Source organism: Citrobacter sp. Cpo100 (assembly GCF_030332595.1).
Classification (GTDB): Bacteria; Pseudomonadota; Gammaproteobacteria; order Enterobacterales; family Enterobacteriaceae; genus Citrobacter; species Citrobacter portucalensis.
In genome coordinates this window covers 115,343-230,685 of sequence record NZ_JAOWHM010000029.1, presented here as the reverse complement: position 1 = coordinate 230,685, position 115,343 = coordinate 115,343, and the positions used below count along the sequence as shown (strand labels likewise).

Here is a 115,343-nt window from a genome sequence, read left to right as displayed (position 1 = left end):
GGTTGGTGCATATACCGTTACTTTGCCACGTTTCTCGTGCTTATAATCAGCAATGAAATTATTTAACTGCTCATTTCTGTCTAACATGTCATTGATGTAAGGAAGTAACGCAATACCAAACGGCGTGAGGGTCAGTTGTCTGGTGGTGCGGTCAAATACCTTTAGCCCAACTTTTGATTCAAAATCAGCAAGATACTTACTTACGTTGGCCTGAGCAATGCCGAGAACAGTAGCGGCATGGCTGATATTTTCACTGGCAGCAATTACCGAAATAATCTTCAGTTCCCGGTGTTTAAGTTGTAATTTATTCATCGCCAAGCCCAATATATATAATTTTATATATATTACTATATAAATATGAACCTTGCACCGATGAAATTGTAAGCATTATTATGCACCCGCTTTGTAGCTTATTTTAAAATGGAATGTTGGCATGTTAATTAAACACAATATTGTGGCGCTGCTCGCCTTTTCTTTTATGGCGAGTGCAACTGCCGCAGAATTTTCTATTGGCGCTGGCGCTGTATATAATGAATCACCTTATCGCGGGTATAATGATAATGTTCACGCAGTACCGCTTGTCAGTTATGAAAGTGAATCATTTTATTTTAGGCAAACAACGCTAGGTTATATTTTGTCTAAGAGTGAAAGTAATGAATTTAGTATTACTGCCTCTTATATGCCGCTGGAGTTTGATCCCGGTGACAATGACGATCACGCGATGAAAGCGCTGGATAAGCGTGACGCAACTGCAATGGCGGGTGCTGCGTGGTATCACCATGAAAGATGGGGTAGCGTGAAACTCTCCGCCGCTGCGGATGTGCTGGACAACAGTAATGGCTGGGTAGGGGAAGTTTCACTGTTCCGTCCAATGCCGATGGGCAAGCTGACGCTGACGCCATCAATTGGCGTGCTCTACTATGACGAAAAATTCAATGAATACTACTACGGCATTTCGGGTAATGAGTCCCGTCGTAGTGGTTTATCAAGCTATTCCCCAGGCGATAGCTGGACACCGTATGTTGGCCTGTCCGCTAAATACGCATTAACCACTAACCTGACGCTGCTGGCAAGCGCCAACTATAGCGCACTGCCGGATGACATTAAAAATAGCCCGATGGTTGATCGTGATGACAGCTTCACCTTTATGTCCGGTCTGACCTGGCGTTTCTGATTCTCACCCGTTTGTCCTCAGGGAGGAGGGCAATCTTTTCATGAGACATTGACGGATGGGGGCTAACCGCCGCCATCCGCCTTATTATTACTGCTCGTTTATCCAGATACGCATTTCGCCTTCACCACGGTTTGCCCAGCTAAACCACGGAATAAACGTCAATGTATGCGCCTGGCGCGAAGCTGGGGAAACATCGTAGTGCCACAACGATTGTTGTGCTGCATCGGCAGTACTTTGCTTCACGCCTTCAGCCTGAATTAACATTTTATGGCTGAACAATCCCTTACCCTCGAATACTCTGAACTCACTCTCTTTTGGCAACCACAGGTTATGCAATTCCTCACCGTTATCGGCCTGCTCCAGGCAATACACCAGCGGTCCACGCTGAATGGCGACCTTACCGGCGACATGACGCACTAATGGATTTCCGTATACCCGACGCACCGGCATTGGCAGGGTCAGACTGAGCGTATCGCCTTCCTGCCAGGTTCGGCTGATGTGCAAATAGCCTTTGCGAATATCCTGCTCAACTGGCTGACCATTCAGTAAAACCTGCGGTGCGGTACACCAGTCTGGCAGGCGCAGGGCCAGGGTGTGATATATCGACTGCGGTGATTCGATGGCGATTTTCACCTGCTCATGCCATGGATAATCCCCGCTAATGCGCAGCTTGAGCGAGCCATCCGCCACGGGGACTTCCATGCTATTGCCCACGTACATATTGATATACAGCGCGTCCTGACGTGGTGTGTAGATGTAATGACCAATAGAGGTGAGTACACGGGCGATATTCGGCGGGCAACAGGCGCAGCCAAACCAGCGCTGACGAACGGGTTTCACGTGGTCATAAATATGATTGAATTTTAATGATTTAGGATGCACTTCCAGCGGGTTCACATAGAAGAAGTGCTTGCCATCGAGCGCCATCCCGCCCAATACGGTGTTATACAGGGCGCGCTCCATCACGTCGGCATACTGGCTGTCTGCCTCCATCTCCAGCATTCTGCGGGCGAACATCATTAGACCGATTGAGGCGCAGCTTTCCGCATACACGGAGTCGTTAGGCAGATCGTAATCGCTGCTAAACGCCTCTCCGCTGCTTTGTGAACCGATCCCGCCGGTAATGTACAACTGACGCTGGGCCATGTTTTTCCACAGACGCAGGCAATCCTGACGCTTGCCTTCGTCCTGACTCAAGCGTGCCAGATGCGCCACGCCGGTCATCAGATAAACAAAACGTACTGCATGACCGATCGCCGTTTGCTGTTCTGAAATGGGCTGATGAGCCTGGCTATAGGGTTTGTCTTTCACCATCCATGCCGGGCCGTAAGTATGCCAGTAAGAGGTTTGGCCGCGCTTTTCGTACTCTTCGTCATAGAAATGGGGTTGCGCGCCGCGCTGCTCCACAAAGTAATTTACCAGCGCCATGTAGCGTGGTTGTTGGGTCACTTCGTATAAGCGCATTAACGCCAGCTCAACTTCCGGGTGTCCCGGATAGCCGCGCAGTTGATTCTCTCCAAGCCCGAAAACGTTATCGATGTGGTCCGCCAGACGGCACACTACGTCTAAAAGACGACGTTTTCCCGTCGCCTGAAAGAACGCGACGCCTGCTTCGATCAAATGACCTGCACAGTACAACTCATGACACTCGGCGAGGTTAGTCCAGCGTTCATCCGGGGCTTTCACTGTAAAGTATGTATTGAGATAGCCGTCTTCACACTGCGCAGCGGCCACCAACTCGATGACCTCATCTGCGGTTTTCTCAAGTTCCGCATCAGGTTTCTGGCACAGGGACCAGGCGACTGCCTCCAGCCATTTCGCTACGTCGCTATCCTGAAAAACCATGCCGTAAAATTCGCCATCCTGCAGTCCTGCGGCGATACGAAAGTTCTCTATCGCATGACTTGGTTCCGCCTCTGCAATGCGGTCATTCAGCGCATCCCACTGGTAGGGGATCACTACATCACGGACCAACTGTTGGTATTGTCCGAGGAACGGATCGCTGACGGTGAGCTTATGCAGGTCGACTTCCAGTACGTTCATTTCGTGCTCCTTAAGGCTGTACATGACGCAGACGCAGATCGGTGGCAATGCGCGACATCATCGGATTATTGAGTTTGCAGATGCGGATAGACAGCGCCAACAGCAGGTGGAACAGCGCGGGAAGCAGCGTCTCCATCGCGGTAATTCCTTGCAGCGAACTGGCGGTTTGGTTACCAGCGCCTGGCTGATAGGCGACAAAAATAAATAACAGGCTGATGATCCCCGCGCTTGAGGCCCAGGCCAGCTTGATGAAAAACAGGTTGAAGGCGAAATTCATGCCGGAAGAACGCACGCCGGTTTTCCACTCGCCGTAATCGTCGGCAAAGGCCATCAGCGAGAAGTGCAGAGGCAGCGTAAAGCCCAGAATAATGCCGTTGCCGAGAATAACCGCCAGCCATAATGTTTGATAAGCCGGACCGGTCGGCAGGAACCACATCATCACTGCCAGGGCTGCCAGCACCAGGTTGGTGTAGTAATAGAGTTTGACGGTATCTATACGGCGGGTCAGCGGGCTGACAACCACTGAACCGATGATGGACGCAAAGGTCACCATGGTGAAAAACAGCGACGTGTAAGCGGTACTGCCTTCCAGCACGTAGGTAATGAAATACATGTACCCGCCGCCACGAATATTGAAGACGTTAATCAGCAGGAAAGACATCACCAGCATTAGCAGCAACTGGTCATTTTTGCGTAGCCCACCAATGTGTTCACGCAGGGTAAATTTCCCCATCATCGCCAGCGGCACACGCTCGCGAACCCAGAAGAAGCAGCACAGGAACATCACCACAGCGATGGCGCACAGGATGCCCACGCCGAACTGATAACCCTGCGCGACATTGCCCTGACCCAGAATATCCACCATCCACGGCAGACCAACGGAGACAAGGAATCCCGCCACGCCGCACAGCACAAAGCGCCAGGACTGACAGGCGATCACCTCGTTATGGCGGGTCGTCATGGTGTTGATCAGCGCACAATACGGTACGTTGATGGCGGTATAGCCGACAGAGAGTAGTAGATAGGTGCCGAATGCCCAGGCGATTTTTACGCTCATGCTGGCGTCAGGGACGGTAAACGTGAGTACGCCAATGATGCCAATGGGAATTGCCACCCACAGCTGCCATGGGCGAAAACGCCCCCAGCGGCTTTGCGTGCGGTCGGCAAGTATGCCCATTATCGGATCGGAAATGGCATCAAATACGCGCAGGGCAATAAACAATGTGCCGACCAGCGCGGGCGTTAACCCGAAGACATCGGTGTAGAAAAATGTCAGGAAGTTCATGATCAGACAGGTAATTACCGTCCCGCCTGCATCGCCTAACCCATAACCTATTTTTTCACGCAGGGATAATTTGTCGTCCTGGGCACGCTGTGCCAAATCAGATGTCGTAATCGGAGCCGAAGTCATAAATAACTCCCGGAGAGGATGTTCAGAAAGTATCCCGCTACGTTGCGGGTTATTTGTTTGTAATTTGCAAAGTACGTTATTTATTCTGCACGAAATGTTTGGGTCAACAAGGGAAGAGAAAAGTATAAAAAGATGACAATTCCGACTTCATTATAAAAATGTGATTTCGATCCAGCGAAAAGCAAGTTTATCGTGAATAATCAATAATAAAGAGCAGTTTAAATAATGCAAAAAGCGGGAATTTGAATATATATGCTCGAATTATCCATGTCTCTTCCGATTAAAGTGCAAAATGGTGGGCTATTTATTTCCCGAGGTGTGGGAAGCCATCCGGCGCGGCAATTGCAATCCTGGGAAATCATCTTTGTCGAAAAAGGGACATTAACGATTCGCGAAGGCCAGACTGTTTTTTGCGTGAATGCTGGAGAAAGTTTGCTGTTATGGCCGCAGCGTTCGCATATTGGTGTGGGACAGTTTCCGGCTGATTTAAAATTTTACTGGCTACACTTTGAGGTGACAGCAGAAAACGATGCTTCACTTACAGAACCGTTGCTTGCGATTCCTCAGCATGCCCGGGTTAGCGAGCCACAATATATTATTTCGCTGTTTCGCCAGTTCTTACGTGAGCAGGAAAATATTCATCGCAGCGTTGCGCTGGAACTGATCCTACTGCTGATTTTGCAGCAAATCTCCGCGGCGGCTAGTGAGCAACCCGCAGATAGCCCCGGTAATGCGCTGGCATGGAAAGCGCAACAAATAATCCACACCCAGTTCCATCTGCCGATTAGTGCTTCAACTCTGGCGAAAGAGCTGCATTGCAATGCGGATTATCTGGGGCGTGTATTCCGTAGCGCTTTCCGGCTGACGCTAACTGAAGCATTGCATCGTCAGCGGGTAAGGGCAGCGGAAAAGTTGTTGATCAGTGACTCGCTGTCACTTACCGAAGTGGCGATTAAATGTGGATTTAATGATGTGGGTTACTTTCGCAAAATCTTTCGTAAGCATACCAGCCTGACGCCTGCGGCGTGGAAAAGGCGCTACTGCAAAGAGCATATTAATTCGGCGTAAATGAGGATCGCCGGGTGGCGCTATGCTTACCCGGCCTACAAAATTGCAGGCAATCCCCAAAGTCGTTCAGGCACCTAACAGTATTTAACCGTTTCCCCTGTCCGATCAAAGCGTCAGGGGCGGTCTCTCTGGCACTCTGTGGTTTTCACGCAGAGGGAGGGGGCAATGAACGCGTTTATTATGGCGGATGCGGCAAAATGTATTGGGTGTCGTACCTGCGAAGTTGCCTGCGTCGTCGCGCATCAGCAAAATCAGGACTGTGCTTCGGTCTCTTCTTCTGCGTTTATACCGCGGATTCGGGTCATCAAAGACGACGCCTTTACCACGGCGGTCGCCTGCCATCAATGCGAAGACGCTCCCTGTGCGAATGTTTGTCCAACTCACGCCATTCGTCGTGAACATGGGCATATCTTCGTTGAACAGGCACGTTGTATTGGTTGTAAAAGCTGTATGCTGGCCTGCCCGTTTGGGGCAATGAATGTCGTTGCCCGTTCGTCGCGGGCGCAGGCGATAAAATGCGATTTGTGCTGGCATCGCGAGACGGGGCCCGCGTGTGTCGAGGCCTGCCCGACCAGCGCGTTGCAGTGTATTGATGCCGTCAGTATTCAGCGACAGCGCCTGCGTTCACAGCCGCTGTGAAGTGAGCCCGACCCGCACCTGGGTCGGGTTTGCGTTAGCCTTCCAGCCAGGCGCGTTCGATCTCTTCCGCCAGAATCTTCACGCCAGCTTCGATTTTCTCCGGCTCTGGCACGTAGTTCATCCGCATGCACTGATGGGTATGCGGCCAGGGTTTATCCAGCCCCGGGAAGAAGTAGTCACCAGGAACCATCAGTACGCCGCGCGCTTTCAGGCGCTGATACAACAGTTCTGTGGTGATCGGTAAATCTTTGAACCATAGCCACAGGAAAATCGCGCCTTCAGGTTTATGGATAAGGCAGCGATCTTCAGACAAGTAGCGGCGAATAATCGCAATCGTCTCCTGAACGCGCTGATAGTAAAACGGCTTGATAACCGTTTCGGACAGACGCAGCAGATCGTTACGTTTAATCATCTCGCACATCATCGCCGGTCCCATCCCGCCAGGTGCAAGGCTGATGATGCCGTTCATATTGGTAATCGCAGTGATGATTTTTTCATTCGCGATAATGATACCGCAGCGGGAACCTGGCAGACCCAGCTTGGAAAGGCTCATGCACAACACAATGTTGGGGTTCCACAGCGGGCGTGCTTCGCTAAAGATAATGCCAGGGAATGGTACGCCATAGGCGTTATCAATCACCAGCGGGATCCCATGCTGGTTGGCCAGCCGGTCCAGCTTCATCAGCTCGTCGTCGGTGATCACGTTGCCTGTCGGGTTAGTGGGGCGCGATACGCAGATCATCCCTGTCTCTTCACCGATGTGCAGGTGTTCAAAATCAACGTGATACTTAAACTGGCCTTCCGGTAGCAGCTCAATGTTCGGACGTGCTGAGACGAAGAGATCTTCTTCCAGCCCGGAATCTGCATAGCCAATGTATTCCGGCGCTAACGGGAATAACACTTTTTGCGTTGTTCCGTCAGCGCGGCGTCCGGCGAACAAATTGAATAAGTAGAAAAACGCGCTCTGACTGCCATTTGTCAGTGCAATATTTTGTGGCTCGATATCCCAACCCTGCTTCTCACGTAGCAGTTTCGCCAGTTCAGACAGTAGCTCGGTTTTCCCTTGCGGACCGTCATAATTGCAAAGCGCATCAGTGGCTTTGCCGTTTGCCAGCATATCTGTCAGCAGAGACTGGAAGTAATTTTGCATCTCTGGAATTTGCGCCGGATTACCACCGCCGAGCATGATGGCGCCTGGGGTGCGTAAACCGTCGTTGAGGTCCTCCATCAGGCGGGTGATGCCTGAATGGCGGGTAAATTTGTCGCCAAAAAGTGAGAATGTCATAGCAGGGGGTCTGTCGAACTGAGTAGTAAAGTGGCTAACCATAGCGCTACCTATGGCAGGGTGCAAATCAGGGGGAGCGGGCTGGATTGATGTTTTGTGCTACAGATGCTTGCCTGGCTGGTTTTTTATTTTGTGTTGGGTTTCCCGCTGTATGCACAGCGGGAAGCCTGTTGGGATCAGGGCTGACCGGCCCACACCACCATCACCTTATCGTCGCCATGCTCGCGGATAAATCCGTATCCCTGCTTCAATGTCAGCGTGGTCTGTTTACCAGCACCGATGGCGGGATGTCTGGCCCGGAACTGACTGATGCGCTGCCAGTGAGTGACGCTGGCGGCAGATTTCCCGGCCACATCCGGCCAGTTCATTTCTGAGCGCGTACCCTGCAATGGGTCTGAACCTGTTGGTCCAAAGGGCCGGACCGATTCGTCGCCGTAAAAGAGTTGTACCGCGCCTGGCGCCAGCAGCAATAGCTCGGCGGCTTTGTCTCCACCTTCGCGGAACAGACGCGTATCGTGCGAGGAAAGATAGCTCAGGACGTTGAAATCCTGTAGTTTTTCAGCCATTTGTTGCCAGGTGACATCCATATTTGCCAGACAATCGACGGCCTTTGCCGCCTGCTCCTGATAGTCGAAATTGATCATCGCATCAAAGCCGTGACGGTAATAGTCGCTTTGCATCACGCCGTGACCCCAGGCCTCGCCGGTCATCCAGAAAGGTTTGTCATCCAGCGCTTTATCCGGGTTCGCTTTCTTCCATTCAACCAGCGCCGCGCTGGCCTGTGTTTTTAACTGCTGCCAGGCGGGAAGTTCGACGTGTTTGGCGGTATCGACCCGAAACCCGTCAATCCCGTAATCACGCACCCACTGGCTGAGCCAGTGGGTCAGATAATCTCGGGGCGTGTAACCAGCAATAGCTTTAGCGTGCGTATCTGGTTTGTGTAGATAAAAGTTTGGCAGCCCGGAAGGCGTGGTGGATTCGGTTTTCAGATCGGGCAGGAAAGCCAGCGACATGGTTAGGTCGTCAAAACCCGGATTGTCGTAATCACCAATATCGGTGCGGATCCAGTTTTTCCCCCACCATTTTTCCCAGCCTGCTTTATCGCTGAAGTTGATGTAATCATTAAAGCTGTGCCAGCTTTGCCCGGCGGCTGGCTTCCATTCCGTCCAGCGTTCACCGAGCGTGTTTTTCAGTTCATCGCCCGACAAGTACAATGCCCCAAAATGATACTCCTGCATATCCGCCAGCGTGGCGTAGCCGGTATGATTCATGACGACATCAAACAGGATGCGAATGCCGCGCTGGTGCGCGCCGTCAACCAGCGCACGCAGGTCAGCTTCATTACCCATATTCGCGTCGAGCGTGGTCCAGTCCTGAGTGTAATAGCCATGGTAAGCATAATGGGGGAAATCGCCTTTGGTGCCACCGCCGACCCAGCCGTGAATTTGCTCAAACGGTGCGCTGATCCACAGGGCGTTGATGCCTAACTGTTGTAGATAGTCGAGTTTGCTGGCCAGACCGCGCAAATCGCCCCCGTGGAAAGTACCAATTTCCTGCATGCCGTCGTTGCGACGCCCGTAGCTGTGGTCGTTGCTCGGGTCACCATTTACAAAGCGGTCTGTCAGGACGAAATACACCGTAGCGTTATGCCAGTCGAAAGCGGCCGGGGCATCGGTTTCCGCCCGTTCCAGCAGCAACAGTCCGTTACTGGCTGCGGCAGGCTGTAGGGTAATCGACCCATTTTTTACCGTTGCCGTTTTCTGGCTGTAGAAATCGCGCACCACGGCACCTTCCGGAAAGGTCTGGCTCACATCCAGTGTTAACGGCGAACCATCCCATTTCGGGCACTGGCGAATCTGGGTCGTGACAGGGTCTGCGGCGCTTTTTACCGAGAGCATCAACGTTGGCGTTCCGGAGCGGGTATCCACTTCCAGTGTGTAATCGCCGTCTTTGAATAAGCGCCACTGCGGCGGGGCGCCTTCACACGGTTTTAGCGACAGCATCTGGTTGAGTTTTATCGCATCAGCAGGCTGCCAGCACTGTTGGTCAAAATTTAGGATTAAAGGACGCGTACCCTTCGTCAACGCTGCATGGCTGACGAATTTACCCGTACCTTCCGCTTCGAAGGTGGGGAGTCCCTGAGAAGTCCATGATGAGGCGATGGCAATGCCGGGCATGAGCGCCAGCGCAACGGCGGCAAGTTTCATAATGCTGTCCTTGGTGCTGCGATTTTCGCCAGTTTGCCAGTGAAATCAGGCCGGAAACTCCTCCTTTGAGTCGATTCCGCCAGGAGGAGAAGTGAGGGTGAGCGATCGCGCGCAAAAAATGAACTTATTTTGCGATAACCTCCACATTTTCTTCGAATTAATAGCACCCTGAACCGTTAATACGTGACATGGTTTCAGAATTGGACTATTCCTTTGGGTGCTCTTGACGGCTATTTTTGATATGATTTGAGATTCATCTCTCATTTTTGTGAAAAATATAAGGTGTTGGAATGTATAAATCCGACCAGGAGACCTAATGATATTGACTCCCATTCGACGATATGGGGCAATGATTCTTATGTTACTCACCGTTGCATTTTCGGGTGAGGTGCTGGCAAAGACACACACGGCGACAACGAGTCACAAGCCCCAGGTAATCAAGACAAGTAATACACAGGTAAGCAGTAAACAAGAGTATTCTCGCAATAGTGCAAAGAGTAGTTCACTTCCTGATTTGCGAAAATACCCTTCCGGAACACCAAGGAAAAAAGCGTTTCTCCGGACGGTTATGCCTTATATTACCAGTCAAAATGCTGCCATTACGGCGGACCGTAACTGGCTGATTTCAAAACAGTACCAGAACCGCTGGTCACCGACTGAGCGTACGCGTATGAAAGACATCGCGAAGCGCTACAAGGTGAGCTGGTCTGGCAACACGCGTAAAATCCCATGGAATACGCTGCTTGAGCGCGTAGACATTATCCCGACCAGTATGGTGGCAACCATGGCTGCGGCTGAAAGTGGCTGGGGTACGTCGAAGCTGGCGCGTAGCAACAACAACCTGTTTGGCATGAAATGTGGCAAAGGTCGTTGTAACAATGCCCCGGGTAAGGTGAAAGGCTACTCACAGTTTGAATCGGTGAAAGAGTCGGTGAATGCTTACGTCATCAACCTGAACACGCATCCGGCTTACTCTTCATTCCGTAAGTCACGTGCGCAGCTGCGTAAAGCCGATCAGGAAGTCACCGCTACCGCGATGATTCATAAGCTGAAGGGTTATTCCACTAAAGGACAGAGCTACAACAATTATCTGTTCGCAATGTATCAGGATAACCAGCGTTTAATCGCCGCGCATATGTAATTCTGTGTGCCGGATGGCGGCTTCGCCGCATCCGGCAATAATCCTCACAGCAACACTTCGCTGTTCACATCGCGATACTCTTTGGGCGTCGTGTCATACTCTTTCTTAAAGACCGAATAAAAATATTGCAGAGACGGATAGCCGCACATCTGTGAGATTTCGTTGATTGAAAGTGTGGTAGATATCAACAGGCTGCGCGCTTTTTCCAGCTTTTCGGCATGAATCACGGCGTGGATAGTCTCTCCGACCTCTTCTTTAAAACGCTTCTCCAGATTCGAACGAGAAATCCCCACTGAATCCAGCACTTGTTCAACCTTAATACCTTTACAGGCATGGTTGCGGATAAAGTGCATCGCCTGAATCACCGCCGGATCGGTTAATGAACGGTAGTCGGTTGAGCGGCGTTCAATGACGCGCACCGGAGGAACCAGTGTACGTTGCAGCGGCAGTTCTTCATTTGCTAGTAAACGATGTAAGAGTTTAGCGGCCTGATACCCCATCTGCCTGGCTCCCTGGGCCACGGATGACAGCGCCACCCGCGACAGATAGCGGGTCAGTTCTTCGTTGTCGATCCCAATCACACACAGCTTTTCCGGAACCGGAATATGCAGGTGTTCGCAGACTTGCAGGACGTGTCGTGCCCGCGCGTCGGTAACGGCGATAATACCGGTTTGCGGCGGTAGTGTTTGTAGCCAGTCCGCCAGACGATTTTGCGCGTGCTGCCAGTTTTCCGGTGCGGTTTCCAGCCCCTGATAGACAACGCCGCGGTACTTCTCTTTGGCAACCAGCTGGCAAAACGCATATTCACGTTCCGCGGCCCAGCGTTTGCCGCTTGACGATGGCAGACCATAGAATGCAAAGCGGTTAACCCCTTTTTCCTTCAGGTGCAGGAAAGCGCTTTCTACCAACGCATGGTTGTCGGTGGCGATGTAATGTACCGGTGGATAATCTTGCTCCAGATGGTAGGAGCCTCCAACGCCGATGATGGGAACTTCAACATCGGCAAGTAATTGCGCAATATCATCATCGTCATAATCAGCAATAACGCCGTCGCCTAACCAGTCTTTAATATTATCGATACGGGCGCGGAAATCTTCCTCAATGAATATATCCCACTCGGATTGCGATGCCTGTAAATATTCACCCACACCTTCTACCACCTGGCGGTCGTAGGCTTTATTGGCATTAAATAGCAGAGTGATGCGGTGACGTTTATCAAACATAAGAACCTGTCCTGGAAAGGTTAACGTGGGCCTGTCGATACTAGCAAAACCGCAGGTACGACTGCTTGATGAAGCGTGACAAAATTCCTGATTGCCTGAGGCTACGCAAAATTTACATACTGGTCGCGGGATGACAATTGTCATTTTTTATCTGCGCATTACGGTTTTTTGTTTAATGACTAACCTTCGATCGCGATCGCTTTTTTATTTCTTTATTTAGCGCGTTTTTTTGGGAGCCAGCGCACGTTTGGGTATTCTCTTAATGGCGGTGTGAAATAACGTAATTGAGCAATAAATCAGGAAATTCCAGTATAGCCATATCGCAGTTTACTTGCCGTATTACCTGATTATGGAGCTTATTATGCCGGCTTATTTTGACCAACTCGATCGTGTTCGTTTCGAAGGCACTCAATCCACCAACCCGCTCGCATTTCGCCATTACAACCCTGACGAAATCGTATTGGGCAAGCGCATGGAAGATCATCTGCGTTTTGCGGCCTGCTACTGGCATACCTTCTGCTGGAACGGGGCGGATATGTTCGGTATGGGCGCTTTCGATCGTCCATGGCAGCAGCCTGGTGAAGCTCTGGCGCTGGCGAAACGCAAAGCGGATGTGGCATTTGAGTTTTTCCACAAGCTGAACGTGCCTTACTACTGCTTCCATGACGTGGATGTTTCGCCGGAAGGCGCGTCTTTGAAAGAGTACAAAAACAACTTTGCGCAGATGGTTGATGTGCTGGCGGCAAAACAGGAACAGAGCGGCGTGAAGCTGCTGTGGGGTACAGCAAACTGCTTCACTAACCCACGCTACGGTGCGGGTGCGGCCACAAACCCAGATCCAGAAGTGTTCAGCTGGGCCGCCACGCAGGTGGTTACGGCCATGGATGCCACGCACAAGTTAGGTGGAGAAAACTACGTTCTGTGGGGCGGCCGTGAAGGTTATGAAACACTGCTGAATACCGATCTGCGTCAGGAACGTGAGCAGATTGGTCGTTTCATGCAATTAGTCGTGGAACACAAACACAAAATCGGTTTCCAGGGCACTTTGCTTATCGAGCCGAAACCGCAGGAACCGACCAAGCACCAGTACGACTACGATGCGGCGACCGTGTACGGATTCCTCAAGCAGTTCGGTCTGGAAAAAGAGATCAAACTGAATATCGAAGCCAACCACGCTACGCTTGCAGGCCATTCGTTCCATCACGAAATCGCCACTGCTATCGCGCTGGGTCTGTTTGGCTCTGTCGATGCCAACCGCGGCGACGCACAGCTGGGCTGGGATACCGACCAGTTCCCGAACAGCGTAGAAGAGAATGCGCTGGTGATGTACGAAATCCTGAAAGCGGGCGGCTTCACTACCGGCGGCCTGAACTTTGATGCCAAAGTACGTCGTCAGAGCACCGATAAATACGATCTGTTCTATGGTCATATTGGCGCGATGGATACCATGGCGCTGTCGCTGAAAATTGCGGCCCGTATGATTGAAGACGGTGGCCTGGATCAGCGTGTGGCTAAACGTTATGCCGGTTGGAATGGTGAGCTGGGCCAGCAAATTCTGAAAGGCCAGATGACGCTGACAGAAATTGCGCAGTACGCTGAACAACACAACCTGGCGCCAGTGCACCAGAGCGGTCATCAGGAATTGCTGGAAAATCTGGTAAACCATTATTTGTTCGACAAATAACGGGTCTCTGAGAACGTCCGTAAGCCCGGTCAGCTAGCGCTACCGGGCCTTTCTTTAAGGAACGATGCCTTATGTATATCGGGATAGATCTTGGCACATCAGGCGTAAAGGCCATTCTGCTCAATGAGCAGGGCGATGTGGTGGCTTCAAAAACGGAGAAACTTACCGTCTCGCGCCCGCACCCATTATGGTCAGAGCAAGACCCTGAGCAGTGGTGGCTGGCAACGGATCGCGCGGTAAAAGCACTGGGTCAGCAGCATTCACTCCGCGAGGTGAAAGCGTTGGGGATTGCCGGGCAGATGCACGGCGCGACGCTACTGGATGAACAACAGAAGGTATTGCGTCCGGCTATCTTATGGAACGACGGTCGCTGTGCTGAAGAGTGCGAGATGCTGGAGAGTCAGGTTCCGCAGTCTCGTGCCATCACTGGCAACCTGATGATGCCTGGCTTTACCGCGCCAAAACTGCTGTGGGTGCAACGCCACGAGCCGGAGATTTTCAACCAGATTGATAAAGTCCTGCTGCCGAAAGATTACCTGCGTTTGCGCATGACCGGTGATTTTGCCAGCGATATGTCTGATGCGGCAGGGACAATGTGGCTGGATGTCGCGAAGCGTGACTGGAGCGATGTCATGCTGGCTGCCTGTAAACTGACTCGCGCACATATGCCTGCGCTCTATGAAGGCAGCGAGATTACCGGAACTTTATTGCCAGACGTCGCTAAAGCCTGGGGAATGCAGGAGGTTGCGGTTGTTGCCGGAGGCGGTGATAACGCGGCGGGCGCGGTTGGTGTAGGCATGATGAATGCCGGTCAGGCGATGCTTTCGCTGGGGACATCCGGCGTCTATTTTGCGGTGAGTGATGGTTTCCTTAGCAAACCGGAAAGTGCGGTTCACAGTTTTTGCCATGCTTTGCCTGAGCGATGGCATCTGATGTCTGTAATGTTAAGTGCGGCATCGTGTCTGGACTGGGCGGCAAAATTAACTGGACTGGCGAGCGTTCCTGCGTTGATTGATGCTGCGCAACAGGCGGATGAACACGCGGAGCCGGTCTGGTTTTTACCTTATTTGTCCGGCGAGCGTACGCCGCATAACAATCCGCAGGCTAAGGGCGTATTTTTCGGTCTGACGCATCAGCATGGTCCGGCAGAACTGGCACAGGCGGTGCTGGAAGGTGTGGGTTTCGCGCTAGCTGACGGTATGGACGTGGTACATGCCTGTGGCGTTCAGCCCGCCAGCATTACGCTGATCGGCGGTGGGGCACGCAGTGAATACTGGCGTCAGATGCTATCTGACATCAGCGGATTGCAGTTGGATTACCGTACCGGCGGTGACGTTGGCCCTGCACTCGGCGCGGCGCGCCTGGCGCAAGTTGCCATGAATCCGCAAACGTCGTTATCAGAGTTACTGCCTCAGCTTACGCTGGAGCAGGCGCATTATCCTGACGCGGAGCGTCATGCTCGTTATCAACAGCGTCGAGAAACCTTCCGTCGTATCTATCAGCAATTACAACCGCTGATGTCCTGACCACTTTCCCCTCTGGCTAGCAGAGGGGAATTTGCCGCATACATATATCCACAAAAATAATAAGTTACACGTATGGATGTATTCTGAAAGTCCTGCGTAGTCGCTTTTTTCTGTGTTGTCTTTAGCGGGTTATTCATATTGTATCCATGATGGATAAGGAGATCCCAATGAAGACAACCAGGCTGTTGCCATGGATATTATTTCTCTCAGGCATACTGACTTACAGTATCGGTTTATGGCGCGCATGCCCGTTATTGAGCGGCAAGGGGTATTTTTTGGGGGCGCTGATGACGGGGATGTTCGTAACGTATGCCTATCAGCGCGCAGTAAATCTCAATCAAAACGATGAACGCTTCGCTTCCGTATGTCAGATGGTGGCGCTCATCACGGCAGGGTTGTTGCTGGTGGGGGTGTGGAATGCCCCGTTGGCGCCCTTCGAAATAGGGTTATACCCGGCAGCATTCTTCGTCTGTTTAATGGGGCAATTTTTACTGCAGCGTTCGAGTAATCGGGCGCTGCCTGGAGACACCTAACTCACCAGCCTACGTGTATCAATACGCTGCAACAGAATAGACAACAGTAAACTTCCTGCCAGCGTGGCGCTGAAAATCCACAGCATATCCAGCGGTGGCCAGTTTTTGAGTTCAATTCCGTTGGTACGTAGTGCGTGAATGATCAGCGCATGAAAACCATAAATGCCCAATGAATGGCGAGAAATAAGGCCCAGTAGCGGCAGGGTACGTGTGCTGAGCGTATTTTTGACCAGCGTCAGGAGCGAGGCGGCGCAAATAAATACCGCTGGGCCGCAGTAGAGGTACCAGGTGTCGGCAAAATTGCCTCGCCAGCGCAGTTCATGCAATGTGCCACGAGAAATAATAAATACTGCGGTAATAAATACCGCCGCACAGAGCCAGCTGAGCGCACGCTTTTGCGTATCCATCATGCCAATCGCCCGGCCCAGCATGCCGTACAGGATGTAATAGAAAGTATCGCCACTGATGTACAGGTTGACTGGGAGCCACTCAAAGCCGCCGATTTTTTGCGAGACGGTGTTGGGATTGGCAATCACCCCAATCACAACCATGAGCGCCAGTAGCATCTTGCCGCTGATATTTTTCACCTGTATCAGCGGAGAAACCAGGTAGATGACGGCGATCGCGAAGAAAAACCACAGGTGATAGAACACCGGCTTTTGCAGTAGGTTCTTCAGCGACAGCTCAGCGTTGATCGAGGTAAACAGCAGAATATAGGCCAGCGCCACGCTGCTGTAAAACAGGATGCAGAGCGCGATGCGCAGGAAATGGCGCGGTTTGGCGCTACGCTCACCAAAGAACAGATAGCCCGAAATCATAAAGAACAGCGGAACGCTGACGCGAGAGGCTGAATTGAGCACGTTAGCCAGATCCCAATTCAACGGGCTGACGCTTTGCGCATTGGTGATGTACCAGGTTGTGGTGTGGATCATCACGACCATTAAACAGGCTATCCCGCGCAGGTTATCAATCCAGAAAATTTTGGGCTGCATCAGTTCCTCTGTGTCCATTAAAAAAAGTCTGACCGATATTTTGCGAACGTAGCTCACTGGAATAATCCGAGTTCTTACGCTAAAGCTTGAGATGGTCTGATGAGATTCTCAAAATAGGATCTGTTTCCAGACACTAATAATAAGACTGACCAGCAAATCAGGCGGTAATAAAATGATGATGAAGTATTTCTTTCCCGCGATCGCTGCCCTTTTGCTGGTAGCGTGCGCTGACACACAATCGTCTGCACCTGCGCAGAAAGCGCAAAAGGTTAAGGTCAGTGCCACACGTTCGCTGGATATGGAGTCATTGTGCAAAAATGAGGCGGCGCAACGCTACAACACTGGCGCGCAGAAAATTGATATCTCTGGACTGGAACAATTCCAGGGCAGCTATGAGATGCGTGGTTCTACCTTCCGTAAAGAGAGTTTTGTCTGTTCTTTTGATGCAGACGGGCAGTTTTTGCACCTTTCCATGCGCTAAGTTCCCCCTTTTTCCCGTTTCGTACTGTATATCTTGCAGCCAGCGGGTATACTGATCGCTTCCTTTAAATCCACACGTATCCAGCACGAAATAATATGCAAAAGTTTGATACCAGGACCTTCCAGGGCTTGATCCTGACCTTACAGGATTACTGGGCTCGCCAGGGCTGCACCATCGTTCAACCATTGGACATGGAAGTCGGCGCGGGAACATCTCACCCAATGACCTGCCTGCGTGCGCTGGGGCCGGAGCCGATGGCGACTGCGTATGTGCAGCCTTCTCGTCGTCCGACCGATGGCCGCTATGGCGAAAACCCGAACCGCTTACAGCACTACTATCAGTTCCAGGTAGTGATTAAGCCGTCTCCGGACAACATTCAGGAGCTGTACCTGGGTTCTCTGAAAGAGCTGGGTATGGACCCGACCATTCACGATATCCGTTTCGTGGAAGATAACTGGGAAAACCCGACGCTGGGTGCCTGGGGTCTGGGTTGGGAAGTGTGGCTGAACGGCATGGAAGTGACGCAGTTCACCTACTTCCAGCAGGTTGGTGGCCTGGAATGTAAACCAGTAACCGGGGAAATTACTTACGGTCTGGAACGTCTGGCCATGTACATTCAGGGCGTAGACAGCGTTTACGACCTGGTCTGGAGCGACGGCCCGCTGGGTAAAACCACTTACGGCGACGTGTTCCATCAGAACGAAGTGGAGCAATCCACCTACAACTTCGAATACGCCGACGTGGACTTCCTGTTCACCTGCTTCGAGCAGTACGAGAAAGAAGCGCAGCAGTTGCTGGCGCTGGAAAATCCGCTGCCGCTGCCTGCGTATGAACGTATTCTGAAAGCCGCCCATAGCTTCAACCTGCTGGATGCGCGTAAAGCCATCTCCGTCACTGAGCGTCAGCGCTATATCCTGCGCATTCGCACCCTGACCAAAGCAGTGGCAGAAGCTTACTACGCTTCCCGTGAAGCCCTTGGCTTCCCGATGTGCAACAAAGACAAATAAGAGGCGGCCATGTCTGAGAAAACTTTTCTGGTGGAAATCGGCACTGAAGAGCTGCCACCAAAAGCACTGCGCAGCCTGGCTGAGTCCTTTGCTGCAAACTTTACCGCGGAGCTGGATAACGCTGGCATCGCGCACGGCAACGTTGAGTGGTTCGCCGCGCCGCGTCGTCTGGCGCTGAAAGTCGCGAATCTGGCGGAATCTCAACCCGATCGCGAAGTTGAAAAACGCGGTCCGGCCATTGCTCAGGCGTTTGACGCTGAAGGCAAACCGAGCAAAGCGGCAGAAGGTTGGGCACGTGGCTGCGGTATCACGGTTGATCAGGCTGAGCGTCTGACTACCGACAAAGGCGAATGGCTGCTGTACCGTGCGCATGTAAAAGGCGAAAGCGCAGAAACGCTGCTGCCAAACATGATCGCCACGTCACTGGCGAAGCTGCCTATCCCGAAACTGATGCGCTGGGGCGCGTCTGATGTCCACTTCGTGCGTCCGGTTCACACCGTGACCCTGCTGTTGGGCGACAAAGTGATTCCGGCAACGATTCTGGGCATTCAGTCCGATCGCGTGATCCGTGGACACCGCTTTATGGGCGAGTCGGAATTCACCATCGATTCTGCCGATCAGTACCCGGAAATCCTGCGTGAGCGCGGCAAAGTAATTGCGGATTACGCTGAGCGTAAAGCGAAAATCAAAGCCGATGCTGAAGAAGCGGCGCGTAAGATTGGCGGTAACGCTGACCTGAGCGAAAGCCTGCTGGAAGAAGTCACCTCGCTGGTGGAATGGCCGGTAGTGCTGACCGCGAAATTCGAAGAGAAATTCCTCGCAGTTCCGTCTGAAGCGCTGGTTCACACCATGAAAGGTGACCAGAAATACTTCCCGGTTTACGCGAACGACGGCAAACTGCTGCCGAACTTTATCTTCGTTGCCAACATCGAATCGAAAGATCCGATCCAGATTATCTCCGGTAACGAGAAAGTCGTTCGTCCGCGCCTGGCGGATGCCGAGTTCTTCTTCAATACCGACCGTAAAAAACGTCTGGAAGACCATCTGCCGCGTCTGCAAACCGTGCTGTTCCAACAGCAACTGGGTACGCTGCGCGACAAGACTGACCGTATCCAGGCGCTGGCGGGCTGGATTGCTGGTCAGATTGGCGCTGATGTTAACCACGCAACGCGTGCTGGCCTGCTGTCCAAGTGTGACCTGATGACCAACATGGTCTTCGAGTTCACCGACACCCAGGGTGTGATGGGCATGCACTACGCGCGTCACGATGGCGAAGCAGAAGATGTAGCTGTGGCGCTGAACGAGCAGTATCAGCCGCGTTTTGCCGGTGATGACCTGCCGTCGAACCCGGTAGCTTGTGCCGTGGCGATTGCTGACAAGATGGACACCCTGGCGGGTATCTTCGGTATCGGTCAGCATCCGAAAGGCGACAAAGACCCATTTGCGCTGCGTCGTGCTGCGCTGGGTGTGCTGCGTATTATCGTTGAGAAGAACCTGAATCTGGATCTGCAAACGCTGACCGAAGAAGCTGTTCGTCTGTATGGTGACAAGCTGACCAACGCCAACGTGGTGGATGACGTTATCGACTTTATGCTCGGTCGCTTCCGCGCCTGGTATCAGGACGAAGGTTATACCGTCGACACTATTCAGGCCGTACTGGCACGTCGTCCGACTCGTCCGGCTGATTTTGACGCACGTATGAAGGCGGTTTCGCACTTCCGTACGCTGGAAGCCGCGTCCGCGCTGGCTGCCGCGAACAAGCGTGTATCGAACATCCTGGCGAAGTCTGAAGAGACGCTGAATGACCGCGTGAATGCGGCAACGCTGAAAGAGCCGGAAGAAATTGCGCTGGCGATGCAGGTGGTTGTGCTGCGCGATAAGCTGGAGCCTGTCTTCGCTGCCGGTCGTTACCAGGAAGCGCTGGTTGAGCTGGCGGAACTGCGTGAACCGGTTGATGCGTTCTTCGAGAAAGTGATGGTAAACGTAGAAGATAAAGATCTGCGTATTAACCGTCTGTCTATGCTCGAAAAACTGCGCGAGCTGTTCCTGCGCGTGGCAGATATTTCTCTGTTGCAGTAACGGCCCTGCGCTGACTTAGAAAATGCCGGATTGCGGCTTCGCCTTATCCGGCCTACGAGAGAAACACCAGTAGGCCGGATAAGCATTGCGCCATCCGGCATTTTTTTATGTTATTAGTGCAACTGCAATTTTGTCAGACAGGTCTGGCTGTCTTCCATCGTCTTAATAGGATACTCCGCCGTTTTACCGTTGTAGCTCACTGCGATGGTGCCTTCCATATTGCGCGGTAGCCATACCCCGACAAAGCCATTACGGCCGCTCTTCATCGCTTTTTGTACCACCACATCACCCTTGTTATCCGTCACTTTGACATTGAATGTCTTCTCCGGCATTTCGCCCTGGCAGCCAGAAAGACTGTGGTTGAAACAAGGATGTGTTTGCCATTCATACGGGGCAAACGACAGATAGAACTTGTCACCGAGCGGCAGGGTATAAACCTGATCGCCCGAAGAGAGCTTCAACGCGGTGCTGGTGATGGACGCGGAGTACGGCAGTGGGCGACTCTGCGGTGACTGATCAATCGTCTCTACGATTTGTTCGACGGATTTCCCGCTAAGCCCGTGTTCGGCCAGAAAAGTAGCTTCCGGCGTTGCCGCGAACGCAGTACCAGTGGTGAGCAAACCTAAAATCAGCAGCAGTGAGGATTTCGACATAGCTTCAATTCCTTGTGAAAATTGTGGAATATAGACTGGCTCACTATAAAGCTTGCCCTTAGGGAAAGGTCAAAGGGGCGACGGGTAAAGTAATGCAAAGAAGCGTTTAGGTGGGATGTGCTGCGAAGTACAGATAAAAAAAATCCCCGCCGTTTGGCAGGGATTCAGAATTTTGAGCTTTTTAAGCTTACAGGCTGGTTACGTTGCCAGCTGCCGGGCCTTTAGCGCCGCTTTCGATGGTGAAGGAAACTTTCTGACCTTCGTCCAGAGATTTGTAGCCATCGTTCTGGATAGCAGAGAAGTGTACGAACACGTCTTTAGAGCCATCGTCAGGAGTGATGAAGCCGAAACCTTTGTCAGCGTTGAACCATTTTACGATACCAGTCATTTTACCGGACATAGTGTATTACCTTTTAAAAAATAAGTGTGCCTTTCGGCGATATGGCGTGCTTTACAGATTTTTTAACAGTAAAGGAAATGCTCACTACGAAGGGTATCAACGATAACTCTTGAAGGGACTTGCCTTACTAACTGCTGTAATGGTCTGTACGTCAAACCGTTGAGGGCATTAACTCATTTTACGCATGTGGATGCAACTACTATTTTCTTTTTTGTGGATAACCTTCGTAAGAGAACGGCCCTGTTACAGGACCGTTCTTAAGCAAAATTGAAAAATAGTTCAATCCATCAGTTGCTTACTTAATCTAGGGTCTGCCTGGAGCAGGCGCATCAACTTTAGCTCGGTACTGGAAGGTTTTACGCGTTTAGACTCCCATTCATGAACCATCGCGACCGTCACGCCCATCACTCGGGCAAAATCATCTGTTTTTAAACCTGTCCCTCGTCGTAGCTGTTCAAATTCGGTGAAAGGGTTGGTTTTTTGCGGCAGAGTGACCGTCTGCGATACATCTTTAAAAACAATCTGCTCCAGACTTCTTAGCAGTTCAAACATAGGATCTTTGTATTCCATTGAGAACTCCTACAAATCACACAGCGGGATCGTGAATTTCTTCGAAGCTCATTAAGAGTAGTCGGAAAAAATGAAGCCGGATTTAAGGGTTGTGTGATGGATTCGTTTCAGCGGATCGCAGGTGACAATCTTTTGCTGGCTAACGAACTGATAAAGGTCGGGATCTCCGAACGATCGATTCCGATTGTAAAGATGACTAAAATATGACGCCGAGTGGTAAATGCAGCATTGTTTAGCAAAACGAACGGTGGCGGGAACGGTTATTTTCCCCCACAAGATTACGCGGTAAGGGTATCTTGCGGGGCTGACCTGGACTATCCTTGTCAACGTCAGGCACGCGGGTGTCGTTGTGCGCATTTTTGGGTGAAAGGAGTATTAAAATGGCGACAGGTAAGTCCTGCTCTCGCTGGTTTGCGCCTGTTTTGGCGCTCTTAATGGTAGTTGGCCTGAGTGGGTGTTTTGATAAAGAAGGCGATCAACGCAAAGCGTTTATCGATTTTCTGCAGAATACTGCAATGCGTAGCGGAGAGCGTTTACCAACGCTGACCGCCGATCAGAAAAAACAGTTTGGCCCGTTTGTGTCCGATTACGCGATTCTGTATGGCTATTCGCAGCAGGTTAATCAGGCGATGGACTCCGGTCTGCGTCCGGTGGTTGATAGCGTAAATGCGATTCGTGTTCCTCAGGATTATGTGACTCAGCGTGAGCCGCTGCGTCAGGCAAATGGTGCGCTAGGTGTATTAGGGCAACAGTTGCAGAATGCGAAGCTACAGGCAGATGCTGCGCATGGCGCGCTGAAGCAGGGCGAAGATCTGAAGCCGGTCTTTGATCAGGTGTACAACAAAGTTGTTACTGCACCATCAGAGGCCTTACAGCCGCTGATCCCTGCCGCGCAAATTTTCACGCAGCAACTGGTGCAGGTTGGTGATTTTGTGGCGCAGCAGGATACGCAGGTGAGCTTTGTCGCCAACGGTATCCAGTTTCCAACGTCACAGCAGGCAAGTCAGTACAATACGCTGATTGGCCCGTTGGCTGCTCAGCATCAGGCATTTAATCAGGCCTGGACTGCTGCGGTGAATGCCGCTCAGTAATTAAGATACGGTAATACATGAAAGGCCGGGTGAGCGTAAGCGCTACCCGGCCTTTTGTTTATGATGCGACCTGCGGGTTTACGCAGTTCTTCTCAACGCGTCCTTGCAGCGCATCGATTAAGTTATCCACCGCACAGGCCGCCATGTTGTAGCGCGTTTCGTGCGTGGCTGAACCAATGTGCGGTACGGCCACCACGTTGGGCAGTGACAGCAGCGGTGAGTCTACCGATAATGGCTCTTGCTCAAATACATCCAGGCCAGCGGCATGAATTTCGCCTTTTTGCAGGGCGGCAATCAACGCTTTTTCATCGACCACCGGGCCACGTCCGGCGTTAATGAAAATGGCGGAAGACTTCATTTTGGCAAACTGCTCGGTGCTGAACAGATGATGCGTTTCGTCGGTTAACGGCAGGATCAGGCAGACAAAATCAGACTCCTGCAACAGCGTATCGAGGTCGCAGTAACGTGCATTGAAGCGCTCTTCTGCTTCCTGATGATGACGGCGCGCATTATAGAGAATCGACATGCTAAAGCCGAAATGCGCACGTTGTGCCAGCGCCAGCCCAATGCGGCCCATACCGACAATCCCCAGCGTTTTGTGGTGTACATCGGTACCAAACCAGTCCGGTCCGATACTTTTGGTCCATTCGCCGACCTTTACCCGTTCGGCAACTTCCACTACGCGGCGAGCGGTGCTTAACACCAGCGCCATTACCGTATCGGCGACGGTTTCCGTCAGCACGGTTGGCGTGTGCATCAACAGCACCTTACGCGCGTTGAGGGCATCGACGTCGAAGTTGTCATAGCCTACGGAAATCGTAGATGTCGCACGCAGCCTGGGCATTTTCTCCAGCAGAGCGGTATTGACGGCTTCACTGGAGCCCAGCAGACCTTCTGCATTGGCAAAAGCGTCGGCGTGCTGTGCGACCGTTTCCGGGCGCAGGTTAGGCACCTGAGTCACAGTAAAATGTTCTTCCAGGCGATGCAGTAAATCGTCAGGTAACGCTTTATAGAGAATAATGGACGGCTTCATGCGAATCTCCGTAAGTTAAAATTTAAGCGTGGCGTGCGCCAACCGGAATTTGAGAATTATTAGCAGGCTTAACAATGAGAGTTAGCCACACTGAGACAAAAAGCGCTACCCCCATAAAAATGTACGAGGCAGACGGGCTACCGGTAGCGCCATTGAGGTAGCCGACAAACCATGAACCAAAGAATGAGCCTAGCGCGCCCATGCTGTTGATCAGCGCCATTGCCCCACCGGCGACGTTGCGCGGCAGCATTTCCGGGATGATGGCGAAGAAGGGACCATAGGGGGCATACATTGCCGCGCCTGCAATAACCAACAGCGTGTAAGAAATCCAGAAGTGGTCTGCGCCTACGGCCCAGGAGCCGATAAACGCGAACGCCGCGATCAGTAACAGTGGCCAGACAAACAGCTTACGGTTTTGCAGCTTATCGGACGCCCAGGAGACGAGGATCATCGCCGCCGTTGCCGCCAGATACGGTACGGATGACAGCCAACCAACTTCCACCATTCCCAGGTTTGCGCCGCCGTTGCGGATAATCGACGGCAGCCACAGGACAAAACCATAAACGCCAATACTCCAGGCGAAATACTGCATACACAGCAGGATGACGTTACGTGAGCGGAAAGCCTCGCTATAGTTGCGTACGGCTTTGATGCCTTGCTGCTCTTTTTCCAGTTGTGCCTGAAGAGCGGCTTTTTCAGATTCTGACAGCCAACCGACCTGAGACGGTTTGTCTTTTACCAGCACCCACCAACAGAACGCCCAGATGATGGCCGGGAAGCCCTCGATGATGAACATTTCCCGCCAGCCCAGCGCCTGAATCAGGTAACCGGAAACCACGGACATCCACAGGACGGTGACCGGATTACCGAGGATCAGGAAAGTGTTTGCGCGCGAGCGTTCAGATTTCGTAAACCAGTTGCTGATATAAATCAGCATTGCCGGCATCACGGCGGCTTCAACGACGCCAAGAATAAAGCGGATGGCGGCAAGCATTGGAATATTGCTGACCATGCCGGTTAACGACGCGCATGCGCCCCAGAGGATCAGACAGACAAAAATCAGTTTTCGTACGCTGCGGCGTTCAGCGTAAATTGCGCCCGGGATCTGAAAGAAGAAATAGCCGAGGAAAAACAGTGCGCCCAGCAGGGAAGAGATCCCCTTGGTAATGCCGAGGTCCTCGTTGATACCGGCGGCGGAGGCGAAGCTGAAGTTCGCGCGGTCAAGGTACGCCAGGCTATACGTGATAAACACGATTGGCATGATGTACCACCAGCGTTTTGCTGCATTAGTTGAGCTATTCATAGACTGCCCTCTGGTTATGCTGATACGCCGCCTCTGTATGTAGGGTACAGAGTTGGCCGGGAGTTTATTCCCCTAATTGTTCACGTGTGGGTAATCCTTCGCTGTCGCCCTGAACCTGAATGGCCAGTGCGCCAATTTTATTGCCGCGGGTCACCGCCTGATGCAACGAGCGGCCTTCCAGCAGGGCGCTAATAACGCCCACGGCAAAGCCATCGCCTGCGCCGACTGTATCGACCACATTGTCGACTTTTACCGGTGCCACGCAGCCTTGTTCGCCGCTGGCGGTTTTGTACCAGGCGCCATCAGCCCCGGTTTTCACGATCACGGCCTTCACGCCATGGCGCAGATAAAAGTCGGCGATGGCTTCAGGCGTTTGCTGACCGGTTAAAATCATGCCCTCTTTTAACCCTGGTAAAACCCAGTCTGCCTGGAATGCCAGGCGGTTCAGTTTTTCCACCATTTCGGCTTCGCTTTTCCACAATACCGGGCGCAAATTCGGGTCGAACGAGATGGTCTTCCCCTGGGCCTTCATGGTGCGGGCGGTATGCGCCAGTAGTTCATAAGAGCTGGCAGAAAGTGCTGCTGCTACGCCGCTCAGGTGCAGGTGGCGCGCGCTGGCGAAATAGTCCTCGTGATAATCTTCAATGCTGAGGTGGCTGGCAGCGGAACCTTTACGGAAATACTCCACAATGGGATCGGTTCCATTTTCGACTTTAGATTTAAGCTGAAAGCCAGTAGCGTAACGCCCGTCCTGGGTGACTCCCTGCGCATCAATCCCTTCTTTTTCCAGCGACTTAACGATAAAACGGCCAAAGCTGTCGTTGCCAACGCGGCTCACCCAACCGACCTTCAGGCCCAGACGGGCAAGACCGGTCGCTACGTTAAGCTCCGCGCCTGCAACGCGCTTGATAAACTGCTCCACATCCGCCAGTTCGCCGGTTTGCGTGGCGACAAACATCGCCATCGCTTCACCAATAGTGACCACATCCAGTGAATTTTTCATGCGTTACTCCTCGCGTAACAGCTCAACGTAGCGGCGGGTAACCGCCACCAAATCCTGCCCTTCCAGGGGGAACTCAATGCCGCGTGGGACATCGTTGGGCAGCGTTTTTAGCAGCGCCAGCCAGCGCGGATCGGCTTCATCAGGCGGTACGGCGCGGTAGCTGTCGTGATATGCAACTGCGGCTTTGACATGGATATAGCCAACGGTTGACGCCAGGTTTTGTGCTGCTTCTTCCGGGGAGTCGCCCACCCACAGCCAGTTGCCCATATCGAAGGTCAGAGATATCGGCAGGTTTTGCGCCTGACAGGCTTCGTTAAAGCCCTGCATCGGCTGCAGGCGTCCGCAGTCGGTCTGATCGTTCTCGACAACCAGCTCTATTCCGCTGTTGTCCAGCCATTGGCGTAGAACGCCGAACTGTTTTGTAAGGGAAAAATGGCCGAGGGAGACTTTTAACCACAGCGCCTGCAAGGCCTGCGCTTCCTCAAGTAGTTCTGGAAGACGGGGGTTGAGGTTACCATCCTCAAGGAACAACGGTTCAGGCGCTGAGTAACAGGCCAGCAGGCCGAAGATTTCGATCGCAGAGGCCATCGTAGAGAGCGTTTTCAGCTCGGCGTCAGTTAATAGCTCGCGGCGGATTTCGACGCCGTCAGCACCGGCTTCAGCGATGATGGGCAGCATTGCCGTTTGCCCGCCTGCGGCCCGTACCTGGTCGTGACCGTAAGCGGCGGTGACCACCATAATTTTTCTTTTCATGGAAACTCCAGACTAGCGTTCTTGTTATAACGCTAGATGGAACCGGTTCCAAAGAAAAGCCTATGATGTCGAATTTATGATCACCATCACGAAGGTAATTTAACGGGCGGTAGAGCCGCGCACGATCAGCTCGCCGGAGAAGACCTGTTCCTGAATGGCAGCGGAGCCGCCATCAATCCGGCGCACAACCTGCTCAACGGCGGTGTAACCAATCTGCCAGGTGGGTTGTTTCAACGTGGTAATACCGACGCCCGCCAGCTCTGCCCATTCCAGTTCGTCAAAACCGAGTAAGCCTATGTCGCTCCCCCAGTTGAGGCCAATGCGTTTCAGGGCGCGGGCTACTTGTAGAGTGAGGGCACCGTTGGCAGAGATAACGGCTTTGCGCATTCCACGATGCTGCTGGTGAAACTGGCGCAGGGTGTCGTCCAGTTGCGTATTGTCCGTGAGCGGGACCTCGGCATTTTGCGCGATCACGCCGGGGTATTGCGCGAGCGTGGCGCGAAAAGCGCTCAGGCGTTCGCGGCGGGTATTCACCATGCCGAGTGGTTCGCTGAGGAACAGGATGGCTTCAAAACCTTGCTCTACCAGATGCTCGGTGGCAACCGTTGCCGCCTGGGTGTTATCCAGCCCGACCATATCACAGGCGAAATCGGGAATTTTACGGTCAATCAGCACCATCGGCAGCGCAGACTGTTGCAGGCGGTTCAGCCCCTCTTCGCGCATCCCGACGGCGTTGACCACAATCCCTTCGACCTGGTAGCTGCGCAGCAGGTCGAGATAATGCAGCTCCTGATCCACTTCGTTGTTGGTGTTACACACCAGCGGGGTAAAGCCTTTATCGCGACAGGCGGCTTCAATACCACTTAGCACGTTGACGGAGTAGGGATTAGTAATATCGGCGATGATCAGGCCAATCAGGCGGGTACGACCATGTTTCAGGCCTCTTGCCATCAGGCTGGGACGATAGTCGAGATCGGCAATGGCTTGTTCAATGCGGGCCAGCAGCGCGTCGGAAAGCAGGTGCTTTTCACCGTTGAGATAACGTGAAATGCTGGTCTTGCCGGTTTTTGCAGCTTTCGCCACGTCGCTGATGGTTGCCCGTGTTGATTTGCTCATCGCTGATTTCCCTGAATTTGGTGACAACACCTTAACGCGAAAATCAACGATGGCAAGTGCTTCATGCCGGATGGGCGCGGTCTGCTTCCATCCGGCACAAAACGTTACTGGATCGGGCTTAAGGTAATTTCTACGCGGCGGTTTTGCGCTTTACCTTCCGCTGTGCTGTTGCTGGCGATCGGATTTGCCGGGCCCATACCCTGAGTGCGGATGCGGTTAGCTGCGACCCCTTGAGTGATCAAGGCGCTGGCTACGGAGTCTGCGCGCTGCTGTGACAGACGCATATTCAGATCCTGGCTGCCGGTGCTGTCGGTGAAGCCCAGCACGTTGACGGCGGTTTTATTGTACTCTTTCAGTACCATCGCCACGCCGGTCAGGGTGTTAGCACCCGCAGGCTTCAGGTTGGCACTGCTGCTGTCGAAGGTGACGTTGTTTGGCATGTTCAGAATGATGTTATCGCCACTGCGCGTCACGCTGACGCCCGTTCCCTGCATTTTTTCGCGCAGTTTCGCTTCCTGCACGTCCATGTAATAGCCGATACCACCGCCAACGGCCGCGCCAGTCGCTGCGCCAATCAGTGCGCCTTTGCCGCGATCTTTCTTCGAAGAAGAGAGTGCGCCAATGCCCGCGCCGACCAGAGAGCCAATACCTGCGCCAATGCCGGATTTACCTGCTTCGCGTTCGCCGGTGTAAGGGTTTGTTGTGCAGCCAGAAACCGCCAGGGCGCCGCTCACGATGGCAGCAATAACAAATACACGTTTCTTCATCTTAATTCCTTAATGACTTTTTCTTCTTTGCCACAGCGACCGTGGCGGTTGATTATGACGTGTGAACATGAAGAAAATTCCAGGGAAGACTCTGAAATTTGTAAGTAACATTGAACGGCATAATAAATAAGCCGTCACATCGCATTCAGGAGCGCCATCTTGGCTAATTCACCCGCACATTACTCGGTGTTAACCGCCGCCCACTGGGGACCAATCCTCGTCGACACTGATGGTGAGACAGTTTTCTCCTCGCGTGGCGCGCTGCCCACCACTCATCCCAACTCTTTGCAAACCGTGGTGCGCGACCAGGTTCACAGTAAAACGCGGGTACGTTTTCCGATGGTGCGTAAAGGGTTTCTCGCCTCGCCGGAGAACCCACAGGGCGTACGTGGGCAGGATGAGTTTGTTCGCGTCAGTTGGGACGACGCGCTGAATCTTATCCATACGCAGCATAAACGCATCCGTGACAGCTACGGCCCGGCCTCAATTTTTGCCGGTTCGTACGGCTGGCGTTCCAACGGCGTGTTACACAAAGCGGCGACCCTGTTACAGCGTTATATGGCGCTGGCGGGCGGTTATACCGGGCATCTGGGGGATTACTCGACGGGGGCTGCGCAGGCGATCATGCCGTACGTGGTGGGCGGGAACGAAGTTTACCAGCAGCAAACCAGCTGGCCGGTGGTGCTGGAGAACAGCGAGGTGGTGGTGTTGTGGAGCGCCAATCCGCTGAATACCCTGAAGATTGCCTGGAACGCGTCCGATGAGCAGGGCCTCGCGTACTTTGAGGCATTGCGCGACAGCGGTAAACGGTTGATCTGTATCGATCCGATGCGATCGGAAAGCGTCGATTTCTTTGGCGATAAGATGGAATGGATTGCCCCGCATATGGGGACCGACGTAGCGCTGATGCTGGGCATCGCGCATACGCTGGTGGAAAACGGCTGGCATGACGAGGACTTTCTCGCCCGGTGTACTACCGGATATGACCGTTTTGCCGACTATCTGCTGGGTAAATCTGATGATGTTGCAAAAACGGCAGAATGGGCGACAGAGATTTGTGGCATTCCGACGGCGAAGATACGCGAACTTGCGGCGATATTTCACCAAAATACCACCATGCTGATGGCCGGATGGGGCATGCAGCGCCAACAGTATGGCGAGCAGAAACACTGGATGATTGTCACCCTGGCCGCCATGCTCGGACAAATCGGGACGCCAGGCGGCGGTTTTGGGCTGTCGTACCATTTTGCCAATGGCGGCAACCCAACGCGCCGGGCTGCGGTGCTGGCTTCAATGCAGGGCAGCGTTAAAGGCGGCACCGACGCGGTAGATAAAATCCCGGTGGCGCGAATTGTCGAAGCGCTGGAAAATCCCGGCGGTTTTTACCAGCACAACGGCATGGACCGCCATTTCCCGGACATCCGTATGCTGTGGTGGGCGGGCGGGGCTAACTTCACCCATCATCAGGACACTAACCGTTTAATTCGCGCCTGGCAAAAACCGGAGCTGGTGGTCATCTCGGAGTGTTTCTGGACCGCCGCAGCAAAGCATGCCGATATCGTGCTGCCAGCAACCACCTCCTTTGAGCGTAATGATTTGACCATGACTGGCGATTACAGCAACCAGCACCTGGTGCCGATGAAGCAGGTCATACCGCCGCAGGACGAAGCGCGAAATGATTTTGATGTCTTTGCCGAGCTGAGTGAGCGCTGGGAAAAGGGCGGATATGAACGGTTCACCGAAGGTAAAAGCGAACTGGCGTGGCTGGAGACTTTTTACAATATTGCCGGGCAACGTGGGGCCAGTCAGCAGGTGACATTGCCGCCTTTCGCCGAGTTTTGGCAGCGCAACGCCCTGATCGAAATGCCGGAAAACGCCGCCAGCGCGCAGTTTATCCGTTTTGCGGATTTTCGCCGCGACCCGCAGGCGCATCCGCTGAAAACGGACAGCGGCAAAATTGAAATCTACTCCGCGAGGATTGCAGGTTACGGCTACGCGGACTGCGGGGGACACCCGATGTGGCTGGAGCCGGATGAGTGGTTCGGTAACGCCGAACCGGACCAGCTACAGCTGCTTTCCGCCCATCCGGCGCACCGTTTGCATAGTCAGCTTAACTACAGTGCGCTACGTGAGCAGTACGCGGTAGCGGATCGTGAGCCGATAACGATTCATCCGCAGGACGCCCACGCGCGCGGCATTGCGGATGGCGATACGGTCAGGGTGTGGAACCAGCGCGGGCAAGTTCTTGCGGGCGCGGTGGTGACGGCGGGTATTAAACCCGGCGTCATCTGTATTCATGAAGGCGCCTGGCCTGATTTGGATCTCGCAGCGAACGGTATTTGTAAAAATGGCGCCGTCAACGTGCTGACCAAAGATCTCCCCAGCTCGAAGCTGGGGAATGGCTGCGCGGGCAATACTGCGCTGGCGTGGCTTGAAAAATATAGCGGACCAACGTTGGCGCTTACGGCGTTTGATCCGCCTGCCAGCCCATAATCCACGTGGGGTGGTGAGTCTCTTCCTGCCATGCGCCGTCTTCAATGCGAAAACCCAGCGCATGGTAGAAGTTCACCGCTGATTGATTCTTCTGGTAGACCTCAAGGCTGAGTATCGAAAAGCGCTGCTGGACATGCTGCACCAGCGCTTTGCCGATCCCGCTTCTGATGGCGGCAGGTGCGACAAACAGCGCGCCGAGAAAGCGGTCGTCAATCACGCTGGCAAAGCCTTTGAGCTCGCCTTCTTCTTCCCAAACCCAGGTTTGCGCGGCTGGCAGATAAACATCCCGCACCACGGATTCACTTTCGCGCCAGTAGCGCTCTTCGATAAATGGATGGGCATGGATTGTGCTTTCCATCCACAGCGCCAAAATTGACGGCAGATCGTCAGCCTTGGATTCACGAATCATGTTGTTCTCCCGGATAACAGATGCAGCTGGTGACATGGTCGTTGACCAGGCCGCACGCCTGCATAAAGGAGTAACAAATGGTGGTGCCGACAAACTTAAATCCGCGTTTTTTTAACGCTTTAGACAGCGCGTCTGACGCAGGCGTGGAGGTGGGAATATCGCTCAGGTTGGCGGCGCGAGTCACTTGCGGTTGGTTATCAACAAATGACCAGACGAATTCGCTAAACGACTCTCCGTTTTGCGCCATCGTCAGAAAAGCACGAGCGTTGCCGATAATGGCCTGAATTTTTCCGCGATGGCGAATAATGCCGGCATCCAGTACCAGCCTTTCCACATCCTCTTCGGTCATGGCCGCCACTTTTTCCGGGTCAAAATGGTGGAAAGCGTGGCGATAATTTTCCCGTTTCTTTAGCACGGTAATCCACGATAACCCGGCCTGCTGACCTTCCAGGCAGATCATTTCGAACAGTTTATTACTATCGGTTTCGGGGACGCCCCATTCCTTGTCGTGGTAGGCAATGTAAAGTGGATCCTGACTGACCCATCCGCAACGCTGCATATTCTTCCTCGCTGTTTTTACTGGCGTAAAAATTTCATTCGGCCCGCCTTGACGCGCCAGCTAAAAAGACAATATTTAATACAGGGCCAGATGGGCCCATATCCTTCATACAATGACAATAATATTGCCGAATTCGGCTCTTTTCTGGAGTCGCGTTGATGATTATAAGAAACAGTAGTGGTCATCAGAGGTTAACTCTGGTGAGCGTTGTAGTTTGTGCGCTGTCCATCAATACAGCATATGGCTGGCAACAAGAATATATCGTTGATGCGATGTCAGGGCATACGGCTGAACGTTATACATGGGACAGCGATCACCAACCACGTTATAACGACATTCTGGAAGAACGTATTCGTTCCACTCAGAACGTGGCGGGTCCCGTGGTGAATCTGGCGGATGAGACGCCTATGGATGCGACCAGCGGCATGAGTATGGGCTGGAACTTCCCGCTTTCAAGGCAGGTGACAACTGGTCCGGTTGCCGCGCTGCATTATGATGGTTCAACCACATCTACTTACAACGAATTTGGCGATAGCGCGACTTCGGTAACGCAGAACGATCCGCTGTGGCATGCCAGCGTGAGCTCGTTGGGCTGGCGAGTCAATTCGCAGTTCGGTGATGTGCGACCGTGGGCGCAAATCAGCTATAACCAGCAGTTTGGCGAGAATATCTGGAAGGCGCAGTCGGGTCTCAGCCGCATGTCAGCAGCGGGTCAGGATGGTAACTGGGTGGATGTCACCGTCGGTGCGGATATGCTGTTGAACCCGCACATGGCGGCTTACGCAGCGCTTTCGCAGGCGGAAAACAGTACCAACAACAGCGACTATATGTACACCATGGGAGTGAGCGCCAAATTTTAACGTAAGTAATCAGCATATAAACATCTTGATTACATGTTGAGATCAACAGTCACACGCACTCCAGCGATAGCGTGTACTAACTCATGCGATAAAATTCAGTAACCCGACTTTTTGTCTCGTCATTCATTCCGCATTCCAGGCATTTCATTCCGTCCTGGCGGCATTTCATGCCGTTTTCTCCTGCTCATAAAAGCGCTTCGGTATGGTTGTTGGCAGAGAATTTCCCATTTTGTTTATGCAGGAAGACTGCCATGAAAACTTCTGATTATCAGCGTACCCGCTGGCTGACACTGATCGGCACCATCATTACCCAATTTGCTTTAGGTTCTGTTTATACCTGGAGCCTGTTTAACGGTGCGCTCTCTTCTAAGCTTGATGCGCCGGTGAGTCAGGTTGCCTTTTCCTTTGGCCTGCTGAGCCTCGGGCTGGCAATTTCTTCTTCCGTCGCCGGGAAACTGCAGGAACGTTTTGGCGTGAAACGCGTCACCATGGCCTCCGGTATTTTACTGGGTGTCGGCTTCTTCTTAACCGCCCACTCTGACAGCCTGATTATGCTGTGGCTGAGCGCCGGTGTATTGGTCGGTCTGGCGGATGGCGCAGGCTACCTGTTAACACTTTCCAACTGTGTAAAATGGTTCCCTGAGCGTAAAGGGCTGATTTCCGCCTTTGCCATCGGTTCTTACGGTCTTGGCAGCCTCGGTTTTAAATTCATCGACAGCCAACTGTTGAGCACTGTGGGTCTGGAAAAAACCTTCATGATTTGGGGCGCGATTGTGCTGGTGATGATCGTCTTTGGCTCCACGCTGATGAAAGACGCGCCGAATCAGGAAGTGAAAACGAAAAATGGCGTGGTTGAGAATGACTACACCCTGGCGCAGTCCATGCGTAAACCGCAGTACTGGATGCTGGCAGTGATGTTCCTGACGGCGTGTATGAGTGGGCTGTATGTGATTGGCGTGGCGAAAGATATTGCACAAAGCCTGGCGCATATGGATGTGGCAACGGCGGCAAATGCGGTTACCGTCATTTCTATCGCTAACTTGTCCGGTCGTCTGGTTCTGGGGATTCTGTCCGACAAAATCTCTCGTATTCGCGTTATCACCATTGGGCAGGTCGTTTCGCTGGTCGGTATGGCGGCACTGCTGTTCGCCCCGCTGAATGATGCGACCTTCTTCGCGGCGATTGCCTGTGTAGCATTTAACTTTGGCGGTACCATCACCGTGTTCCCGTCACTGGTGAGCGAGTTCTTCGGTTTGAATAACCTGGCTAAAAACTACGGCGTCATTTACTTAGGTTTCGGTATCGGCAGCATTTGTGGTTCCATTATCGCCTCGCTGTTCGGCGGTTTCTATGTGACCTTCTGCGTTATCTTTGCGCTGTTAATTATCTCGCTGGCACTATCCACCACCATCCGCCAGCCACAGCGTAGCGTATATACCGAGGCGCACGCCTAAACCTATTAGTAGTCTGATTAATACCTGGCGCATATATTTACAAAAATATATGCGTCATTTGCATTCTCCATAAGCACTTTTTCCCCCTCCTGTGGTCTACTTACCCGCGCCCGTAGACATTTCACTTCTGCTGTTGTCGCATTTTCCCCTGCCTGGTCTGTTTGACTACTGCTCAGGGTGTTTTAATCCCGATTCCCAGGGTTTGTTTGCATGAGATATATTAAGTCGATGACGCAGCAGAAACTCAGTTTCCTGCTGGCAATCTATATCGGTTTGTTTATGAACTGTGCTGTATTTTTCCGGCGCTTTAGCGGATATGCACACGAGTTTACCGTCTGGAAAGGACTCTCTGCGGTTGTTGAATTAGCCGGCACTGTGCTGGTGACCTTCTTTTTACTACGGCTTCTCTCTTTATTTGGTCGGCGCGCCTGGCGTGTCCTGACAACCTTAGTGGTGCTGTGTTCTGCTGGTGCCAGCTATTACATGACCTTCCTGAATGTGGTAATTGGTTACGGTATTATTGCCTCCGTAATGACCACGGATATTGATTTATCGAAAGAAGTGGTTGGCTGGCATTTTGTCGTGTGGCTGGTTTCGGTCAGCATTATACCGTTGGTTCTGATTTGGAGTAATCGCTGCCGCTATACCCTGATGAAACAGATACGTACGCCTGGCATGAGATGGCGCAGCGTGGCGGTAGTTTTACTGGCTGGTCTGATGGTATGGGTCCCGATTCGCCTGCTGAGCATGCAACAGAGAAGCGTTGAGCGAGCAACGGGAATCGATTTACCCAGCTATGGCGGGGTAGTGGCGAATTCCTATCTGCCGTCAAACTGGCTCTCTGCGCTGGGTCTGTACGCCTGGGCACAGGTGGATGAATCCTCAGACAACAAATCGTTGATGAACCCGGCGAAGAAGTTTACCTATGTTGCCCCCAAAAACCTCGACGACACCTATGTGGTCTTTATTATCGGCGAAACGACCCGCTGGGATCATATGGGGATTTTTGGCTATGAGCGTAATACCACGCCAAGGCTCGCCCAGGAGAAAAATCTGGCCGCCTTCCGTGGATATTCCTGTGATACGGCAACCAAACTTTCGCTGCGTTGCATGTTTGTGCGTGAGGGTGGGGCAGAAGAAAACCCGCAGCGTACCCTGAAAGAACAAAACGTCTTCTCCGTGCTCGGCCAGTTAGGGTTCAAGACCGATCTTTACGCGATGCAAAGCGAGATGTGGTTCTACAGTAACACCATGGCGGAGAACATCGCCTATCGTGAGCAGATTGGCGCAGAGCCACGTAACCGTGGCAAGAACGTTGACGATATGCTGCTGATTACCGAGATGCAGCAGTCTTTACAGAATAATGAAGATGGTGACAAGCATCTGATTATTCTGCACACCAAAGGCTCGCATTTTAACTACACCCAGCGCTACACCCGCGAATATGCGCAGTGGAAGCCGGAGTGTGTCAATGTTGATAGCGGTTGCTCGAAAGCTGAGATGATCAACTCATTCGATAACTCGGTAACCTATGTTGATCACTTTATTACCAAAGTGTTTGATCAACTACGCGATAAGAAAGCGATCGTGTTTTATGCCGCCGATCACGGTGAGTCGATTAACGAGCGCGAGCACCTGCACGGTACGCCGCGTAAAATGGCGCCACCTGAGCAGTTCCGCGTACCTATGATGGTGTGGATGTCTGACAAATATCTGGAAGACCCAGACCATGCGAAGGCGTTTGCACACCTTAAGCAAGAAGCTGATATGAAGGTGCCGCGTCGTCATGTGGAACTGTACGACACCATTTTGGGTTGCCTCGGCTATACCTCGCCAAATGGTGGTATTAACGAGAATAATAACTGGTGTCGTATCCCGGACGCGAATGAGGCGACAGCCCAGTAACTGAGCTGCTGACTTTCTCGCCGATCAAATGGCATTTTGATACTAAGGGATTGACGGGCGCGCAACTGAGCAGTAAGATGCGCCCCGCATTCGGTGATTGGCGCAGCCTGGTAGCGCACTTCGTTCGGGACGAAGGGGTCGGAGGTTCGAATCCTCTATCACCGACCAAATTAGAAAAGCCTGCTCTCTGAGCGGGCTTTTTGCATTCCGGAATCCACGAGGATGAGAACCTCCGGGGGCAAGAGGTTCGACTCGAGCGTAGCGAGAGAACGTTGCGTCAGCAACGGCCCGCAGGGCGAGCCACGCAGTGGCGAGTAATCCTCTATCACCGACCAAATTAGAAAAGCCCGCTCTCTGAGCGGGCTTTTTGCATTTGTGGCTTTTGTAGGCCTGATAAGCGAAGCGCCATCAGGCAAAACATCACGCTATAACAGACATTGCCGGATGCGGCGCAAGCGCCTTATCCGGCCTACAGGCGAAGCGCTGGCAGGGCGTATTTTTTGTTTTTCCGACCCCACGTTTGACCTTCATTTTATCTGCAAAAATTGTGCACCACTTCCCACTGACTGTTAACGATTCTGTGACATATTCCATTGCCTTTTTTTATATTTGCTTGAAACTTTTTTTGCGCTACTTATGGCTGAAGCTGGCATTTTCCGCTGTGCGCTTTAACGTTCATGGTGTTAATCGCTCAGATATGCAGCATTAATTTAGAAAGTTTGAATAAATTGCATAAATGTTAATCACCAAATGTTGCGAAATATGAAGATGTTTATTCTGGCATAGTGCGCGTAGCACAAATTTCCCTGCTGAAAATGTCCTTCCGCACTTTTTTTAATCTTTGTTTGTGAATTCTCACCGTTGGCGTAAATCACGGTGACCTGTATTGACGTTTTCACATTCTGTTGACAGATTGTAGGGTATGAGGGGCATTTCATGGAGAATCCGCACTGCAACTCAGTCGCTTATGTGAACGGAATCCCCATCCTCTTAACGCCGACCCGGCCGGGTAAAAAACAAAAAAGGCCAGGCGGTGCAAACCCACTGCAAAGGGTAAAACAACAAACATCACATTGGAGCAGAAGAATGAGTATTTCCTTGAAGAAGTCAGGGATGCTGAAGCTTGGTCTGAGCCTGGTGGCTATGACCGTCGCAGCAAGCGTACAGGCTAAAACTCTGGTTTATTGTTCAGAAGGATCTCCTGAAGGCTTTAACCCGCAGCTTTTCACCTCTGGCACCACCTATGATGCCAGCTCCGTACCGATCTATAACCGCCTGGTCGAGTTCAAAACCGGTACGACTGAAGTGATCCCGGGCCTTGCTGAGAAGTGGGAAATCAGCGAAGACGGCAAAACCTATACCTTCCACCTGCGTCAGGGCGTGAAGTGGCAGGACAACAAAGAATTTAAACCGACGCGCGATTTTAACGCCGATGACGTGGTGTTCTCTTTCGATCGTCAGAAAAATGCCCAGAACCCGTACCATAAAGTCTCTGGCGGCAGCTATGAATACTTCGAAGGGATGGGTCTGCCGGATCTGATCTCCGAAGTGAAAAAAGTGGACGATAAAACCGTTCAGTTCGTGCTGACTCGCCCGGAAGCGCCGTTCCTGGCTGACCTGGCGATGGACTTCGCTTCTATTCTTTCCAAAGAATATGCTGACAACATGCTGAAAGCCGGTTCTCCGGAGAAAGTGGATCTGAACCCAATTGGTACCGGTCCGTTCCAGCTGCAGCAGTACCAGAAAGACTCCCGTATTCTGTATAAAGCATTCGAAGGTTACTGGGGCACCAAGCCGCAGATCGACCGTCTGGTCTTCTCCATTACGCCTGACGCTTCCGTGCGTTACGCCAAACTGCAGAAGAACGAGTGCCAGGTGATGCCGTACCCGAACCCGGCAGACATCGCGCGCATGAAGCAGGATAAAAACATCAACCTGATGGAGCAGGCGGGTCTGAACGTTGGCTACCTCTCTTTCAACACCGAGAAGAAACCGTTTGATGACGTGAAAGTCCGTCAGGCGCTGACCTACGCGGTAAACAAAGAAGCGATCATCAAAGCGGTTTATCAGGGCGCTGGCGTTGCCGCGAAAAACCTGATCCCGCCGACCATGTGGGGCTATAACGACGACGTTAAAGACTACACCTACGATCCTGAGAAGGCCAAAGCGCTGCTGAAGGAAGCGGGTCAGGACAAAGGCTTTACCGTTGAGCTGTGGGCTATGCCGGTACAGCGTCCATATAACCCGAACGCACGTCGTATGGCAGAAATGGTTCAGGCTGACTGGGCGAAAATTGGCGTTCAGGCCAAGATTGTGACCTACGAGTGGGGCGAGTATCTGAAACGCGCCAAAGCGGGTGAGCATCAGGCGGTGATGATGGGCTGGACCGGTGACAACGGGGATCCGGACAACTTCTTCGCGACCTTGTTCAGCTGTGCGGCAGCGAAAGACGGTTCTAACTACTCTCGCTGGTGCTACAAGCCGTTTGAAGACCTGATCCAGCCGGCGCGTGCGACCGACGATCACAACAAACGTATTGAACTGTACAAGCAAGCTCAGGTTGTTATGCACGACCAGGCTCCGGCTCTGATTGTTGCTCACTCCACCGTGTACGAACCAGTGCGTAAAGAAGTGAAAGGCTATGTGGTTGATCCATTAGGCAAACACCACTTCGAAAACGTCTCTGTCGAATAATTAAAAGCAATTAAGGAAGCGCTGCGCCCCGGTGTTGTGTAGGCCGGATAAGCGCAGCGCCCTCCGGCGTAATGCTTTACCCGCGATGCAGTTTGCGTGGGATAAGATTTGTGAGCAATACAGACTCACGGTTCCAGGCCGTGCGTCATTAGAGAGAATCCGGGTTATGTTGCAGTTCATTCTCCGACGTTTGGGACTCGTCATCCCCACGTTTATCGGTATCACTCTTCTCACCTTTGCCTTTGTCCATATGATCCCCGGCGATCCGGTTATGATCATGGCGGGTGAACGTGGGATCTCCCCTGAGCGTCATGCTCAACTGTTGGCTGAACTCGGTCTGGATAAGCCGATGTGGCAGCAGTACCTCCACTATATCTGGGGGGTTATGCATGGTGATTTAGGTATCTCACTGAAAAGCCGCTTACCGGTGTGGGAAGAGTTCGTACCTCGCTTCAAAGCAACGCTGGAACTCGGCGTCTGCGCGATGATTTTCGCCGTCGCAGTGGGTATCCCAGTGGGTGTACTTGCTGCCGTTAAGCGCGGCTCCATTTTCGATCACACGGCAGTTGGCCTGGCGCTGACCGGTTACTCTATGCCGATTTTCTGGTGGGGCATGATGCTGATCATGCTGGTTTCCGTGCAGTTGAACCTGACGCCAGTTTCTGGGCGGGTGAGCGACATGGTGTTCCTTGATGATTCCAATCCGCTAACCGGCTTTATGCTGATCGACACCGCCATCTGGGGTGAAGAGGGTAACTTTATTGATGCGTTGGCGCATATGATCCTGCCTGCGATGGTGCTGGGTACCATTCCTCTGGCGGTCATTGTGCGTATGACCCGTTCATCGATGCTGGAAGTGCTGGGTGAAGATTACATCCGTACCGCGCGCGCCAAAGGCCTGACCCGTATGCGCGTCATCATTATTCACGCTCTGCGTAACGCGATGCTGCCCGTGGTGACCGTTATCGGCCTGCAGGTTGGTACGTTGCTGGCCGGGGCGATCCTGACCGAGACCATCTTCTCGTGGCCGGGACTGGGGCGCTGGCTGATCGATGCGCTGCAACGCCGCGATTATCCGGTGGTGCAGGGCGGGGTGCTGCTGGTCGCGACGATGATTATCCTCGTCAACCTGCTGGTAGACCTGCTGTACGGCGTGGTGAACCCGCGTATTCGGCATAAGAAGTAAGGGGCCATCATGTCACAGGTTACTGAAAATAAAGTTATTGCTGCACCGGTGCCGATGACTCCGCTGCAGGAGTTCTGGCACTATTTTAAACGCAACAAAGGTGCGGTTGTTGGGCTGGTGTACGTTGTGGTGATGATCCTGATTGCGGTCTTTGCCAACGTCCTCGCACCCTACAACCCGGCAGACCAGTTCCGCGATACGCTGCTGGCTCCTCCCGCGTGGCAGGACGGCGGTACCATGGCGCATCTGTTTGGTACTGATGATGTAGGCCGCGACGTGTTGTCCCGCCTGATGTACGGTGCGCGTCTGTCGCTGTTGGTCGGCTGTCTGGTGGTAGTACTCTCCCTGCTGATGGGCGTGGTTCTTGGGCTGATCGCCGGTTACTTTGGCGGGATTGTCGATAACGTCATCATGCGTGTGGTCGATATCATGCTGGCATTGCCGAGCCTGTTGCTGGCGCTGGTGCTGGTGGCGGTATTTGGCCCCTCGATTGGCAACGCCGCGCTGGCGCTGACGTTCGTGGCATTGCCGCACTATGTCCGTTTGACGCGCGCCGCCGTGCTGGTGGAGGTTAACCGCGACTACGTCACTGCATCTCGCGTGGCGGGAGCCGGCGCGATGCGCCAGATGTTCGTCAACATTCTTCCTAACTGTCTTGCGCCGCTGATTGTTCAGGCGTCGCTTGGCTTCTCTAACGCCATTCTCGATATGGCTGCCCTCGGCTTCTTGGGGATGGGCGCACAGCCGCCTACGCCGGAATGGGGCACCATGCTCTCTGACGTTCTACAGTTTGCCCAAAGCGCCTGGTGGGTTGTGACCTTCCCGGGGCTGGCGATCCTGTTGACGGTGCTGGCATTTAACCTGATGGGTGACGGTCTGCGTGACGCGCTCGATCCCAAACTGAAGCAGTAAGAGGTTCGAGATGGCGTTATTAAATGTAGATAAATTATCGGTGCATTTCGGCGACGTAGGTTCCGAATTCCGCGCCGTAGACCGCATTAGCTACAGTGTGAATCAGGGTGAAGTGGTTGGCATTGTAGGAGAGTCCGGCTCTGGTAAGTCCGTCAGTTCGCTGGCGATTATGGGACTGATTGACTACCCAGGCCGCGTTATGGCCGAAAATCTGGAGTTTAATGGTCGCGACCTGAAGCGCATCTCTGAGAAAGAGCGTCGCCAGTTAGTGGGCGCGGAAGTGGCGATGATCTTCCAGGACCCGATGACCAGCCTTAACCCCTGCTACACCGTCGGCTACCAGATTATGGAAGCTATTAAAGTGCACCAGGGCGGCAACAAAAAAACGCGTATTCAGCGGGCAATAGACCTGCTGACGCTGGTGGGGATCCCCGATCCGGCCTCGCGTCTTGATGTATATCCGCACCAGTTGTCCGGTGGGATGAGTCAGCGCGTGATGATCGCGATGGCGATAGCCTGTCGTCCGAAACTGCTGATTGCCGACGAACCGACAACGGCGCTGGATGTGACTATTCAGGCGCAGATCATCGAGCTACTGCTGGAATTGCAGCAAAAAGAGAACATGGCGCTGGTCTTAATCACGCACGATCTGGCGCTGGTGGCTGAAGCGGCACACAAAATCATCGTGATGTACGCCGGTCAGGTGGTAGAAACCGGAGCCGCGCAGGATATCTTTCGCGCGCCGCGTCATCCTTACACCCAGGCGCTGCTGCGCGCGCTGCCTGAGTTTGCTCAGGATAAAGCACGTCTGGCCTCGCTGCCGGGCGTGGTTCCCGGGAAATATGACCGCCCGAGCGGCTGTTTGCTGAACCCACGCTGCCCCTATGCGACCGACAAATGCCGCGCTGAAGAACCTGAACTGAACCTGCTGGAAGGCGGTCGTCAGTCGAAATGCCACTACCCACTTGATGATGCCGGGAGGCCTGGGCTATGAGTATGCAAAAGGCCACTTTGTCACAGCCGCTGTTGCAGGCTATTGATCTGAAAAAACACTACCCGGTGAAAAAGGGCATGTTCGCCCCGGAGCGCCTGGTGAAAGCGCTGGACGGCGTCTCCTTTACCTTAGAGCGTGGTAAAACGCTGGCGGTGGTAGGCGAGTCGGGCTGTGGGAAATCCACCCTTGGCCGCCTGCTGACGATGATTGAAGTCCCGACCGGCGGTGAGCTGTATTACCAGGGACAGGATCTGCTTAAGCACGACCCGCAGGCGCAAAAGCTGCGTCGGCAGAAAATCCAGATTGTATTCCAGAACCCGTACGGTTCCCTGAACCCGCGTAAGAAAGTGGGGCAGATTCTGGAAGAGCCGCTGCTGATCAACTCCACGCTCAGCAAAGAGGAGCGTCGTGAAAAAGCGCTGGCGATGATGGCGAAAGTGGGGCTGAAAACCGAACACTACGACCGCTATCCGCATATGTTCTCCGGCGGTCAGCGTCAGCGTATTGCCATCGCTCGCGGTCTGATGCTTGACCCGGACGTGGTGATTGCCGATGAACCGGTCTCAGCGCTGGACGTTTCGGTGCGTGCGCAGGTGCTGAACCTGATGATGGATTTGCAGCAGGAACTGGGGCTGTCATACGTCTTTATCTCGCACGACCTGTCGGTGGTCGAGCACATTGCCGATGAAGTGATGGTGATGTATTTAGGCCGCTGCGTGGAGAAAGGGACGAAGGACCAAATCTTCAATAATCCGCGTCATCCGTACACGCAAGCGCTGCTCTCCGCAACGCCGCGTCTGAACCCGGACGATCGCCGTGAGCGTATCAAGCTGACCGGTGAACTGCCAAGCCCGCTGAATCCGCCGCCGGGCTGTGCGTTCAACGCCCGCTGCCGTCGTCGCTTTGGTCCGTGTACCCAGCTTCAGCCGCAGTTGAAAGATTACGGCGGTCAACTGGTGGCTTGTTTTGCCGTTGACCAGGATGAGAACCCACAGCAATAAACCTGGGTTATGACCCGTTAACCGGAGCCTTGTGCTCCGGTTTTTTTATATTTTCTCTTTACGTCCACAATGTGAGTCCTTTGGCAGAACATTATTCCACAGCGTCTAGAATGTAGTCAGATTCCCTCTAGTCACAAAAATATCTATTTCGCAGTTGCTAACTACCAGGAGCAAATGTGGTCACGATACGCTGGGATATTAAAACAATTGATCGTCTGTCGATGGTTGAGGATGTCCTGAAGGAATTTTCCTGCTGTGATATCAATATCATCTCCATGAAAGTCACGCCTGGGCGGATCCTGATTAAATCCTGGTGCCGCCAGCTACAGGATATTTCCTGTGTGCAATCCTGTTTAAGCCAGCGCGCCGATATTATTCATGTCGCTTACCTCTGTGAGGAGATAAGCGAACTGTCAACGCCGGAGCCGGAACGCCCGCGCTATTTCTCTGACATTATTTGCAGTAGCCAGAGCATGCACGCGCTTATCGAAAAGGCGATAAAAATTGCCGACAGCAAATATACCGTTCTGATCCGTGGCGATACGGGGACCGGTAAAGAGCTGCTGGCCCGGGCTATCCATAATTCCGGGCAGCGACGTTTTTATCCGTTTATTCCGGTCAACTGCTCTGCGCTACCTGAGTCGCTAATGGAGAGTGAATTCTTTGGCTATGAGAAAGGGGCTTTCAGCGGCGCGGATTGTAAAGGCAAAAAAGGGCTGTTTGAAATGGCCGATAAAGGCACCCTTTTTCTCGATGAGTTTGGCGAAATGTCGCTGAGCTTACAGGCTAAACTCCTGCGCGTGCTTCAGGATGGCGGGATTCGGCGCGTTGGCGGAGCGCATATTATTCCGGTCAATGTGCGCATTATTGTGGCAACCAATGCCAATCTGGAAGAGATGGTAGAACAACGTCTGCTGCGCGCCGATCTCTATTACCGCATCAACGTGCTTTCACTGACCATTCCACCTTTGCGCGAGCGCCCACAGGATATCAGCCTGCTGATTCGCCACTTTGTGCAGAAATACGCAAAGGAATTCCAGCGGCGGATCATTCTGGATAAAGCCTGTTTTGATGCCCTGCACCATCACACCTGGCCGGGAAACGTGCGCGAACTGGAAAATACCATTATTCGCCTGATGCTGATGGCGGAATCCGATGTTATTACGCGGGAAGAATTAGGGATGGTGAATTTGCCTGCCGTTGAGCGGGGCCCGACAGAACGTCCTTTTAAAGAGCAGGTTCTGCGTGCTGAACGCCAGCTCATTGAACAGATGGTGGAAGATAATGTGTCGTCACGGCATATCGCCAAAGCGCTGGGCGTGTCGCACACCACGGTGCTGAATAAAATTCGCGGCTATCAGCTGGAGAGTGTAGGTTAAGCGCCGCCAGCGTCTGACGGCGCGATATACATGGGTTATTCAATCAGCTTCAATAAGGGCGACAGGCACAGCAGAATTCCGTACAGCAGGATCAACCAGGTTTTCAGTCCGCGCAGTTTTTCCAGTTGCGTTACTTTATAGATCAGGAAGAACGGAATAATACACGACACAATCCCGTAAAGCGGGCTACCTAACTGGAAGAACACCAGTACCGATACGCGAAATGACACCCAAATGACCAGGGTGATAACAATAAAGGTGCAAATACCCAGCGTAAGCACCAACGGATTAATTTTCTCAACGTCAATGACGCGGCTCAGAACGTTGAGAATAATACCTTTGATCGCTTCGTGGAATCCCAGATAAATACCAAAGAACGCGGTTAATACGGCGAAGATATTTAATACCGTTGAGGTGATATGAATAATCTGCCCAGGAATGACCTGAGCCGCCAGCGCCAGTGCTGAAATATTTTGTTCAAAAGCCGAAACGGCCTCTTCATGGCTAATGGAAAAGGTAAAAGAGAAGGAGAAAAACAGAATGACAGCAATCAGAGTAATGTAACTGATGCGATGCGTACGGATTGCCATACGCGTAGCCAGCACCCGGTCTGCCACCCGTTTGCGGTAGGCGATGTTCATTGGGTTCAACACCTGAATAAACACCGCTGAGAAGAAGCAGAACGGGATGGTTAGCAGTACATCACGAAAGAAGACCGATGCTTCAGGGAAGGCGCTGATATTAGCGAAGTTCCAGTGCGGAACCATCGCAAAACCAAATACGATGATGATACCTACTTTGACCACCACCATCGGGCCGGAGATTTTGAACAGCAGCTTTTCTCCCCCGGAAGCAATGGCGACCAGCACGGCAAAAATGGCCACTTTATAGATTATCGACTGCGAAAGATCGGCCTCGGTCAAGCCGAAGGTTTTAATATATGAGGCGCTGTCAAAAACCACGGATAAAGAATAAATAAATATGCCGTGAATAATCATCAGGAAATAGATGACGCCAAGAAATACGCCCCAGTTTTTTCCCAGGTAATGACTTATAATATCCGTGTAGTCATTACAGGTTTCGCTTTCTGATAATGTTTTTAAATAAATATCCTGCACAATATAAGTTGCCGGATAAGCAATAATAAAGGCAACGATAAATACCCAAATGCCTGTTAAGCCAATTTGTACCGGCATCAGTACCGTTCCGGCACCAATGGCCATGCCGATACACAGTAATACCCAGCCAAAATCGTATTTCGTAAACGGTATTTTTTTTGAGAATGGTACGGCGGTTGCTGTATTGTTGCTTAATTGTAATGTGTTGTCCTGCATAGAACCCCCTGCCCAAAATACACGTTCTCCCCGAAAGAGGATCGCGTGTATTGCCAGACTGTTGTGCCTTGATTCTCAACAACCTGAACCGAACGACGTCGGTTCAGGCCATATTGGTCAGAATGTTGCCTTTCTGATGGCGTGTTCAAGGTCGTTAATAATATCTTCTGGATCTTCAAGACCCACAGAAAGACGGATAAGCCCGTCGGTAATACCTGCTTTGAGCCGTTCCTCAGGTGCAACGGGCGAATGTGTCATAGACGCTGGGTGCTGAATGAGGGTTTCGGTATCACCGAGACTGACCGCGAGGAGGCACAATTCTACAGAATTGATCATCCGCCTACCAGCCTCGAGGCCGCCGGCGATTTCGAAGCTGATAATTCCACCTGGCAGGCTCATTTGCCGCTGGCCCAGCTCATACTGCGGATGCGAAGTCAGGCCAGGATAATACACCCGAGTAATAGATGGATGCCCTTCGAGGAAGCGGGCGATTTTCAGCGCATTTTCACAGTGGCGTTCCATACGAATGCCCAGCGTTTTAACGCCGCGCAGTGTTAACCACGCATTGAAAGGACTCATGCAGCCGCCGGTGATATCTTTCAGGCCTACAAACCGCGCCTGGTCGATAAACTCCTGCTTACCAACAATGATGCCGCCAATCACATCCCCGTGACCGTTGATATATTTGGTGACGCTGTGAACCACAATATCCGCGCCCAGTTGCAAAGGCTGCTGACAGTACGGCGACATAAAGGTGTTATCCACCACCAGCAATGCGCCCTGTTGATGGGCGATACCGGCAACCGTTTCAATGTCGACCAGCGACAGCGTTGGGTTGGCGGGCGTTTCGATATACACAACTTTGGTTTCTGGTCGCATGGCGGCGCGGATTTCTTCAGGCTTTGCCGCGTCGACAAAGCTGACGTTAATCCCAAACTTCGGCATGCTGTGCGACAAAAACGCGTGGGTGCAGCCGTAAATCGCGCTGGCGGAAACGATATGGTCACCCTGCTGGCAAAGCGTCAACAGCGTTGTGGTGATAGCAGAAATACCGGACGCGGTTGCCAACCCGGCTTCACCTCTTTCCAGTACTGCCAGCTTTTTCTCCAGCGCATCGGTGGTGGGGTTACCCAAGCGGGTGTAAATGTACCCGGACTCTTCGAGCGCAAAGCGGGCGGCACCTTGTTCGGCGCTGTCAAAAACAAACGTTGAGGTCTGGAAAATAGGCGTACTAAGCGCGCCAGTTGAAGGGTCGGGTTGTTGCCCCGCGTGAACGATCTGGGTGTTGAATCCGTAAGTACGACAGTCAGACATGATATCTCCTTTAATTCGGAACAGAACAGCTCACAGTCAAATAGCAATCGCTGTGCCAGAAAATGAACTGATAGATATCAATGTGTTATGTTTTTGTCTGAACTAATGGTCGGCAGGAATGTTGCCAACTGGAAAGAATCTTTCCAGCGTGCTGGTAAGAAAATGGGTGAATTGCGAGGCGCTACGCAGAGCGCAATATTGCGCAGTGATATGGCAAGTGGGCTGCCGTAGAATCAGCGGCAAGCCGGGAATTCCCGGTGAGGCGCAATGTTGCGGGGGCTTGATCCCCGGCGGCATCGGTTGCTGGAAAGAGAAAACCCCCGCACGTTGTTTGGTATAAACCTGGCAACAAAACGGGGGCTGACTTGAACCTGAACAACTCAAGGATAGCCGTGAACAGTTGCCATTGCAACACAGGCGGCTATATGACGCTCGCACAGTTAGGCGTGGCCTTCTGGCACGATTTAGCGGCTCCAATCATCGCTGGCACCATTGCCAGCCTGATTGTGAGCTGGCTGCGTAACAGAAAGTAATGCGCTTTGTAGGCGTCTGCCTGCCGTGATGGCAACATGCGCCCGAACCAGGCCGCAGGGGGCGACCTTGCGGCCTTTTTCGGCTTAAATGCAGATAAATCTCGTCGCCAGGTGCCTATCCTGTCGCGATAATGCACGCTGGGAAGTTTTCAGATACCGCCTCTCTTAATACCGCTACGATCGGGTATACTCTGACGGCAGTTTCGTCTATCCGTGGAGAGTCAGTTTGCGTGTCAGTCGCTCGTTAACAATTAAGCAGATGGCAATGGTTGCGGCCGTTGTTATGGTGTTCGTTTTTATTTTTTGCACCGTTTTGTTGTTCCATCTGGTCCAGCAAAACCGCTATAACACGGCTACGCAACTGGAAAGTATCGCTCGCTCCGTCCGTGAGCCTCTGTCGGACACTATCCTGAAAGGGGATATTCCCGAAGCGGAAGCCATTTTAAAAAGTATTCGGCCAGCGGGTGTAGTCAGTCGCGCCGATGTGGTGCTGCCCAATCAGTTTCAGGCGTTGCGGATGAGCTTTATCCCTGAACGCCCCGTTCCTGTTACGGTGACTCGCCTGTTTGAGCTTCCGGTACAAATTTCGCTGCCGATCTATTCTCTTGAGCGTTCAGCTAACCCGCAACCGCTGGCGTATCTGGTGCTGCAGGCGGATTCGTACCGCATGTACAAATTCGTGATGAGTACGCTCTCTACGTTAGTGACCATTTACTTACTTTTGTCGTTAATACTGACCGTCGCCATCTCCTGGTGCATTAACCGCTTGATTGTGCACCCCTTACGTAAAATTGCTCGTGAGCTGAACGACATCCAACAGCAGGATCTGATTGGCTATCAACTGGCATTGCCGCGTCTACATCAGGATGATGAGATTGGTATGCTGGTGCGTAGCTACAATCTTAATCAGCAGTTGATTCAGCGACATAGCGAAGAGCAAAGCGACTTTGCAATGCGTTTCCCGGTTTCTGAACTGCCCAATAAGTCGTTTTTAATGGGGTTGCTGGAGCAGGTTGTTACCCGCCAGCAGACGACGGCGCTGATGATTGTCACCTGCGAAACCTTACGTGATACCGCGGGTGTGTTAACTGAAACTCAGCGGGAAATCCTGTTGCTTACGCTGGTCGAAAAACTCAAATCGGTATTAGCCCCCAGGATGGTGCTTTCCCAGGTGAGTGGCTATGACTTCGCCATCATCGCCCATGGCGTAAAAGAACCCTGGCACGCTATTACTCTAGGTCAGCAAGTACTCACTATCGTTAACGAGCGATTACCTATTCAGGGTATTCAACTGCGTCCTACCTGCAACATTGGGGTAGCGATGTTCTATGGTGATTTGACCGCAGAACAGCTTTACCGCCGCGCCCTGTCGGCCGTGTTAACCTCGCGCCATAAGGGTAAAAATCAAATTCAGTTCTTTGATCCGTTACAGATGGAAGAGGCGCAGCAGCGTTTGACGGAAGAGAACGATATTCTCAGCGCGCTGGATAACCAGCAGTTCGCGCTTTGGATGCAGCCGCAGGTGGAGATGTCCAGCGGTAAGGTATTGAGCGCAGAAGCATTATTGCGGATGCAGCAGCCGGACGGAAGCTGGGAGCTGCCCGAAGGGTTAATCGACAGGATTGAGTCCTGCGGCCTGATGGTGACGGTTGGTTACTGGGTGTTGGAAGAGACGTGTCGCCAGCTGTCAGCGTGGCAGGAACGGGGTCTGATGCTGCCGCTGTCGGTGAATTTGTCCGCACTACAGCTGATGCACCCGAGTATGGTCTCGGACCTGCTGGAGTTGTTAAACCGCTATCGCATCAAGCCTGGTACGTTGATCCTGGAAGTGACTGAAAGCCGACATATCGATGATCCCCACGCCGCGGTGGCCATTTTGCGCCCATTGCGTAATGCGGGAGTACGTATCGCACTGGATGACTTTGGCATGGGGTATGCGGGCCTGCGACAGCTGCAGCACATGAAGTCGCTACCGGTGGATGTCCTCAAAATCGATAAGATGTTTGTCGACGGAGTACCTGAGGATTGCAGCATGATCTCCGCCATCATTCAGTTGGCCCACAGCCTGAATTTGCAGATGATCGCCGAAGGTGTCGAAACCGAAGCGCAGCGTGAATGGCTATCACAAGCCGGGGTGGAAGTGGCACAAGGGTTCCTGTTTGCCCGACCGGTTCCGGCAAATATCTTCGAAGAACGTTATCTGGCGCCGGAAAGCGCTGATTACAAAAGTTAAAAAAGGTCTCGCTTGTGCGAGCCAGCTCAAAATTTTTAACATTTTTGTATCAATTATGATCCAGGTACATTTCTGTCAAGTTGTGTGGGTGTTACTTTAAGGCCGCAGGTTAAACAAAACCTTACAAGACCTGTGGTTTTTACTTTAAGGACACCCTATGAAAACCTCTATATTCAAAAGCCTTTACTTTCAGGTCCTGACAGCGATTGCCATTGGTATTCTCCTTGGCCATTACTACCCTGAATTAGGCGCCCAAATGAAACCGCTTGGTGATGCCTTCGTTAAGCTCATCAAGATGATCATCGCACCTGTCATCTTCTGTACTGTCGTTACCGGCATTGCAGGCATGGAAAGTATGAAAGCCGTAGGCCGCACCGGTGCGGTTGCACTGCTTTATTTTGAAGTGGTCAGTACGATTGCGCTGATCATCGGTCTTATCATTGTTAACGTGGTGCAACCCGGTGCCGGGATGAACGTCGATCCGGCGACGCTGGATGCCAAAGCGGTTGCGATTTACGCCGAACAGGCAAAAGACCAGGGGATCGTAGGTTTCCTGATGGATATTATCCCGGCGAGCGTTATTGGCGCGTTTGCCAGCGGTAACATCCTGCAGGTATTGCTGTTTGCAGTAATGTTTGGTTTTGCGCTGCATCGTCTGGGCAGCAAGGGCCAGATGATTTTCAACGTGATTGAAAGTTTCTCGCAGGTTATTTTCGGCATCATCAATATGATCATGCGCCTGGCGCCTATCGGTGCTTTCGGTGCTATGGCCTTTACCATCGGTAAATATGGCGTCGGAACGCTGGTGCAACTGGGTCAGCTAATCATCTGCTTCTACATCACCTGTATTCTGTTTGTGGTGCTGGTGCTGGGTTCAATTGCGCGCGCAACCGGCTTCAGTATCTTTAAATTCATCCGCTATATCCGTGAAGAGCTGCTGATCGTTCTGGGTACTTCTTCTTCCGAGTCTGCGCTGCCGCGTATGCTCGATAAGATGGAAAAACTGGGCTGTCGGAAGTCGGTTGTCGGATTGGTTATACCCACGGGCTACTCGTTTAACCTTGATGGGACATCAATCTATCTGACTATGGCGGCGGTGTTTATCGCTCAGGCGACCAACAGCCACATGGATATCTTCCATCAGATAACCCTGTTGGTGGTGCTCCTGCTCTCCTCAAAAGGTGCAGCGGGTGTGACCGGGAGTGGCTTCATTGTTCTGGCCGCGACTATCTCTGCGGTGGGTCATTTACCGGTTGCTGGCCTGGCACTGATTCTTGGTATTGACCGCTTCATGTCTGAAGCCCGTGCGCTGACCAACCTGATTGGTAACGGTGTTGCAACTGTCGTTGTGGCTAAATGGGTGAAAGAATTGGATACCAAAAAGCTGGATGACACGCTGAATAATCGTGCGCCGGATGGCAAAACGCACGATTTATCCTCTTAATCTCGTCACTTATGCCCGTAGTCCCTTCCAGGACTGCGGGCGTTTGCGCATAATTACCCCCTGTGCCTGAAACCGTCGATTCGGCGGCTCGGGATTTTTTCACTTCTTCCGTGACATTTTTATGTTCTCGCGGTCTAACACGAAGTGTTTTTAACGTCATATTCAGAGAGTCCTTTCGAGGGCTGTCTTTTTATTTCCAGGATAGTTGATCAGGGGTTCACATGCAGGGCACAAAAATTCGACTTTTAGCGGGCGGCTTGCTGATGATGGCCACTGCCGGCTATGTGCAGGCAGATGCGCTCCAGCCTGATCCAGCGTGGCAACAGGGCACGCTGGCAAATGGTTTACAGTGGCAAGTGTTAGCCACTCCCCAGCGTCCGAGCGACCGTATTGAGGTTCGCTTGCTGGTCAATACCGGTTCACTCACCGAAAGTGCGCAACAGAGTGGTTTCAGCCATGCGATCCCGCGTATCGCGCTGACGCAAAGCGGTGGCCTCGATGCCACGCAAGCCCGTTCACTGTGGCAGCAGGGGTTCGATCCCAAACGTCCCATGCCGCCGGTTATCGTTTCCTATGATTCCACGCTGTATAACCTCAGTCTGCCTAACAGCCGTAACGACCTACTGAAAGAGTCACTTTCTTATCTGGCGAATATCTCCGGTAAACTGAGCATCACCTCTGAAACGGTCAATCATGCGCTGAATAGCGAAGATATGGTTGCAACCTGGCCGTCAGATACCAAAGAAGGGTGGTGGCGTTACCGTCTGAAGGGATCGACCCTGCTGGGGCACGATCCCGCCGATCCGCTGAAAACGCCGGTAGACGCGTCGAAAATTCAGTCTTTCTACCAGAAATGGTATACCCCGGACGCGATGACGCTGATCATCGTCGGTAACGTTGATGCACGCAGCGTAGCTGAGCAAATCAATAAAACCTTTGGCGAGTTAAAAGGAAAACGCGAAACGCCTGCACCGGTTCCCACGCTCTCTCCGCTGCGAGCAGAAGCCGTGAGTATTATGACCGATGCAGTACGCCAGGATCGCCTGTCTATTATGTGGGATACGCCGTGGCAGCCGATCCGTGAATCTGCCGCGCTGTTACGTTACTGGCGCGCTGATTTAGCTCGTGAGGCGCTGTTCTGGCACATTCAGCAAGAGCTAACCAAAAACAATGCCAAAGACATTGGCCTCGGATTTGACTGCCGGGTGCTGTTCCTGCGCGCGCAGTGCGCGATTAACGTTGAGTCGCCGAACGATAAGCTGAACGCCAATCTGGGTACGGTTGCGCGTGAGCTGGCGAAAGTGCGTGATAAGGGACTGCCGGAAGAAGAGTTCAATGCGCTGGTAGCGCAAAAGAATCTGGAACTGCAGAAGCTGTTTGCCACCTATGGTCGTACCGATACCGATATTTTGATCAGCCAGCGTTTGCGCTCGCTGCAAAATCAGGTGGTGGATATTGCGCCTGAACAGTACCAGCGTTTACGCCAGAGCTTCCTCAACAGCCTGAGCGTTGAGATGCTGAATCAGGACCTGCGTCAGCAGCTGTCGCAAGATATGGCGTTAATTCTGCTGCAGCCGAAGGGTGAACCTGAATTCAATATGAAGGATCTGCAGGCGACGTGGGATAGCATTATGGCGCCCGTTACCGCAGCGGCAACGTCTGTTGAAACGGATGAATCACACCCTGAAGTGACGGATATCCCGCCTGTACAGTAAAGGGTATCGTAACCTGTAAGCCGGGCAAGTGAAGCGCTCCCGGCTTACCCAGTGCCGGATGCGGCGTTAACGCCTTATCCGGCCTACAGGAACAATAAATTATTGCGGCATGGCGTCGCGGGGGATAATCGCCCCACGATGCTGAATGACGGTGCTTGCCGTCAGGTGGCCGCGTTTTGCGGCTTCGGCGGCATCGCCACCGGTCAGACGGACCGCCAGATACCCGGCGCTGAAGGAGTCTCCGGCCGCAGTGGTATCGATCACTTTCTCTTTCGGCAATTTAACGGCCGGAACGTCGATCAGTTCTTCGCCTGCAATGGAAACCAGGCAAGAGTCTGCGCCGCGCTTCACTACCACTTCCTGAACGCCAGCTGCGTGAGTACGGGCAATCACCTCGGCAACGGGTTTTTCACCCCACAGTGCATCTTCATCGTCCAGCGTCAGGAATGCGATATTGGTGCATTCCAACATCTGCTGATACACCTGCTGGGTTTCTTCTTTGCTGCTCCACAGACGTGGGCGGTAGTTATTGTCAAAAATGACCTTTCCGCCGTTGGCACGGCATTCACGCAGCAATGACAGCAGCTTGTCACGGCTTGCCGGGCTTAAAATCGCCAGGCTGATTCCGCTCAGATACAAGTAGTCAAATGTCGCCAGCTCTTCGCAAATCGCGGCAGACTGCTCGCTCTCCAGCCAGAATTTTGCGGCGGCTTCATTACGCCAGTAATAGAAGGTGCGCTCGCCAGTGCTGTCGGTCTCAATGTAGTAGAGACCTGGCAGGCGGTTTTCCATGCGCTGGGTTAATGAAGTGTCTACGTTTTCACCCTGCCAGGACTCCAGCATTTGTTGGCTAAAACTGTCGGTACCCAGTGCAGTCACATAGTGTACGGAAAGTGCCGCCGCATCGACCTGACGGGCGATATAAACGGATGTATTCAACGTGTCGCCACCGAATCCGCGCTGAACGTCAGCGCCTTTCTGTGACAGCTCAATCATGCATTCGCCAATCACGGCAATCTTTCTGGACATAGTCGTAACCTGCTCTGAAAAAAATTAGCGTTAGTGTGCGCTGTGGGTGTTAAGTGGTCAACTATATTAAAACATCGTTCCATTATTTTTTTGAGCCAGCACGTGTTCTGCGTTGTTTTTGCCGCTTAGTTTTTATTTTTGCGCACAGCTGAACGTAAAGTTCTTCGTCTGAGCGCCGATAACCTTTGACGAGTCCGGTCAGTCACACTCTTATTTACAGGACATCTCAGATGATAAAGCAGGTTACCCAGCAGCTCATTACGCCCGATGCGAGTATTGAAAGCTTGCTGGAAAGACGCTATTGGCTGCAGTGCGAGCGTGCTTACACCTACCAGCCAATTTACCAGACCAACGGACGGCTGATGGCCGTTGAACTGCTGACCGTCGTGAGCCATCCTGATAACCCTTCCCAACGTATTGCACCAGACCGCTATTTTGCTGAAGTGGCTGTACGGCATCGTGTTGATGTAGTGAAAGAGCAACTTCTGCAGCTTGAGCTGAAAGGGGGCTTTTTCAGAGCCAACAACCTGCTGGCTTCAGTGAATGTCGATGGACCAACACTCATTGCGATGCGTCAGGATCCCGAAATCCTGAAAATCATTGAAGGCCTGCCGTGGCTGCGTTTTGAGCTGGTGGAACATATCCGCTTGCCGAAGGGGTCGTCGTTCGCCTCAATGTGCGAGTTCGGCCCGCTCTGGCTGGATGACTTTGGTACCGGAATGGCGAACTTCTCGGCGCTTAGTGAAGTGAGTTATGACTATATCAAAGTGGCGCGGGATCTGTTCGTCATGCTGCGCAAGACGCCGGAGGGACGTAATCTCTTCACACTACTATTACAGCTCATGAACCGCTATTGCCGCGGTGTCATTGTCGAAGGTGTTGAAACGCTGGAAGAGTGGCGCGATGTGCAAAACTCACCGGCTTTCGCTGCGCAAGGCTATTTTCTCTCTCGTCCAGTGCCTCTGGATACGCTTGAAGAGGTGATCCTGTCGCTTTGATGAGGGCGTAGTGCACCTCCTTTTCATCCTGCTGGACTATCTTTAGGACAGGCAAGGAAGGAAGTAAGGAGGTTAGACATGACGAGAACAGGTAAAATAACCACTTCAGTAATAGGGGTTTTCTTGTTGTTGATCGTCGTACTCATCATTGTGATTGCGACATTTGACTGGAACCGGCTCAAACCGACCATCAACCAGAAAGTCTCTACAGAACTCAACCGGCCCTTTGCTATACGGGGTGACCTGGGCGTGGTTTGGGAACGCCAGAAGCAGGAAACTGGCTGGCGTAGCTGGGTTCCGTGGCCACATGTTCATGCTGAAGATATCATCCTCGGCAACCCGCCGGACATTCCCGACGTCACCATGGTGCATCTGCCGCGTGTTGAAGCTACGCTCGCCCCGCTGGCACTGCTGACAAAAACCGTCTGGCTCCCGTGGGTCAAGCTGGTCAAACCCGATGCGCGGCTGATCCGCCTGTCGGAGAAAAACAATAACTGGACCTTTAACTTAGCTGGGGACGAAAACCGCGATCCTGATGCGCCGCCATCAGCATGGTCTTTCCGGCTGGATAACATTCTGTTCGACCAGGGACGTATCGCCATTAACGATAAGGTGACGAAGTCGGAGATTGAGATCCTGGTCGATCCGCTGGGGAAACCGTTACCCTTTAGCGAAGTGACCGGCGCAAAAGGTAAAGAGAGCAACGCCCGCGTCGAGGACTACGTGTTTGGGCTGAAAGCGCAAGGGCGATATAACGGCGAACCGCTAAGCGGTAGCGGAAAAATAGGCGGAATGCTGGCGCTGCGTGGCGAAGATACGCCTTTCCCGATTCAGGCTGATTTCCGTTCGGGCAATACGCGCGTAGCGTTTATCGGCACGATAAACGATCCGATGAACATGGGCGGGGCGGATCTGCGGCTTAAATTCTCGGGAGATTCGCTAGGGGATTTGTACGATTTGACCGGCGTACTGCTCCCGGATACGCCGCCGTTTGAAACCGACGGACGTCTGGTGGCGAAAATTGACCCGGAAAAATCCTCTGTTTTTGATTATCGCGATTTCAATGGCCGTATTGGCGACAGCGATATTCACGGAACGCTGGCCTACACCACCGGTAAGCCGCGACCCATGCTGAAGGGCGATGTGGAATCACGCCAACTGAGGCTGGCCGATTTGGGGCCGCTGATCGGGGTGGATTCAGGCAAAGGGGCGGAACGGGAAAAACAATCTGAACAGCGCAAAGGTGAGAAGAGCGTTCAGCCTGCGGACAAGGTCTTGCCGTATGACCGTTTTGAAACCGATAAATGGAACGTGATGGACGCTGACGTGCGTTTCAAAGGACGGCGTATTGAGCATGGCAGTAGCCTGCCGATCAGCGATCTCTCCACTCATATCATCCTGAAAAATGCCGACCTGCGCCTGCAACCGCTGAAATTTGGTCTTGCGGGAGGCAGCATTGTCTCCAGCATCCATCTGGAAGGGGATAAAAAGCCGATGCGGGGACAGGCGGATATTCAGGCGCGGCGGCTGAAGCTAAAAGCGCTGATGCCCGATGTGGAACTGATGCAGAAAACGCTCGGTGAAATGAACGGGGACGCCCGGTTTAGCGGAAGTGGAAACTCGGTAGCGGCGCTGCTGGGTAACAGCAATGGCAACCTGAAACTGCTGATGAATGACGGCTTGATCAGCCGGAATCTGATGGAAATTGTGGGCTTGAATCTGGGGAACTATCTTGTCGGGCAGATATTTGGTGATGACGAAGTGCGGGTGAACTGCGCGGCGGCGAATCTGGATATTGTTAACGGCGTGGCGCGTCCGCAGATTTTTGCTTTCGACACGGAAAACGCAGTGATCAATGTCACTGGTACGGCAAGCTTTGCGTCGGAGCAACTGGATTTAACCATCGATCCGGAGAGCAAAGGGATTCGTATTATTACTCTGCGTTCGCCGCTGTATGTTCGCGGCACATTTAAGAATCCGCAGGCTGGCGTGAAGGCCGGACCGCTGATTGCGCGCGGTGCGGTTGCTGCCGCATTAGCCACGTTAGTTACTCCCGCGGCAGCCTTGTTGGCGCTGATTTCGCCGTCAGAGGGTGACGCGAATCAGTGCCGGACGATCCTGTCACAGATGAAGAAGTGATGTCTGGCCGGATGTTTATCCGGCCTGGATTTCATGTTCAACCCAGGCCGGATAAGGTGGTTACGCCGCATCCGGCAAAAAAATTACAACGACTGATGGCGGGTTTCGTGGGTCAACAGCAGTGCAATCAGCGTCAATGCCGCCATCGATGCCAGATACGTACCAACAGCCGCCAGACCATAATTCGCCTGCAACCATGCAGCGATGTATGGGGCAACCGATGCGCCGAGAATCGACGAAACGTTGTATGAGAACGACGCCCCCGTGTAGCGCACTTCGGTCGGGAACAGCTCCGGCAGCAGTGCGCCCATCGGGCCAAATGTCAGACCCATCAGGCTTAAGCCCAGCAACAGGAAGGCGAACACCAGCACCGGATTGCCAGAGCCGAGCAGCGGTTTAAAGGCAAACAGCGCAAACAGAATGATCAGCGTGGTGATGATGAGCATGCTCTTGCGGCGACCAAACGCATCGGCCAGCAGGCCCGCCACCGGCACCATGACGCCAAAACCAATGACCGCCATCATCAGCATCCACAACACTTCATTACGCGGCAGGCCAAGCCCTACAGGCGCTGCGGCGGTACTAAACGTCATCGAATAGACGGTCATGATATAGAACAGCGTATAGGTCGCCAGCATGATGAACGTGCCGAGGATCGTCACGCGAACATGTTTTGTCAGTAGAGTACCCAGCGGGATTTTCACCTGTTTTTTCGCCGCAGCTACTTTGGCGAAAACCGGGGATTCATGCAATGAAACGCGGACGTACAGACCGATAATCACCAGCACCGCGGAGAAGATGAACGGTACGCGCCAGCCCCAGCTCATGAACTGTTCGTCGGTCAGCAGCCAGGAGAGCAGCAGAAAGGTACCGTTGGCGAAGAAGAAACCGATAGGCGCGCCCAGCTGCGGAAATGATCCGTACAGCGCGCGTTTGCGCGGTGGCGCGTTTTCCGTCGCCAGCAACGCTGCGCCGCCCCATTCACCGCCCAGACCTAAACCCTGACCAAAACGCGCCAGCGCCAGCAGCAGTGGGGCGAAAATGCCGATAGTTTCATAGCCCGGCAGCAGGCCAATGACGACTGTCGAGATCCCCATTGTGAGTAGTGAAGCAACCAGCGTGACTTTACGGCCGACGCGATCGCCGAAATGTCCGAACACCGCGGAACCGATTGGTCGGGCCACAAAGGCGATCGCAAAAGTGGCGAGGGACTGTAGCGTAGCCGCGGTCGGATCCCCCTGCGGGAAGAAGATATGCGGGAACACGATCACCGCGGCGGTGGCGTAAATATAGAAGTCGAAGAACTCAATGGCGGTGCCAATGAGCGAGGCGACGACAACTTTATTGCGCGAGTTGACCGGGGTGTGTTCCTGTTCGTTGTCGAGTGTTGTGGCTGTTGCTTGCATAATATTTTCTTATTTTTGGCCGAACGAAAGGTCATATTACGCACAGCAAAAGAGACATTTCAATCTGTAACAAACTTTGAGATCGGTCAAAAATGGAGCAAAAAGGGGATAATTTTTAGGCTTGAGATTTCACTTCCATGAAATGCTTCACACAATTTAAAACTTGGATGATAAAACTGGTTTTTGGTTAAATAAAAGTTACGGGTTGGATTTATTCACTAAATCAGTGAGAACAGGCGGCATTATAATTGCCGGATGGCGCTACGCTTATCCGGCCTACAAAACTCTCCCGTAGGCCAGATAAGCGCAGCGCCATCCGGCCAGTTAACAAAGATTAGCGGTGTGTTTTCCCCGGCATACGCGGGTCGTCTTTGTATTCCGCCGTGGCAATCCAGGCTGCGCAAAACAGGGTCAGACGAGCGAAGAAGTAGAAGAACGCCATCAGTCCAAGCACGGAACCAAATGCCGCGCCTGACGGCGACTGCACCAGTGATGGCAGCGTATACGTCATGATCATTTTGATGACTTCAAACCCCAGCGCCGCGATAAAGGTACCTCGAATGAGCGCTTTCTTACGCGGTCGGTGACGCGGTAGCCGCCAAAAAATCCAGAAGAACAGCAGGTAGTTGGCGAAAATAGAGATGGTCAGGCCGATCAGCCGCCAGGCGGGCTTCAGCCATTCGATACCGTCGAGATACAGCGCAGAGATAATCATCTGCTGGGCGGAACCGGCGATAGAGGTAATGGACAGGGTAACAATCAGCGCAACCAGTAAGCCAATCAAGGAAACAAAATCACGCAGATATTTGACCCAAATTTTTTCCTGATCCTGCGGCGTACGTTCCCAAACATCCCGCGACTGGGCACGAATCGCTTCGCGCAGGTTCCCCATCCAGTTAATGCCGGAATAGAGCGCGATACCCAGCCCAACCAAACCTACGGTCGTACGCTGCTGAACGGCGGTATTGATGGTGTTTTTCAGCGTAGAGGCGAGCGTCGGATCGCTGACGTTCAGCAGAATCTTGCTGAAGATATCCTGCAACAGCGTAGGGTGCGAAGCGAGAATAAAACCCGCGGCGGCAAACGACACCATCAGGATTGGAATCATCGACAGAAACGAGAAGTAGGTAATGGCGGCACCAAACTGATTTCCCATACGATCGTTAAACCGCTCTGCGGCACGAATAAGATGGGCGATGATGGGCTGGCGTTGAATTTTATCGGCGAAGGTCAGCGCGGTTTTCAGCGCCTGGTTCGCTTTAGCGTTTTTCTCCGGCGAGGCGGAGGCTGATTTATGTTCTGGCGTAGGGTGTTTTGCGTCTTGTTCCTGCGTCATCCGATCGGTTGTCCTTATTTTGTTCACTCATGACATTATAGCCTGCTCAGGGGCGCATCCTGAAAAATGGACTAATCCACATAGTCTTTCATCACGCCAGTCAGCCATTCCATAAACAGATGTACCCGGCGGGAGAGGTTGCGCCGATGCGGATAAAGCAAAGAGACTGGCATTGGCTCGGCGCGATATTGCGGCAACACTTCGACCAGCGTACCGGCGCGCAGGGCATCACGCACGCCAACGCGCGGCACCTGAATAATGCCCAGACCGGCAAGGCATGCTGCGTGATAGGTTTCGGTACTGTTTACCGTTAGCATGCCGCCGGTTTTAACCCATTGCGTGCCGTTTTCTGTCGCCACTTCGAAACCTTGCGCACGCGTTCCCAAATTGACCGAGTAATGCACCACTGCATGCGAGGCAAGATCCTCCAGATTTTCCGGATAACCAAAGCGGGCGAGGTATTGCGGGCTGGCGCAGTTAATCTGCGTGAGTTTCCCCAGCGGGCGCGCAATCAGCCCTGAATCTTTCAGCGTACCCACGCGTACCACACAGTCGAAACCTTCGCGGATCAAATCCACCAGACGGTCGCTGCTGCTGAGTTCGAGTTCCAGGCCCGGATACTGATGCAAAAAGCTCGGTAAGCGGGGCATCACCAGGTTTCTTGCTACACCGACCGGCATATCAACGCGCAGCTTGCCGCTGATGCTGGACGGATCGTGATGGAACAACCCATCCAGCTCATCCAGATTACTCAACAGATCTTTCGCGCGTTCGTAATAGATCATGCCGTCTTGCGTGAGCTGAACGCGGCGTGTTGTGCGGTGCAACAACTGCGTGCCCAGATGATTTTCCAGAGCCTGGATCTGGCGCGATACGCTACCTTTAGGAAGTCCGAGGGTGTCTGCGGCACGCGAAAAGCTCTCCAGTTCTGCGACGCGGATGAACAACTGCATTGCGTGAATTTTATCCATTCTCATGCCCTATTGTTGTTCTAAATGAAACAGTAATGCGCAGTTAGCAGTATTTATTGTTCTTCTATCACCTAATAAGCTTTGTCTCAATCTTCACAACACCTGAAATGAGGTTTCTTATGACGCAACGTATCGCATTGGTGACTGGCGGCGGCCGTGGACTCGGTAAAAACGCGGCGCTGAAGCTAGCGAGTAAAGGAATCGGTATTATCCTGACGTGGAACAGCAATGAAAAAGAAGCGCAGCAGGTTGTGGATGAAATACGCCAATCTGGCGGTAAAGCGGCGGCATTACCGTTGAATGTCGGTGATATTTCTACATTCCCTCAGTTTGTTCAACAGGTGCAGGGAACGTTACAAACGCAGTGGCAAAGTAACGTGTTTGATTATTTATTGAACAATGCCGGAATCGGCATTAACGCACCGTATCCGGCATTTACTGAAGCGCAATTTGACCAACTTTTGAACATCCATTTTAAGGGCCCCTTTTTCCTGACGCAGAGCCTGCTACCGCTGATGAATAAAGGTGGTCGCATCCTCAATGTCTCGACCGGGCTTGCCCGCTTTGCGCTACCGGGTTACAGCGCATACGCAGCCATGAAAGGTGCGATGGAAGTGTTAACCCGTTATCAGGCAAAAGAGCTGGGAGAGCGCGGCATAACGGCGAATATTATTGCGCCAGGCGCAATAGAAACGGATTTTAGCGGCGGAAATGTGCGGGATAATGCGCAATTGAATGCGTACATTGCATCGCAAACGGCGCTGGGACGCGTTGGTTTGCCGGATGATATCGGCGATGCCATTGCTGCGCTGCTTAGCGATGAACTGGCCTGGATGACGGCACAGCGTATCGAGGTATCCGGCGGAATGTTCCTGTAAACCCATAAGGTGCTTATTCAACAGGTCACGGAATGCGTTGAATAAGCACTTAATGCTAGATTGTATTTTGTAACAGATTTATCCATTGTCGTAGATATCTTATTTTTAGCTAAAAATATAAAATCATATTAATTAATATTCATTGTCTTATCATGAGCGTCGAATATTAAGACTTTCCCTAATTTTCGAACCTGTTTTTGCTCCTTTGTATGATCCTTCGGGTTGAGCTGTAACTATTCATAACTTCTGCTTCTTTCTTCTCCGTCTATCGGTAAAATGGCCCCCCGCCAAATGGTGACTTCTTATTTTACCCTATGGGTAATACCCTTCCGCATGTTAAGGCTAATATCCTATTCGGATGGAGATAAATAATGCAGGTAGTAATGTTTGACAGGCAGTCAATATTTATTCATGGAATGAATGTAAGTTTGCAGCAACGTATTCCAGGAGTGGATGTTCAGGGTGTCAGTCAGGCAGATGAACTTTGGCTGACGCTGGAAGATAAACCCGAGGCATTAGTTATATTGGATGGCGACCTTGATGCTGAGTTCTGCTGTAACTTGCTGCAACAGATAGCAGAGCGCTTTGCGATGGTGAAGGTGCTGGTGACCGCAACGGACTGCCGTAAAAAATGGCTGCAAGAGGTCACTAAACTGAACGTGCTGGCCATTGTTCCGCGCGATTCTGACGCGGAAACCTTTACGCTGGCCCTCAATAGCGTCGCGATGGGTATGATGTTTATCCCCAGAGACTGCATAACCGCTACCGAAAGCGGTGGGCAAAATATCAGATTGCTCAGCGCACGTCAGCGGGAGATTTTGACCATGCTGGCCGCCGGAGAATCTAATAAACAAATTGGTCGACTGTTAAATATCAGTACCGGAACGGTAAAAGCCCATCTTGAATCGTTGTACCAGCGCCTGGAGGTAAAAAACCGTACGCAGGCGGCAATGATGTTAAACAAAACCATTTACTAGGAACATATTTCACAGTCAGAATGTTTCTGGCTGTGAAATAGACACTAGCCAGATATCTTTAGCGCAAAATTGGGTAACTCCCACGCTGAATATCCACGTAATTAATACTTCCAGCTGAAACCTGTCTTTTATTTGCGTCATTTCCTTATGGATGAATGCCTCGCAGATACTCATATCTGCGAGCAGCAATGTTTCTGCCTGCATCACCGTAATTGGGGTATCAAAGGATTCATTGGCGGTGATTTCGTGCCCGTAGCCAATGACCCAGATGCCTTTTTTGTCCTGATACTTTTCCAGCGACAGGCCCTGCCATTGCTTAATAAATGCAATACAAGCGGGCGTGAAATGCGTCGAACGCAGCGGCATAATCATCTCTGTGCAAAGAGATCTATTCTAAAAAAAACACGCCGTTACGCTAGTTGCCTGACAGCCAGTATTTACCGCAAAACGACCTATGCCGTGGGCGGCTGATATTCCTGTTTTAACAGACCAAAAATCCAGTCATCGTGCCAGGTTTGATGTAGCCAATAGCTTGCGCGTAGCGTGCCTTCATGAATAAACCCGACCTTTTCCAACAGACGCCGTGAGGCTTCGTTTCCTGCGGTGACACAGGCGGTTAGCCGCCGCAGACCGCCGCTGGCAAATGCGTATTCACACACGGCATGCAGAGATTCAGCGCCATAACCTTTACCCTGTGCCTGTGGGGCGAGCAGAAAGCCAACCTCGGCACATTCATTGTTATCCTGAATATATCCGGTCACGCCAAGCGGTGCTCCCGATGTCTTATCGCACAGGAGCAGACATAGCCAGTGCGGGCTGCCGGGAAACCATTCAGGCAGGCGGGAGTCGAAGGCTGTCCGTATTTCCTCTTCAGTACGTGCGTCAGCGACAAAGCGCATCACATCTGGGTTCTGCTGTAGCGTTAAGAAGAACGTCCAGTCATTTTCTGTCAGTGGGCGGCAGAGCAGACGTGATGTTTGCAGTACAGGCACAGGCTTATCTCCAGAATAATTTTCAATGATTGTGCGGAAGTCACTGTAAAACTTATTTATTTGCTATATGAATGTGTTCTAGTCTACATCGGCACAACGTTGTGTTTAAAAAAGATAATTACATACCATTGTGAGGCCGCACGTTTTGGGTCCTTTTAGGGAAGATGATGACCAATAGCGCGTTACAAGCGACATGTACACCCTTTGAAGATTGTCTGGGGATTATCCGCCAGGCGTCGGTAGAAATATTACTGCTGCTAGGCGTACATGCCGCAGAAGGCAAAGACCCACGGTGGTTTCTCGAGCAACTGGATCAGGCACGACTGAATCTGGGCGGCTGGGGGGCTGTCGCCAGACGGTTGCAGATGAATGATGCGCAATTGAGCCAGTTCACTCTGCGGCTACGTCATCTTCAACAGAGTGTACCCCAATATGAAAATGGCCAGGACGTTAGTGAAAACCAGCTGATTTCAGCGCTGCGCTTTGTGGCTTCTCTGGAACAATTACGCCAGCAACAGCCCATCCTGAAGTATCAAACCGAAATTGCACCTGTGGAGCCGGATGCTCAGATGCGGGCGCAGCGTCAACTTCGCGCAATAGAATTAACCCTCAAATCTCTGATTGCACGGGTATGGCCGGATCAACATCCTCTCAACAGCTTTCTGAAACAGCACTTTGGTGGTGAACGTCTGCGTCGCTGGCTAAAGTTGGGCGAAGGACGAGATGCGCTGGACGGTATGATGTTTAGCGAGCTGGCGCTGATGGTCGTCGATAAGAAATTATTCGTTCGCCACTTTACGCAGATTTTTAACGATACTTCGGTGCTCATGTCATTTGTTGAGCCGCGTATCACGCTACGCATGTTTTTGGATGATTGCCGCCTGGCTCGTAACTGCGTTATCGCGCAGCAGCCGCTGACGTCGGTACAACTGATGTTGCTGGACTACCAGTACCGACAGATAACTCATCCTGTGCAACGGGCATTTGAAGAACGGCGTACGCGCATTAATCCTGCGTCGTATCTGGAATCTGATGAGGCCATGGTCCGCCAGTTTTGGGAAACAGCAAAGCAAAAAGACGAGCAAGCGGGAGGCGATAAGCATGAAATCGCAGACAGTATTGATCCGCCGGAAAAGCGGGCCAAGCGCACGGCGGAAGAACGTGAACAGCTGATTTCCGGCATGTTGTGGGTAGCGGTCGGCGTGATGGTGCTGGCGATTTCGCTGGGTGCGTTCTGGTTATTTACTTCGCCAGCGCCACAGGCGTCTTCCGGACAATCCGTTGAAATTGTGCAGGAGGAACCGCGACGCGATGCCCCCAGCGCACGGGAGGCGGTGACCCGAATGGGCATCACCTGGGATGCCTTTAACATGCGGGCGGCTATCGATCGCAATGACATCCGCGTGACGTCACTGTTCCTGCAGGGCGGGATGGACTGGAAGCTGGCGTGGACGGAGCAGGCATTTTCGGCGGGCAATACTGAGGTGTTGAGACTGCTGCTGCGTTACCCTTCGCAGATGGATGAAAGCAAACCATGCCGACAGTTTATGACTACGCTCAGCCATGCGATGTCGAATGGGGCATCGCTCACTTCGCTGCATAAAAGTTATCTGCAAAGTTTTTGTTCCGTGCCTGCGGTCGTTGCGCGTCAGCAATATGATCTTGAGCAGGCCGAGCTGCGTGTTCGCGCCCAGCCAAGCCCTGAGAACAAGAAATGGCAGAAAATTCACGCCGAGCTGTACGATGCAATTAACTGACAGCCTGATGACTCAGACCGTCAGCCGCTAGGGTTCGCCATACAAACCGATGAGTCGGCGCACCACGCCATTGGTCCAGCCAAAGCCGTCCTGCAACGGATATTCCCCGCCGCCGCCTTCACGCGGCGCGGCGTCGGCTATGTGGTATTTTTCGATAAGCTTGTGGTGTTCCTGATAAAAGAGATTCACCGTTTTCAACCAGTTACGGGCAATTTCATCCCCGAGATGGTCGTCACCGTACAGTTTGAAGCCCTGGATCGCCATCCATTGCAGCGGCGCCCAGCCGTTGGGTTTATCCCATTGTTCCCCGGTTTCATGCTCTGTGGCTAAAATGCCACCGGGCGTTAGCAGGCGACTGCGAACCGCGTTAGCAAGCCGATCGGCTTGTTCATGCGTTGCCATACCGACATACAGCGGCACAATACTGGCGGCAGAGAACAGGGCCATTTGTTCGCGCCGCCAGTCGTAATCGCGATAGCAGCCGTTTTCATCGTCCCAGAGATAGCGGTTTACCGCATCACGACGATCGCTGGCTTTCTGGCGAAACAGCGCTTCAGTTTCTTTGTCACCTTTCAGCGCGGAAATATTGGCGATAGTGCTTTCCAGCTTGTAGAGGAATGCGTTCAGGTCAATTGGGATGAACTGCGTGGTGCGTATGCTGGCAAGGCGGCCTGCGTCGCGCAGCCAGCGCGATGAATAATCCCAGCCAGAAGCCGCGCCCGCGCGTAAATCCCGATACACTTCATTGGGCGGGCGACCCGAATGCTTGGCGGTCTCGACGTCTTCAAGCCATGACTCATCGCGCGGCGTATCACGATCGTCCCAATAGCGGTTAAGTAGAGAGCCGTCCGACATTCTGATCACGTGGCGGTAGGCCTGGTTGAGTACCAGGGAATCGGCGCCATCCATCCAGAAGGCGTACTCCATTTTTAGATGATCAAGGTAACGACGCGCGCCGCGTACACCATCTTCTTCAAACAGCTCCACCATCAGGGCAAAAACGGGCGGCTGTGAGCGACTCAGATAGTAAGTACGGTTGCCGTTCGGGATGTGACCATAGTTTTCAATCATCCAGGCAAAGTTATCTGCCATACATTTCAGCAGATCTTCGCGGCCGCTCTCTGCCAGACCCAGCATGGTAAAGTAGGAATCCCAGTAGTATGTTTCGCTAAAACGCCCGCCTGGCACAATGTATGACTGCGGTAACGCCAGCAGCGAGGACCAGGGAATGTGATCCTGCGGCTCGCGCGTCAGCACCGGCCACAGTTGATCGATATGTTCTTTCAGCGAACTTTCCGGGTCAGAAACGTATTCGCTGGAGGGCGTTTCCGGGAGCCAGAAATGGTTCTCGACGAAGCGTCGCAGATCGAAGTCCCGATGGCGTTTAACCTTGCGATAGCGAATTAAAATGTCGAGCGGGTCCATTTTGGGCGCACAATCTGGGAAGGTTTTACTATCCGCAAACAGTTTGGATGACTGGACGTGTTCGAACAGTTCGAGATAACGATCGGCAGGGGTTAACGCATCTGAAGCGGGAAGTCCTTCAATCATCTCCGGCTCAGGCTCCGCCTCAATCATTTCATCCAGCTTTAACTCGCACGGATCCATTTCATAAAGCAGATCGATGTCGATCGTCATTTCTTCAGAAGGGGCGTGGGGTAGTTTCTGGTTGAGCATAATGAGAAAGACCTCCGATGGACGTTGAAAGATTAAGGCTATTGCCCGGTCGTCAGTTAAGCGTAGACATTCGCTTCGGTGTCGGGTGAGTAAAGCGTGCGGTTGATCACGTTTTAATGCTGAGCAAAATTTAAAGAATCAGACTATCCCAATGAAAATAATGGATAATTCAAAGTTCTGCATGATCTGAATATATTCCATTTTCAGAGCATTCGATTGCAACGAGGTGTGAACAGAGACAGGTAACGCCTTATCTCTATAATAGGCGCAGGCTATTCTATTGATAGTTCTCCTCCATGTAATTGCTTGATACTTATCAAAATAGTAATCCCCTTATTTCCTATGATGGTCAGGTCTGACAAAGACTGTGCATTAATTATTCTAATTTTTCTGGGTCACAATAACTCACAACGGTGAGGGTAAAATAATGAAAATCATTACCCGTCTTACCGCGATTGCCATAGCTGGCGTCGTGATTTGTTATTTTGGATTATCCGGTTATGTGTGGTATCACGATAATCAACGTAGCAAACAGGCTGATGTTCAGGCCTCTACGCTGGAAGAAAATAATAAGGTATTAGGATTTTTACGCGAAAAAGGATGCGATTATTGTCACACGCCTTCAGCTGAATTACCTTTCTATTCTTCTTTTCCTGTCGCTAAGCAGTTGATGAATTATGATATTCAACTGGGATACAAATCATTCAATCTTGAAGCCGTTCGTGCGGCGCTGGTCGCAGATAAACCCGTTTCGCAAAGCGACCTGAATAAAATTGAATGGGTGATGCAGTACGACACCATGCCGCCAACGCGATATACCGCGCTGCACTGGGCCGGGAAGGTCAGCGATACGGAGCGAGCCGAGATCCTGGGCTGGATTGCGAAACAGCGTGAGCAGTATTACGCCAGTAACGATACCGCCGCGCAGCATCGTAATGAACCGGTACAACCGATACCGGAAAGCATCCCAACCGATGCCCGCAAAGTAGCGCTTGGCTTTACGCTTTACCACGACCCGCGTATTTCAGGTGACAGCACGATTTCTTGCGCGCATTGCCACGCCCTGAATGCAGGCGGCGTGGATGGCCGGAAAACGTCGATCGGCGTAGGCGGCGCCGTTGGCCCGATTAATGCGCCGACGGTGTTTAACTCTGTCTTCAACGTTGAACAATTCTGGGATGGTCGTGCGCCAACATTGCAGGCGCAGGCAGGCGGCCCGCCGTTGAACCCTATCGAAATGGCGTCTAAATCCTGGGATGAAATTATCCAGAAACTGGATAAAGATCCGCAATTGAAGCAAGAGTTTATCGCGGTTTATCCGCAGGGATTCAGCGGGGATAATATTACCGATGCGATTGCTGAGTTTGAGAAAACGCTAATTACGCCAAATTCGCCGTTTGATAAATGGCTACGCGGCGATGAAGCGGCGTTAACTGCTCAGCAGAAACATGGCTATCAATTGTTTAAAGATAATAAGTGTGCGACCTGTCATGGCGGTATTATTTTAGGCGGGCGCTCATTTGAGCCATTGGGGTTGAAAAAGGACTTTAATTTCGGTGAGGTCACTGCCGCAGATATTGGCCGCATGAACGTCACTAATGAATTACGTGACAAGCTGCGTCAAAAAGTCCCGGGCTTGCGTAACGTTGCGCTGACCGCGCCTTATTTCCATCGCGGTGATGTGCCTACGCTCGATGGTGCGGTAAAACTGATGCTGCGTTATCAGGTGGGTAAAGAACTGCCGCAGGAAGATATCGACGATATCGTGGCGTTCCTCGAAAGCTTAAACGGCGTGTATACGCCATATATGCAGGGTAAATAAGAGAAAACCGGATGGCAAAGCACCATCCGGTTTATTTATTGCTTAACGCATGGTAACGAATTCTTCTGCCGCCGTTGGATGAATCGCAACGGTGTTATCAAAGTCTTTCTTGGTTGCGCCCATTTTCAGCGCGACCGCGAAGCCTTGCAGCATTTCATCCATTCCAAAACCAATACCGTGAATACCGACAATTTTCTCTTCCGGACCGACGCAAACCAGCTTCATACGGCACGGCTGACGATGTGAGGTGACAGCGGTATACATTGCGGTAAATGATGATTTATACACTTTCACCTGGTCATCGCCGTGCTGTTCGCGAGCCTGCTGCTCGGTCAGGCCCACGGTGCCAATTGGCGGGTGGCTGAAGACCACGGTCGGGATGTTGTTGTAGTCCAGATGCTCGTCCGGCTTGTTGTTAAACAGACGCTCGGACAGGCGACGGCCCGCGGCAACGGCAACCGGCGTCAGCTCAACGGCACCGGTATTGTCGCCGACGGCATAAATACCCGGCACGCTGGTGTTCTGGAATTTATCAACGACGATGTAGCCTTTTTCGTTGGTTTTCACGCCGGTAACAGCCAGATTGAAGTTGTCCGTTTCTGGCTCACGACCAATCGCCCAAATCAGGCAGTCTACTGTTTCGCTACGACCATCTTCCAGTTGCAGGGTCAGGCTGCCGTCAGCATTTTTAACAACCGCTTTTGGAATCGCGTGAGTATGCAGAGTCGGGCCTTCGGCGTTCATTACCTCAACCAGCGTGTCGACGATCATCGGGTCAAAGCTACGCAGCGGCGCGTGTTTGCGTACGAACAGGTGCGTTTGGGCACCCAGGCCGTTAATCACACCAGCCAGCTCAACGGCAATGTAGCCTGCACCAACAACAGCCACGCGTTCTGGTAACGCTGGCAGCTCAAAGAAACCATCGGAGTCGATACCGTATTCCACGCCTGGAATGTTCGGATGGCTCGGGCGCCCGCCGGTGGCAATCAAAATATGATCGGCAGTGATGATTTCACCATTCACTTCAACGGTTTTTGCATCAACGAAGCGCGCAAAGCCTTTGATCACATCGACATTATTTTTGCCCAGAACGTTGTCGTACGAGGTATGAATACGATCGATATAAGCGGTACGCGTGGCGATCAGTTTATCCCAGTCGAACTTATTGATGGTGGTGTCGAAACCGTAATCCGGACCGTACATGTGGATCGCTTCGCGGACCTGTGCGGCATGCCACATCACTTTCTTCGGTACGCAGCCAACGTTAACGCAGGTGCCGCCTAACTCTTTGGCTTCAATCAGTGCGCATTTTTGACCGTACATTGCTGCACGGTTAATGGAGGCAATACCGCCGCTGCCGCCGCCAATAGCGATGTAATCATAGTGCTTGGTCATGACCGCTCCTTTATGTTCATTGTAGGGCGGAGAAGCGTTACGCCATCCGCCAAAATATTCGCGATTGTATACCTGATATTAAAAGGTTCCACCGATGGCTGCGATTACTCCGGCACTATCCAGCTTACGGAAGTATGCCCGGTTCCTGTCGGAACCAGTTTGCTGTGCAACCACGGCAGGACGTTGTTCATCTGCTGCTCCAGCTTCCACGGTGGGTTAATCACAATCATGCCGGATGCCGTCATGCCGCGCTGATCGCTGTCCGGGCGTACTGCCAGCTCAATTTGCAGAATTTTGCGGATGCCGGTGTCTTCGAGATCGTGGATCATGCGCTTGATTTGTTGGCGCAGAACCACTGGATACCACAACGCATAGGTGCCAGTCGCGAAACGTTTGTAGCCTTCGTTAATACCGGTCACTACTGCCTGGTAGTCGCTTTTGATTTCGTAGGGTGGATCGATAAGGATCAACCCACGACGGGAAACCGGCGGTAATTTTGCTTTCAACTGCTGATAACCATCGGCTTTGGCCACGCGAGTGCGCTCATCTTTCTGGAATTCGCCGCGCAGCAGAGGGAAGTCGCTCGGGTGCAGTTCAGTTAATTGCAGACTGTCCTGTTCGCGCAGCAGCTGGCGAGCAATTAACGGAGAGCCCGGGTAGTAGCGCAACTGACCGCTACGGTTGAAGTGTTGCACTACGCCAATGTAGGGTTCCAGTTCGGCAGGCAAATCGTCCTGCTGCCAGATACGCGCGATCCCTTCCAGGTATTCACCGGTGCGTTCGGCATGCTCACTGCTCAGCTGATAACGGCCAGCGCCAGCATGGGTGTCCAGATAGAGAAACGGTTTTTCTTTCTCTTTGAGCGACTCGATGATCAGACTCTGAACGGTATGTTTAAGGACGTCGGCGTGGTTGCCTGCGTGATAACTGTGGCGATAACTGAGCATGGGTAATGAAATTCCGCTGAAATGACGATTTGCCACAGTTTACAGCAGATCGACACGGATTACCCGTAGGCCCGGTAAGCGCAGCGTCACCGGGCGTCTTTCCATCACGGTTAGCATTGAAATCCTCTACACTTAACCCCATTGTACAAATTAATATGCACAGCGCCGGATACGCGCTTCATTCACTCTTTTCAACAGGACCGCGCTAATGACCAATCCATTGCTGACTCCCTTCGAACTGCCGCCGTTTTCTAAAATTCAGCCAGAACACGTTGTGCCTGCCGTCACTAAGGCGCTGAACGATTGCCGTGAAAACGTTGAGCGCGTGGTTGCGCAGAGCGCGCCGTACACTTGGGAAAACCTCTGCCAGCCGTTGGCGGAAGTCGACGATGTGCTGGGGCGTATTTTCTCTCCGGTTAGTCACCTGAATTCGGTGAAAAACAGCCCGGAACTGCGTGAAGCCTACGAACAAACGCTGCCGCTGCTGTCTGAATACAGCACCTGGGTTGGACAACATGAAGGCCTGTACAAAGCGTACCGCGACCTGCGTGATGGCGATCATTACGCCACCCTGAACACCGCACAGAAAAAAGCGGTTGATAACGCGCTGCGCGATTTTGAGCTTTCTGGTATTGGTCTGCCGAAGGAAAAACAGCAGCGCTATGGTGAGATTGCCACCCGCCTGTCTGAGCTCGGCAACCTGTACAGCAATAACGTCCTCGATGCTACGATGGGCTGGACCAAGCTGGTGACCGACGAAGCGGAACTTGCCGGGATGCCGGAAAGCGCGCTGGCCGCCGCAAAAGCGCAGGCTGAAGCCAAAGAGCAGGAAGGCTATCTGTTAACCCTGGATATCCCAAGCTACCTGCCGGTGATGACCTACTGTGATAACCAGGGGCTGCGTGAAGAGATGTATCGTGCATACTCCACGCGCGCATCTGACCAGGGGCCAAACGCGGGCAAATGGGACAACAGCCCGATAATGGAAGAGATCCTCGCGCTGCGCCACGAACTGGCACAACTGCTGGGCTTTGAGAGCTACGCCTTTAAATCTCTGGCTACCAAAATGGCGGAGAACCCGCAGCAGGTACTCGACTTCCTGACTGACCTGGCGAAACGTGCCCGTCCGCAGGGTGAGAAAGAGCTAGCTCAGCTGCGCGCCTTCGCGAAAGCGGAATTTGGTGTTGATGAGCTGCAGCCGTGGGATATCGCTTACTACAGCGAGAAACAAAAACAGCACCTCTACAGCATCAGCGACGAGCAGTTGCGTCCTTACTTCCCGGAAAACAAAGCCGTTAACGGTCTGTTTGAAGTGGTTAAACGTATTTATGGCATCACCGCCAAAGAGCGCACCGATGTTGACGTCTGGCATCCGGAAGTTCGTTTCTTCGAGCTGTACGATGAAAACAACGAGCTGCGTGGTAGCTTCTATCTTGATCTGTATGCCCGTGAACACAAACGCGGCGGGGCGTGGATGGACGACTGTGTCGGCCAGATGCGTAAGACAGACGGCACATTGCAAAAGCCGGTCGCTTACCTGACCTGTAACTTTAACCGTCCGGTGAACGGCAAACCGGCGCTGTTCACCCACGACGAAGTGATCACCCTGTTCCACGAGTTCGGCCATGGTCTGCACCATATGCTGACTCGTGTCGAAACCGCGGGGGTTTCCGGTATCAACGGTGTGCCATGGGATGCGGTCGAACTGCCGAGCCAGTTTATGGAGAACTGGTGTTGGGAGCCGGAAGCGTTGGCGTTTATCTCTGGTCACTTTGAGACCGGTGAGCCGCTGCCGAAGGAACTGCTGGATAAAATGCTGGCGGCGAAAAACTACCAGGCAGCGCTGTTTATTCTGCGTCAACTGGAGTTCGGTCTGTTTGATTTCCGTCTGCACGCGGAGTTTAACCCGCAGCAAGGGGCTAAAATCCTCGAGACGCTGGCGGAAATTAAAAAACAGGTCGCCGTGGTGCCGGGCCCAACGTGGGGCCGCTTCCCGCATGCCTTCAGCCACATTTTTGCTGGTGGCTACGCAGCGGGTTACTACAGCTATCTGTGGGCAGACGTACTGGCGGCAGATGCCTTCTCTCGCTTCGAAGATGAAGGGATTTTCAACCGTCAAACCGGACAATCGTTCCTCGATAACATCCTCACCCGTGGCGGTTCTGAAGAGCCGATGGAACTGTTCAAGCGCTTCCGTGGCCGCGAGCCACAGTTGGATGCAATGCTGGAGCATTACGGGATCAAAGGCTGATTATTCACGTGAAAATCTGCTTAGTAGATGAAACAGGCGCCGGAGACGGCGCCTTATCTGTTCTTGCCGCCCGCTGGGGACTGGAACACGATGAAGATAACCTGATGGCGCTGGTGATGACGCCGGAACATCTGGAACTGCGCAAACGTGATGAACCCAAACTCGGCGGTATCTTCGTGGATTTCGTGGGCGGTGCGATGGCCCATCGGCGCAAATTTGGCGGTGGACGCGGTGAAGCGGTGGCGAAGGCGGTTGGCATTAAAGGCGATTACCTGCCGGATGTGGTCGATGCAACCGCAGGGCTGGGGCGCGATGCGTTTGTACTGGCCTCGGTAGGCTGCCGCGTACGAATGCTGGAACGTAATCCGGTAGTGGCGGCGCTGCTTGATGATGGCCTGGCGCGCGGCTATGCCGACCCGGAAATCGGTCCGTGGCTGCAGGAACGTTTACAGCTGATCCATGCGTCGAGTCTGACGGCGTTAACCGATATCACGCCGCGCCCGCAGGTGGTGTACCTCGATCCGATGTTTCCACATAAGCAGAAAAGCGCGCTGGTGAAAAAAGAGATGCGGGTGTTTCAGTCATTGGTGGGGCCGGATTTAGATGCGGATGGGCTGCTGGAGCCTGCGCGTCAGTTGGCCACCAAACGTGTGGTGGTGAAGCGCCCAGATTACGCGCCGCCGCTGGCGGATGTCGCCACGCCGAACGCGGTTGTGACGAAAGGGCATCGGTTTGATATCTACGCTGGGACAGCATAGTTTGTAGATCTGTGCGCTGTGCTGCCTGATGCGCTGTGCTGCCTGATGCGCTGCGCTTATCAGGCCTACGGCAGCGTGTGGTTTGTAGGCCGGATAAGGCGTTAGCCGCATCCGGCTTGGTGCGCTGTGTTGCCTGATGCGCTGCGCTTATCAGGCCTACGGCAGCGTGTGGTTTGTAGGCCGGATAAGGCGTTAGCCGCATCCGGCTTGGTGCGCTGTGCTGCCTGATGCGCTACGCTTATCAGGCCTACGGCAGCGTGTGGTTTGTAGGCCGGATAAGGCGTTAGCCGCATCCGGCTTGGTGCGCTGTGCTGCCTGATGTGCTGCGCTTATCAGGCCTACGGCAGCGTGTCTTTGTAGGCCGGATAAGGCGTTAGCCGCATCCGGCATAACCTATTAAACAAACGGTGCCAGCGGGTCGGCAATCTCAAATGCTACTGCTCGGTCTGCTTTCGGTGGGTAAATCAGCTCGCTGACAATCGACACCTTCAGCTTCTTCGCTTCTGCGCGCGTCAGTTTCACCTGCTGATCCCATCCTTCGCTATACACCGCACCCCAGGCACCAAGATCCAGGCAGGTGACGTAGTTTTCCTGACGATATGGCAATGGCGTTACGTCCAACAGGTCCGCCGCGGCGTTATTACCGGCAAATTTACCCAACAAAATAGCGTGCTGACAGGTCATTAACGCATGGTTGCCTTTGTCGTCGGTGGCGGCATAGGCCACATCGCCAGTGGCGTAGATATCATCGTGACCCACAACCTGCAGATTAGCATTCACATGCAGACGGCCCTGGCGATCGCGCGGGGCATTAATCTGTGCTGTCAGGTTATTAGCCTGCACGCCGACGGTCCAGATAACCGTCTGAGAGGCAATCACCTGCCCATCTTTCAGCGTGACGCCGGAGGCATCCACGCACTCTACTTCCACATTGACCAGCCACTCGACACCCAGTTCTGCAGAGGCTTCGATAATCACGTCACGTAATTCCTGGCTCCAGCGTCCGCCCGGCTGAGCACCGCGTTCAACTACGACAACTCTGGTCTTAGCATCAGCGCCCAATATTTCGCGCAAACGACCCGGTAATTCCAGCGCCATCTCTATCCCGGTGAAACCACCACCACAGACCACCACGGTATTACGAGCCTCACTTTCCGGTTGTAATGCCAGATTGTTAATGTGCTGCTCCAGTACGGCGGCGCTCTCGAGTTGGTCGAGGTCAAACGCGTGCTCGGCGGCACCGGCAACGGCGTCGCGGTTTACGTGACTTCCGCTGGCGAGCACCAGGCGGTCATAGCGATGCAGATGAGTGTCACCGTTGGCATCTTTCCAGCTCACCTCTTTAGAGTCCGGGTGGATTTGCTCGACGTGACCTTGCAGGAAGTTGACGCCGGTAACGTCAAATAGCGGTTGCAGTGGTGCGACCAGCGTATGAACGGCGCTTTCATAAAATCGTGGGCGGACACGCAGCTCCGGTTGTGGCGCAATTACTGTAATATCAATGGCCTGCTGATGTTTATCCGCCAGTCGTGCGGCGCTTAATGCTGCCCACATACCGGCAAAGCCGGCGCCCACGATCAGAATTTGTTTACGCATTGGGGTTTTCTCACTGGTGACTACGAATTATTTACTCGGATTTTATTTGTCGTAGTTAGGAATTGCAATGCGATCGAGATCCTTTTTGCCTTAAAGGGTGGTGTTTTTTGATTATCTGATTGATAAATATGCATTTAAAGTTCTGTTGTGAAAAGGGGTTACTTTGCTGTCTGGAATGAATGAGATGAAAAAGCTACAATAAACTCAGATTCATTTTGGCTGAGATAAGAGAATGGCATTCTACAGTTCGGGAGTTGAGTACGGCATTCATAGCCTGATGTGTATGGTCGACAGTAAGGGCGACGCGCGGGATATGAGCGTGCGGGAAATAGCCGAACTGCAAAGCGTACCGTATGACTATCTGGCAAAAATTTTCACCCGTCTGTCCAAAGCGGGTCTGGTGCGCAGCATTGAAGGCAAAGGTGGCGGTTTCCAGTTAGCTAAACCCGCTGAACACATCACGGTGCTGGATGTGGTGAATGCTATTGATGGCGATAAGCGCATCTTTGAGTGTCGTGAAATTCGCCAGCGGCTGGCGGTATTTGAGGAGCATCCACCCGAGTGGGCCTGTGAAGGCATTTGTGGTGTGCGTTCGGTAATGGACATGGCCCAGCAGCGAATGGAAGAAGCGCTCGGCCAGCATACGATTCTGGACTTGGCGCGCAAAATGTACCGTAAAGCACCGGATACCTTTGTGGTGGAAGTGCAGGAGTGGATAGACGCGCGTAAAGGGTAGTGAGTGAAAATGCCCGATAGCGCAAGGCGACCGGGCATGTTGAATGTAGGCCGGATAGGGGCAATAGCCGCCATCCGGCACTGAAGGTTATTGCTCGGTGCTCGGCGTATTAATCATGCGGTTCAGCCATGGCACCATAATCGCCATCACGACCGTTACTGCCAGGGTGACAAGGCCAATCTTACTGAAGACGTTGGTATAGATAGGCAGCGTTTGCAGCGGGTCGGTGATGTTCTCTGGTACGGCGGTGAACGTAGCGACATAACCCCCCATCAGGAAGGCTGCGGCCTGCGTCAGGAACCACATCCCAAGAATGAAGCCCATCAGGTGTTGTGGCACGAGAGCGGCGACCATAGCCAGTCCCAGGGCGCTAATCAGCAGTTCACCCAGGCTCTGGAACAGATACACCAGCACGATAAACCACGGCGACGTCAGCCCTTGTGCATCGGCAAACCACATCCCGGCAGCGGCGGCCGTCAGGAAGCCCAATGAGCACAGGAACATACCGAGCGTAAATTTCATCGGCATGGTCAGGTCTTTGCCTTTGTTGCCCAGACGGGTATAGATTGCGGCCAGTACCGGACTCGCCAGTACCACCCAGAACGGGTTCAGCGCCTGGAAGCTCACCGGGTTGATGGCGAAACCAAGAATTTCATGGTGTACGTTATTGATCGCAAAGAAGTTCAGCGATGTCGGCATCTGCGCGTACAGCACGTAGAACACCACCGCTTCCAGCATCAGGATAAAGGCCACGAACATCTTGTTGCGCCCGGTTTTATCCAGTTTGAATGCCTGACGGAAGAAGATGATGGTCACGACAATCGACAGGACGATCAGCACCAGGTTGGCAATCTGCACGTTGTGCATCAGCCAGGCGCAGATAAATACCATCACTACCGTACCGGCCAGCACGTACAGCAGGTTACGGAAATTCAGTGGCTTATGGTCTGGCTCAGAGCCGATATTTTTCACCATTCCGCGGCAGGCAAAGTAGACCAGCAGCGCGACGATTAGTCCGGCTCCGCACAGGTTGTAAGTCACAGCGTAGCCAAACTTATCGGCAATCACCGGCGCCAGCGACAGTGACAGTAGCGAACCGATGTTAATCGACATATAAAACAGAGTGAAAGCACCGTCCAGACGGGCGTCTTTCGGGGGATAGCATTTTGACAGCAGGCTTGCCGGGTTGGCTTTAAATAGCCCGTTACCAACGGCAATGGTACCCAAAGCAATAAAGATCAGATCCGGCTTAAGCAGCGACATCCCGGTCATGAAGTAGCCGATTGCCAGCACAATGGCACCGAGTACCAGCGTGCGCTTGGTGCCTAACAGGTGGTCGCCGACGTAGCCGCCGATCGAGATCAGGCCGTAAACCAGTGCGGCAAAGGCACCAAAGGTGACAAATGCCTGTTCTTGTGAAAATCCGAGCTGCTTAACAAAAAATACCGCCAGGATGCCCTGTACGCCGTAATAGCCAAATCGTTCCCATAATTCCACAAAGAAGATCATGAAGAACGGACGAGGTTGCTGCAGCAAGCCCGTAGGTGCAGTTTTATTCATATTCCATCGCCTTTCAAAGCCATCCCGAAAAGTATGAACGCGTATGCTTAAACGCGCCGAAAAAGTCTTATTTTGTTATAGACTGCGGTTATTGGCCGCAAGGGTAGAGTATTATAGAGATAGTTTTCGATCCAATTAGTTGATCACACTAATTATGATTTGTTTGTTGGATTGATGTACTAATTATGACCGAATGATAAAAACAAAAACGCCCGCGAAGGCGGGCGTTTACAGGCTTAACGACTTGCAGTGGGCCGGGTTAACTTCCGGCGGCAAGCATTTTATGCTTCTTCGTCGTCACGCAGCGGAACAATCAACATGTCGACGTGGACGGTGTTGATCAGTTGGCGCGCGGAGGACATCAGTTTGCTCCAGAAATCCTGGTGGTGACCACAGACGACCAGATCCATGTCGTATTTTTTGATGGCATCAACCAGAACCTGACCCAGGTCGCCGCTACCGCTCAGGGTTTCGGTGATAGGGTAGCCTGCATTGGTGGACAGCTCGGTTAACGCGTGGTGGGTTTCTTCAGAAATGCGTTTCTGCATGTCGCCCAGATTCACGTCGATGAGCCCGGTGTACAGGTCGGAATAGTTTACGTCAACGTGGATAAGGGAGACTTTAGCATTGTAAGGTCGCGCCATAGAAACCGCTTTTTCAACCAGAACTTTGCTTTCCGGAGAAAGATCAACCGCGATAAGAATGTGTTTATAAGCCATAGTGTTACTCCTTCCATAAGTTGTCGATGACTAGCCTGCTGGCGTTATATGCCGCCGCGTCATCCGCGTCCTGCGAACCTTGTGCGCGGGGCTAGCCCAGTCGTAAAAAACGTACCATATAAGGACTATCCTTACATTATAGCGACCAGGATAATCCGTCAATCCGCCTTGCTTGCCAAATAGTTAAACAAATTTTTTAGTTAATTGCATTGATAGCGATTAACCTTATGGCAAAAAAATTAACTAATCTCCTACACTATCTAAAGAGGCGTTCGGATGCGTGATACTAACACGAACGGTTTCGGCTGCACTCTTCATTGAATGGTTTGGCAGGGTATCGGGGAGCGGTAGTCCCGGAAAGGAGTTCCGTGGGCGGGTCGCCGGGGAGGAGGTATGATAAGCACCATTGCATTATTCTGGGCTTTATGTGTCGTTTGCATTGTTAATATGGCGCGCTATTTTTCTTCGCTACGCGCACTGTTAGTGGTACTTCGTGGTTGCGATCCATTACTTTACCAGTATGTAGATGGAGGGGGCTTTTTTACCTCGCATGGGCAACCGAACAAGCAGATGCGTCTGGTGTGGTATATCTACGCTCAGCGTTACCGCGATCATCATGATGATGAATTTATTCGCCGCTGTGAGCGGGTTCGCGGTCAGTTCATTCTTACCAGCGCGCTATGTGGTCTGGTGCTAATCAGCATGGTTGCGCTGATTATCTGGCACTGATGCCAACAACAGATACAAAAAAAGCGGGTCAGCTTCCTGACCCGCTTTTTTACCGTGCATTCGCTTAGATAAGCTTCAGGGAGAGCCAGTACAGCACCCCGGAAAGAATAATCGCAGCCGGCAGGGTGAAGACCCAGGCCATCAGAATGCTGGTTACCGTTTTACGCTGCAATCCGCCGCCATCAACAACCATCGTCCCCGCAACGGAAGAAGAGAGAACGTGGGTGGTGGAAACGGGCATACCGGTGTAGCTGGCGAGACCGATAGAGACTGCGGCGGTCATCTGCGCCGACATCCCCTGGGCATAAGTCATGCCTTTCTTACCGATTTTCTCGCCGATGGTGGTGGCAACGCGACGCCAGCCAATCATCGTACCAATACCCAGCGCCAATGCGACGGCCATAATGATCCAGATAGGCGCGTACTCAATGGTGCTCAGCATGTCAGCTTTCAGTTTTTTCAGCAGACGCTGATCGTCAGCGCTTACGCCAGGCAGCTTAACCACTTTATCGGTGGTATCAGAGATGCACAGCATAATACGGCGCAGCTGACCACGCTGTTCGACGCTTAATTTGTCGTAGGTTTCCAGGTTCGCCAGCATACCTTTCGCACGTTCCAGCGCGTTGATGGTATTCGCCGGGTGGCAATGGAACTCTGTCGTCGTCGCGGGTGCCGCGTCCGTCGGGGACGGAATCAGCTGGTCTACGCCTGTGGCCTGTTTAAGCAGGTCAGGGCGCTGCTGGAAGAAGACTTCGACGTTATTGATTGCATCACGGGTACGGGTAATCTCGTAACCGGAAGCATTCATATTCACCACGAAGCCTGCAGGCGCTACGCCAATCAGCACCAGCATCACCAGACCAATGCCTTTCTGCCCGTCGTTAGCGCCATGAGAGAACGCTACGCCGATAGCGGAGAGGATCAGTGCGATACGGGTCCAGAACGGCGGCTTTTTCTTGCCATCTTTCTTTTCACGTTCTGCTGGCGTCAGGTGGATACGGGCACGTTTTTTTGTACCGCTCCAGTAACGACGCAGAATGAAAATAAGACCGCCTGCAACCACCAGACCAACAATTGGCGAGATGATAAGCGAAGCAAAAATACCGATAACTTTCGGAATGTTAAGTGCGTCCACCACTGAGGTGCCGGTCATCAGTGCATTGGTTAAACCAATACCGATAATGGCGCCAATCAGCGTGTGGGAGCTGGATGCAGGTAAACCAAAGTACCAGGTACCCAGGTTCCAGATAATTGCCGCCAGCAGCATGGAGAACACCATGGCAAGGCCATGTGACGATCCCATATTAAGCAGCAGATCCGTTGGTAGCATATGCACGATGGCATACGCCACGCTGAGACCACCCAGCAAAACACCAAAGAAGTTGAACAACGCAGCCATGACCACCGCCAATTGCGAACGCATTGCACGGGTATAGATCACGGTTGCGACAGCATTGGCTGTGTCATGGAAGCCGTTAATTGCTTCGTAGAACAGCACAAAAGCCAGAGCAAGCAATAGTAAAAGCCCGGTATGTAAATCCAGGCCAGCAAACAAATGTAGCATAGGACGTTACGCCATTTTGAGGACATGAACGCGGCGCATTATCAGTGACTTTGGCGGCGCGGGCAAAGTGAAATATAGAGTTTTTTTGATTTGTCTCCTGCTTTGTTTTACACCACTAAAGAATTATCCTATATATTTCAGTTAAATACCCTTTATCGGTAGTTTGGTGCTGGTGCGACCACTGAGGAATCTTTACAATTCACACCCGCTTTTTAGAGAGGATCGCAACGTGGAAAGGTTTGATACCGTTATTATAGGCGCTGGCGCAGCGGGTATGTTTTGTGCCGCGCAGGCAGGACAAGCAGGTAGTCGAGTACTGCTTATTGATAATGGTAAAAAGCCAGGACGCAAGATTCTCATGTCTGGCGGGGGACGCTGCAACTTTACCAATCTTTATGTCGAACCGGCCGCCTATTTGAGCCAAAACCCCCATTTTTGCAAATCGGCACTGGCGCGTTACACGCAGTGGGATTTTATCGAACTGGTGGGCAAACACGGTATTGCCTGGCATGAAAAAACGCTGGGTCAGCTGTTCTGCGATGATTCCGCTCAGCAAATTGTCGATATGCTGGTAGACGAGTGTGAAAAAGGTAACGTAACTATGCGGTTACGGAGCGAAGTCCTGAGCGTGGTGCAGGATGATGAAGGTTTCACCCTCGAACTGAACGGCATGACGGTCGGCACGAAAAAACTGGTTATCGCTTCCGGTGGGCTTTCCATGCCGGGTCTGGGGGCAACGCCGTTTGGTTATAAAATTGCCGAACAGTTTGGTCTGAAGGTGTTGCCAACGCGCGCGGGACTGGTGCCCTTTACGTTGCATAAGCCACTTCTGGAGCAGCTTCAGGTGCTCTCTGGCGTGTCGGTCTCCTCCGTTATCACCGCCGAAGACGGCACCGTATTTCGCGAAAATCTGCTCTTTACACACCGAGGACTTTCGGGCCCAGCTGTTTTGCAGATTTCCAGTTTTTGGCAGCCAGGCGAATTTGTCAGCATTAATTTGTTGCCGGATGTTGACCTGGTGAGCTTCCTCGACGAACAACGTAGCGCACACCCTAACCAGAGCTTAAAGAATACCTTAGCAATGCAATTGCCAAAGCGTCTGGTGGAATGCTTGCAGCAGTTAGGGCAAATTCCTGACGTGTCTCTGAAGCAGCTTAACGTACGCGATCAGCAAACGCTGGTTGAGACGCTGACCGAGTGGCGGGTACAGCCGAACGGTACGGAAGGGTATCGTACCGCTGAAGTCACGTTGGGCGGCGTCGATACCAACGAGCTGTCATCGCGCACGATGGAAGCCCGCAAAGTGCCAGGGCTCTACTTTATCGGCGAAGTGATGGACGTCACCGGCTGGTTGGGTGGCTATAACTTCCAGTGGGCATGGTCGAGCGCCTGGGCATGCGCGCAGGATTTGGTATCTGAATAAGCGAAGACGATACGTTGAGCGTGGACCCGCTGCGTTTTACATAAAGCTCACTTGTGAAATTTGCCCGGTAAATGGATTGCCGGGCACGATTTTTTTCCTGCAACATACCTGCTACAACCGAATAGACATATTGAATCCAGGTGTTAGTATTCAATAGACAGCAGTAATGAGTATGCGTGTTTCATTTCCGGCCAGGAACGCTGATGATGACAACATTACTACCCGATTTCACAGCATTTTCATCATTCACTTCCTTCGCGGCGCAGGTTGCTTACATGCCTGTCTGCTCTCTGGCCATTGTTTCTCATTCCTTCTTATCCCGGATGGAATCTCCCGTTGAATAGCTGTTCAGTGGGCTTTGTGACACGCATCGTTTGATAACAGGGATTACGGCGGGTCGAATATGGATAAGTTTAAACGTCATATGATGTGGTGGGTGGCGGGCATCCTGGTCGTGGTGGCCGCGATAGCATGGTGGATGCTTCGTCCTGCGGGAATACCGGAGGGGTTTGCAGCCAGCAACGGCAGAATTGAAGCCACTGAAGTGGATATTGCCACCAAAATTGCCGGGCGAATTGACACGATCCTCGTGTCGGAAGGGCAGTTTGTTCGTCAGGGCGAAGTGCTGGCGAAAATGGATACCCGCGTGCTGCAGGAGCAGCGGCTGGAAGCGGTAGCCCAAATCAAAGAGGCCGAAAGTGCGGTGGCGGCGGCGCGGGCGCTGTTAGAGCAGCGGCAAAGTGAAATGCGCGCCGCGCAGTCGGTGGTAAAACAGCGTGAGGCGGAACTGCAGTCGGTCTCTAAACGCCACGTCCGCTCCCGTTCGCTATCTCAGCGTGGGGCTGTGTCTGAGCAACAGCTGGATGACGACAGGGCTGCGGCAGAAAGCGCACGCGCTGCACTGGAATCCGCAAAGGCGCAGGTCTCTGCGGCAAAAGCCGCAATTGAAGCCGCTCGCACCAGTATCATTCAGGCGCAAACCCGCGTAGAAGCCGCGCAGGCTACCGAACGTCGTATTGCGGCTGATATTGATGACAGCGAGCTGAAAGCCCCGCGGGATGGTCGCGTACAGTACCGCGTAGCTGAACCTGGCGAGGTGCTTTCCGCGGGCGGTCGCGTGCTGAATATGGTCGATCTCAGCGATGTCTACATGACGTTCTTCTTGCCAACCGAACAGGCTGGTTTACTGAAGATTGGTGGAGAAGCGCGGCTGGTGCTGGATGCTGCGCCGGATCTGCGTATTCCGGCGACCATCAGCTTTGTGGCTAGCGTCGCGCAGTTCACGCCGAAAACGGTCGAAACCAGCGATGAACGGCTGAAACTGATGTTTCGCGTCAAAGCGCGTATCCCGCCAGAGCTGTTGCAGCAGCATCTGGAGTACGTGAAAACCGGTCTGCCGGGCATGGCGTGGGTGCGTGTTGATGAAAGTCGCGCCTGGCCTGACGACCTGGTGGTGAGGTTGCCGCAATGACGCATCTGGCGCTGGTTCCCGTTCCTCCCGTGGCGCACCTTGACGGCGTGAGTCAGCATTACGGGAAAACGGTAGCGCTGAACAATATCACGCTGGATATCCCTGCCCGCTGTATGGTGGGGTTGATTGGCCCGGATGGCGTCGGAAAATCGAGCCTGCTGTCGCTCATCTCCGGCGCGCGGGTCATTGAACACGGCAACGTGATGGTGTTGGGTGGCGATATGCGCGACCCAAAACATCGCCGGGATGTCTGCCCGCGCATTGCCTGGATGCCGCAGGGGCTGGGGAAAAACCTGTATCACACGCTGTCGGTATATGAGAACGTCGATTTCTTTGCCCGCCTGTTTGGGCATGACAAAGCGGAGCGTGAGGCGCGGATTACCGAGCTGCTGAATAGCACCGGACTGGCACCGTTTCGCGACCGTCCTGCCGGGAAACTCTCGGGCGGGATGAAGCAAAAGCTGGGGCTGTGCTGCGCGTTAATCCACGACCCGGAACTGTTAATTCTCGATGAACCCACCACCGGGGTCGACCCGCTGTCCCGCGCCCAGTTCTGGGATCTGATTAACAGCATTCGCCAGCGGCAGACCAACATGAGCGTGCTGGTTGCGACCGCTTATATGGAAGAAGCCGAGCGCTTTGACTGGCTGGTGGCGATGAATGCCGGGGAGGTGTTAGCTACCGGGAGCGCGCAGCAGCTACGTGAGCAAACCAACAGCAACACGCTGGAGCAGGCGTTTATCGCGCTGTTACCTGAAGCCCAGCGCCAGGCGCATAAACCGGTAGTGATCCCGCCGTATCACGCTGAGCAGGAAGAGATTGCCATCGAGGCGAAAAACCTGACCATGCGCTTCGGTAAATTTGTGGCGGTGGACCACGTTAACTTCCGCATTCCGCGCGGGGAAATCTTCGGTTTTCTCGGCTCCAACGGCTGCGGTAAATCCACCACCATGAAAATGCTCACCGGACTGCTGCCCGCAAGCGAAGGCGAGGCGTGGCTGTTTGGACAAGCGGTTGATCCGAAGAATATCGATACCCGCCGCCGGGTAGGCTATATGTCGCAGGCATTTTCGCTCTACAGCGAGCTGACCGTCCGGCAAAACCTCGAACTACATGCGCGGCTGTTCCATATCCCCGAAGCAGAAATCCCTGGGCGGGTGCAGGAGATGAGTGAGCGCTTTTCGCTGACCGATGTCGAAGATGCGCTGCCCGGTGCGCTGCCGTTGGGGATCCGTCAACGCCTGTCGCTGGCGGTGGCGGTGATCCATCGTCCGGAGATGCTCATTCTTGATGAACCGACCTCCGGGGTCGATCCGGTTGCGAGGGATATGTTCTGGCAACTGATGGTCGACCTGTCGCGCCAGGACAAAGTGACCATTTTTATCTCCACCCACTTTATGAACGAAGCGGAGCGCTGCGACCGCATGTCGCTGATGCACGCCGGAAAAGTACTGGCCAGCGGTACGCCGCAGGAGCTGGTGAAACAGCGTGGAGCTGCCAGTCTGGAAGAGGCGTTTATCTCCTGGTTGCAGGAAGCGGCAGGCCCGGCGCCGGAAGCTCAGTTAGCGCCAGCCAATGTCCAGACAGTGCATGAAAACAGTAAGCCGCCGCGGCAAGGCTTTAGCCTGCGGCGCTTGTTCAGCTACAGCCGTCGTGAAGCGCTGGAGCTGCGACGTGACCCGGTACGTTCAACGCTGGCGCTGATGGGCACGGTGATCCTGATGCTTATCATGGGCTACGGCATCAGCATGGATGTGGAAAACCTGCGTTTTTCGGTGCTCGACCGCGACCAGACCGTCAGCAGCCAGGCGTGGACGCTGAATCTGGCGGGATCGCGCTATTTTATCGAACAACCGCCGCTCACCAGTTATGACGAGCTGGACAAACGGATGCGTTCTGGCGAAGTTGCGGTAGCAATTGAAATTCCGCCAAATTTTGGCCGCGACATCGCGCGTGGAACGCCGGTGAAGATTGGCGTCTGGGTCGATGGCGCAATGCCAAGCCGCGCTGAAACGGTCAGGGGTTACGTGCAGGCGATGCACCAGACCTGGCTGCAGGATGTGATGGCGCGCCAGCCAAATGCCAGCGGGCAAAACGGGCTGATGACCATTGAAACTCGCTATCGTTACAACCCGGATGTGAAGAGTCTACCGGCGATTGTTCCGGCAGTGATCCCACTGCTGTTGATGATGATCCCTTCCATGCTCAGCGCCCTCAGCGTGGTGCGTGAGAAAGAGCTGGGGTCGATTATCAATCTGTACGTTACGCCCACGACCCGCAGCGAGTTTTTACTCGGCAAACAGTTGCCGTACATCGTGCTGGGCATGCTGAACTTCCTGCTGTTGTGCGCGCTGTCGGTGTTTGTATTCGGCGTTCCGCATAAGGGTAGCTTTGTGACCCTGACGCTGGCTGCGCTGCTGTACGTCACCATTGCCACCGGGCTGGGGCTGTTAATCTCCACGTTTATGAAAAGCCAGATCGCGGCCATTTTTGGTACGGCGATTATTACGCTGATCCCGGCGACGCAGTTTTCCGGAATGATCGATCCAGTTGCCTCGCTGGAAGGGCCGGGTCGGTGGATTGGTGAAATTTATCCGACCAGCCATTTTCTGACCATCGCGCGTGGAACGTTCTCTAAAGCGTTGGATCTGACCGATCTCTGGCAACTGTTTATTCCGCTGGCGGTAGCCATTCCGGTGGTGATTGGTCTGAGCGTATTACTGCTGAAAAAACAGGAGGGGTGATGCGCCGATTACGCAATATTTATAACCTCGGCATCAAAGAGTTGCGCAGCCTGCTGGGTGACAAAGCGATGCTGACGCTGATCGTCTTCGCCTTCACTATTTCGGTTTATTCTTCCGCGACCGTCCTGCCGGGTTCGCTGCATCTGGCACCGATTGCTATTGCCGATATGGACCAGTCGCAGTTGTCGAATCGGATTGTGAACAGCTTTTATCGCCCGTGGTTTTTACCGCCGGAGATGATCACTGCCGATGAAATGGATGCCGGGTTGGACGCCGGGCGCTATACCTTCGCCGTAAACATTCCGCCTGATTTTCAGCGCGATGTGCTGGCCGGACGACAACCGGATATACAGGTTAACGTCGATGCCACGCGGATGAGCCAGGCGTTTACCGGCAACAGCTATATCCAGAATATCATCAGCGGCGAGGTGAACAGCTTTGTGGCGCGTTACCGCGATAACAATGAGCCGCCGGTGGCGCTGGAAATGCGCATGCGCTTTAACCCTAATCTGGAACCCGCCCGCTTTGGCGCGGTGATGGCGATTATCAACAATATCACTATGTTGGCGATTGTGCTGACCGGTTCGGCGTTGATCCGCGAACGCGAGCACGGGACCATTGAACATCTGCTGGTGATGCCGGTGACGCCGTTTGAGATCATGATGGCAAAAATCTGGTCGATGGGGCTGGTGGTGCTGGTGGTTTCCGGTCTGTCGCTGATGCTGATGGTAAAAGGCGTGCTCGGGGTGCCGATTGAAGGTTCGATACCGTTGTTTATGCTGGGCGTGGCGCTGAGCCTGTTCGCCACCACCTCGATCGGCATTTTTATGGGGACGCTGGCGCGCTCTATGCCGCAACTGGGGCTGCTGATGATTCTGGTGCTGCTGCCGTTACAGATGCTCTCAGGTGGCTCCACACCGCGTGAAAGCATGCCGCAGGCGGTGCAGGACATTATGCTGACCATGCCGACTACCCATTTCGTCAGTCTCGCGCAGGCGATACTTTATCGCGGAGCCGGGTTTAGCATTGTCTGGCCGCAGTTTCTGACGCTGCTGGCGATTGGCAGCGCGTTCTTCCTGATAGCACTGCTGCGTTTCAGAAAGACGATTGGTACGATGGCGTAATCATTATTGCCGGGGGTGCTTCGCTTGCCTGGCCTACAAACGGTAACGGACGTAGGCCGGATAAGGCGTAGCCGCCATCCGGCATCCCGCAACGAAACAGGCAATTACTCTTCTTTCGGCAGGCACTGTAAATGGCCGTGGCGCACGCCGCGCTGGGAAATCACGTCATCGGCAAAATGCTGTACATCGCCCATGTCGCCTTTTAGCACGGCGATTTCCAGGCAGTCGTCATGGTTGATGTGCACGTGCAGCGTGGCGACCGATAAATCGTGATGGTGGTGTTGGGTAGAAACAATACGGCTGGCCAGATCACGCTTCTCATGCTCATAAACATACGAGAGCACCGCGAAGCCCTGAGTGCCGTGTTCAAGGGTAGTTTCCTGCGCCAGTGCGCCACGCAGAATATCGCGGATCGCTTCGGAACGGTTGTTGTAGCCACGGCGCTGACTCAGGCCGTCGAGCGTTTCCAGTAAATCGTCATCGAGGGTAATGGTGACTCGTTGCATCTGCAGTTAACCTTTCATGTGGCGCGTTGGCGCACAGGGAGTAAGGGGAATAGCGTATTTTGTAACACACGTCCGGCATCCGGGGAAAAGGTTAATGCTCTCGCAATAAACGCAGCAGAGTACTGACCTGTTCATCCAGCGGGGCAAGCGTATCTTTAACGATCAGATGCAAAGGCGTGGCGCGGCGAGCACCATGGCTTAACGGCAGTGGGCGTAAAAGCCCCTGATCAAGCTGCGTCTGAATACGTTCCTCAGGCAGCCAGCCGTAACCGACCTGATACATCACCGCATCAATCGCGGCATCAATGGTCGAGAAGGTCCAGGCATCGCGCACCGGTTGTTGTGGGTTGTCGCGATCGGCAATGCGAATCAGCGGCCAGGCGCGTAATGCATCTTCATTCAGCGGCGCATCCAGCATGCAGAGTGGGTGATCGCGGTGGGCCACGGCCACGAAGTCAATATTCATCAGCCATTCGCCGCGTCCGGTGACATCCTGACGCCGGGTCAGGACCATTACGTCCGCATCGGCATGTGCTGCCAGTCGAGCATCGCCATTCTCCAGGACTTCGGTCAGACGCACCTGCGTTTGCGGCCAGGCCTGCTGAAACTGTTTGAGAATGGCAAACAGGCGTTTGCGTGGGAAGATGCTATCTACCATCAAATCCAGCCGCGTTCGCGTACCGTTTTGTAACGTTGCGGCCCGGGTTTCCACCCATAAAAAGGCCTTCAGTAGCGGTTTGACCTGATTGAGCAATAGCTCTCCGGCCGGGGTCAGGACAGCCCTGCGGCCTTCCGGGGTCAGCAGCGTTACGCCAAGTCGCTCCTGTAACAGTGCCAGATTATAGCTTACCGAAGACTGGCTACGGTTGGTCTCTTCCGCCGCTTTAGCGAAGCTGCCCAGCTCCACCACTTTCTCCAATAGGGCCCACTGCTCGAGGGTTGTTTTGTGCATAACTCATCTAATAATTGAATGAATTTGATGCAAACATAGCGTTATTCATCCAATTTTTGAAGCGTTAAGATCCTCGCATCAAGTAAGAGGAGAACGAATATGAGCGCGTTTGATAAACATGATTTAAGCGGATTTGTCGGCAAACATCTGGTCTATACCTACGATAATGGCTGGAATTACGAGATCTACGTGAAAAACGACACTACGCTGGATTACCGCATTCACAGCGGTATTGTGGGGAATCGTTGGGTGAAAGATCAGCGGGCCTATATTGTGCGGGTGGGGGAGAGCGTTTATAAAATTTCGTGGACCGAACCGACCGGGACCGACGTCAGTCTGATCGTAAACCTGGGTGACAAACTCTTTCACGGCACCATCTTTTTCCCTCGCTGGGTGATCAATAATCCGGAAAAAACGGTCTGCTTCCAGAATGACCATATTCCGCTGATGATGTCGTACCGCGATGCCGGCCCGGCGTATCCCACCGAGGTGATTGATGAGTTCGCGACTATCACTTTCGTACGTGACTGCGGCGCGAACAATGATGACGTTATTGCCTGTGCGGCGAGCGAGCTGCCGAAAAACTTCCCGGAAAATTTACGCTAAGGCTTCCAGTCGCTGCACGGCGTCTGCTGTCAGGGTAAACGGCGTGGGGGTGCACACCGCCAGGCTCAGGGTATCGAGCTGGCACTGGCTGACGGAGAGTGAGGAAGTTAACGCGGTACTGTCGACGCTGACGATTTGCCAGGCACTGCCGCCGCGCTGCTTCACGATCGCTTCTTTACGCGTCCAGATGCGCCAGAACGCCGCCAACTGTTGTTCCGGGCGTTCGGCCTCGACTTCGGCATGCTCACCAAGACTGAATACCGTATTTGCCAGCGTTTGCCAGTTATCGCGCGGGCGAACGACTTCTATATCGCAGCCGACTTCCCCTTCGTCGCTGAGCAGCAGGGCGATATCATCACCGCTGTGGCTGAGATTGAACCACAGCGGCGTGTCAGCAGAAAAGGCCGGTTTTCCTTGCTCGCCATAGACGATGTCTGGTAATGGCGAAAGGGCATGGGAAAGCAGCACGCGACCGGCCAGCCAGCGCGCACGGCGAGCACCTTGCGGCGCTTGCTCACTCAGTGCGGCAGGCAGTGCACCAGCGCTTAAAACAGAAACTTTCCCAAGAACGATCCGGTACATATTAGGGCTAACCTTTAGTAATAATGGGGTTGTGTATCATTCTTCACATGCTGTTTGCAAGTTTATCCCGGTAATCGGCTTTTGGGCCTGCCGGGCCCCAGCAAAATCGCCAGTTTGCTGCCGCCTTTGGTGGTTTCCATCCAGATTTTACACACGCTGGTTAACGGCACGGAGAGCAACATGCCGACCGGACCGAGCAGCCATCCCCATACCAACAGAGAGAGGAAGACGATTAGCGTCGATAATCCCAGCCGATGCCCCATCATTCGGGGTTCGAGAATATTGCCAATCACCATATGCACCACCAGAAACAGTGCGCCAACCAACAGACATTCGTAAATGCCATTAAAAAGCAGTGCCTGGATCATGGGCGGGACGGCGGAAATGACCGAGCCAATGTTGGGCACGTAGTTTAACAGGAATGCCAGTACGCCCCACATCAGAGCAAACTGAATCCCCATCAGTGCCAGTCCCAGCCAGATTATGGAACCGGTCCATAAGCTGAGCAGCGTTTTCAGCGCCAGATAGTGTGACACACCCTTCAGCGCTCGATGTAGCCCCGCAATGTGGATTTGCGGATTATTCAACGCAAAACGCATCTTATAGGGGACATGACGCACCTCAAACAGCATAAAAACTACCGTCATCACCAGCAGAAAGACGCTGGCCATGGCACCAGAAAGACTCGTCATCAGCGTGGTTGTGAAGGTCATCAGCTTGTCAGAGTCCATGCGTTGCAGTATACGTTCCGGGGACATATGCAGATTCAGAAAAGGCACCATCTCTTGCAAATACAGAACCTTGCGCGTTAGCTCCTTATTGTATTTTGGCAGCAGGTCCATGAATTCAGTGATTGACGACGCCAGCACGCCAACCAACGCCGTAAGAACGATCAGCATCACCACCACGACTAAGGTAATAGCGATTGGGCGACCGACTCCCCGGCGGATAAACCAGGTGACCAGTGGATTCAATACAATGGCAAAAAAGAGGGCCAGCAGCAGCTGCACAATGATATCCGCCGCAGCATGGATACCTGCGAGGATCACCACCAGAGCGGCCAGTTTGAGCAAAATGTGCAAACCCGTTTTATCGGGCTGGGTGGTTATCATGTCTTCTTCCTGTTTGCGTTTTTGCATTAAGTGTAGCGGCTGGCTTGCGACTGATATTCCTAAACTGGCTACTGATTTCTGCTCTGCAACATGGTAGAAATGAAACACTGTTGTGAAAACGTGGTGACCCTCCATGCCCGAACCCGTCGCTGAACCGACGCTTAGCGGTTTACGCCTGAACCTGCGTATTGTTTCTGTGGTGATGTTTAACTTCGCCAGCTACCTGACCATCGGCCTGCCGCTCGCGGTGTTGCCTGGCTACGTCCATGATGTAATGGGATTTAGCGCTTTCTGGGCTGGGCTGGTCATCAGCCTGCAATATTTCGCTACGCTGCTGAGCCGTCCGCATGCCGGCCGCTATGCCGATCTGCTGGGGCCAAAGAAGATTGTGGTATTTGGGCTGTGCGGCTGCTTTTTAAGTGGCCTGGGCTATTTACTGGCGGGATCAACGAACGGCTGGCCGTTGGTCAGTCTGCTGCTGCTATGTCTGGGGCGCGTGATTCTCGGGATCGGGCAAAGTTTTGCCGGGACCGGCTCTACGCTGTGGGGCGTGGGGGTGGTTGGCTCAATGCACATCGGACGGGTGATTTCCTGGAATGGCATCGTGACCTATGGCGCGATGGCGATAGGCGCGCCGCTGGGTGTTCTGTTTTATGCCTGGGGTGGCTTACAGGGGCTGGCGTTGACCGTGATGGGCGTGGCACTGTTGGCAATCCTGCTGGCGCTCCCTCGTCCGGCGGTGAAGGCCAGCAAAGGCAAACCGTTGCCATTTCGCGCCGTGCTTGGGCGCGTCTGGTTGTATGGTATGGCGCTGGCCCTGGCCTCCGCCGGATTTGGGGTAATCGCTACCTTCATTACCTTGTTCTATGATGCCAAAGGCTGGGATGGCGCCGCATTCGCGCTGACGCTTTTTAGCTGCACGTTTGTCGGTACTCGTTTGTTGTTCCCAAATGGTATCAACCGTTTAGGCGGGCTGAATGTGGCGATGATCTGCTTTAGCGTCGAGATTGTCGGGCTGTTACTGGTCGGGATGGCTTCGATGCCGTGGATGGCGAAAATCGGCGTTCTGCTGGCCGGGGCTGGGTTCTCACTGGTTTTCCCGGCGCTGGGCGTGGTGGCGGTAAAAGCCGTTCCTCAGCAAAATCAGGGTGCTGCGCTGGCGACCTACACGGTGTTTATGGATTTATCGCTGGGGGTTACCGGGCCGCTGGCCGGGCTGGTCATGACGTGGGCGGGTGTGCCGGTTATCTATCTGGCAGCGGCAGGGCTGGTAGCGGTGGCGTTATTGCTGACCTGGCGGTTAAAAAAACGGCCTCAGGTGGTGTCACCGGAGGCCGCGTCATCGTCTTAACCGTTACTGGATAACCAGCGTGTTAATGATGTTTTCTGCGGTAGTCTGCGCTTTTTGCTGATCGTCAGCAGGCAGCGTGATTTGCAGCGTCAGCAGTTGGTTGTCCACTTTACCCAACACCACGGAAGAGTATGCGGTCTGGCCTTTGGCCGAGATGATGCTGTCTAACTGCTGCAGCGTGTGGCCTTTCAGCTCAATAGATTTATTGGTGACGACCTGCAGCTGCGGATCACGGCTACGCTGCTGATCTTCCAGACGTTTTGCCAGCACGGCCAGATCTTCGTTGGTGTTGTCGCCAACAATCACAATCACCGCTTTCTGGCCGGTTGCGTCAGAATATACGTGCATATTGTTCGCCTGGGTGCCCAGCTTGCCGCTCTGATCGGTCATATCCGCTGGCAGGGAAAAACTGAGTTTGCCGTCCAGCAGGCTGACCGGTTGTCCGGTGGCGTTACTTTCTGCGGCAGCACCCTCGGCTGGCGCTTTTGTATCGCTATTATCACAGGCCGCAAGCCCCATAACCAGCAGGCCAATACCGACATATTTAACCAGATTGCGCATTGACTTCTTCCTTTCGATAAACGGCCATAACGGCTCATTCGTCCATCTTATCACAACTCGGAAAATGAACCTTTAACTCGTCTGCAATGCAGAGATTTCAGATTTATCTGCCAGCCTTTTCAGTAACATATTCAGCAACACGCCATACATTGGCAGGAAGAAAATAATGCTGATCAGCACTTTGAAGCAGTAATCGACCAATGCGATTTCCATCCAGTGCTCGGCCATAAAGGCATCCGGGCTACGCCAGAAAGCGATAAAGAAGAAGGCCAACGTATCGCTGATATTGCCAAACAGCGTGGACGCCGTCGGTGCCAGCCACCAGCTACGGTTCTGACGCAGGCGGTTAAAGACATGCACATCCAGAATTTGTCCCAGCGCGTAGGCCATAAAGCTGGCGGCGGCGATACGGGCGACAAACAGATTAAAGTGCAGCAGTGCGCCGAATCCTTGCCACGATCCCATATAGAACAGCGATGAAACGACATAGGAGATCAGCAGCGCGGGGATCATAACCGCAAAGATGATACGTCGAGCCAGCGGCGCGCCAAAAATACGCACGGTCAGGTCGGTCGCGAGGAAAATAAACGGAAAGCTAAACGCGCCCCATGTGGTATGGAAACCAAAAATGGAGATTGGAAGCTGCACCAGATAGTTGCTGGAGGTGATCACCAGCAGATGAAATAGCGATAGCCAGAACAACGCTTTTACGCGCTGAGTTTGTGTAAACGGAGTCATATTGTGACCTTTTTGTTGGATGGGGTGAGGGAACCCAATAAAAAACCGTCGCATGATACTGCTTTAAGAGCACATTGCAATGGTTGTTTTTCACGCAATCGTTAACCTGATTGGCTTACGCCACAACAGAGCGTAAAATAACGCCGTTTTTGTATGAATGAGACGACGATGAGCGACCTGTTTACTTCCCCCGACCATACTCTTGATGCCCAGGGGCTGCGCTGCCCGGAACCGGTAATGATGGTACGTAAAACCGTACGCGGCATGCAGGCCGGTGAAACGCTGCTGATTGTCGCCGACGATCCGGCAACAACCCGCGATATTCCTGGCTTCTGTACCTTTATGGAACATGAGCTGGTGGCCAAAGAGACCGACTCGCTGCCGTACCGCTATCTGGTGCGCAAAGGCCAGTAATCTTGTTATGCCGGATGGCGCTAACGCTTATCCGGCCTATAAAGACTGAGTAACCTGTAGGCCTGATAAGCGAAGCGCTATCAGGCGAGAAACAGGCACTACCCTTTACGTAACAACCGCAGCGCGTTCGCGGTCACCAGTACCGTTGCCCCCGTATCCGCCAGCACTGCCAGCCACAATCCGGTTATCCCGAGCAGCGTGGTGACGAGGAAAATCCCCTTCAGACCCAGCGCAATCGCAATGTTCTGGCGAATATTGGCATGGGTGGCCCGCGCCAGCTGAATCATTTGCACCAGACCACGCAGACGGTTGTGGGTCAGGGCTGCATCGGCGGTCTCCAGCGCGACGTCGGTCCCGCTTCCCATTGCAATGCCGATGGTAGCCGCTTTCATTGCCGGGGCGTCGTTGATGCCGTCGCCGATCATCGCCAGCGGCGACTGTTGGTTAAGATGGGTAACGGCCTGCACCTTATCTTCCGGCAAGAGTCCCGCTTTGAATTCGAGGCCCAGTTCACCGGCAATGGCGGCGGCCGCACGCGGGTTATCACCGGTCAGGATCACGCCTTTCACGCCAATCTGATTAAGCTCGCTGATGGCGCTGCGAGCGTCATCGCGCAGCGTGTCCTGTAGGGCCAGTACGCCGAGTACAGTATCGTTACGCAGCACCAACACCACCGTTTGGCCCGCGCTTTCCAGCTCGCTAATCTGCCCGGCAAAGGCGTCGGCAGGCTGCTTACCAGCGGCGCAAATCAGTACGCGTTCGCCGTTGACCAGCGCTTCAATTCCAGAGCCAACCAGCGCCCGTTGCTCTTTTGCGACAGGAATAGTCAGCTCGCGCGTTTGTGCTTCCCGAACAATTGCTTGTGCCAGCGGGTGTGTCGCGCCTTGCTCTACCGCTGCCGCCAGTGCCAGCAATTCAGCCTCACCAATACCGCTTGCCGGATGAATCGCCGTGACGCGTGGTTTACCGACGGTCAGGGTGCCGGTTTTATCAAACGCCACCTGCGTGACTCTACCCAACTGTTCCAGCGCGGCTCCGCCTTTGATTAATGCCCCACGACGCGCCGCAGCGGCCAGACCAGAGGTAATGGCTGCGGGCGTTGAAATCACCAATGCACAAGGGCAGCCAATCAGCAGCAGCGTCAGCCCTTTATAAATCCACTCCTGCCAGGATGCGGCAAACAGCAGTGGCGGTACGAGGGTGACCATCAGCGCAACCGCCATAATGGCTGGAGTGTAAATCCGGCTGAAACGGTCAATAAAGCGCTCAATGGGGGCGCGGCGTTCTTCCGCTTCTTCAATCAGCTTCAGAATACGGTCAATGGCGCTGGCACCCGGTTCTGAGAGCACTTCCAGCGTTACCAGACGATCCACGCTGGTGGCACCCGCTGGGACTTTCTCGCCGGTGGCGCGTTCAACCGGGATCGATTCGCCGGTCAGGGCGCTCTCATCAAAGCTGGCAAAGCCGGAGACCAGTTTGCCGTCGGCAGGTAAACGCCCACCCGCGGCAACCTCAATAACATCGCCAGGCCGGAGGGTATTGATAGCCACCTCTTCGCGCTCGCCGTTACGCAGGCGTGTGGCGGTTTCCGGTTTGAGCGCCATCAGAGCGCTGACCCCTTTACGGGCGCGGCTGGCGGCCCATCCTTCCAGGCGTTCGCCAATTAAAAACAGCAGCAGCACCATGGCGGCTTCCGCCGTCGCGCCGATAAACAGTGCGCCAATAGCGGCGACGCTCATCAACGTTTCAATGGCAAAGTAGCTGCCGGTTTTCATCAGACGTAGGGCCTGACGGGCAATGGGATACAGTCCGACCAGCGTGGTGGCGATAAACGCTATCTGACCGAAAGGATGATTGAACTGCTCCAGCCCCCAGCTAATCGCCATCATAATAATCAGCGAAATCAGCGGCAGGTTTTCTTTAAAACGTGACTCGGGGGCGGCGTCCGTCGTGTGCTCATCGCGCAGGGTATAGCCTGCTTTTTGCACCGCGTTTTCAACTTGCTGGCGGATATCGGAACCGGCATCGACCACTAGTTTTTCAGTGGCGAATAGAACCTGGACCTGGTTGACACCGCTGACCTGGCGGACCGCATTCTCTACTTTGCGGGCGCAAGCTGCGCAGTCCATGCCTGCCACTTTCCAGGAATAGCGGGTGCCTATTACGGTATCGGATACGGTTGGTGTAGTGGAGCAGCTTCCTTCGCAGCAGCAGTCATCCGCCTTTTGTGGTGCAGGCGCAGGCTTGAAAGAAGAGAATTGTGGAACTTTGTTGCCACGGGTATCGGGTGTCGACATGGCATCCTCCGGTTGATAATCATTTCGTATTAACCGGAGGATACACTCTGGAGTCGACTCCAGAGTCAAGCGTTTTAAAGATACAACGAACGAACAATCAGGAAATGTCCGGCGAAGTAGCAGGCGGCGGCAATGGCGTTATCAGCGCGGAAGCGGCGACGGTAATGGCTACCCAGCCAGACAATGTTGCCGATGAACAGGAGGGATGCGCCCATAAATGCCGACAGCGCCGGGGCGGTCGGTCGAAAGAACCACAGCTCACCGGCCATCCAGACCATCATCAGCGTGATGCCGATAAAGGTGCAGATAGCGACACGCAGCTCTTCCAGACGCGTCCAGATCACGGCGATCAGCAACGCCCCCAGCACTACCAGCACCAACGGCAAAGGCCAGAAGAACGACAGCGTCATTTGGCTGGCGAAGTAGATGGTATACAGCAGATGCGACAGGAAGAATGCCCCCACGGCGTACAGCAGGCGTTGGCGCGGTAACAGCGTCAGCGCATCGCCCAGCAGCGAGGCAAGCAGGCCAGCCAGCACCAGATAGCTGATAGCGTTAAACATTGGCGCCTGCCAGGCCAGCAGTGCCAGCAGGAGTAACGTCAGGGGCTTAAAGACCCAGCGTTGCCAGGCAGGTCCACGATAGGAAGCATCCACGAACAACCATGCGGAAAGACAGACAGCGATAAACGACCAAAGCATCTTAGTTCCTTGAATTCGTTATTTTTTCGTAAGCGGGGTGCTCACGGCTCTACTGTCCAGTGTAGAGGTCGACACAGCCAGATGACAACACCATAACAGACGATGTATGCTTATTTCCGCATTTTCTGATGGGTTAATAATATGAGCAAACCACCACTTTTTTTCATTGTTATCATTGTCTTAATCGTTGTCGCTGCGTCGTTTCGCTTTGTTCAGCAGCGGCGAGAAAAAGCCGATAATGATGCGGCGCCGCTGGTGCAAAAGCAGGTGGTGGTAAGTAACAAACGGGAAAAACCGCTAAACGATCGGCGATCCCGTCAGCAGGAAGTGAGCCCGGCAGGAACCAGCATGCGCTATGAAGCCAGCTTTAAGCCACAAAACGGGGGGATGGAGCAGACGTTTCGTCTGGATGCGCAGCAGTACCACGCATTAACGGTCGGGGATAAAGGCACGCTGAGTTACAAAGGTTCGCGATTTGTTGATTTTAAGCCTGGGCAATAAAGCCGATCGGCACTGTATTTATCTTGCCAGTGCCGATAATAAATTCAACTGAAATATATAACACTATTCAAATATAGTGATTATTTATTCTTCTGTTAAAATAACGTTGGCATTATATTTTTTTTGTGTGACTAAAATATCGATTGTATCACTATTCTGTTATCCGCCTTTCACTATCCTATTATTCCAACGTTGTCGCATGAATATAAACATGTAATTTAAATGGCTAAGGAATTGAAATGGCGAATACAACATGGTTGACCTTGAATGGGCAGGCGCAGGGATTGATTTCTGCTGGTTGTGCATCGGTAAATTCGATAGGAAATAAATCACAAACGGCCCACCGTGATCAGATAATGGTCATGACAGTGAATCATGGCATGAGTCGGGTACAAAATGTGAACCATCAATGTTTGACGTTTATAAAGCCAGTAGATAAATCCTCACCGTTATTAGGGAAAGCCATAACTGACAATGAAACACTGAACTGTGAATTTAGCTTCTATCGCACGAGTCCTGCGGGTTTAAATGAGTGTTATTACGCGATAAAACTTATCAATGCCAGAATATCCAGCATCCATTTACAGGGGCCTCATACTATCGATGACAGTGCGGGTCAGCCAGAAGAAATCATTGAGCTTTCCTATGAGTCAATTACCTGGGATCACATTATGGCGGGAACCAGTGCATACAGCATTTGGGATGAGCGAATTTATTAAGGAGTAATGATGGAAAGGTATTATGACTGGATAGGGAATCACCGTGAAGATATTCTTAGAGGAAATAACCGGCAACGTAATCAGCGTATTGAGAACGAAATCAGAACGCTGAAAAATAATCTGAATAGCAATACACAACACATTATGCTGCTAACGCTTGAAGAGGCGCAGGGCGTGATTGATGATTTGCTGGGCAGCAAATCCGTCAGTTTTTCGACCAATTATGCAGGTAATATCAAAGATGCGGCTGATGCGACTAAAAAGCTGTCGAAGCTTTTTTCTTATCAGCAGGCCGGAAAGATTGTCTTCACCTTAAAAGGCCTTGGGATTAAAGCAACGCAGTATGCTTATCAGGGAAAGCTGTATGTGAAGATTACGGGCTACCCTTCTCTGCGGCGCATTCTTAACGGAACCCGTTACCGGATTAACCATCCTAAGGTACTTGAAGTGGGCATTGGCAGCGCCGGGTTTCGAAATAACATAATGTCAGGGGCCAGATTCTGCATCTGGTTTTCCGCCTGCTGGCGGTTCATTGAGGTGGTGTTTAAATCCGAGCATGACGTCGCCGCATTGCTGGGAAACGTGACGATGGATGTGGCGAAGGTGATTGTGAGTGTTTTTGTCTCGCAATCAGTGGGTAGTACTCTTGGGTTAGCTGTACCTCTATTGTTCTCTAGCGCCGCCGTTCCGGTTTGGGGAGAAATTGTCGGTGTCGTTGTATTAGGTTTTATTATTACCTGGTCTCTGAATGAAGTGGACAACAAATATGAGCTATCAGACAAACTGATAGCGTGTATTCGTGAGGGACTTAAAGAACGGCAAAGAATCGAAGAGAGGAACATCCAACGGCTGGGGTGCAGAAGCTCCCTTTATGGCGGAAATTATTGACATGAAGCATAATATTAATCTGGTGAATATTAAGAAGAGATGCAACTTATTTCTCTGTATATTCATTTTTGGGGGGGGGACTTGGGTGGAGTATATTGCCAGCGTACCGGATCTCACCGATCTTATTGAATCCAGAAGCATCGTCTATTTTTTCTGGGGTTCATTTTGCATGTTTTTCATGATTCCGGTGACCGGTTGCTTTACTTTGGGCACTGCCTATCTGGCTTTTGCGAAAAGCATGCAGCCGCCAAAATTCTTCGACAGGACATTTACCATTGTTTTCCACGTCGCGGGGGTAGGATTTGTTATTGGTAATATTTTCTCTTTTATTGTTATTTTTTATCCTCTTGGTACTAACTATGTTTTATGTGAGCGTCCAGGCCCGACGTCTGGCACCTATTACACCCGGACCGAAGAGATTTGCGAGCAGGTGAAACACCTGCGGAAAACAAGAGCCAGTAAAGATATTCCAAAACTGAAAGATCAACTGGACGGTATATTACCACCGTGATGGTGAGTTGCAGGCCCAGCCCGGCCCGCAACGTGCCGCCGGGCGAAAAGATCACAGCTACTTCTTCAACTGATCTTTAATCTTCTTCTGCCACACCAGTAGCTCAAAGACGCCGAACAGAAAAATACGGATTTTCTCTCCGTTGGTCATCTGCGGGCCATCTTTAGGCATGGTGCTTTTTAGCAGCGCCAGCTGCATGCCATGCATCAGCACCATAAATATCAGTGCGACGTTAACGAAGATGTTAAGCGGGCGTGGAAAGGGTTGGAAAATATTCAGTAGTAAAAATGCCCAGACGCACAGCATCAACAGGCGTCCCAGGTTAATCAGCATCGTGCTCTCCTTGTGCTTCACGTTGGTACAGGCGATAGGCGACCTGTCCGGCGACTTTCTCACGGTATAGCGACCAGTTCACCGGAACCGGCGGTAAGCCGTTTTCTACTTCGCTTTCAACGTAAATATACGCTTCATTTGCCAGCCAGCCATGAGTTTCCAGAAGAGTTAATGTTTCTTCCAGTAATCCTTTGCGAAACGGCGGGTCAACAAATACCACGTTATGCGGCGTACCTGCCTGAGCCAAAAATATCAGCGTATTGGTATTGACGACGCGGGCATGGGAGGCTTTTAGCGTGGCGAGATTCTTTTGTAGCTGCTGAGATACCGCGCGATCCATCTCCAGAAGCGTCGCATTTGCCGCATAGCGAGAGAGGGCTTCCAGCCCCAGCGCGCCGCTGCCGGCGAAGCAGTCCAGACAGTGAGCATCGACCATTACCGGGGCCAGCCAGTTAAACAACGTTTCGCGCACACGGTCGGTGGTCGGACGTAAGCCGGGGCTGTCCGGAACCGGGAGTTTACGGCCACGCCATTGCCCGCCAATAATGCGGATCTGGCCGCTACCAGAGTGATTCGGTTTTTTCATTTCAATTATTGCTCAATCCGCTGCTGACGTGTCATTCCAGGCGGTGATGTGAGTTAAGTTAAGTGATAGACTATTTCATCATTTTTTTAGCTGCTATGTACATAGCGTTGACGCTGTGCCATGAAGCAACAGCGGGGGAGTGTAGTCGCAAATGGCGAAAGAGAAAAAACGTGGCTTTTTTTCCTGGCTGGGCTTTGGTCAAAAAGAGCAGGCACCGGAAAACGAGACAGAAGTAAAAAATGAAGAACAACAACCGGTTGCTGAAGAAACTACCGTCGTTGACGAACAGCCGCACGTCGAGGAAACCCGTAGCGAGGCTGAAACGCAAGCCTTTGCAACTGAAGTCGTTGAAGTAACTGAACAGGTTGCGGAAATCGAAAAACTGCAGCCGGAAGAAGAACCTGTCGCCGAACAAGCGCAGCCGGAGATTGAGCCGGTTGCTGAACCCGTTGCTGAAACTGTAGTGGAAACGCCAGCAGCGGTGGTTATCGAACGAGAAGAATTGCCGCTGCCGGAAGAGGTTAAAACTGAAGAAGTTTCTGCCGAAGAATGGCAGGCCGAAGCGGAAACCGTGGAAATCGTTGAGGCGGCTGAAGAAGAAGCTGAAAACGAACCGCAACTGACCGACGAAGAGCTGGAAGCACAGGCGCTGGCCGCTGAGGCTGCTGAAGAAGCGGTTATGGTGGTGCCGGTAGAAGAAGAGGTGGTCCAGGAGCAGGAAAAACCCACCAAAGAAGGTTTCTTTGCGCGTCTGAAACGCAGCCTGCTGAAAACAAAAGAAAACCTCGGTTCCGGATTTATCAGTCTGTTCCGTGGTAAAAAAATCGACGATGATCTGTTTGAAGAGCTGGAAGAGCAGCTGCTGATCGCTGATGTGGGTGTAGAAACGACCCGCAAGATCATTGCGAATCTGACGGAAGGCGCCAGCCGTAAGCAGCTTAAAGATGCTGAAGCGCTGTACGGTCTGTTGAAAGAAGAGATGGGCGAGATTCTGGCGAAGGTTGACGAACCGCTGAACGTTGATGGCAAAACACCATTTGTTATCTTAATGGTTGGCGTCAACGGCGTGGGCAAAACCACCACTATTGGTAAGCTGGCGCGTCAGTTTGAGCAGCAGGGTAAATCGGTAATGCTGGCGGCAGGTGATACTTTCCGTGCGGCGGCAGTAGAACAGCTGCAGGTTTGGGGTCAGCGTAACAACATCCCGGTGATTGCTCAGCATACTGGCGCGGATTCCGCGTCCGTTATCTTTGATGCCATCCAGGCGGCGAAGGCGCGTAACGTAGACGTGCTGATCGCTGATACCGCAGGGCGTTTGCAGAATAAATCGCACCTGATGGAAGAATTGAAAAAAATCGTTCGCGTCATGAAGAAGCTGGACGAAGATGCGCCGCATGAAGTTATGCTGACTATCGACGCCAGCACCGGGCAGAATGCGATAAGCCAGGCCAAACTGTTCCATGAAGCGGTGGGCTTAACCGGTATCACCCTGACCAAGCTGGACGGTACGGCGAAGGGCGGGGTTATCTTCTCGGTTGCCGATCAATTTGGCATCCCTATCCGCTATATCGGTGTGGGCGAACGTATCGAGGATTTACGTCCGTTTAAAGCGGACGATTTTATAGAGGCACTTTTTGCCCGAGAGGATTAACAATGATTCGCTTTGAACATGTCAGCAAGGCCTATCTCGGTGGGAGACAAGCGCTGCAGGGAGTGACTTTCCATATGCAGCCTGGCGAGATGGCGTTTCTGACCGGCCACTCCGGCGCGGGGAAAAGTACCCTGCTGAAGCTGATTTGTGGAATTGAACGGCCCAGCGCCGGGAAAATCTACTTTAGCGGGCATGACATCAGCCGTTTGAAAAACCGTGAAGTGCCGTTTCTGCGTCGCCAGATTGGCATGATTTTTCAGGATCACCACCTGTTGATGGACAGAACCGTGTTTGACAATGTGGCAATCCCGCTGATCATCGCGGGCGCCAGCGGGGACGATATTCGTCGTCGCGTGTCAGCGGCGCTGGATAAGGTCGGGCTGTTGGACAAAGCGAAAAACTTCCCGATTCAGCTCTCCGGCGGTGAACAACAACGCGTCGGCATCGCCCGTGCGGTGGTGAATAAACCTGCGGTGCTGCTGGCGGATGAACCAACGGGGAACCTGGATGACGCGCTGTCAGAAGGGATCCTTCGCCTGTTCGAAGAGTTTAACCGCGTCGGGGTCACGGTATTAATGGCCACGCACGATATTGGTCTGATCTCCCGTCGCTCCTATCGCCAAATGGTTCTGAGCGATGGACATCTGCATGGAGGCCTGGCGCATGAATAGACGTGACGCTATTAACCAAATCAAACAGTTCGGTGGCCGACTGGATCGCTTTCGTAAATCGGGCGGTGCGTCGGGTGACGGCGGTCGCAACGCGCCAAAGCGTGCGAAAGCCGCGCCAAAGCCGAACTCGCGTAAAACTAATGTCTTTAACGAGCAGGTACGTTATGCGTTTCAGGGCGCGTTACAGGACCTGAAAAGCAAGCCGCTGGCGACGTTTCTGACGGTGATGGTCATTGCCATCTCCCTGACGCTGCCAAGCGTATGCTACATGGTTTATAAGAACGTAAACCATGCGGCAAGCCAGTATTATCCGTCTCCGCAGATCACCGTTTACCTGCAAAAAACGCTGGATGATGATGCGGCGGCGCGGGTGGTTGGTCAGTTGCAGGCCGAGCAGGGCGTGGAGAAAGTGAATTATCTTTCCCGTGACGACGCGCTGGGTGAATTCCGCAACTGGTCTGGCTTTGGCGGCGCGCTGGATATGCTTGAAGAGAACCCGCTTCCGGCCGTGGCGGTTGTTATCCCGAAACTGGACTTCCAGGGTACGGAGTCGCTGAACACGCTGCGTGACCGCATCGCACAAATCAACGGTATTGATGAAGTGCGAATGGATGACAGCTGGTTCGCTCGCCTGGCGGCGCTGACGGGCCTTGTCGGACGCGTTTCCGCGATGATCGGCGTGCTGATGGTGGCGGCGGTCTTCCTCGTCATCGGTAACAGCGTGCGGCTGAGTATTTTTGCGCGTCGCGATACCATTAACGTGCAGAAACTGATTGGCGCGACGGATGGATTTATCCTGCGTCCGTTCCTCTACGGCGGTGCACTGCTCGGTTTTTCCGGTGCATTTCTTTCACTGATTTTGTCAGAAATTTTGGTGATGCGTCTGTCGTCAGCGGTGACTGAGGTGGCACAGGTATTTGGAACCAAGTTTGATATCAATGGCTTATCATTCGACGAGTGCCTGTTATTGCTGCTGGTGTGCTCAATGATTGGCTGGGTGGCAGCCTGGCTTGCCACAGTTCAACATTTACGCCACTTTACCCCCGATTAAAAAATCTCTGGTATAATCTTTCCCTGCACTGAGTAGTTCGCTCTGCAGGGAAAGAGTCCCTGTGATCTCTTCCCGGCGTATTCATTGTGATGTCACATTTTGTGCGTAATCTATACACATTACGACATGGAACTTGTGGATAAAATCACTGTCTGATAAAAGATTGAATGATATTCTCGTTGCTCATAAGCTCTGGCATGGTTGTTGCTACTGGTTTTTGTTAATTAGTTTTTAGCCAATGCGCCAGATGAAAAGATTGAGAGGATTTGAATGACCAAAGAAATGCAAAATTTAGCTTTAGCCCCTGTTGGTAACCTGGAATCTTACATCCGGGCTGCGAACGCGTGGCCGATGTTGTCGGCTGACGAGGAGCGGGCACTGGCTGAAAAGCTGCATTACCAGGGCGATCTGGAAGCAGCTAAAACGCTGATCCTGTCTCACCTGCGCTTTGTTGTTCATGTTGCTCGTAATTATGCGGGCTATGGCCTGCCGCAGGCGGATCTGATTCAGGAAGGTAATATCGGCCTGATGAAAGCTGTGCGCCGTTTCAACCCGGAAGTGGGTGTGCGCCTGGTTTCCTTCGCCGTGCATTGGATCAAAGCTGAGATCCACGAATATGTTCTGCGTAACTGGCGTATCGTTAAAGTCGCGACTACCAAAGCACAGCGTAAGCTGTTCTTTAACCTGCGTAAAACCAAACAGCGTCTGGGCTGGTTTAACCAGGACGAAGTTGAAATGGTTGCTCGCGAGCTGGGTGTTTCCAGCAAAGACGTGCGCGAAATGGAATCCCGTATGGCGGCACAGGACATGACGTTTGACATGTCTTCAGACGATGAGTCTGACAGCCAGCCGATGGCCCCGGTGCTGTATCTGCAGGATAAATCTTCTAACTTTGCCGACGGCATTGAAGAAGATAACTGGGAAGATCAGGCCGCGAACAAACTGACCCACGCAATGGAAGGTCTGGACGAGCGTAGCCAGGACATCATTCGTGCCCGTTGGCTGGACGAAGACAACAAGTCGACGTTGCAGGAACTGGCCGATCGCTACGGCGTTTCCGCTGAACGTGTTCGTCAGCTTGAAAAGAACGCCATGAAAAAACTGCGCGCGGCGATCGAAGCGTAATCTTCGCGCATTGCCAATGAACCCTCGAATGTGAATTCGGGGGTTTTGTTTTTTGTAGGCCGGATAAGGCGTTTACGCTGCCATCCGGCAACACCTTTGCCCGATGGCGCTTTGCTTATCGGTCCTACGACCTTTCCTCCCCTCCCCAGATACGAATTTGTTATCTGGATGTAAATTTAGCTATTCCAAAATAATAAAAATCGGGTATGTTTTAGCAGAGTATGCTGCTAAAGCACGGGTGGCTATCCAATAATCGAAATAAAGTGCTGAACAACAACATCACAACACACGTAATAACCACAATAAAGGGGATTGTCAGGATGAATATGAAGGGTAAAGCGTTATTGGCAGGATGTATCGCCCTGTCTTTGAGCAATATGGCGTTTGCTAAGGATATTAAAGTTGCCGTCGTCGGCGCGATGTCCGGTCCGGTAGCGCAGTATGGCGATCAGGAATTTACTGGCGCAGAGCAGGCGATTGCAGATATCAACGCCAAAGGCGGCGTGAAAGGCGACAAACTGGTCATGGTGAAATATGACGATGCCTGTGACCCGAAACAAGCGGTAGCGGTAGCTAACAAAGTGGTCAACGACGGGATTAAATATGTTATCGGCCACCTGTGCTCGTCTTCCACTCAGCCTGCGTCAGATATCTATGAAGACGAAGGCATTCTGATGATCACCCCAGCGGCAACGGCACCTGAGCTGACCGCGCGCGGCTATAACCTGGTGATGCGTACCACCGGTCTGGATTCCGATCAGGGCCCAACCGCTGCCAAATATATCGTTGAAAAAGTGAAGCCGAAGCGCATTGCGATCGTTCACGACAAACAACAGTACGGTGAAGGCCTGGCGCGTTCCGTGCAGGACAACCTCAAGAAAGCCAACGCTGACGTGGTGTTCTTCGACGGGATCACCGCTGGCGAGAAAGATTTCTCTACGCTGGTGGCGCGTCTGAAGAAAGAGAATATCGATTTCGTTTACTACGGTGGTTACCACCCGGAAATGGGGCAGATTCTGCGCCAGGCACGCGCTGCGGGTCTGAAAACCCAGTTTATGGGACCAGAAGGGGTAGCGAACGTGTCGCTGTCTAACATCGCGGGTGAGTCTGCAGAAGGCTTACTGGTAACGAAACCGAAGAACTACGATCAGGTTCCGGCGAACAAACCGATCGTGGACGCGATAAAAGCCAAGAAACAGGATCCGAGCGGCGCATTCGTATGGACCACCTACGCCGCGCTGCAATCCTTGCAGGCAGGTCTGAACCAGTCTGACGACCCGGCTGAAATTGCCAAATACCTGAAAGCAAACTCAGTGGAAACCGTAATGGGGCCGCTGTCATGGGATGCGAAGGGCGATCTGAAAGGCTTCGAATTCGGCGTGTTTGACTGGCATGCAAACGGGACGGCGACCGACGCCAAATAATTTTCCTGGCGCCTTTCGCGCTGCAGATGCGTTGGCTACGTTATTCAACCCCGGTCACTTACTTATGTAAGCTCCCGGGGACTTCATAACTTGCCGCCTTCCTGCAACGTGAAATTCTTGGAAAATTGCGAGATGGTTTTTTATTTTTTGCTCCCAGCATGTAGGCCGGATAAGCGTCAGCGCCATCCGGCTTTTTTATCTTTTTTCCCAGCCATTCTCCTGGGCTGTAAACCCTAACGCCTGCATAAACGCGGCCATCACGCAGCGGTCTTCAACGCCGACGTCGGCCATCCACCATGAACTCACGTCAGGGTTTTCCCGGATGACTTCTTCGATCAAATACTGCCCGACGCCGCGACGGCGGGTGATATCGCGTACGCGCAATGAATCTAATGCACCTTGCGTGCCGCTCAGGGTTACGCGAACTGCGCCTAACAGACGCTCGTTAAAGCGTGCGGCGTAGATCCGGTGCGTTTCATCTACGCTTAACGATGAGGCGGAATATTCCGGCCAGATTTTGCCCAGATCAATCTGGTCCTGGTCGCTAAAGTTATCTAAACGAACGATGGTCAGCTTCATTAACAGCATGTCCAAATCACAAAAGATGGAATGAGTGTACCGAAATAATTCGCCTGGATGCTTTCTCTTTTTTATGTGAATAACCAGATTAATAATTTTGTAACAACGGTAATGACAGTTTGAAACCGTAGAGATTGAAAAACAGGCAGAATAATACCCTGGAATGCAGCATTTTATTCGGCTCATTGTGCCGTTATTTTATGCTGACAAACGTGCTTTTTTTTGTTTATCTATAGTGAAAAGCAGAATATTATCTTTTCTTAATCGACTGAAAAATAGAGATTTTAGCCTGATTTTGCTTAATAAACTGCGCTAAACCATTAATGAGGCTGGTAAAAATAGTGCAGTTCAAAAAAAGCACAGACTGCTTTTTAACCACATAAATACAAAATATTAATTACGTCACGAATGGGGATTCAGGTAATGAAACGGAATGCGAAAACAATCATCGCAGGGGTGATAGCACTGGCAATGTCACACGCGGTCATGGCGGAAGATATCAAGGTCGCTGTTGTCGGCGCGATGTCAGGTCCGGTCGCGCAGTGGGGCGATATGGAATTTAATGGCGCACGTCAGGCCATTAAAGATATCAATGCCAAAGGCGGGGTCAAAGGCGACAAACTGGTCGCTGTGGAATATGACGATGCCTGCGATCCGAAACAGGCCGTTGCGGTAGCGAACAAAATCGTCAATGACGGCATTCAGTACGTTATTGGACATCTGTGCTCATCTTCCACGCAGCCCGCATCAGATATCTATGAAGATGAAGGCATTCTGATGATTTCTCCGGGTGCCACAAACCCGGAACTGACCCAGCGAGGTTACGCTCACATTATGCGTACAGCGGGTCTGGACTCCTCTCAGGGGCCGACCGCCGCGAAATACATTCTGGAGAAGGTGAAGCCACAGCGTATCGCCATCATTCACGATAAACAGCAATACGGTGAAGGTCTGGCGCGTTCGGTGCAGGACAGCCTGAAAGCGGGCAAAGCCAACATCGTTTTCTTTGACGGTATCACCGCCGGGGAAAAAGATTTTTCTGCGCTGATCGCTCGCCTGAAAAAAGAAAATATCGACTTTGTTTATTACGGCGGCTACTACCCGGAAATGGGGCAAATGCTGCGCCAGGCGCGTTCCGTCGGGCTGAAAACCCAGTTTATGGGACCTGAGGGCGTCGGCAATGCGTCGCTGTCTAACATCGCCGGTGATGCTGCTGAAGGCATGCTGGTAACCATGCCAAAACGCTATGACCAGGATCCGGCGAATAAGGCTATCGTCGATGCGCTCAAAGCTGACAAGAAAGATCCAACCGGACCATACGTGTGGATCACTTATGCAGCCGTCCAGTCATTGGCGACAGCAATGGATCGCAGCGGTAGTAAAGAGCCGCTGGACCTGGTGAAAGATCTGAAAGCACACGGGGCTGATACCGTGATTGGGCCGCTGAAATGGGACGAAAAAGGCGATTTGAAGGGATTTGAGTTTGGTGTCTTCCAGTGGCATGCAGACGGTTCTTCGACCGTCGCGAAGTAATACCTGAAGACGAGTTATCCCACCGCCCGTGCAAAACGGGCGGGTTTAAAAAGGTTACCTTATGTCCGAGCAGTTCCTCTATTTCTTGCAGCAGATGTTTAACGGCGTCACGCTGGGAAGCACCTACGCGCTGATCGCCATCGGTTACACGATGGTGTACGGCATTATCGGCATGATCAACTTCGCCCACGGCGAGGTATATATGATCGGCAGCTATGTCTCCTTTATGATCATCGCAGCGCTAATGATGATGGGCATCGATTCCAGCTGGCTACTGGTCGCGGCGGGCTTCGTCGGCGCGATTGTGATTGCCAGCGCCTATGGCTGGAGCATTGAACGCGTGGCGTATCGGCCCGTGCGCAGCTCCAAGCGCCTGATCGCGCTGATTTCCGCTATCGGGATGTCCATCTTCCTGCAAAACTACGTCAGCCTGACGGAAGGTTCGCGCGACGTGGCGCTGCCCAGCCTGTTTAATGGCCAGTGGACTGTCGGCAGTAGCGATAACTTCTCTGCTTCCATCACCACCATGCAGTTGGTTATCTGGATCGTAACCTTCCTGGCGATGCTGGCGCTGACGCTGTTTATCCGTTACTCCCGTATGGGCCGCGCCTGCCGTGCCTGTGCAGAAGACCTGAAGATGGCCAGCCTGCTCGGCATTAACACCGATCGCGTGATTGCGCTGACCTTTGTGATTGGCGCGGCAATGGCGGCGGTTGCGGGCGTGCTGCTCGGTCAGTTCTATGGCGTAATTAACCCTTACATCGGCTTTATGGCCGGGATGAAAGCCTTTACCGCGGCGGTACTGGGCGGTATTGGCAGTATTCCTGGCGCGATGATCGGCGGCCTGATTCTGGGCGTTGCGGAAGCGCTCTCCTCTGCTTATCTGAGTACTGAATACAAAGACGTTGTTTCATTCGCGCTGCTGATTCTGGTGCTGCTGGTGATGCCGACCGGTATTCTGGGTCGCCCGGAGGTAGAGAAAGTATGAAACCGATGCATTTTGCAATGGCGCTGCTCTCTGCCGCTATGTTCTTCGTCCTGGCGGGCATCTTTATGGGCGTTCAGTTAGAGCTGGACGGTACCAAGCTGGTGGTCGATACCGCCGCGGATATCCGCTGGCAGTGGGTGTTTATCGGCACTGGCGTGGTCTTTCTTTTCCAACTGCTGCGTCCAGCCTTCCAGAAAGGCCTGAAGAGCGTCTCCGGACCGAAATTTATTCTGCCGGCGATTGACGGCTCCACCGTTAAACAGAAGCTGTTCCTGGTGGCGCTGCTGGTGATTGCCGTGGCGTGGCCGTTTATGGTGTCACGCGGTACGGTGGATATCGCCACGCTGACGATGATTTATATCATCCTCGGCCTCGGCTTAAACGTGGTGGTAGGGCTTTCGGGCCTGCTGGTGCTGGGCTACGGCGGCTTCTATGCCATCGGCGCTTACACCTTCGCGCTGCTGAACCATTACTACGGTCTGGGCTTCTGGACCTGCCTGCCGCTGGCGGGACTGGTTTCCGCTGCTGCGGGCTTCCTGCTCGGCTTCCCGGTACTGCGCCTGCGCGGTGATTATCTGGCGATTGTGACCTTAGGCTTCGGCGAAATCGTCCGCATCCTGCTGCTCAACAACACCGAAGTAACCGGCGGTCCAAACGGTATTAGCCAGATCCCGAAACCGACCTTTTTCGGTCTGGAGTTCAGCCGTACCGCCCGTGAAGGCGGCTGGGATACCTTCAGCAACTTCTTTAACGTCAAGTACGATCCGTCTGACCGCGTCATTTTCCTCTATCTGGTGGCGCTGCTGCTGGTGGTCTTCTCGCTGTTTGTTATTAACCGTTTGCTGCGTATGCCGCTGGGTCGTGCGTGGGAAGCGCTGCGTGAAGATGAAATTGCCTGTCGCTCGCTGGGCTTAAACCCTACGCGCATCAAGCTGACAGCCTTTACCATCAGCGCCGCGTTTGCCGGTTTTGCCGGTACGCTGTTTGCCGCGCGCCAGGGCTTCGTCAGCCCGGAATCCTTCACCTTTGCCGAGTCGGCATTTGTGCTGGCGATTGTGGTACTGGGCGGAATGGGCTCACAGTTTGCGGTGATCCTCGCAGCTATCCTGCTGGTGGTGTCACGCGAGCTGATGCGTGATTTCAACGAATACAGCATGTTAATGCTGGGTGGTTTAATGGTACTGATGATGATCTGGCGTCCGCAGGGCTTGTTGCCGATGACCCGTCCACAGTTGAAGCTGAAAAACGGGGAAGCAAAAGGAGAGCAGGCATGAGTCAGCCATTATTATCCGTTAACGGCCTGATGATGCGCTTCGGCGGTCTGCTGGCGGTAAACAACGTTGAACTGGAACTGCGACCGCAGGAGATCGTTTCGTTAATCGGCCCGAACGGTGCGGGGAAAACCACGGTCTTTAACTGTCTGACCGGTTTTTATAAGCCGACCGGCGGGACGATTAAGCTGCGCGACCAGCACCTGGAAGGGTTGCCGGGTCAGCAAATCGCGCGTATGGGCGTGGTACGTACTTTCCAGCACGTGCGTCTGTTTCGCGAAATGACGGTGATTGAAAACCTGCTGGTGGCGCAACATCAGCAACTGAAAACTGGCGTCTTCTCCGGCCTGTTGAAAACCCCGTCGTTCCGTCGCGCGCAGAGTGAAGCGTTGGATCGCGCCGCTACCTGGCTGGAGCGTATTGGCTTGCTGGAGCATGCCAACCGTCAGGCCAGTAACCTGGCCTATGGCGATCAGCGCCGTCTGGAAATTGCCCGCTGCATGGTGACCCAGCCGGAAATCCTGATGCTCGACGAACCCGCTGCTGGACTCAACCCGAAAGAGACCAAAGAGCTGGACGAGCTGATTGCTGAACTGCGTAACCATCACAACACCACCATTTTGTTGATTGAGCACGACATGAAGCTGGTGATGGGGATTTCTGACCGTATTTACGTGGTGAACCAGGGCACGCCGCTGGCGAATGGGACGCCGGAACAGATTCGTAATAACCCGGATGTTATCCGCGCCTATTTAGGTGAAGCATAATGGGGGCGAGGATTAATATGGATAAGGCGATGTTATCGTTCGACAAAGTCAACGCCCACTACGGCAAGATACAGGCGCTGCACGACGTCAGCTTGTATATCAACCAGGGTGAAATCGTTACTCTGATTGGTGCTAACGGCGCGGGAAAAACCACGCTGCTCGGCACATTGTGTGGCGACCCGCGAGCGACCAGCGGGCGAATCGTCTTTGATGGTAAAGACATTACCGACTGGCAGACGGCGAAAATTATGCGCGAAGCGGTAGCGATTGTGCCGGAAGGGCGTCGCGTGTTTTCCCGCATGACGGTGGAAGAGAACCTGGCGATGGGCGGCTTCTTTGCCGAAAAGGACCAGTTTCAGGAACGCATCAAATGGGTGTATGACCTGTTTCCCCGTCTGCATGAGCGTCGTATTCAGCGTGCGGGAACGATGTCCGGCGGTGAACAGCAGATGCTGGCGATAGGCCGTGCGCTGATGAGCCAGCCGAGGCTGCTGCTGCTTGATGAACCGTCGCTGGGTCTGGCGCCGATTATCATCCAGCAGATTTTTAACACCATCGAACAGCTGCGCGAGCAGGGGATGACCATCTTCCTCGTCGAACAGAACGCTAACCAGGCGCTGAAGCTCGCCGATCGCGGCTACGTGCTGGAAAACGGTCATGTGGTGCTGGAAGACACCGGTGATGCGTTACTGGCTAACGAAGCGGTGCGTAGTGCGTATCTGGGCGGTTAATCATTATATGAATAGACAAGGGGCCCGCTGTGGCCCCTTTTTATTGCTCTATGTTATTATTGAGAATGGTTATCAATAATAAAAATGAACATGGAGAAAGGATGATTCGTTCAGGTACCTGCATGATGATTGGCAGTTTGTTTTTGACGCTTTCACTAACCACCCTGGCCTCAACACCGCCAGCGTTTGACCCGCGCGATCCCGCTATCTGGGAAGAGAAACCGGACAACCCGTTAGCGCAATCGGATTCGCCCTGCGAAGTGTTTACCAACTCGGTATGCCCTGGCTGGGAAGATGATAAATCAGATATCCAGCGTGAACGTGAGCGGCGAGAGCAGCAGCGTTTACAGAATGAATATGAGCGACGCTGGCGTCGGGATTAATCTTCCTTGCTGGAGCAGCCGATAACGCCATCCAGGCCGGAGAAGGTATAGCGATATCCGGCTTTGTTGTGCACCACCCCGCATTTTCCTGTCACTACGCTTTCACCGCCTTGCCATCTGTTTGTCGCCTTACTATCTTTTTTTTGTAATAAAAAAGTTATTTTTCTGTCATTCGAGCATGTCATGTTACCCCCGCGAGCATAAAACGCGTGATATCGCGCATCCGGCACAACAAGAGAGATAACCGATGATATCGTTACGACATACAGCTTTAGGACTGGCACTTAGCCTGGCATTTGCAGGTCAGGCACTGGCGGTCACCACTATCCCGTTCTGGCACTCAATGGAAGGCGAACTGGGTAAAGAAGTTGATTCACTGGCGCAACGTTTTAATGCAGCCAATCCCGACTACAAAATTGTTCCGCAGTACAAAGGCAACTACGAGCAGAGCCTGAGTGCAGGAATTGCTGCTTTCCGTACCGGAAACGCGCCTGCGCTGCTGCAGGTTTATGAAGTGGGTACGGCAACCATGATGGCCTCAAAAGCCATTAAACCGGTCTATGAAGTATTCAAAGAGGCTGGCATTAACTTCGATGAGTCTCAGTTCGTACCGACCGTTTCCGGTTACTACACCGACTCTAAAAGCGGACACTTGCTCTCCCAGCCGTTTAACAGCTCCACTCCGGTGCTGTACTACAACAAAGATGCCTTCAAAAAAGCCGGTTTAGACCCGGAGCAGCCGCCGAAAACCTGGCAGGATCTGGCGGAGTACACCGCGAAGCTGAAAGCCGCAGGCATGAAGTGCGGTTACGCCAGCGGCTGGCAGGGATGGATTCAGATTGAAAACTTCAGCGCCTGGAACGGTCTGCCGGTAGCAACCAAAAACAATGGCTTTGACGGTACCGACGCGGTGCTGGAGTTCAATAAACCGGAACAGGTGAAACACATCGCTCTGCTGGAAGAGTTGAACAAAAAAGGTGATTTCAGCTACTTCGGGCGTAAGGACGAATCCACTGAGAAGTTCTACAACGGGGATTGTGCCATTACCACCGCCTCTTCCGGTTCTCTGGCTGACATCCGTCACTACGCTAAATTCAACTATGGCGTCGGGATGATGCCGTACGATGCTGATGTGAAGGGTGCGCCGCAGAATGCGATTATCGGTGGGGCCAGCCTGTGGGTGATGCAGGGTAAAGACAAAGCAACCTACG

At 52.9% G+C, this 115,343-nt stretch carries 102 protein-coding genes, 1 tRNA gene, 1 other RNA gene and 1 pseudogene (2 of these 105 running past the window's edge); 60 read left to right on the top strand and 45 right to left on the bottom strand.

All coding sequences use genetic code 11. The annotated features are described in order from the left end of the window. Window positions 1–312: the start of a LysR family transcriptional regulator gene (locus OGX96_RS06400; protein WP_020996058.1), read on the bottom strand. It extends 639 nt beyond the left edge of the window; 312 of the gene's 951 nt are visible here — the first part of the coding sequence; the start codon lies at window positions 310–312; the stop codon falls past the left edge of the window. Window positions 313–433: 121 nt separating this feature from the next. On the opposite strand from OGX96_RS06400, the gene OGX96_RS06395 reads away from it, so the two are divergent. Further along, on the top strand, window positions 434–1,174 hold the full coding sequence (locus OGX96_RS06395) for a MipA/OmpV family protein (protein ID WP_267445374.1): 741 nt from the start codon (window positions 434–436) through the stop codon (window positions 1,172–1,174). 87 nt (window positions 1,175–1,261) lie between these two features. Here OGX96_RS06395 and OGX96_RS06390 read toward each other — a convergent pair whose 3' ends face one another. Next, window positions 1,262–3,217, bottom strand: a complete 1,956-nt coding sequence (locus OGX96_RS06390) for a glycoside hydrolase family 127 protein (RefSeq protein WP_079934338.1) — start codon at window positions 3,215–3,217, stop codon at window positions 1,262–1,264. Between the two features lie 10 nt (window positions 3,218–3,227). Further along, window positions 3,228–4,628: an MFS transporter gene (locus OGX96_RS06385; RefSeq protein ID WP_079934337.1), complete on the bottom strand. Its 1,401-nt coding sequence runs from the start codon at window positions 4,626–4,628 to the stop codon at window positions 3,228–3,230. A 252-nt stretch (window positions 4,629–4,880) separates the two neighbouring features. On the opposite strand from OGX96_RS06385, the gene OGX96_RS06380 reads away from it, so the two are divergent. Next, the gene (locus tag OGX96_RS06380; protein ID WP_003827350.1) at window positions 4,881–5,696 is read left to right on the top strand and encodes a helix-turn-helix domain-containing protein; all 816 of its coding nucleotides are present in this window, start codon (window positions 4,881–4,883) and stop codon (window positions 5,694–5,696) included. Window positions 5,697–5,861: 165 nt separating this feature from the next. After that, window positions 5,862–6,335 (top strand): 4Fe-4S dicluster domain-containing protein, encoded by a 474-nt coding sequence (locus OGX96_RS06375; protein ID WP_048227301.1) that lies wholly within the window; start codon window positions 5,862–5,864, stop codon window positions 6,333–6,335. Between the two features lie 34 nt (window positions 6,336–6,369). Here the strand turns inward: OGX96_RS06375 and avtA are convergent, their stop codons facing one another. After that, window positions 6,370–7,620, bottom strand: coding sequence for a valine--pyruvate transaminase (gene avtA / locus OGX96_RS06370; protein WP_003837697.1), 1,251 nt, complete (start codon window positions 7,618–7,620; stop codon window positions 6,370–6,372). Window positions 7,621–7,796: 176 nt separating this feature from the next. Further along, entirely contained in the window at window positions 7,797–9,827 is a 2,031-nt protein-coding gene (malS, locus tag OGX96_RS06365) for an alpha-amylase (protein ID WP_286582477.1), read from the bottom strand. Between the two features lie 316 nt (window positions 9,828–10,143). Here malS and OGX96_RS06360 point away from each other — a divergent pair, with 316 nt between their 5' ends. Further along, window positions 10,144–10,968 (top strand): protein bax, encoded by an 825-nt coding sequence (locus OGX96_RS06360; RefSeq protein ID WP_008786441.1) that lies wholly within the window; start codon window positions 10,144–10,146, stop codon window positions 10,966–10,968. A 44-nt stretch (window positions 10,969–11,012) separates the two neighbouring features. On the opposite strand, the gene xylR is transcribed toward OGX96_RS06360, so the two are convergent. Then, entirely contained in the window at window positions 11,013–12,191 is a 1,179-nt protein-coding gene (gene xylR, locus OGX96_RS06355) for a D-xylose utilization transcriptional activator XylR (RefSeq protein ID WP_003827365.1), read from the bottom strand. A gap of 361 nt (window positions 12,192–12,552) precedes the next feature. Between xylR and xylA the strand changes: the two genes are divergently transcribed. The 3 genes from xylA (at window position 12,553) to yiaB (ending at window position 15,934) form a co-directional block, all read left to right on the top strand. Further along, the gene (xylA, locus tag OGX96_RS06350; RefSeq protein ID WP_048236992.1) at window positions 12,553–13,875 is read left to right on the top strand and encodes a xylose isomerase; all 1,323 of its coding nucleotides are present in this window, start codon (window positions 12,553–12,555) and stop codon (window positions 13,873–13,875) included. Window positions 13,876–13,946: 71 nt separating this feature from the next. Next, complete coding sequence (gene xylB / locus OGX96_RS06345) at window positions 13,947–15,401, top strand: xylulokinase (protein ID WP_079934334.1); 1,455 nt, start codon at window positions 13,947–13,949, stop codon at window positions 15,399–15,401. A gap of 167 nt (window positions 15,402–15,568) precedes the next feature. Then, complete coding sequence (yiaB, locus tag OGX96_RS06340; RefSeq protein WP_111464537.1) at window positions 15,569–15,934, top strand: inner membrane protein YiaB; 366 nt, start codon at window positions 15,569–15,571, stop codon at window positions 15,932–15,934. On the opposite strand, the gene OGX96_RS06335 is transcribed toward yiaB, so the two are convergent. Beyond that, window positions 15,931–16,926 (bottom strand): acyltransferase, encoded by a 996-nt coding sequence (locus OGX96_RS06335; protein ID WP_071446723.1) that lies wholly within the window; start codon window positions 16,924–16,926, stop codon window positions 15,931–15,933. The genes yiaB and OGX96_RS06335 overlap by 4 nt on opposite strands. Before the next feature lie 172 nt (window positions 16,927–17,098). Here OGX96_RS06335 and OGX96_RS06330 point away from each other — a divergent pair, with 172 nt between their 5' ends. From OGX96_RS06330 to glyS, 3 genes are all read left to right on the top strand, one after another. Then, window positions 17,099–17,407 carry a YsaB family lipoprotein gene (locus OGX96_RS06330; RefSeq protein ID WP_020996059.1) on the top strand — a complete coding sequence of 103 codons (309 nt, stop codon included), beginning with the start codon at window positions 17,099–17,101 and terminating at the stop codon, window positions 17,405–17,407. A 95-nt stretch (window positions 17,408–17,502) separates the two neighbouring features. Then, window positions 17,503–18,414, top strand: coding sequence for a glycine--tRNA ligase subunit alpha (glyQ, locus tag OGX96_RS06325; RefSeq protein WP_001168551.1), 912 nt, complete (start codon window positions 17,503–17,505; stop codon window positions 18,412–18,414). A 9-nt stretch (window positions 18,415–18,423) separates the two neighbouring features. Beyond that, window positions 18,424–20,493, top strand: a complete 2,070-nt coding sequence (gene glyS, locus OGX96_RS06320; protein WP_236874131.1) for a glycine--tRNA ligase subunit beta — start codon at window positions 18,424–18,426, stop codon at window positions 20,491–20,493. 113 nt (window positions 20,494–20,606) lie between these two features. Here glyS and cueP read toward each other — a convergent pair whose 3' ends face one another. From cueP to OGX96_RS06305, 3 genes are all read right to left on the bottom strand, one after another. Continuing rightward, the gene (cueP, locus tag OGX96_RS06315; protein WP_100271776.1) at window positions 20,607–21,146 is read right to left on the bottom strand and encodes a copper-binding periplasmic metallochaperone CueP; all 540 of its coding nucleotides are present in this window, start codon (window positions 21,144–21,146) and stop codon (window positions 20,607–20,609) included. A 187-nt stretch (window positions 21,147–21,333) separates the two neighbouring features. Continuing rightward, entirely contained in the window at window positions 21,334–21,546 is a 213-nt protein-coding gene (gene cspE, locus OGX96_RS06310; RefSeq protein ID WP_000014594.1) for a transcription antiterminator/RNA stability regulator CspE, read from the bottom strand. 279 nt (window positions 21,547–21,825) lie between these two features. Beyond that, window positions 21,826–22,116: an HTH-type transcriptional regulator gene (locus OGX96_RS06305; protein ID WP_286582469.1), complete on the bottom strand. Its 291-nt coding sequence runs from the start codon at window positions 22,114–22,116 to the stop codon at window positions 21,826–21,828. 380 nt (window positions 22,117–22,496) lie between these two features. Between OGX96_RS06305 and OGX96_RS06300 the strand changes: the two genes are divergently transcribed. Further along, window positions 22,497–23,207, top strand: coding sequence for a DUF3053 domain-containing protein (locus OGX96_RS06300; protein WP_258736684.1), 711 nt, complete (start codon window positions 22,497–22,499; stop codon window positions 23,205–23,207). 58 nt (window positions 23,208–23,265) lie between these two features. On the opposite strand, the gene ghrB is transcribed toward OGX96_RS06300, so the two are convergent. From ghrB to OGX96_RS06270, 6 genes are all read right to left on the bottom strand, one after another. Beyond that, window positions 23,266–24,240, bottom strand: a complete 975-nt coding sequence (gene ghrB, locus OGX96_RS06295) for a glyoxylate/hydroxypyruvate reductase GhrB (RefSeq protein ID WP_286582466.1) — start codon at window positions 24,238–24,240, stop codon at window positions 23,266–23,268. A gap of 22 nt (window positions 24,241–24,262) precedes the next feature. Then, entirely contained in the window at window positions 24,263–25,543 is a 1,281-nt protein-coding gene (locus OGX96_RS06290; RefSeq protein ID WP_048215328.1) for an MFS transporter, read from the bottom strand. Window positions 25,544–25,607: 64 nt separating this feature from the next. Continuing rightward, window positions 25,608–26,546, bottom strand: coding sequence for a sugar kinase (locus OGX96_RS06285; RefSeq protein WP_153752047.1), 939 nt, complete (start codon window positions 26,544–26,546; stop codon window positions 25,608–25,610). 3 nt (window positions 26,547–26,549) lie between these two features. Then, the gene (locus tag OGX96_RS06280; protein ID WP_286582462.1) at window positions 26,550–27,299 is read right to left on the bottom strand and encodes a sugar phosphate isomerase/epimerase family protein; all 750 of its coding nucleotides are present in this window, start codon (window positions 27,297–27,299) and stop codon (window positions 26,550–26,552) included. Window positions 27,300–27,398: 99 nt separating this feature from the next. Continuing rightward, on the bottom strand, window positions 27,399–28,415 hold the full coding sequence (locus OGX96_RS06275; protein WP_005133828.1) for a LacI family DNA-binding transcriptional regulator: 1,017 nt from the start codon (window positions 28,413–28,415) through the stop codon (window positions 27,399–27,401). A gap of 104 nt (window positions 28,416–28,519) precedes the next feature. Continuing rightward, window positions 28,520–29,182, bottom strand: coding sequence for an OmpA family lipoprotein (locus OGX96_RS06270; protein WP_195995065.1), 663 nt, complete (start codon window positions 29,180–29,182; stop codon window positions 28,520–28,522). Between the two features lie 159 nt (window positions 29,183–29,341). Between OGX96_RS06270 and OGX96_RS06265 the strand changes: the two genes are divergently transcribed. Continuing rightward, window positions 29,342–31,675 (top strand): molybdopterin guanine dinucleotide-containing S/N-oxide reductase, encoded by a 2,334-nt coding sequence (locus OGX96_RS06265; protein ID WP_286582458.1) that lies wholly within the window; start codon window positions 29,342–29,344, stop codon window positions 31,673–31,675. On the opposite strand, the gene OGX96_RS06260 is transcribed toward OGX96_RS06265, so the two are convergent. Both OGX96_RS06260 and tag read right to left on the bottom strand, forming a co-directional pair. Then, a complete protein-coding gene (locus OGX96_RS06260) occupies window positions 31,644–32,084 on the bottom strand; it encodes an N-acetyltransferase (RefSeq protein WP_008786424.1) in 441 nt (146 codons plus the stop codon). The two genes, OGX96_RS06265 and OGX96_RS06260, sit on opposite strands and share 32 nt — an antisense overlap. Then, window positions 32,074–32,643, bottom strand: a complete 570-nt coding sequence (gene tag / locus OGX96_RS06255; protein WP_008786423.1) for a DNA-3-methyladenine glycosylase I — start codon at window positions 32,641–32,643, stop codon at window positions 32,074–32,076. The genes OGX96_RS06260 and tag overlap by 11 nt, the downstream gene beginning before the upstream one ends. 158 nt (window positions 32,644–32,801) lie before the next feature. Here tag and OGX96_RS06250 point away from each other — a divergent pair, with 158 nt between their 5' ends. From OGX96_RS06250 to OGX96_RS06200, 11 genes are all read left to right on the top strand, one after another. Further along, window positions 32,802–33,503: an autotransporter outer membrane beta-barrel domain-containing protein gene (locus OGX96_RS06250; RefSeq protein WP_020996061.1), complete on the top strand. Its 702-nt coding sequence runs from the start codon at window positions 32,802–32,804 to the stop codon at window positions 33,501–33,503. A 251-nt stretch (window positions 33,504–33,754) separates the two neighbouring features. After that, window positions 33,755–34,957 carry an L-lactate MFS transporter gene (locus OGX96_RS06245; RefSeq protein WP_020996062.1) on the top strand — a complete coding sequence of 401 codons (1,203 nt, stop codon included), beginning with the start codon at window positions 33,755–33,757 and terminating at the stop codon, window positions 34,955–34,957. A gap of 210 nt (window positions 34,958–35,167) precedes the next feature. Continuing rightward, window positions 35,168–36,862: a kdo(2)-lipid A phosphoethanolamine 7''-transferase gene (gene eptB, locus OGX96_RS06240; protein ID WP_286582455.1), complete on the top strand. Its 1,695-nt coding sequence runs from the start codon at window positions 35,168–35,170 to the stop codon at window positions 36,860–36,862. A 91-nt stretch (window positions 36,863–36,953) separates the two neighbouring features. Next, window positions 36,954–37,030: transfer RNA gene (locus OGX96_RS06235), tRNA-Pro, on the top strand. 34 nt (window positions 37,031–37,064) lie between these two features. Further along, window positions 37,065–37,197, top strand: a non-coding RNA gene (locus OGX96_RS06230) — RtT sRNA. 751 nt (window positions 37,198–37,948) lie between these two features. Further along, complete coding sequence (gene dppA, locus OGX96_RS06225) at window positions 37,949–39,556, top strand: dipeptide ABC transporter periplasmic-binding protein DppA (protein ID WP_003827414.1); 1,608 nt, start codon at window positions 37,949–37,951, stop codon at window positions 39,554–39,556. Between the two features lie 166 nt (window positions 39,557–39,722). Then, the gene (dppB, locus tag OGX96_RS06220) at window positions 39,723–40,742 is read left to right on the top strand and encodes a dipeptide ABC transporter permease DppB (protein WP_032945322.1); all 1,020 of its coding nucleotides are present in this window, start codon (window positions 39,723–39,725) and stop codon (window positions 40,740–40,742) included. A 9-nt stretch (window positions 40,743–40,751) separates the two neighbouring features. Next, a complete protein-coding gene (dppC, locus tag OGX96_RS06215; RefSeq protein ID WP_048215338.1) occupies window positions 40,752–41,654 on the top strand; it encodes a dipeptide ABC transporter permease DppC in 903 nt (300 codons plus the stop codon). A 10-nt stretch (window positions 41,655–41,664) separates the two neighbouring features. Continuing rightward, window positions 41,665–42,648 carry a dipeptide ABC transporter ATP-binding protein gene (dppD, locus tag OGX96_RS06210; protein ID WP_003024317.1) on the top strand — a complete coding sequence of 328 codons (984 nt, stop codon included), beginning with the start codon at window positions 41,665–41,667 and terminating at the stop codon, window positions 42,646–42,648. Continuing rightward, window positions 42,645–43,649 carry a dipeptide ABC transporter ATP-binding subunit DppF gene (gene dppF / locus OGX96_RS06205; RefSeq protein WP_286582453.1) on the top strand — a complete coding sequence of 335 codons (1,005 nt, stop codon included), beginning with the start codon at window positions 42,645–42,647 and terminating at the stop codon, window positions 43,647–43,649. Before dppD ends, dppF begins: the two co-directional genes overlap by 4 nt. A gap of 176 nt (window positions 43,650–43,825) precedes the next feature. Next, on the top strand, window positions 43,826–45,028 hold the full coding sequence (locus OGX96_RS06200) for a sigma-54 interaction domain-containing protein (RefSeq protein WP_286582452.1): 1,203 nt from the start codon (window positions 43,826–43,828) through the stop codon (window positions 45,026–45,028). Between the two features lie 35 nt (window positions 45,029–45,063). On the opposite strand, the gene OGX96_RS06195 is transcribed toward OGX96_RS06200, so the two are convergent. Continuing rightward, entirely contained in the window at window positions 45,064–46,362 is a 1,299-nt protein-coding gene (locus tag OGX96_RS06195; RefSeq protein ID WP_043018665.1) for an aromatic amino acid transport family protein, read from the bottom strand. 117 nt (window positions 46,363–46,479) lie between these two features. Further along, window positions 46,480–47,676 (bottom strand): methionine gamma-lyase, encoded by a 1,197-nt coding sequence (megL, locus tag OGX96_RS06190; RefSeq protein WP_008786414.1) that lies wholly within the window; start codon window positions 47,674–47,676, stop codon window positions 46,480–46,482. Window positions 47,677–48,101: 425 nt separating this feature from the next. Here megL and OGX96_RS06185 point away from each other — a divergent pair, with 425 nt between their 5' ends. From OGX96_RS06185 to OGX96_RS06170, 4 genes are all read left to right on the top strand, one after another. Further along, the gene (locus OGX96_RS06185; RefSeq protein WP_003827426.1) at window positions 48,102–48,209 is read left to right on the top strand and encodes a type I toxin-antitoxin system toxin Ldr family protein; all 108 of its coding nucleotides are present in this window, start codon (window positions 48,102–48,104) and stop codon (window positions 48,207–48,209) included. Between the two features lie 226 nt (window positions 48,210–48,435). Then, the gene (hmsP, locus tag OGX96_RS06180) at window positions 48,436–50,442 is read left to right on the top strand and encodes a biofilm formation regulator HmsP (protein ID WP_020996063.1); all 2,007 of its coding nucleotides are present in this window, start codon (window positions 48,436–48,438) and stop codon (window positions 50,440–50,442) included. Between the two features lie 157 nt (window positions 50,443–50,599). Further along, a complete protein-coding gene (gene dctA, locus OGX96_RS06175; RefSeq protein ID WP_286582450.1) occupies window positions 50,600–51,886 on the top strand; it encodes a C4-dicarboxylate transporter DctC in 1,287 nt (428 codons plus the stop codon). Between the two features lie 221 nt (window positions 51,887–52,107). Continuing rightward, window positions 52,108–53,601 (top strand): M16 family metallopeptidase, encoded by a 1,494-nt coding sequence (locus OGX96_RS06170; protein WP_032945317.1) that lies wholly within the window; start codon window positions 52,108–52,110, stop codon window positions 53,599–53,601. Between the two features lie 99 nt (window positions 53,602–53,700). Here OGX96_RS06170 and kdgK read toward each other — a convergent pair whose 3' ends face one another. Beyond that, the gene (gene kdgK, locus OGX96_RS06165) at window positions 53,701–54,630 is read right to left on the bottom strand and encodes a 2-dehydro-3-deoxygluconokinase (protein ID WP_008786409.1); all 930 of its coding nucleotides are present in this window, start codon (window positions 54,628–54,630) and stop codon (window positions 53,701–53,703) included. A 230-nt stretch (window positions 54,631–54,860) separates the two neighbouring features. Here kdgK and pdeH point away from each other — a divergent pair, with 230 nt between their 5' ends. Both pdeH and OGX96_RS06155 read left to right on the top strand, forming a co-directional pair. Continuing rightward, window positions 54,861–55,628: a cyclic-guanylate-specific phosphodiesterase gene (gene pdeH / locus OGX96_RS06160; protein ID WP_008786408.1), complete on the top strand. Its 768-nt coding sequence runs from the start codon at window positions 54,861–54,863 to the stop codon at window positions 55,626–55,628. Between the two features lie 78 nt (window positions 55,629–55,706). Further along, entirely contained in the window at window positions 55,707–57,767 is a 2,061-nt protein-coding gene (locus OGX96_RS06155; protein WP_286582447.1) for an AsmA family protein, read from the top strand. Between the two features lie 83 nt (window positions 57,768–57,850). Here the strand turns inward: OGX96_RS06155 and OGX96_RS06150 are convergent, their stop codons facing one another. From OGX96_RS06150 to OGX96_RS06140, 3 genes are all read right to left on the bottom strand, one after another. Continuing rightward, a complete protein-coding gene (locus OGX96_RS06150) occupies window positions 57,851–59,173 on the bottom strand; it encodes an MFS transporter (protein WP_003023312.1) in 1,323 nt (440 codons plus the stop codon). A 334-nt stretch (window positions 59,174–59,507) separates the two neighbouring features. Next, window positions 59,508–60,509 (bottom strand): inner membrane protein YhjD, encoded by a 1,002-nt coding sequence (gene yhjD / locus OGX96_RS06145; protein WP_020996065.1) that lies wholly within the window; start codon window positions 60,507–60,509, stop codon window positions 59,508–59,510. 71 nt (window positions 60,510–60,580) lie between these two features. Next, a complete protein-coding gene (locus OGX96_RS06140) occupies window positions 60,581–61,480 on the bottom strand; it encodes a LysR family transcriptional regulator (protein WP_008786405.1) in 900 nt (299 codons plus the stop codon). A gap of 119 nt (window positions 61,481–61,599) precedes the next feature. Here OGX96_RS06140 and OGX96_RS06135 point away from each other — a divergent pair, with 119 nt between their 5' ends. Then, a complete protein-coding gene (locus OGX96_RS06135) occupies window positions 61,600–62,358 on the top strand; it encodes an SDR family NAD(P)-dependent oxidoreductase (RefSeq protein ID WP_032945309.1) in 759 nt (252 codons plus the stop codon). A 371-nt stretch (window positions 62,359–62,729) separates the two neighbouring features. After that, a complete protein-coding gene (locus tag OGX96_RS06130) occupies window positions 62,730–63,335 on the top strand; it encodes a helix-turn-helix transcriptional regulator (protein WP_286582444.1) in 606 nt (201 codons plus the stop codon). A 15-nt stretch (window positions 63,336–63,350) separates the two neighbouring features. Here OGX96_RS06130 and OGX96_RS06125 read toward each other — a convergent pair whose 3' ends face one another. Next, window positions 63,351–63,701 carry a glycoside hydrolase family protein gene (locus OGX96_RS06125; RefSeq protein WP_286582442.1) on the bottom strand — a complete coding sequence of 117 codons (351 nt, stop codon included), beginning with the start codon at window positions 63,699–63,701 and terminating at the stop codon, window positions 63,351–63,353. Window positions 63,702–63,787: 86 nt separating this feature from the next. Beyond that, entirely contained in the window at window positions 63,788–64,327 is a 540-nt protein-coding gene (locus tag OGX96_RS06120; protein WP_286582440.1) for a GNAT family N-acetyltransferase, read from the bottom strand. A 167-nt stretch (window positions 64,328–64,494) separates the two neighbouring features. On the opposite strand from OGX96_RS06120, the gene OGX96_RS06115 reads away from it, so the two are divergent. Further along, window positions 64,495–66,084, top strand: coding sequence for an STY4199 family HEPN domain-containing protein (locus tag OGX96_RS06115; protein ID WP_286582522.1), 1,590 nt, complete (start codon window positions 64,495–64,497; stop codon window positions 66,082–66,084). A gap of 27 nt (window positions 66,085–66,111) precedes the next feature. On the opposite strand, the gene OGX96_RS06110 is transcribed toward OGX96_RS06115, so the two are convergent. Beyond that, a complete protein-coding gene (locus OGX96_RS06110; protein WP_003827453.1) occupies window positions 66,112–67,761 on the bottom strand; it encodes an alpha,alpha-trehalase in 1,650 nt (549 codons plus the stop codon). A gap of 427 nt (window positions 67,762–68,188) precedes the next feature. Here OGX96_RS06110 and OGX96_RS06105 point away from each other — a divergent pair, with 427 nt between their 5' ends. Beyond that, the gene (locus tag OGX96_RS06105) at window positions 68,189–69,583 is read left to right on the top strand and encodes a cytochrome-c peroxidase (RefSeq protein WP_003837773.1); all 1,395 of its coding nucleotides are present in this window, start codon (window positions 68,189–68,191) and stop codon (window positions 69,581–69,583) included. A 42-nt stretch (window positions 69,584–69,625) separates the two neighbouring features. Here the strand turns inward: OGX96_RS06105 and gorA are convergent, their stop codons facing one another. Both gorA and OGX96_RS06095 read right to left on the bottom strand, forming a co-directional pair. Continuing rightward, window positions 69,626–70,978, bottom strand: a complete 1,353-nt coding sequence (gene gorA / locus OGX96_RS06100; protein ID WP_286582436.1) for a glutathione-disulfide reductase — start codon at window positions 70,976–70,978, stop codon at window positions 69,626–69,628. Between the two features lie 104 nt (window positions 70,979–71,082). Beyond that, window positions 71,083–71,925, bottom strand: a complete 843-nt coding sequence (locus OGX96_RS06095) for a 23S rRNA (adenine(2030)-N(6))-methyltransferase RlmJ (protein ID WP_286582434.1) — start codon at window positions 71,923–71,925, stop codon at window positions 71,083–71,085. Between the two features lie 208 nt (window positions 71,926–72,133). Between OGX96_RS06095 and prlC the strand changes: the two genes are divergently transcribed. After that, on the top strand, window positions 72,134–74,176 hold the full coding sequence (gene prlC, locus OGX96_RS06090) for an oligopeptidase A (RefSeq protein ID WP_286582431.1): 2,043 nt from the start codon (window positions 72,134–72,136) through the stop codon (window positions 74,174–74,176). Window positions 74,177–74,184: 8 nt separating this feature from the next. Next, window positions 74,185–74,934, top strand: coding sequence for a 16S rRNA (guanine(1516)-N(2))-methyltransferase RsmJ (rsmJ, locus tag OGX96_RS06085; RefSeq protein ID WP_003827462.1), 750 nt, complete (start codon window positions 74,185–74,187; stop codon window positions 74,932–74,934). Window positions 74,935–75,330: 396 nt separating this feature from the next. On the opposite strand, the gene OGX96_RS06080 is transcribed toward rsmJ, so the two are convergent. Next, a complete protein-coding gene (locus OGX96_RS06080; protein ID WP_286582429.1) occupies window positions 75,331–76,530 on the bottom strand; it encodes an NAD(P)/FAD-dependent oxidoreductase in 1,200 nt (399 codons plus the stop codon). Between the two features lie 232 nt (window positions 76,531–76,762). Between OGX96_RS06080 and OGX96_RS06075 the strand changes: the two genes are divergently transcribed. Beyond that, a complete protein-coding gene (locus tag OGX96_RS06075; RefSeq protein WP_003023361.1) occupies window positions 76,763–77,266 on the top strand; it encodes an RrF2 family transcriptional regulator in 504 nt (167 codons plus the stop codon). A gap of 87 nt (window positions 77,267–77,353) precedes the next feature. Here the strand turns inward: OGX96_RS06075 and dtpB are convergent, their stop codons facing one another. Continuing rightward, window positions 77,354–78,826, bottom strand: a complete 1,473-nt coding sequence (dtpB, locus tag OGX96_RS06070) for a dipeptide/tripeptide permease DtpB (protein WP_003827469.1) — start codon at window positions 78,824–78,826, stop codon at window positions 77,354–77,356. Between the two features lie 281 nt (window positions 78,827–79,107). Continuing rightward, on the bottom strand, window positions 79,108–79,545 hold the full coding sequence (uspA, locus tag OGX96_RS06065; RefSeq protein WP_003023368.1) for a universal stress protein UspA: 438 nt from the start codon (window positions 79,543–79,545) through the stop codon (window positions 79,108–79,110). A gap of 393 nt (window positions 79,546–79,938) precedes the next feature. On the opposite strand from uspA, the gene uspB reads away from it, so the two are divergent. Then, window positions 79,939–80,274 carry a universal stress protein UspB gene (uspB, locus tag OGX96_RS06060; protein WP_003023371.1) on the top strand — a complete coding sequence of 112 codons (336 nt, stop codon included), beginning with the start codon at window positions 79,939–79,941 and terminating at the stop codon, window positions 80,272–80,274. Window positions 80,275–80,338: 64 nt separating this feature from the next. Here uspB and pitA read toward each other — a convergent pair whose 3' ends face one another. Next, window positions 80,339–81,838, bottom strand: coding sequence for an inorganic phosphate transporter PitA (pitA, locus tag OGX96_RS06055; RefSeq protein ID WP_003827471.1), 1,500 nt, complete (start codon window positions 81,836–81,838; stop codon window positions 80,339–80,341). Between the two features lie 229 nt (window positions 81,839–82,067). Between pitA and OGX96_RS06050 the strand changes: the two genes are divergently transcribed. From OGX96_RS06050 to OGX96_RS06035, 4 genes are all read left to right on the top strand, one after another. Beyond that, a complete protein-coding gene (locus OGX96_RS06050; RefSeq protein ID WP_286582427.1) occupies window positions 82,068–83,261 on the top strand; it encodes a BaiN/RdsA family NAD(P)/FAD-dependent oxidoreductase in 1,194 nt (397 codons plus the stop codon). A gap of 403 nt (window positions 83,262–83,664) precedes the next feature. After that, on the top strand, window positions 83,665–84,732 hold the full coding sequence (locus tag OGX96_RS06045; protein WP_003827499.1) for an HlyD family secretion protein: 1,068 nt from the start codon (window positions 83,665–83,667) through the stop codon (window positions 84,730–84,732). Further along, window positions 84,729–87,476 (top strand): ribosome-associated ATPase/putative transporter RbbA, encoded by a 2,748-nt coding sequence (gene rbbA / locus OGX96_RS06040; protein WP_103284611.1) that lies wholly within the window; start codon window positions 84,729–84,731, stop codon window positions 87,474–87,476. The genes OGX96_RS06045 and rbbA overlap by 4 nt, the downstream gene beginning before the upstream one ends. After that, the gene (locus OGX96_RS06035; protein WP_020996068.1) at window positions 87,476–88,600 is read left to right on the top strand and encodes an ABC transporter permease; all 1,125 of its coding nucleotides are present in this window, start codon (window positions 87,476–87,478) and stop codon (window positions 88,598–88,600) included. The genes rbbA and OGX96_RS06035 overlap by 1 nt, the downstream gene beginning before the upstream one ends. Window positions 88,601–88,704: 104 nt before the next feature. Here OGX96_RS06035 and nikR read toward each other — a convergent pair whose 3' ends face one another. Beyond that, entirely contained in the window at window positions 88,705–89,106 is a 402-nt protein-coding gene (gene nikR, locus OGX96_RS06030) for a nickel-responsive transcriptional regulator NikR (protein ID WP_003827507.1), read from the bottom strand. Window positions 89,107–89,197: 91 nt separating this feature from the next. Next, on the bottom strand, window positions 89,198–90,058 hold the full coding sequence (locus tag OGX96_RS06020; RefSeq protein WP_100271805.1) for a LysR family transcriptional regulator: 861 nt from the start codon (window positions 90,056–90,058) through the stop codon (window positions 89,198–89,200). A gap of 99 nt (window positions 90,059–90,157) precedes the next feature. Here OGX96_RS06020 and OGX96_RS06015 point away from each other — a divergent pair, with 99 nt between their 5' ends. Further along, a complete protein-coding gene (locus OGX96_RS06015) occupies window positions 90,158–90,664 on the top strand; it encodes a phenolic acid decarboxylase (RefSeq protein WP_008786388.1) in 507 nt (168 codons plus the stop codon). Here OGX96_RS06015 and acpT read toward each other — a convergent pair. Continuing rightward, entirely contained in the window at window positions 90,656–91,246 is a 591-nt protein-coding gene (gene acpT / locus OGX96_RS06010; protein ID WP_003827514.1) for a 4'-phosphopantetheinyl transferase AcpT, read from the bottom strand. The genes OGX96_RS06015 and acpT overlap by 9 nt on opposite strands. 62 nt (window positions 91,247–91,308) lie before the next feature. Beyond that, the gene (locus tag OGX96_RS06005) at window positions 91,309–92,358 is read right to left on the bottom strand and encodes an AI-2E family transporter (RefSeq protein ID WP_286582425.1); all 1,050 of its coding nucleotides are present in this window, start codon (window positions 92,356–92,358) and stop codon (window positions 91,309–91,311) included. 133 nt (window positions 92,359–92,491) lie between these two features. Here OGX96_RS06005 and OGX96_RS06000 point away from each other — a divergent pair, with 133 nt between their 5' ends. Beyond that, complete coding sequence (locus tag OGX96_RS06000; RefSeq protein ID WP_153687796.1) at window positions 92,492–93,709, top strand: MFS transporter; 1,218 nt, start codon at window positions 92,492–92,494, stop codon at window positions 93,707–93,709. 3 nt (window positions 93,710–93,712) lie between these two features. Here the strand turns inward: OGX96_RS06000 and OGX96_RS05995 are convergent, their stop codons facing one another. Both OGX96_RS05995 and OGX96_RS05990 read right to left on the bottom strand, forming a co-directional pair. Beyond that, window positions 93,713–94,270, bottom strand: coding sequence for a DcrB family lipoprotein (locus OGX96_RS05995; protein WP_003827547.1), 558 nt, complete (start codon window positions 94,268–94,270; stop codon window positions 93,713–93,715). A gap of 72 nt (window positions 94,271–94,342) precedes the next feature. Continuing rightward, the gene (locus tag OGX96_RS05990) at window positions 94,343–95,008 is read right to left on the bottom strand and encodes a 7-cyano-7-deazaguanine/7-aminomethyl-7-deazaguanine transporter (RefSeq protein ID WP_198802847.1); all 666 of its coding nucleotides are present in this window, start codon (window positions 95,006–95,008) and stop codon (window positions 94,343–94,345) included. Between the two features lie 168 nt (window positions 95,009–95,176). Between OGX96_RS05990 and tusA the strand changes: the two genes are divergently transcribed. Beyond that, window positions 95,177–95,422 (top strand): sulfurtransferase TusA, encoded by a 246-nt coding sequence (gene tusA, locus OGX96_RS05985; protein ID WP_003827551.1) that lies wholly within the window; start codon window positions 95,177–95,179, stop codon window positions 95,420–95,422. Window positions 95,423–95,520: 98 nt separating this feature from the next. Here the strand turns inward: tusA and zntA are convergent, their stop codons facing one another. Both zntA and OGX96_RS05975 read right to left on the bottom strand, forming a co-directional pair. Continuing rightward, on the bottom strand, window positions 95,521–97,719 hold the full coding sequence (zntA, locus tag OGX96_RS05980) for a Zn(II)/Cd(II)/Pb(II) translocating P-type ATPase ZntA (RefSeq protein WP_286582422.1): 2,199 nt from the start codon (window positions 97,717–97,719) through the stop codon (window positions 95,521–95,523). Between the two features lie 74 nt (window positions 97,720–97,793). Next, window positions 97,794–98,420: a lysoplasmalogenase gene (locus OGX96_RS05975; RefSeq protein WP_003827558.1), complete on the bottom strand. Its 627-nt coding sequence runs from the start codon at window positions 98,418–98,420 to the stop codon at window positions 97,794–97,796. A 141-nt stretch (window positions 98,421–98,561) separates the two neighbouring features. On the opposite strand from OGX96_RS05975, the gene OGX96_RS05970 reads away from it, so the two are divergent. From OGX96_RS05970 to OGX96_RS05955, 4 genes are all read left to right on the top strand, one after another. Beyond that, window positions 98,562–98,921: a DUF2500 domain-containing protein gene (locus OGX96_RS05970; protein WP_198802851.1), complete on the top strand. Its 360-nt coding sequence runs from the start codon at window positions 98,562–98,564 to the stop codon at window positions 98,919–98,921. A 239-nt stretch (window positions 98,922–99,160) separates the two neighbouring features. Further along, on the top strand, window positions 99,161–99,640 hold the full coding sequence (locus OGX96_RS05965; protein WP_286582419.1) for an Hcp family type VI secretion system effector: 480 nt from the start codon (window positions 99,161–99,163) through the stop codon (window positions 99,638–99,640). Between the two features lie 6 nt (window positions 99,641–99,646). Then, window positions 99,647–100,528, top strand: coding sequence for a hypothetical protein (locus OGX96_RS05960; RefSeq protein WP_233097532.1), 882 nt, complete (start codon window positions 99,647–99,649; stop codon window positions 100,526–100,528). Next, window positions 100,512–101,039 (top strand): DUF1240 domain-containing protein, encoded by a 528-nt coding sequence (locus OGX96_RS05955; RefSeq protein WP_060682895.1) that lies wholly within the window; start codon window positions 100,512–100,514, stop codon window positions 101,037–101,039. Before OGX96_RS05960 ends, OGX96_RS05955 begins: the two co-directional genes overlap by 17 nt. A gap of 57 nt (window positions 101,040–101,096) precedes the next feature. Here OGX96_RS05955 and OGX96_RS05950 read toward each other — a convergent pair whose 3' ends face one another. After that, window positions 101,097–101,372 (bottom strand): DUF1145 family protein, encoded by a 276-nt coding sequence (locus OGX96_RS05950; protein ID WP_003023415.1) that lies wholly within the window; start codon window positions 101,370–101,372, stop codon window positions 101,097–101,099. After that, window positions 101,362–101,958, bottom strand: a complete 597-nt coding sequence (rsmD, locus tag OGX96_RS05945; RefSeq protein ID WP_198802861.1) for a 16S rRNA (guanine(966)-N(2))-methyltransferase — start codon at window positions 101,956–101,958, stop codon at window positions 101,362–101,364. The genes OGX96_RS05950 and rsmD overlap by 11 nt, the downstream gene beginning before the upstream one ends. 151 nt (window positions 101,959–102,109) lie before the next feature. Between rsmD and ftsY the strand changes: the two genes are divergently transcribed. The 5 genes from ftsY (at window position 102,110) to livJ (ending at window position 107,880) form a co-directional block, all read left to right on the top strand. Then, window positions 102,110–103,609 (top strand): signal recognition particle-docking protein FtsY, encoded by a 1,500-nt coding sequence (ftsY, locus tag OGX96_RS05940; RefSeq protein WP_198802862.1) that lies wholly within the window; start codon window positions 102,110–102,112, stop codon window positions 103,607–103,609. 2 nt (window positions 103,610–103,611) lie between these two features. Beyond that, the gene (gene ftsE / locus OGX96_RS05935) at window positions 103,612–104,280 is read left to right on the top strand and encodes a cell division ATP-binding protein FtsE (RefSeq protein WP_003023420.1); all 669 of its coding nucleotides are present in this window, start codon (window positions 103,612–103,614) and stop codon (window positions 104,278–104,280) included. Next, on the top strand, window positions 104,273–105,331 hold the full coding sequence (ftsX, locus tag OGX96_RS05930; protein WP_003827568.1) for a permease-like cell division protein FtsX: 1,059 nt from the start codon (window positions 104,273–104,275) through the stop codon (window positions 105,329–105,331). The genes ftsE and ftsX overlap by 8 nt, the downstream gene beginning before the upstream one ends. Before the next feature lie 270 nt (window positions 105,332–105,601). Continuing rightward, entirely contained in the window at window positions 105,602–106,456 is an 855-nt protein-coding gene (gene rpoH / locus OGX96_RS05925) for an RNA polymerase sigma factor RpoH (protein WP_003023425.1), read from the top strand. 320 nt (window positions 106,457–106,776) lie between these two features. Further along, window positions 106,777–107,880 carry a branched chain amino acid ABC transporter substrate-binding protein LivJ gene (gene livJ / locus OGX96_RS05920; RefSeq protein WP_139153507.1) on the top strand — a complete coding sequence of 368 codons (1,104 nt, stop codon included), beginning with the start codon at window positions 106,777–106,779 and terminating at the stop codon, window positions 107,878–107,880. An 83-nt stretch (window positions 107,881–107,963) separates the two neighbouring features. Here livJ and OGX96_RS22660 read toward each other — a convergent pair. Further along, a pseudogene (locus OGX96_RS22660) lies at window positions 107,964–108,091 on the bottom strand (hypothetical protein). Next, window positions 108,076–108,459 carry an aspartate 1-decarboxylase autocleavage activator PanM gene (gene panM, locus OGX96_RS05915; RefSeq protein ID WP_060683761.1) on the bottom strand — a complete coding sequence of 128 codons (384 nt, stop codon included), beginning with the start codon at window positions 108,457–108,459 and terminating at the stop codon, window positions 108,076–108,078. Before panM ends, OGX96_RS22660 begins: the two are co-directional and overlap by 16 nt. A 423-nt stretch (window positions 108,460–108,882) precedes the next feature. On the opposite strand from panM, the gene livK reads away from it, so the two are divergent. The 7 genes from livK to ugpB form a co-directional block, all read left to right on the top strand. Next, window positions 108,883–109,992 carry a high-affinity branched-chain amino acid ABC transporter substrate-binding protein LivK gene (gene livK / locus OGX96_RS05910; protein WP_003023433.1) on the top strand — a complete coding sequence of 370 codons (1,110 nt, stop codon included), beginning with the start codon at window positions 108,883–108,885 and terminating at the stop codon, window positions 109,990–109,992. A gap of 61 nt (window positions 109,993–110,053) precedes the next feature. Further along, on the top strand, window positions 110,054–110,980 hold the full coding sequence (livH, locus tag OGX96_RS05905) for a high-affinity branched-chain amino acid ABC transporter permease LivH (RefSeq protein WP_003827575.1): 927 nt from the start codon (window positions 110,054–110,056) through the stop codon (window positions 110,978–110,980). Next, a complete protein-coding gene (gene livM, locus OGX96_RS05900) occupies window positions 110,977–112,254 on the top strand; it encodes a branched chain amino acid ABC transporter permease LivM (RefSeq protein WP_286582411.1) in 1,278 nt (425 codons plus the stop codon). The genes livH and livM overlap by 4 nt, the downstream gene beginning before the upstream one ends. Beyond that, window positions 112,251–113,018 carry a high-affinity branched-chain amino acid ABC transporter ATP-binding protein LivG gene (livG, locus tag OGX96_RS05895; protein ID WP_003023438.1) on the top strand — a complete coding sequence of 256 codons (768 nt, stop codon included), beginning with the start codon at window positions 112,251–112,253 and terminating at the stop codon, window positions 113,016–113,018. Before livM ends, livG begins: the two co-directional genes overlap by 4 nt. Before the next feature lie 17 nt (window positions 113,019–113,035). Next, window positions 113,036–113,749 carry a high-affinity branched-chain amino acid ABC transporter ATP-binding protein LivF gene (gene livF, locus OGX96_RS05890; protein WP_003827581.1) on the top strand — a complete coding sequence of 238 codons (714 nt, stop codon included), beginning with the start codon at window positions 113,036–113,038 and terminating at the stop codon, window positions 113,747–113,749. Window positions 113,750–113,850: 101 nt separating this feature from the next. Continuing rightward, window positions 113,851–114,132 carry a hypothetical protein gene (locus OGX96_RS05885; RefSeq protein WP_167820485.1) on the top strand — a complete coding sequence of 94 codons (282 nt, stop codon included), beginning with the start codon at window positions 113,851–113,853 and terminating at the stop codon, window positions 114,130–114,132. A gap of 247 nt (window positions 114,133–114,379) precedes the next feature. Continuing rightward, window positions 114,380–115,343, top strand: the 5' portion of a protein-coding gene (gene ugpB / locus OGX96_RS05880) for a sn-glycerol-3-phosphate ABC transporter substrate-binding protein UgpB (RefSeq protein ID WP_003827583.1). Its footprint extends 353 nt past the window's final position; the window shows 964 of its 1,317 coding nt (coding positions 1–964); it begins with the start codon at window positions 114,380–114,382; its stop codon lies off the right edge, out of view.

Coding starts and splice junctions, on each gene's coding strand:
- dppC (WP_048215338.1), top strand. CDS start 40,752: ATGTCACAGGTTACTGAAAATAAAGTTATTGCTGCACCGGTGCCGATG.
- ftsY (WP_198802862.1), top strand. CDS start 102,110: ATGGCGAAAGAGAAAAAACGTGGCTTTTTTTCCTGGCTGGGCTTTGGT.
- OGX96_RS06290 (WP_048215328.1), bottom strand. CDS start 25,543: ATGAATAGCTCAACTAATGCAGCAAAACGCTGGTGGTACATCATGCCA.
- dppD (WP_003024317.1), top strand. CDS start 41,665: ATGGCGTTATTAAATGTAGATAAATTATCGGTGCATTTCGGCGACGTA.
- OGX96_RS05960 (WP_233097532.1), top strand. CDS start 99,647: ATGATGGAAAGGTATTATGACTGGATAGGGAATCACCGTGAAGATATT.
- OGX96_RS06015 (WP_008786388.1), top strand. CDS start 90,158: ATGAGCGCGTTTGATAAACATGATTTAAGCGGATTTGTCGGCAAACAT.
- OGX96_RS05885 (WP_167820485.1), top strand. CDS start 113,851: ATGATTCGTTCAGGTACCTGCATGATGATTGGCAGTTTGTTTTTGACG.
- livH (WP_003827575.1), top strand. CDS start 110,054: ATGTCCGAGCAGTTCCTCTATTTCTTGCAGCAGATGTTTAACGGCGTC.
- OGX96_RS06125 (WP_286582442.1), bottom strand. CDS start 63,701: ATGCCGCTGCGTTCGACGCATTTCACGCCCGCTTGTATTGCATTTATT.
- OGX96_RS06045 (WP_003827499.1), top strand. CDS start 83,665: ATGGATAAGTTTAAACGTCATATGATGTGGTGGGTGGCGGGCATCCTG.
- OGX96_RS06135 (WP_032945309.1), top strand. CDS start 61,600: ATGACGCAACGTATCGCATTGGTGACTGGCGGCGGCCGTGGACTCGGT.
- ftsE (WP_003023420.1), top strand. CDS start 103,612: ATGATTCGCTTTGAACATGTCAGCAAGGCCTATCTCGGTGGGAGACAA.
- ftsX (WP_003827568.1), top strand. CDS start 104,273: ATGAATAGACGTGACGCTATTAACCAAATCAAACAGTTCGGTGGCCGA.
- prlC (WP_286582431.1), top strand. CDS start 72,134: ATGACCAATCCATTGCTGACTCCCTTCGAACTGCCGCCGTTTTCTAAA.
- OGX96_RS06280 (WP_286582462.1), bottom strand. CDS start 27,299: ATGAAAAGAAAAATTATGGTGGTCACCGCCGCTTACGGTCACGACCAG.
- xylR (WP_003827365.1), bottom strand. CDS start 12,191: ATGTTTGATAAACGTCACCGCATCACTCTGCTATTTAATGCCAATAAA.
- OGX96_RS06140 (WP_008786405.1), bottom strand. CDS start 61,480: ATGGATAAAATTCACGCAATGCAGTTGTTCATCCGCGTCGCAGAACTG.
- OGX96_RS06170 (WP_032945317.1), top strand. CDS start 52,108: ATGCAGGGCACAAAAATTCGACTTTTAGCGGGCGGCTTGCTGATGATG.
- livK (WP_003023433.1), top strand. CDS start 108,883: ATGAAACGGAATGCGAAAACAATCATCGCAGGGGTGATAGCACTGGCA.
- dppF (WP_286582453.1), top strand. CDS start 42,645: ATGAGTATGCAAAAGGCCACTTTGTCACAGCCGCTGTTGCAGGCTATT.
- OGX96_RS05995 (WP_003827547.1), bottom strand. CDS start 94,270: ATGCGCAATCTGGTTAAATATGTCGGTATTGGCCTGCTGGTTATGGGG.
- OGX96_RS06275 (WP_005133828.1), bottom strand. CDS start 28,415: ATGAGCAAATCAACACGGGCAACCATCAGCGACGTGGCGAAAGCTGCA.
- yiaB (WP_111464537.1), top strand. CDS start 15,569: ATGAAGACAACCAGGCTGTTGCCATGGATATTATTTCTCTCAGGCATA.
- yhjD (WP_020996065.1), bottom strand. CDS start 60,509: ATGACGCAGGAACAAGACGCAAAACACCCTACGCCAGAACATAAATCA.
- megL (WP_008786414.1), bottom strand. CDS start 47,676: ATGTCTGACTGTCGTACTTACGGATTCAACACCCAGATCGTTCACGCG.
- cspE (WP_000014594.1), bottom strand. CDS start 21,546: ATGTCCGGTAAAATGACTGGTATCGTAAAATGGTTCAACGCTGACAAA.
- dctA (WP_286582450.1), top strand. CDS start 50,600: ATGAAAACCTCTATATTCAAAAGCCTTTACTTTCAGGTCCTGACAGCG.
- xylA (WP_048236992.1), top strand. CDS start 12,553: ATGCCGGCTTATTTTGACCAACTCGATCGTGTTCGTTTCGAAGGCACT.
- panM (WP_060683761.1), bottom strand. CDS start 108,459: ATGAAGCTGACCATCGTTCGTTTAGATAACTTTAGCGACCAGGACCAG.
- OGX96_RS06000 (WP_153687796.1), top strand. CDS start 92,492: ATGCCCGAACCCGTCGCTGAACCGACGCTTAGCGGTTTACGCCTGAAC.
- OGX96_RS06380 (WP_003827350.1), top strand. CDS start 4,881: ATGCTCGAATTATCCATGTCTCTTCCGATTAAAGTGCAAAATGGTGGG.
- OGX96_RS06185 (WP_003827426.1), top strand. CDS start 48,102: ATGACGCTCGCACAGTTAGGCGTGGCCTTCTGGCACGATTTAGCGGCT.
- dtpB (WP_003827469.1), bottom strand. CDS start 78,826: ATGAATAAAACTGCACCTACGGGCTTGCTGCAGCAACCTCGTCCGTTC.
- OGX96_RS06155 (WP_286582447.1), top strand. CDS start 55,707: ATGACGAGAACAGGTAAAATAACCACTTCAGTAATAGGGGTTTTCTTG.
- OGX96_RS06245 (WP_020996062.1), top strand. CDS start 33,755: ATGAAAACTTCTGATTATCAGCGTACCCGCTGGCTGACACTGATCGGC.
- uspB (WP_003023371.1), top strand. CDS start 79,939: ATGATAAGCACCATTGCATTATTCTGGGCTTTATGTGTCGTTTGCATT.
- OGX96_RS06395 (WP_267445374.1), top strand. CDS start 434: ATGTTAATTAAACACAATATTGTGGCGCTGCTCGCCTTTTCTTTTATG.
- OGX96_RS06375 (WP_048227301.1), top strand. CDS start 5,862: ATGAACGCGTTTATTATGGCGGATGCGGCAAAATGTATTGGGTGTCGT.
- zntA (WP_286582422.1), bottom strand. CDS start 97,719: ATGTCGACACCCGATACCCGTGGCAACAAAGTTCCACAATTCTCTTCT.
- OGX96_RS06035 (WP_020996068.1), top strand. CDS start 87,476: ATGCGCCGATTACGCAATATTTATAACCTCGGCATCAAAGAGTTGCGC.
- OGX96_RS05965 (WP_286582419.1), top strand. CDS start 99,161: ATGGCGAATACAACATGGTTGACCTTGAATGGGCAGGCGCAGGGATTG.
- OGX96_RS05975 (WP_003827558.1), bottom strand. CDS start 98,420: ATGCTTTGGTCGTTTATCGCTGTCTGTCTTTCCGCATGGTTGTTCGTG.
- nikR (WP_003827507.1), bottom strand. CDS start 89,106: ATGCAACGAGTCACCATTACCCTCGATGACGATTTACTGGAAACGCTC.
- OGX96_RS06130 (WP_286582444.1), top strand. CDS start 62,730: ATGCAGGTAGTAATGTTTGACAGGCAGTCAATATTTATTCATGGAATG.
- OGX96_RS06360 (WP_008786441.1), top strand. CDS start 10,144: ATGATATTGACTCCCATTCGACGATATGGGGCAATGATTCTTATGTTA.
- OGX96_RS06250 (WP_020996061.1), top strand. CDS start 32,802: ATGATTATAAGAAACAGTAGTGGTCATCAGAGGTTAACTCTGGTGAGC.
- gorA (WP_286582436.1), bottom strand. CDS start 70,978: ATGACCAAGCACTATGATTACATCGCTATTGGCGGCGGCAGCGGCGGT.
- malS (WP_286582477.1), bottom strand. CDS start 9,827: ATGAAACTTGCCGCCGTTGCGCTGGCGCTCATGCCCGGCATTGCCATC.
- dppA (WP_003827414.1), top strand. CDS start 37,949: ATGAGTATTTCCTTGAAGAAGTCAGGGATGCTGAAGCTTGGTCTGAGC.
- OGX96_RS06150 (WP_003023312.1), bottom strand. CDS start 59,173: ATGCAAGCAACAGCCACAACACTCGACAACGAACAGGAACACACCCCG.
- OGX96_RS06385 (WP_079934337.1), bottom strand. CDS start 4,628: ATGACTTCGGCTCCGATTACGACATCTGATTTGGCACAGCGTGCCCAG.
- cueP (WP_100271776.1), bottom strand. CDS start 21,146: ATGTCGAAATCCTCACTGCTGCTGATTTTAGGTTTGCTCACCACTGGT.
- kdgK (WP_008786409.1), bottom strand. CDS start 54,630: ATGTCCAGAAAGATTGCCGTGATTGGCGAATGCATGATTGAGCTGTCA.
- OGX96_RS06105 (WP_003837773.1), top strand. CDS start 68,189: ATGAAAATCATTACCCGTCTTACCGCGATTGCCATAGCTGGCGTCGTG.
- glyQ (WP_001168551.1), top strand. CDS start 17,503: ATGCAAAAGTTTGATACCAGGACCTTCCAGGGCTTGATCCTGACCTTA.
- OGX96_RS06080 (WP_286582429.1), bottom strand. CDS start 76,530: ATGCGTAAACAAATTCTGATCGTGGGCGCCGGCTTTGCCGGTATGTGG.
- OGX96_RS05955 (WP_060682895.1), top strand. CDS start 100,512: ATGGCGGAAATTATTGACATGAAGCATAATATTAATCTGGTGAATATT.
- tag (WP_008786423.1), bottom strand. CDS start 32,643: ATGCAGCGTTGCGGATGGGTCAGTCAGGATCCACTTTACATTGCCTAC.
- OGX96_RS06270 (WP_195995065.1), bottom strand. CDS start 29,182: ATGAAGAAACGTGTATTTGTTATTGCTGCCATCGTGAGCGGCGCCCTG.
- OGX96_RS06305 (WP_286582469.1), bottom strand. CDS start 22,116: ATGGAATACAAAGATCCTATGTTTGAACTGCTAAGAAGTCTGGAGCAG.
- rbbA (WP_103284611.1), top strand. CDS start 84,729: ATGACGCATCTGGCGCTGGTTCCCGTTCCTCCCGTGGCGCACCTTGAC.
- OGX96_RS06390 (WP_079934338.1), bottom strand. CDS start 3,217: ATGAACGTACTGGAAGTCGACCTGCATAAGCTCACCGTCAGCGATCCG.
- OGX96_RS06195 (WP_043018665.1), bottom strand. CDS start 46,362: ATGCAGGACAACACATTACAATTAAGCAACAATACAGCAACCGCCGTA.
- OGX96_RS06115 (WP_286582522.1), top strand. CDS start 64,495: ATGACCAATAGCGCGTTACAAGCGACATGTACACCCTTTGAAGATTGT.
- glyS (WP_236874131.1), top strand. CDS start 18,424: ATGTCTGAGAAAACTTTTCTGGTGGAAATCGGCACTGAAGAGCTGCCA.
- rpoH (WP_003023425.1), top strand. CDS start 105,602: ATGACCAAAGAAATGCAAAATTTAGCTTTAGCCCCTGTTGGTAACCTG.
- eptB (WP_286582455.1), top strand. CDS start 35,168: ATGAGATATATTAAGTCGATGACGCAGCAGAAACTCAGTTTCCTGCTG.
- OGX96_RS06335 (WP_071446723.1), bottom strand. CDS start 16,926: ATGCAGCCCAAAATTTTCTGGATTGATAACCTGCGCGGGATAGCCTGT.
- OGX96_RS06020 (WP_100271805.1), bottom strand. CDS start 90,058: ATGCACAAAACAACCCTCGAGCAGTGGGCCCTATTGGAGAAAGTGGTG.
- OGX96_RS05950 (WP_003023415.1), bottom strand. CDS start 101,372: ATGCTGATTAACCTGGGACGCCTGTTGATGCTGTGCGTCTGGGCATTT.
- xylB (WP_079934334.1), top strand. CDS start 13,947: ATGTATATCGGGATAGATCTTGGCACATCAGGCGTAAAGGCCATTCTG.
- livM (WP_286582411.1), top strand. CDS start 110,977: ATGAAACCGATGCATTTTGCAATGGCGCTGCTCTCTGCCGCTATGTTC.
- ghrB (WP_286582466.1), bottom strand. CDS start 24,240: ATGAAGCCGTCCATTATTCTCTATAAAGCGTTACCTGACGATTTACTG.
- acpT (WP_003827514.1), bottom strand. CDS start 91,246: ATGTACCGGATCGTTCTTGGGAAAGTTTCTGTTTTAAGCGCTGGTGCA.
- OGX96_RS06075 (WP_003023361.1), top strand. CDS start 76,763: ATGGCATTCTACAGTTCGGGAGTTGAGTACGGCATTCATAGCCTGATG.
- pitA (WP_003827471.1), bottom strand. CDS start 81,838: ATGCTACATTTGTTTGCTGGCCTGGATTTACATACCGGGCTTTTACTA.
- livJ (WP_139153507.1), top strand. CDS start 106,777: ATGAATATGAAGGGTAAAGCGTTATTGGCAGGATGTATCGCCCTGTCT.
- livG (WP_003023438.1), top strand. CDS start 112,251: ATGAGTCAGCCATTATTATCCGTTAACGGCCTGATGATGCGCTTCGGC.
- OGX96_RS06095 (WP_286582434.1), bottom strand. CDS start 71,925: ATGCTCAGTTATCGCCACAGTTATCACGCAGGCAACCACGCCGACGTC.
- OGX96_RS06110 (WP_003827453.1), bottom strand. CDS start 67,761: ATGCTCAACCAGAAACTACCCCACGCCCCTTCTGAAGAAATGACGATC.
- rsmD (WP_198802861.1), bottom strand. CDS start 101,958: ATGAAAAAACCGAATCACTCTGGTAGCGGCCAGATCCGCATTATTGGC.
- avtA (WP_003837697.1), bottom strand. CDS start 7,620: ATGACATTCTCACTTTTTGGCGACAAATTTACCCGCCATTCAGGCATC.
- OGX96_RS06260 (WP_008786424.1), bottom strand. CDS start 32,084: ATGATTCGTGAATCCAAGGCTGACGATCTGCCGTCAATTTTGGCGCTG.
- OGX96_RS06285 (WP_153752047.1), bottom strand. CDS start 26,546: ATGAAAAATTCACTGGATGTGGTCACTATTGGTGAAGCGATGGCGATG.
- pdeH (WP_008786408.1), top strand. CDS start 54,861: ATGATAAAGCAGGTTACCCAGCAGCTCATTACGCCCGATGCGAGTATT.
- tusA (WP_003827551.1), top strand. CDS start 95,177: ATGAGCGACCTGTTTACTTCCCCCGACCATACTCTTGATGCCCAGGGG.
- OGX96_RS05970 (WP_198802851.1), top strand. CDS start 98,562: ATGAGCAAACCACCACTTTTTTTCATTGTTATCATTGTCTTAATCGTT.
- livF (WP_003827581.1), top strand. CDS start 113,036: ATGGATAAGGCGATGTTATCGTTCGACAAAGTCAACGCCCACTACGGC.
- OGX96_RS06005 (WP_286582425.1), bottom strand. CDS start 92,358: ATGATAACCACCCAGCCCGATAAAACGGGTTTGCACATTTTGCTCAAA.
- OGX96_RS05990 (WP_198802847.1), bottom strand. CDS start 95,008: ATGACTCCGTTTACACAAACTCAGCGCGTAAAAGCGTTGTTCTGGCTA.
- uspA (WP_003023368.1), bottom strand. CDS start 79,545: ATGGCTTATAAACACATTCTTATCGCGGTTGATCTTTCTCCGGAAAGC.
- OGX96_RS06330 (WP_020996059.1), top strand. CDS start 17,099: ATGATGATGAAGTATTTCTTTCCCGCGATCGCTGCCCTTTTGCTGGTA.
- OGX96_RS06300 (WP_258736684.1), top strand. CDS start 22,497: ATGGCGACAGGTAAGTCCTGCTCTCGCTGGTTTGCGCCTGTTTTGGCG.
- dppB (WP_032945322.1), top strand. CDS start 39,723: ATGTTGCAGTTCATTCTCCGACGTTTGGGACTCGTCATCCCCACGTTT.